100 protein-coding genes, 3 pseudogenes and 1 riboswitch are annotated in these 115343 nt (G+C 50.7%); of the genes and pseudogenes, 77 read left to right on the forward strand and 26 right to left on the reverse strand.

Annotated features, from left to right (window positions below):
• The 15 genes from M2298_RS28285 to M2298_RS18335 form a co-directional block, all read left to right on the forward strand.
• A partial coding sequence (locus M2298_RS28285; RefSeq protein WP_481752856.1) for an IS3 family transposase occupies positions 1 to 137 on the forward strand: 137 nt, incomplete at its 5' end.
• A 140-nt stretch (positions 138 to 277) separates the two neighbouring features.
• A complete protein-coding gene (locus M2298_RS18270) occupies positions 278 to 598 on the forward strand; it encodes an immunity protein TriTu family protein (protein WP_122966888.1) in 321 nt (106 codons plus the stop codon).
• A gap of 505 nt (positions 599 to 1103) precedes the next feature.
• Positions 1104 to 1490 carry a hypothetical protein gene (locus tag M2298_RS18275; RefSeq protein ID WP_141254296.1) on the forward strand — a complete coding sequence of 129 codons (387 nt, stop codon included), beginning with the start codon at positions 1104 to 1106 and terminating at the stop codon, positions 1488 to 1490.
• A 323-nt stretch (positions 1491 to 1813) separates the two neighbouring features.
• Positions 1814 to 4486 carry an RHS repeat-associated core domain-containing protein gene (locus M2298_RS18280; protein ID WP_280648831.1) on the forward strand — a complete coding sequence of 891 codons (2673 nt, stop codon included), beginning with the start codon at positions 1814 to 1816 and terminating at the stop codon, positions 4484 to 4486.
• Positions 4487 to 4500: 14 nt separating this feature from the next.
• Positions 4501 to 4806 (forward strand): barstar family protein, encoded by a 306-nt coding sequence (locus M2298_RS18285; protein ID WP_063228452.1) that lies wholly within the window; start codon positions 4501 to 4503, stop codon positions 4804 to 4806.
• A 164-nt stretch (positions 4807 to 4970) separates the two neighbouring features.
• Positions 4971 to 5927, forward strand: coding sequence for a tyrosine-type recombinase/integrase (locus tag M2298_RS18290; RefSeq protein WP_280648832.1), 957 nt, complete (start codon positions 4971 to 4973; stop codon positions 5925 to 5927).
• 249 nt (positions 5928 to 6176) lie between these two features.
• Positions 6177 to 6470: an Imm8 family immunity protein gene (locus tag M2298_RS18295; RefSeq protein ID WP_280648902.1), complete on the forward strand. Its 294-nt coding sequence runs from the start codon at positions 6177 to 6179 to the stop codon at positions 6468 to 6470.
• 17 nt (positions 6471 to 6487) lie between these two features.
• Positions 6488 to 6958 carry a hypothetical protein gene (locus M2298_RS18300; protein ID WP_280648833.1) on the forward strand — a complete coding sequence of 157 codons (471 nt, stop codon included), beginning with the start codon at positions 6488 to 6490 and terminating at the stop codon, positions 6956 to 6958.
• A gap of 568 nt (positions 6959 to 7526) precedes the next feature.
• Positions 7527 to 7817 (forward strand): hypothetical protein, encoded by a 291-nt coding sequence (locus tag M2298_RS18305; protein ID WP_280648834.1) that lies wholly within the window; start codon positions 7527 to 7529, stop codon positions 7815 to 7817.
• Positions 7818 to 8177: a hypothetical protein gene (locus tag M2298_RS18310; protein ID WP_173597389.1), complete on the forward strand. Its 360-nt coding sequence runs from the start codon at positions 7818 to 7820 to the stop codon at positions 8175 to 8177.
• A 62-nt stretch (positions 8178 to 8239) separates the two neighbouring features.
• Positions 8240 to 8593, forward strand: coding sequence for a hypothetical protein (locus M2298_RS18315; RefSeq protein WP_173597388.1), 354 nt, complete (start codon positions 8240 to 8242; stop codon positions 8591 to 8593).
• A 135-nt stretch (positions 8594 to 8728) separates the two neighbouring features.
• Complete coding sequence (locus M2298_RS18320) at positions 8729 to 9001, forward strand: hypothetical protein (RefSeq protein WP_254456882.1); 273 nt, start codon at positions 8729 to 8731, stop codon at positions 8999 to 9001.
• Between the two features lie 1171 nt (positions 9002 to 10172).
• Positions 10173 to 10484, forward strand: a complete 312-nt coding sequence (locus M2298_RS28290; protein WP_423751970.1) for an immunity protein TriTu family protein — start codon at positions 10173 to 10175, stop codon at positions 10482 to 10484.
• Positions 10485 to 11096: 612 nt separating this feature from the next.
• Positions 11097 to 12161 carry a S1C family serine protease gene (locus M2298_RS18330; protein WP_280648836.1) on the forward strand — a complete coding sequence of 355 codons (1065 nt, stop codon included), beginning with the start codon at positions 11097 to 11099 and terminating at the stop codon, positions 12159 to 12161.
• 21 nt (positions 12162 to 12182) lie between these two features.
• Positions 12183 to 14105 carry a copper amine oxidase N-terminal domain-containing protein gene (locus tag M2298_RS18335; protein WP_280648837.1) on the forward strand — a complete coding sequence of 641 codons (1923 nt, stop codon included), beginning with the start codon at positions 12183 to 12185 and terminating at the stop codon, positions 14103 to 14105.
• A 317-nt stretch (positions 14106 to 14422) separates the two neighbouring features.
• Here the strand turns inward: M2298_RS18335 and M2298_RS18340 are convergent, their stop codons facing one another.
• The 3 genes from M2298_RS18340 to M2298_RS18350 form a co-directional block, all read right to left on the reverse strand.
• Positions 14423 to 14659 carry a hypothetical protein gene (locus M2298_RS18340; protein WP_063231262.1) on the reverse strand — a complete coding sequence of 79 codons (237 nt, stop codon included), beginning with the start codon at positions 14657 to 14659 and terminating at the stop codon, positions 14423 to 14425.
• A 303-nt stretch (positions 14660 to 14962) separates the two neighbouring features.
• Entirely contained in the window at positions 14963 to 15505 is a 543-nt protein-coding gene (locus M2298_RS18345) for a hypothetical protein (RefSeq protein ID WP_122966865.1), read from the reverse strand.
• Between the two features lie 365 nt (positions 15506 to 15870).
• Positions 15871 to 16416 carry a hypothetical protein gene (locus M2298_RS18350; protein ID WP_122966864.1) on the reverse strand — a complete coding sequence of 182 codons (546 nt, stop codon included), beginning with the start codon at positions 16414 to 16416 and terminating at the stop codon, positions 15871 to 15873.
• Between the two features lie 175 nt (positions 16417 to 16591).
• Between M2298_RS18350 and dacB the strand changes: the two genes are divergently transcribed.
• The 4 genes from dacB to M2298_RS18370 all read left to right on the forward strand — a co-directional run bounded on the left by dacB (position 16592) and on the right by M2298_RS18370 (position 21948).
• A complete protein-coding gene (gene dacB, locus M2298_RS18355; protein WP_280648838.1) occupies positions 16592 to 19489 on the forward strand; it encodes a D-alanyl-D-alanine carboxypeptidase/D-alanyl-D-alanine endopeptidase in 2898 nt (965 codons plus the stop codon).
• A gap of 185 nt (positions 19490 to 19674) precedes the next feature.
• A complete protein-coding gene (locus M2298_RS18360) occupies positions 19675 to 20739 on the forward strand; it encodes an Ldh family oxidoreductase (protein ID WP_280648839.1) in 1065 nt (354 codons plus the stop codon).
• 85 nt (positions 20740 to 20824) lie between these two features.
• Positions 20825 to 21217, forward strand: coding sequence for an aspartate 1-decarboxylase (gene panD, locus M2298_RS18365; RefSeq protein ID WP_122966861.1), 393 nt, complete (start codon positions 20825 to 20827; stop codon positions 21215 to 21217).
• A complete protein-coding gene (locus M2298_RS18370; RefSeq protein WP_274875362.1) occupies positions 21214 to 21948 on the forward strand; it encodes a YheC/YheD family protein in 735 nt (244 codons plus the stop codon). Before panD ends, M2298_RS18370 begins: the two co-directional genes overlap by 4 nt.
• Before the next feature lie 155 nt (positions 21949 to 22103).
• On the opposite strand, the gene M2298_RS18375 is transcribed toward M2298_RS18370, so the two are convergent.
• Complete coding sequence (locus M2298_RS18375) at positions 22104 to 22949, reverse strand: SDR family NAD(P)-dependent oxidoreductase (RefSeq protein ID WP_233454170.1); 846 nt, start codon at positions 22947 to 22949, stop codon at positions 22104 to 22106.
• Between the two features lie 282 nt (positions 22950 to 23231).
• On the opposite strand from M2298_RS18375, the gene brnQ reads away from it, so the two are divergent.
• From brnQ to M2298_RS18430, 11 genes and pseudogenes are all read left to right on the forward strand, one after another.
• The gene (gene brnQ, locus M2298_RS18380; RefSeq protein ID WP_173597381.1) at positions 23232 to 24572 is read left to right on the forward strand and encodes a branched-chain amino acid transport system II carrier protein; all 1341 of its coding nucleotides are present in this window, start codon (positions 23232 to 23234) and stop codon (positions 24570 to 24572) included.
• 480 nt (positions 24573 to 25052) lie between these two features.
• Positions 25053 to 26514, forward strand: a pseudogene (locus tag M2298_RS18385) (spore germination protein).
• On the forward strand, positions 26511 to 26729 hold the full coding sequence (locus tag M2298_RS18390; RefSeq protein ID WP_280648840.1) for a hypothetical protein: 219 nt from the start codon (positions 26511 to 26513) through the stop codon (positions 26727 to 26729). Before M2298_RS18385 ends, M2298_RS18390 begins: the two are co-directional and overlap by 4 nt.
• A gap of 6 nt (positions 26730 to 26735) precedes the next feature.
• Positions 26736 to 27896, forward strand: a complete 1161-nt coding sequence (locus M2298_RS18395) for a GerAB/ArcD/ProY family transporter (protein ID WP_122966856.1) — start codon at positions 26736 to 26738, stop codon at positions 27894 to 27896.
• 6 nt (positions 27897 to 27902) lie between these two features.
• Positions 27903 to 29009 carry a GerAB/ArcD/ProY family transporter gene (locus M2298_RS18400; RefSeq protein ID WP_280648841.1) on the forward strand — a complete coding sequence of 369 codons (1107 nt, stop codon included), beginning with the start codon at positions 27903 to 27905 and terminating at the stop codon, positions 29007 to 29009.
• Entirely contained in the window at positions 29006 to 30190 is a 1185-nt protein-coding gene (locus tag M2298_RS18405) for a Ger(x)C family spore germination protein (protein ID WP_280648842.1), read from the forward strand. The genes M2298_RS18400 and M2298_RS18405 overlap by 4 nt, the downstream gene beginning before the upstream one ends.
• 69 nt (positions 30191 to 30259) lie before the next feature.
• Positions 30260 to 31687: an FMN-binding glutamate synthase family protein gene (locus tag M2298_RS18410; RefSeq protein ID WP_173597378.1), complete on the forward strand. Its 1428-nt coding sequence runs from the start codon at positions 30260 to 30262 to the stop codon at positions 31685 to 31687.
• Between the two features lie 32 nt (positions 31688 to 31719).
• The gene (locus M2298_RS18415; RefSeq protein WP_173599329.1) at positions 31720 to 32487 is read left to right on the forward strand and encodes a YqjF family protein; all 768 of its coding nucleotides are present in this window, start codon (positions 31720 to 31722) and stop codon (positions 32485 to 32487) included.
• Positions 32484 to 33653 carry a Ger(x)C family spore germination protein gene (locus M2298_RS18420; RefSeq protein WP_280648844.1) on the forward strand — a complete coding sequence of 390 codons (1170 nt, stop codon included), beginning with the start codon at positions 32484 to 32486 and terminating at the stop codon, positions 33651 to 33653. Before M2298_RS18415 ends, M2298_RS18420 begins: the two co-directional genes overlap by 4 nt.
• 195 nt (positions 33654 to 33848) lie before the next feature.
• A complete protein-coding gene (locus M2298_RS18425) occupies positions 33849 to 35021 on the forward strand; it encodes an acyltransferase (RefSeq protein WP_173599331.1) in 1173 nt (390 codons plus the stop codon).
• A gap of 67 nt (positions 35022 to 35088) precedes the next feature.
• Positions 35089 to 35988 (forward strand): DMT family transporter, encoded by a 900-nt coding sequence (locus M2298_RS18430; protein WP_122966850.1) that lies wholly within the window; start codon positions 35089 to 35091, stop codon positions 35986 to 35988.
• A gap of 221 nt (positions 35989 to 36209) precedes the next feature.
• Here the strand turns inward: M2298_RS18430 and M2298_RS18435 are convergent, their stop codons facing one another.
• Entirely contained in the window at positions 36210 to 37517 is a 1308-nt protein-coding gene (locus tag M2298_RS18435; protein ID WP_122966849.1) for an aminotransferase class I/II-fold pyridoxal phosphate-dependent enzyme, read from the reverse strand.
• Between the two features lie 179 nt (positions 37518 to 37696).
• Here M2298_RS18435 and def point away from each other — a divergent pair, with 179 nt between their 5' ends.
• The 3 genes from def to M2298_RS18450 all read left to right on the forward strand — a co-directional run bounded on the left by def (position 37697) and on the right by M2298_RS18450 (position 39575).
• Positions 37697 to 38227 carry a peptide deformylase gene (gene def, locus M2298_RS18440; RefSeq protein ID WP_173599332.1) on the forward strand — a complete coding sequence of 177 codons (531 nt, stop codon included), beginning with the start codon at positions 37697 to 37699 and terminating at the stop codon, positions 38225 to 38227.
• Between the two features lie 39 nt (positions 38228 to 38266).
• Positions 38267 to 39277, forward strand: coding sequence for a homoserine dehydrogenase (locus M2298_RS18445; RefSeq protein WP_280648845.1), 1011 nt, complete (start codon positions 38267 to 38269; stop codon positions 39275 to 39277).
• A gap of 139 nt (positions 39278 to 39416) precedes the next feature.
• On the forward strand, positions 39417 to 39575 hold the full coding sequence (locus M2298_RS18450) for a hypothetical protein (RefSeq protein ID WP_167470398.1): 159 nt from the start codon (positions 39417 to 39419) through the stop codon (positions 39573 to 39575).
• 67 nt (positions 39576 to 39642) lie between these two features.
• Here the strand turns inward: M2298_RS18450 and M2298_RS18455 are convergent, their stop codons facing one another.
• The gene (locus tag M2298_RS18455; protein ID WP_280648846.1) at positions 39643 to 40362 is read right to left on the reverse strand and encodes a CAP domain-containing protein; all 720 of its coding nucleotides are present in this window, start codon (positions 40360 to 40362) and stop codon (positions 39643 to 39645) included.
• A gap of 7 nt (positions 40363 to 40369) precedes the next feature.
• Positions 40370 to 40528, reverse strand: a riboswitch (cyclic di-AMP (ydaO/yuaA leader).
• Between the two features lie 84 nt (positions 40529 to 40612).
• Positions 40613 to 40960 carry a rhodanese-like domain-containing protein gene (locus tag M2298_RS18460; protein ID WP_280648847.1) on the reverse strand — a complete coding sequence of 116 codons (348 nt, stop codon included), beginning with the start codon at positions 40958 to 40960 and terminating at the stop codon, positions 40613 to 40615.
• Positions 40961 to 41388: 428 nt separating this feature from the next.
• Here M2298_RS18460 and M2298_RS18465 point away from each other — a divergent pair, with 428 nt between their 5' ends.
• The 3 genes from M2298_RS18465 to M2298_RS18475 all read left to right on the forward strand — a co-directional run bounded on the left by M2298_RS18465 (position 41389) and on the right by M2298_RS18475 (position 43344).
• Positions 41389 to 41592, forward strand: a complete 204-nt coding sequence (locus tag M2298_RS18465) for a cold-shock protein (protein WP_063231283.1) — start codon at positions 41389 to 41391, stop codon at positions 41590 to 41592.
• Positions 41593 to 41742: 150 nt separating this feature from the next.
• Positions 41743 to 42291: an SDR family oxidoreductase gene (locus M2298_RS18470; protein WP_280648848.1), complete on the forward strand. Its 549-nt coding sequence runs from the start codon at positions 41743 to 41745 to the stop codon at positions 42289 to 42291.
• 123 nt (positions 42292 to 42414) lie between these two features.
• Positions 42415 to 43344: a phosphotransferase family protein gene (locus M2298_RS18475; RefSeq protein ID WP_280648849.1), complete on the forward strand. Its 930-nt coding sequence runs from the start codon at positions 42415 to 42417 to the stop codon at positions 43342 to 43344.
• Between the two features lie 49 nt (positions 43345 to 43393).
• On the opposite strand, the gene M2298_RS18480 is transcribed toward M2298_RS18475, so the two are convergent.
• Entirely contained in the window at positions 43394 to 43837 is a 444-nt protein-coding gene (locus M2298_RS18480) for a hypothetical protein (protein WP_122966843.1), read from the reverse strand.
• Between the two features lie 121 nt (positions 43838 to 43958).
• Here M2298_RS18480 and M2298_RS18485 point away from each other — a divergent pair, with 121 nt between their 5' ends.
• The 3 genes from M2298_RS18485 to M2298_RS18495 all read left to right on the forward strand — a co-directional run bounded on the left by M2298_RS18485 (position 43959) and on the right by M2298_RS18495 (position 48389).
• Positions 43959 to 44444, forward strand: a complete 486-nt coding sequence (locus M2298_RS18485) for a hypothetical protein (protein WP_280648850.1) — start codon at positions 43959 to 43961, stop codon at positions 44442 to 44444.
• 62 nt (positions 44445 to 44506) lie between these two features.
• A complete protein-coding gene (locus tag M2298_RS18490) occupies positions 44507 to 46102 on the forward strand; it encodes a catalase (RefSeq protein ID WP_280648851.1) in 1596 nt (531 codons plus the stop codon).
• Positions 46103 to 46262: 160 nt separating this feature from the next.
• Entirely contained in the window at positions 46263 to 48389 is a 2127-nt protein-coding gene (locus M2298_RS18495) for an RCC1 domain-containing protein (RefSeq protein ID WP_280648852.1), read from the forward strand.
• Between the two features lie 49 nt (positions 48390 to 48438).
• Here the strand turns inward: M2298_RS18495 and M2298_RS18500 are convergent, their stop codons facing one another.
• The gene (locus tag M2298_RS18500) at positions 48439 to 48849 is read right to left on the reverse strand and encodes a YjdF family protein (RefSeq protein WP_173597367.1); all 411 of its coding nucleotides are present in this window, start codon (positions 48847 to 48849) and stop codon (positions 48439 to 48441) included.
• A 268-nt stretch (positions 48850 to 49117) separates the two neighbouring features.
• On the opposite strand from M2298_RS18500, the gene M2298_RS18505 reads away from it, so the two are divergent.
• Positions 49118 to 49516: a BlaI/MecI/CopY family transcriptional regulator gene (locus M2298_RS18505; RefSeq protein WP_173597366.1), complete on the forward strand. Its 399-nt coding sequence runs from the start codon at positions 49118 to 49120 to the stop codon at positions 49514 to 49516.
• 114 nt (positions 49517 to 49630) lie between these two features.
• Here M2298_RS18505 and M2298_RS18510 read toward each other — a convergent pair whose 3' ends face one another.
• Both M2298_RS18510 and M2298_RS18515 read right to left on the reverse strand, forming a co-directional pair.
• Positions 49631 to 50188, reverse strand: coding sequence for a GNAT family N-acetyltransferase (locus tag M2298_RS18510; protein WP_173597365.1), 558 nt, complete (start codon positions 50186 to 50188; stop codon positions 49631 to 49633).
• 196 nt (positions 50189 to 50384) lie between these two features.
• Positions 50385 to 51299, reverse strand: coding sequence for a tetratricopeptide repeat protein (locus tag M2298_RS18515; RefSeq protein WP_173597364.1), 915 nt, complete (start codon positions 51297 to 51299; stop codon positions 50385 to 50387).
• Between the two features lie 493 nt (positions 51300 to 51792).
• Between M2298_RS18515 and M2298_RS18520 the strand changes: the two genes are divergently transcribed.
• From M2298_RS18520 to M2298_RS18535, 4 genes are all read left to right on the forward strand, one after another.
• Positions 51793 to 53568, forward strand: coding sequence for a putative bifunctional diguanylate cyclase/phosphodiesterase (locus M2298_RS18520; RefSeq protein WP_233454177.1), 1776 nt, complete (start codon positions 51793 to 51795; stop codon positions 53566 to 53568).
• Positions 53569 to 53734: 166 nt separating this feature from the next.
• Positions 53735 to 54193, forward strand: a complete 459-nt coding sequence (locus M2298_RS18525; RefSeq protein ID WP_122966838.1) for a GreA/GreB family elongation factor — start codon at positions 53735 to 53737, stop codon at positions 54191 to 54193.
• 115 nt (positions 54194 to 54308) lie between these two features.
• Positions 54309 to 54842, forward strand: a complete 534-nt coding sequence (locus M2298_RS18530) for a hypothetical protein (RefSeq protein WP_122966837.1) — start codon at positions 54309 to 54311, stop codon at positions 54840 to 54842.
• Positions 54843 to 54855: 13 nt separating this feature from the next.
• Positions 54856 to 55143 carry a hypothetical protein gene (locus tag M2298_RS18535; RefSeq protein ID WP_122966836.1) on the forward strand — a complete coding sequence of 96 codons (288 nt, stop codon included), beginning with the start codon at positions 54856 to 54858 and terminating at the stop codon, positions 55141 to 55143.
• Between the two features lie 8 nt (positions 55144 to 55151).
• On the opposite strand, the gene M2298_RS18540 is transcribed toward M2298_RS18535, so the two are convergent.
• Complete coding sequence (locus tag M2298_RS18540) at positions 55152 to 55577, reverse strand: VOC family protein (protein WP_173597363.1); 426 nt, start codon at positions 55575 to 55577, stop codon at positions 55152 to 55154.
• Positions 55578 to 55737: 160 nt separating this feature from the next.
• Between M2298_RS18540 and M2298_RS18545 the strand changes: the two are divergent.
• The 6 genes and pseudogenes from M2298_RS18545 to M2298_RS18570 all read left to right on the forward strand — a co-directional run.
• Positions 55738 to 55857: pseudogene (locus M2298_RS18545) on the forward strand (alpha/beta-type small acid-soluble spore protein); the annotation flags it as partial.
• Between the two features lie 210 nt (positions 55858 to 56067).
• Positions 56068 to 58020 carry a helix-turn-helix domain-containing protein gene (locus M2298_RS18550; protein WP_280648853.1) on the forward strand — a complete coding sequence of 651 codons (1953 nt, stop codon included), beginning with the start codon at positions 56068 to 56070 and terminating at the stop codon, positions 58018 to 58020.
• Between the two features lie 126 nt (positions 58021 to 58146).
• Positions 58147 to 59328 (forward strand): helix-turn-helix domain-containing protein, encoded by a 1182-nt coding sequence (locus M2298_RS18555; protein WP_280648854.1) that lies wholly within the window; start codon positions 58147 to 58149, stop codon positions 59326 to 59328.
• Positions 59329 to 59344: 16 nt separating this feature from the next.
• Complete coding sequence (locus M2298_RS18560; protein ID WP_280648855.1) at positions 59345 to 60184, forward strand: ABC transporter substrate-binding protein; 840 nt, start codon at positions 59345 to 59347, stop codon at positions 60182 to 60184.
• 117 nt (positions 60185 to 60301) lie between these two features.
• Positions 60302 to 60709 (forward strand): hypothetical protein, encoded by a 408-nt coding sequence (locus tag M2298_RS18565; RefSeq protein ID WP_274875338.1) that lies wholly within the window; start codon positions 60302 to 60304, stop codon positions 60707 to 60709.
• Between the two features lie 129 nt (positions 60710 to 60838).
• Positions 60839 to 61411, forward strand: a complete 573-nt coding sequence (locus M2298_RS18570; protein WP_122966829.1) for a hypothetical protein — start codon at positions 60839 to 60841, stop codon at positions 61409 to 61411.
• 68 nt (positions 61412 to 61479) lie between these two features.
• Here M2298_RS18570 and M2298_RS18575 read toward each other — a convergent pair whose 3' ends face one another.
• Positions 61480 to 62223: an EAL domain-containing protein gene (locus M2298_RS18575; protein ID WP_217020897.1), complete on the reverse strand. Its 744-nt coding sequence runs from the start codon at positions 62221 to 62223 to the stop codon at positions 61480 to 61482.
• Between the two features lie 339 nt (positions 62224 to 62562).
• On the opposite strand from M2298_RS18575, the gene M2298_RS18580 reads away from it, so the two are divergent.
• The 11 genes from M2298_RS18580 (at position 62563) to M2298_RS18630 (ending at position 78977) form a co-directional block, all read left to right on the forward strand.
• The gene (locus M2298_RS18580) at positions 62563 to 63216 is read left to right on the forward strand and encodes a helix-turn-helix transcriptional regulator (protein WP_280648856.1); all 654 of its coding nucleotides are present in this window, start codon (positions 62563 to 62565) and stop codon (positions 63214 to 63216) included.
• Positions 63217 to 63380: 164 nt separating this feature from the next.
• Positions 63381 to 64367, forward strand: a complete 987-nt coding sequence (locus tag M2298_RS18585; protein ID WP_280648857.1) for a hypothetical protein — start codon at positions 63381 to 63383, stop codon at positions 64365 to 64367.
• Positions 64368 to 64661: 294 nt separating this feature from the next.
• Positions 64662 to 65594 carry a CsxC family protein gene (locus tag M2298_RS18590; RefSeq protein WP_229049676.1) on the forward strand — a complete coding sequence of 311 codons (933 nt, stop codon included), beginning with the start codon at positions 64662 to 64664 and terminating at the stop codon, positions 65592 to 65594.
• Positions 65595 to 65799: 205 nt separating this feature from the next.
• Positions 65800 to 66753: an ABC transporter substrate-binding protein gene (locus M2298_RS18595; protein ID WP_280648858.1), complete on the forward strand. Its 954-nt coding sequence runs from the start codon at positions 65800 to 65802 to the stop codon at positions 66751 to 66753.
• A gap of 198 nt (positions 66754 to 66951) precedes the next feature.
• Positions 66952 to 68160 (forward strand): MFS transporter, encoded by a 1209-nt coding sequence (locus tag M2298_RS18600; RefSeq protein WP_122966825.1) that lies wholly within the window; start codon positions 66952 to 66954, stop codon positions 68158 to 68160.
• Between the two features lie 124 nt (positions 68161 to 68284).
• Positions 68285 to 70135: an ABC transporter ATP-binding protein gene (locus tag M2298_RS18605; RefSeq protein ID WP_425592741.1), complete on the forward strand. Its 1851-nt coding sequence runs from the start codon at positions 68285 to 68287 to the stop codon at positions 70133 to 70135.
• Positions 70116 to 71855 carry an ABC transporter ATP-binding protein gene (locus M2298_RS18610; RefSeq protein WP_280648859.1) on the forward strand — a complete coding sequence of 580 codons (1740 nt, stop codon included), beginning with the start codon at positions 70116 to 70118 and terminating at the stop codon, positions 71853 to 71855. Before M2298_RS18605 ends, M2298_RS18610 begins: the two co-directional genes overlap by 20 nt.
• 80 nt (positions 71856 to 71935) lie before the next feature.
• Positions 71936 to 72943: a helix-turn-helix transcriptional regulator gene (locus M2298_RS18615; RefSeq protein WP_280648860.1), complete on the forward strand. Its 1008-nt coding sequence runs from the start codon at positions 71936 to 71938 to the stop codon at positions 72941 to 72943.
• Positions 72944 to 73242: 299 nt separating this feature from the next.
• The gene (locus tag M2298_RS18620) at positions 73243 to 74946 is read left to right on the forward strand and encodes a DUF6138 family protein (protein WP_348521716.1); all 1704 of its coding nucleotides are present in this window, start codon (positions 73243 to 73245) and stop codon (positions 74944 to 74946) included.
• 404 nt (positions 74947 to 75350) lie between these two features.
• Positions 75351 to 76721 carry a catalase gene (locus M2298_RS18625; RefSeq protein WP_280648861.1) on the forward strand — a complete coding sequence of 457 codons (1371 nt, stop codon included), beginning with the start codon at positions 75351 to 75353 and terminating at the stop codon, positions 76719 to 76721.
• Positions 76722 to 77006: 285 nt separating this feature from the next.
• Positions 77007 to 78977, forward strand: coding sequence for an AraC family transcriptional regulator (locus M2298_RS18630; RefSeq protein WP_280648862.1), 1971 nt, complete (start codon positions 77007 to 77009; stop codon positions 78975 to 78977).
• A gap of 74 nt (positions 78978 to 79051) precedes the next feature.
• On the opposite strand, the gene M2298_RS18635 is transcribed toward M2298_RS18630, so the two are convergent.
• Positions 79052 to 82897, reverse strand: coding sequence for a reverse transcriptase domain-containing protein (locus M2298_RS18635; RefSeq protein ID WP_280648863.1), 3846 nt, complete (start codon positions 82895 to 82897; stop codon positions 79052 to 79054).
• Between the two features lie 206 nt (positions 82898 to 83103).
• On the opposite strand from M2298_RS18635, the gene M2298_RS18640 reads away from it, so the two are divergent.
• The 3 genes from M2298_RS18640 to M2298_RS18650 all read left to right on the forward strand — a co-directional run bounded on the left by M2298_RS18640 (position 83104) and on the right by M2298_RS18650 (position 86875).
• Positions 83104 to 84573, forward strand: a complete 1470-nt coding sequence (locus M2298_RS18640) for a protein adenylyltransferase SelO (RefSeq protein WP_280648864.1) — start codon at positions 83104 to 83106, stop codon at positions 84571 to 84573.
• A 243-nt stretch (positions 84574 to 84816) separates the two neighbouring features.
• Complete coding sequence (locus M2298_RS18645; RefSeq protein WP_280648865.1) at positions 84817 to 86364, forward strand: SMI1/KNR4 family protein; 1548 nt, start codon at positions 84817 to 84819, stop codon at positions 86362 to 86364.
• Positions 86365 to 86377: 13 nt separating this feature from the next.
• Complete coding sequence (locus M2298_RS18650; protein ID WP_122966517.1) at positions 86378 to 86875, forward strand: hypothetical protein; 498 nt, start codon at positions 86378 to 86380, stop codon at positions 86873 to 86875.
• 70 nt (positions 86876 to 86945) lie between these two features.
• On the opposite strand, the gene M2298_RS18655 is transcribed toward M2298_RS18650, so the two are convergent.
• Complete coding sequence (locus M2298_RS18655; RefSeq protein ID WP_173599353.1) at positions 86946 to 87980, reverse strand: YkvI family membrane protein; 1035 nt, start codon at positions 87978 to 87980, stop codon at positions 86946 to 86948.
• A 132-nt stretch (positions 87981 to 88112) separates the two neighbouring features.
• Positions 88113 to 89510 carry a hypothetical protein gene (locus tag M2298_RS18660; RefSeq protein ID WP_173599354.1) on the reverse strand — a complete coding sequence of 466 codons (1398 nt, stop codon included), beginning with the start codon at positions 89508 to 89510 and terminating at the stop codon, positions 88113 to 88115.
• 263 nt (positions 89511 to 89773) lie between these two features.
• Here M2298_RS18660 and M2298_RS18665 point away from each other — a divergent pair, with 263 nt between their 5' ends.
• Together M2298_RS18665 and M2298_RS18670 are read left to right on the forward strand one after the other, a co-directional pair.
• Positions 89774 to 91075, forward strand: coding sequence for an AAA family ATPase (locus M2298_RS18665; protein ID WP_280648905.1), 1302 nt, complete (start codon positions 89774 to 89776; stop codon positions 91073 to 91075).
• Between the two features lie 12 nt (positions 91076 to 91087).
• Complete coding sequence (locus M2298_RS18670) at positions 91088 to 92851, forward strand: VWA domain-containing protein (RefSeq protein WP_280648866.1); 1764 nt, start codon at positions 91088 to 91090, stop codon at positions 92849 to 92851.
• 106 nt (positions 92852 to 92957) lie between these two features.
• On the opposite strand, the gene M2298_RS18675 is transcribed toward M2298_RS18670, so the two are convergent.
• Positions 92958 to 93836 carry a 5'-3' exonuclease gene (locus tag M2298_RS18675; protein ID WP_122966513.1) on the reverse strand — a complete coding sequence of 293 codons (879 nt, stop codon included), beginning with the start codon at positions 93834 to 93836 and terminating at the stop codon, positions 92958 to 92960.
• Positions 93837 to 94084: 248 nt separating this feature from the next.
• Between M2298_RS18675 and M2298_RS18680 the strand changes: the two genes are divergently transcribed.
• The 10 genes from M2298_RS18680 (at position 94085) to M2298_RS18725 (ending at position 101976) form a co-directional block, all read left to right on the forward strand.
• Positions 94085 to 94285, forward strand: coding sequence for an alpha/beta-type small acid-soluble spore protein (locus M2298_RS18680; RefSeq protein ID WP_005836264.1), 201 nt, complete (start codon positions 94085 to 94087; stop codon positions 94283 to 94285).
• A 190-nt stretch (positions 94286 to 94475) separates the two neighbouring features.
• Entirely contained in the window at positions 94476 to 94733 is a 258-nt protein-coding gene (locus tag M2298_RS18685) for a hypothetical protein (RefSeq protein WP_063231451.1), read from the forward strand.
• A 101-nt stretch (positions 94734 to 94834) separates the two neighbouring features.
• The gene (locus M2298_RS18690; RefSeq protein ID WP_122966512.1) at positions 94835 to 95710 is read left to right on the forward strand and encodes a M23 family metallopeptidase; all 876 of its coding nucleotides are present in this window, start codon (positions 94835 to 94837) and stop codon (positions 95708 to 95710) included.
• Positions 95711 to 95725: 15 nt separating this feature from the next.
• Positions 95726 to 96541 carry a GTP pyrophosphokinase gene (locus M2298_RS18695; RefSeq protein WP_122966511.1) on the forward strand — a complete coding sequence of 272 codons (816 nt, stop codon included), beginning with the start codon at positions 95726 to 95728 and terminating at the stop codon, positions 96539 to 96541.
• An 83-nt stretch (positions 96542 to 96624) separates the two neighbouring features.
• Positions 96625 to 97848 carry a D-alanyl-D-alanine carboxypeptidase family protein gene (locus M2298_RS18700; RefSeq protein WP_280648867.1) on the forward strand — a complete coding sequence of 408 codons (1224 nt, stop codon included), beginning with the start codon at positions 96625 to 96627 and terminating at the stop codon, positions 97846 to 97848.
• Between the two features lie 179 nt (positions 97849 to 98027).
• Positions 98028 to 98915, forward strand: a complete 888-nt coding sequence (locus tag M2298_RS18705) for a glycosyltransferase family 2 protein (protein WP_217020917.1) — start codon at positions 98028 to 98030, stop codon at positions 98913 to 98915.
• Positions 98845 to 99633, forward strand: coding sequence for a glycosyltransferase family A protein (locus M2298_RS18710; protein WP_229049679.1), 789 nt, complete (start codon positions 98845 to 98847; stop codon positions 99631 to 99633). Before M2298_RS18705 ends, M2298_RS18710 begins: the two co-directional genes overlap by 71 nt.
• Positions 99634 to 99757: 124 nt before the next feature.
• Complete coding sequence (deoD, locus tag M2298_RS18715) at positions 99758 to 100465, forward strand: purine-nucleoside phosphorylase (RefSeq protein WP_122966507.1); 708 nt, start codon at positions 99758 to 99760, stop codon at positions 100463 to 100465.
• A gap of 107 nt (positions 100466 to 100572) precedes the next feature.
• On the forward strand, positions 100573 to 101265 hold the full coding sequence (locus tag M2298_RS18720) for a DUF4241 domain-containing protein (protein WP_280648869.1): 693 nt from the start codon (positions 100573 to 100575) through the stop codon (positions 101263 to 101265).
• 582 nt (positions 101266 to 101847) lie between these two features.
• Positions 101848 to 101976: a hypothetical protein gene (locus M2298_RS18725; RefSeq protein ID WP_256436837.1), complete on the forward strand. Its 129-nt coding sequence runs from the start codon at positions 101848 to 101850 to the stop codon at positions 101974 to 101976.
• A gap of 918 nt (positions 101977 to 102894) precedes the next feature.
• On the opposite strand, the gene M2298_RS18730 is transcribed toward M2298_RS18725, so the two are convergent.
• From M2298_RS18730 to M2298_RS18750, 5 genes are all read right to left on the reverse strand, one after another.
• Positions 102895 to 103674 carry a sigma factor gene (locus tag M2298_RS18730; RefSeq protein WP_280648870.1) on the reverse strand — a complete coding sequence of 260 codons (780 nt, stop codon included), beginning with the start codon at positions 103672 to 103674 and terminating at the stop codon, positions 102895 to 102897.
• Between the two features lie 44 nt (positions 103675 to 103718).
• Positions 103719 to 104915 (reverse strand): NAD(P)/FAD-dependent oxidoreductase, encoded by a 1197-nt coding sequence (locus M2298_RS18735; protein ID WP_122966504.1) that lies wholly within the window; start codon positions 104913 to 104915, stop codon positions 103719 to 103721.
• Between the two features lie 244 nt (positions 104916 to 105159).
• Entirely contained in the window at positions 105160 to 106917 is a 1758-nt protein-coding gene (locus M2298_RS18740; RefSeq protein ID WP_122966503.1) for a Rieske (2Fe-2S) protein, read from the reverse strand.
• Positions 106918 to 107144: 227 nt separating this feature from the next.
• Entirely contained in the window at positions 107145 to 108314 is a 1170-nt protein-coding gene (locus M2298_RS18745; protein ID WP_280648871.1) for an MFS transporter, read from the reverse strand.
• A 110-nt stretch (positions 108315 to 108424) separates the two neighbouring features.
• The gene (locus M2298_RS18750) at positions 108425 to 109465 is read right to left on the reverse strand and encodes an NAD(P)-dependent alcohol dehydrogenase (RefSeq protein WP_280648872.1); all 1041 of its coding nucleotides are present in this window, start codon (positions 109463 to 109465) and stop codon (positions 108425 to 108427) included.
• A 189-nt stretch (positions 109466 to 109654) separates the two neighbouring features.
• On the opposite strand from M2298_RS18750, the gene M2298_RS18755 reads away from it, so the two are divergent.
• On the forward strand, positions 109655 to 110200 hold the full coding sequence (locus M2298_RS18755; protein WP_122966501.1) for a TetR/AcrR family transcriptional regulator: 546 nt from the start codon (positions 109655 to 109657) through the stop codon (positions 110198 to 110200).
• Between the two features lie 149 nt (positions 110201 to 110349).
• Here the strand turns inward: M2298_RS18755 and M2298_RS18760 are convergent.
• The 4 genes and pseudogenes from M2298_RS18760 to M2298_RS18775 all read right to left on the reverse strand — a co-directional run.
• Positions 110350 to 110622 (reverse strand): annotated as a pseudogene (locus tag M2298_RS18760) (phosphoenolpyruvate synthase); the annotation flags it as partial.
• Between the two features lie 39 nt (positions 110623 to 110661).
• Positions 110662 to 111162, reverse strand: coding sequence for a DinB family protein (locus tag M2298_RS18765; protein WP_122966500.1), 501 nt, complete (start codon positions 111160 to 111162; stop codon positions 110662 to 110664).
• Positions 111163 to 111265: 103 nt separating this feature from the next.
• Entirely contained in the window at positions 111266 to 113521 is a 2256-nt protein-coding gene (locus tag M2298_RS18770) for an ATP-binding cassette domain-containing protein (RefSeq protein ID WP_280648873.1), read from the reverse strand.
• A gap of 200 nt (positions 113522 to 113721) precedes the next feature.
• Positions 113722 to 115314 carry an alpha/beta hydrolase gene (locus M2298_RS18775; protein WP_122966498.1) on the reverse strand — a complete coding sequence of 531 codons (1593 nt, stop codon included), beginning with the start codon at positions 115312 to 115314 and terminating at the stop codon, positions 113722 to 113724.
• Between the last annotated feature and the right edge of the window lie 29 nt (positions 115315 to 115343).

A 115343-nucleotide genomic window follows, 5' to 3' on the forward strand; every position in this document is an offset into this window, starting at 1 on the left:
GATTTGGGTCACTCGCACAGTTGAAGCAGGAACTAGGGGCATACGTGAAATGGTTTAACGAAACAAGAATTCACTCGACATTGGGGTATTTGAGTTCACTCGTTTACAAACAGAAAGCACTTAAGAAATCTGTCTAGTTTGGTGTTGACAGTCCACAAATGGCTTTATATGGTTGGTCCAACATCTACAATGGCAAGGCTTCGTGAAAAAAGAGAAATGCCACGCACTGAATTACCTCCTGCAAAAAATATAAAATTAGAAAAAAGGAAGGATAAGCGTGAATAAATTATTTTTAAGTTGGGTTCAAGAAAATGAGAGCCTGTTGAACAAAATGGGGATTAAGACGGAGTATAATTATCAATGGGATACACCAGCACACGCTCTTAATCCAAGTACTGTAATTGATCAAGAGACATCATTATGTGTTGGACGAGTAATTGTATGGAGTACTAAACAAATGCATTTTGAGGTTTTCTTACTAGAATCAGAATCAATCGAACCAATATTGATGAAAAATGTGGAATTGGACGAAGGAGTAAATTTTTATAATATTCTAGAGGAGTACTTTAAAATTATGGTTACAGGGACAAGCGAATAAAATTATCAGGTCTGTCAAGAATTTTGTATAATCAGAGACAATTTAATTTTTTAAGTGATTAAATTGAAATTTAAAGAAGGAGTAGCTAATCTAGGTGGACCAGGGGCTGTCAAAAATTCTGTATAGATTGTGCTTAAGTAATAATGTTAAAAAGATGACTTCTATAATCTGTACCAGAAGTCATCTTTTACTGTTCCCAATCGAGCGTGCTTTGGCAGAGGGCCAAGTAAATGGAGGAAGCTTTAGTTTCTTAGTATTTACACAGATGGATCAAACGTAGCTAATGTTGTTGGAGCAAGGGAAATAATCCAGTGGAAAAATCACATTGTTCAAATGGCTAAGGAACAAGGTTTTACATAGCTTGAGTTGCATAGAATTCGAGTAGCATATTTATAAATGGGGGCGTTAATTTGCTCCCTTTTAATATATTTATCTAAGAAAGGCTGTAGATTATGAATAAAAAAAGGCGATTCACGTTGTATGGTTAGAAGCGGTGAAGTTGTTTTTGGAGATTGAGCATATAGAATTGGCGAGTTTTTTAAGTCGGTTAGTTGAAATAATAAAAAGTAATCAAGAAGCAATTGTCCAATTATTGGATTCGAAAGGAAGGTATAGTAGTTGCAAATTTCCAGAGAATGAAAAAACATTTTTTCAATTTGTCACTACAATTTCTCCTGAAATGTATGTTATTGGTTCTACAGGTGATGACTTTAAAACGATTGTTGAAGACTACGTGGTTCGAAAACCAAAGTCGGAATTTGAAATTTTATGGAGACTATCAAGTTTAGTAAAAGATATCATGACTTTTACTTCATCAGAAGTATGTCCACAATGTAATAGTGATCATCTAAGAATCCTTGCTGATATCAATAACGAGAGGGAGATTGTATAGACATTGTGAAACATGTTTTTTTACTGACACGGTTGATGGAGAATCCCAGAGACATGAACTACTTATTCCTGCAAATATTACGTTACTTAAAATAGCGGGTTATATAAAGTAATAAGCTGCTATGTCACATAAATCCGTGTAAACCATTCCGAATAATAAAGGGCTGTTACGATATGGAAGTCAGCCCTCAATGATAGATATCATCACAACAGTATCTCTATGCGAAAAGTAGTTTCAAAAAAACAGTTCAATGCGACGTACTGATCAACTACTAGTATACGACCTTTCACTCGTAATGTTGGGTGAAGTTCCAAGGCGATAGATTGGCACATAAAAGAACTCATTATAATGGCGATGCCACTGGCACGAAGACGGCGGGGCCAGGGATCGTCGAACGCACCTTGCCAGACTCGTCGTACACCCCGTATGGCGATATCGCCTACCAGGAGCAAAAGGGGAAAAACGGCGGCACACGTCCGCTCGTGGAAAACGAGTTTACGCCAGACGGTTTGCAGGTCAGCCGCACGATCCCCTACGGAAACCAGGCCAAGAGCACCTCTTATGCTTACGATTGGGACGGCTTTGTTTACCAAACGACGAACGCTCTCGGAACGACCCGCTCCCATCGCAACAACGCCTACCGCGACGGCAGCAGCTACTTGCCGCGCCTGACCGAACAAACCGTGGCACCAAACGGCTACATCGTCACCACCTACCGCGACCTGTACGGCCGGGTAGAGAGCACCGAGGAAACCGAGCAGCAAGGCGGAAAGCGCCGTGTCACGAATATCCAGACAGACCGTTTCGGAAAAGTCACGGACAAAGAAGTAACCGACGGCAGCACCTCGCAACGCTGGACCTTGCGCTACGATGCCAACGGCCAGCTCGTTTACCTGCGCGACCCGGAGAACAACGTCAACGAATACGGCTACGACGGACTCGGCAACCTCGTCACCGTCGTCGAAAATGGCACGACCTCCGCCTTGTACACGTATAACGCGCTGTCCTGGAAACTATCCGAAAAGAACCCGGAAACCAAAGCCGAGCAGTACACCTACGACAAAAACGGCTCGGTCAAAACCTTCCAGGACAAAAACGGCGTCCTGTTCAGCTACCAATATTCGCCGTTTTACGAAATGACGAAAGTATCTGCTGGCAATGGCTTCTACGAAGAACGCACCTACGATCCGCTCGCTGGCTCGCTTTTGACGGAAACCAACAACTACGGCCAAACCGTCCGCTACAGCTACGACGAGTTCCGCCGCCTGAACAACCAAACGATGATGGGAAAAGACTACCAGCTCGTACACACCGATCAGGACGATGCCATCGACGCGCTGATTTACCCGTCTCGCAGCGCGGTATCCGGCTCGGCCCCTTCCATGCGGGTCGATTACAGCTACGACAGCGCCGACCGCCTGAGCAGCGTGACCATCCCAAGCGTCGGCACCACGACCTACACGTACGACATCAAGAGCAGCGGCGAAACCAACACCGTTTCGTACCCCGGCCAACCGAACGCGATGCAGAAAACGATGAGCTCCTTTGCCGAAATTACCGGGATCAATCACGCGGACGGCTGGAGCGAGACGAACGGCTACGACCTGTTTGGCAACATCACGAGTCAAAAGCGCGGAGGAGCCACCTACGGCACATTCGCCTACGACAAGCTGTCCCGGATCAAGGAAGAGACCATCCAGGGCAACACCCGCCAGTACGCCTACGACCGCCGCGGCAACCGCCAAGCGTACGCCAACGCACCAGCAGACTCGACGCGCTCGTACGAACTGAAACACGACTTGTTCAACCGCCTGACCGAATACAAAGACGACAAAGGAACCACGACCTACACGTACTACCCGGGCGGCCTGCGTGCCACCAAACAGCAAACCGGAGCCGTAACCGACACCACCCACTACGTGTACCTGAACGGACAAGTGATTGAGGAACTAACCCAAGACGGCCGCGTCAAAGCCCGCAACGTCTTCGGTAACCAACTGATCTGGCGCAAGGACTTCACGACCAATCAAGAAGGCACTTACTACTACAATAGCCACGGCGATGTGGTGAAGATCAAGGGGCCAAGCGGAAATGCCCTAAATACGTATGAATATGACATCTGGGGTAACCTGATTGCGGACAAAGTCAAGGAAACGATGCCCAACCCGTTTGCGTATGCGGGGGAGATGTACGACAAGGAGAGCGGGTTTTACTACCTGCGGGCGCGGTACTATGATCCGAAGATGGGGAGGTTTATTTCGGAGGATACGTATAAAGGGCAAGTGGATAATCCGCTGAGTTTGAATCGGTATACGTATGTGAGTAATAATCCAATAAAGTACATTGATCCGAGTGGACATGCTCAATGTCAAGGGGCACATAACTGCGGGAGAGATGGCGAATCTCGTTTACATTATTTATACCAAAGCACCAAAAATATGACTCTTGATCAGGCACTTACGATTGTTACATCTAATAAACAGTTCTCCGAAGGAACTGTTATGGTTGCATTAGGAACAGTATTTATGTCAGCAATTGGTCCTGATGGAGGTGCAGCATGGTTAAAAAATGCAAAAAATATTAACCAGATTGCAAAATATAGGGAAATACTAAAAACTTGGCAGGACGCAACTCCCTTGATTGAAAGTCTCAGAGATACGGGAAAACTACCATCGAACTATATTACGAAAGCCCAAGCGGAGGCCTATGGATGGAAGGCAGGGAAGGCGGTAGGAAGTTGGGTAAAAGATATTCCAAATGCTCAAATAGGTGGAGATATATTTGATAACGTCGACGGTGGTAAATTTATATTACCTATGGTAAATGGCAGGGTTTGGTACGAAGCTGATGTAGGGCTTGTAAACACAATGGGGAGGAATAATCAGCCTGGTACAAGATTGTTATACTCCAATGATGGTGAGATGTGGATTACTACTGACCATTATGATAATTTTTATTATATCGGCAGCTATTGGGATAAGGCTAACATGACTTAATTGGAGGATGAACCATGAAAAACTATGAGGAAGAAGAACGGAAGGAAATAGTTGTTATTGATGTCTCGTTAGTAATGACATCAAAAGAGTTGCATCAATTGCTTAAGAAGGAGCTAGAATTTCCATCTTTTTATGGTCATAATTGGCCTGCTTTTTGGGATGCGATTACTGGGTTAGTGCAATTGCCAAAAAAGATAATATTTGTAGGATGGGATAATTTCTCGAAGAACCTGCCCATGGATGCTGAATTTCTAAAAAAAAGACTAGAAGATAAAAATAAAATGTATCCTTCTACATTAGTTGAAGTAGAGTATAGGTAATGATAATGTCACCCCCAAACGAGCCATCTACTCGTCTGGGGTTTCTTTTTTCATAAAAAAGTAAAAAACTCTTGTTTTAAGATTAAAATTTATAGTAATATCAATTCTAAGAAGGCGAACTGTAAATTTATAGTATTCCTGCTTCATAAGAAAGGTGTGTAACCATGTTTAACCCCGAAACAAAAACAGCCTTTCTTCAAGGATATAAAGAAAATACCCAAAAAGCTTATTCAAGAGTCTTCAACCTAACAATGAAGTTCGAAGTGGAAAAGGATAAGGATTTGCTTCACTTTACATTGGATGAGATTGAAACTGCCCTACACAGCTTCCATGCTTCTACAGGAGACTCTCTTAATACGGCTGGGAGAACGATATCTGCTTACTTGAATTGGGCAAGGGCAGAGGGGCTTAGAGAGGACACGAATCCACTGGAGTCCGTTTCAAAAGAATGGTTTAAGAACATGGTAGTGAACACCCATCAGCATTTCATTACGAAGCAAGAAATCGATGCAATCATTGAACAATGTAATAATGATCAGGATTCAGTGATTCTCTCTTTGCTATTTGAAGGTGCGGGTGGAAGAGAGGTAAGTGAACTACGCAATCTAAAACGTGAACAAGTCAATGATGAGAAACGAACAGTGATATTGATTAACGATAAAGATGAAACAAGAGAAATTCCTATATCCGAACAGTGTCTGAAATTAATACATGGGGCAATCAAGCAAAAGGATTATCTGAAAGGGAATGGGGAGATGAGACGAGATCATCTCAAAGAAACAAGTGAATTGATTGAAACAGGCTATGTAATCAGGCCAGCCAAGACAAGAAATGTTCATATGGAACAAGTCAGTCCTCATCTGATTTATGGGAGATTACATGCATTAGAAGAATACTTTGGTTTGGACAATTTACGAGTGAAAACGATTCAACGTAGCGGGATGATTTGGATGGGAAAGCAACTCCTTGAACGGGATGGAGTGCTTGAAAAAGAACAGTATTTTGAAATATGTGAGCGATTCGGGTTAAACAAAGTAAAGAATGGAAACAAGATGGAGTATTTGTGGTGGGGAATGCAAGACTTTATTAATCCAGAAATGATCGCAAGATTATATAAATGAAACTTCTAGAGAGGATTAAATTCCTCTTGAGAAGTTTCACAATAAAAATAAAAATTTATTGTAAATCGATGGAGGAGGTGATCAAACGTATAAGTCGCTATCTTTTGTTATAACAGTCCAAATCATATTCAATATATTAAAATTTATAGTAAAAGGAGAGAATATTATTGTTTGATTCCATCAAAATGAAAGTAAGTTCCGTATTTATTCAACCTGAAATATTACGACAATATAAAAGAGAATTGTCCAATTCAGTGTAGCCGATCCAAGGATAGTGAAGGCTCGGATTTGTTTTACTTCCGAGTTATGACCCCGAAGAGGTTGTTGGTTATTCTGAAAGAAGAAAAAACACTAGATGGAAGGGCTATACTCATTATTAACGAATTTAATGAGTCTCTAGTGGAGAAGGAAATCAACAAGATATTAGAAGATTGCGTTCGTCCTTCATGGGTTGAAGTGGCAAAGGCCATTAATCGTCATTTAAATTGGGAGTATGATAATATTCAATACAAAACACTTGATGAAGCTTCATCATTATTTTGAATAATATGGGGGGAAGTATGAAACTGCTGATAGAATCTCCGTATGGAGTAATTGAAAATTTCCAAGAAGTAGGTAGTGTAAATGAGCTTGTTTACTTTTTGAATTGTTTTGTTAATGACAATCAGAAACTTCTATTTGCATTTTCTGGTGATTTAAACTCAATTGATTCAGCTATTCACAAAAAATTAGTTTTTGACAGAACAGCATATATTAACAATGAGTGGGTACTCCCTTGGGATCCTCCAAAAAAAAGACTGCCTAATACGCATTGGATTTGTCCGATTGGAAAAGAAGAAGTAATAGAAGCAATCAAAATGAATCAGCTATTTTTGTGTGTAGTAGTAGATAAACAAGGCACATTTCAAGAGCATTCATATGTATTACGACATATTGAAGAAGATACTAGCTTTTCCTTGTGTTTCACAGAGAAACGAGAAGGTGATTTTCAGAAAAATGTGTTACCTAAGATCAAACAATTTTTAAAATAATATTTTTGACACTACTTACCCCAACCGAGCCACAATCTAATAAATAAAAAGGTGAGTAATAAATGTATACAGATTTTGAATTTAATTTAGATGAAAAAGGATAGGGATTTTGCAACGAGATTGTAAACGTTATGGTAGATCAGTTTCAAATTACGGAAGAAGAAGCTGTCGGCAGAATTAATATGCATTGGAGTAATACTGAGATAATGGGTGGATGTTGTATGGTTTATCATGAATCACCAGAGTTTTGGGCGTACGAAATATACTTCGGCTCTAATTCGCGTTGGTGGGCAAGGAAAGGTGATCCAGAGTTAAAGCCTAAACCATTCTCATTATAATTACGATACGGAAAACGCTATTATTAAAGAAATTGAAAATCAAAAATTTGAAAGTGGAAATTGGTAATCATCCTTGTCCGTATCCGCTTTGCTGTTTGCGGTAGTTTGACGATCTCATTTTACGCCCAACCAACGAAATTCTTGCCAGGGATTGTATGGTAATGGCCATACAGCGAACGGTTAGCTTGGTTAGTGAGAATTACAGCTTTGAATCTGGCAGGATGAACGGAATGAGACAAATGGCTGTGAATGCTAACCTAACTGTTGACCACCTGAGCACCAGTTTCCTCTATCTTGGAGTTTCTGAGACAACAACAAGTTTATGGGAGGTACCCCATCCAGTGCAGAATGAGCAAGGTCAAATGCCCAAAGATAAAACAAAACCTGTAGCAATTAATATGAACCCTGGCGATCTTCCAAGGTACGAGGTTACTTTAAATCAAAATGACGGGTTAGTTTTTGAATATGGGCATAATCCAAGGGAAGCTGAGGAATCAATATGTCCTTTAGGAGGAAGTTAAATGGAGGCAATATTACTTGCTCCAATCATGTTAGGATTGATAATTCTCTATATCACAACTCCTTTTTTCAAGAGTAGAGTAACAGGTAAACTATGGCTGATCATTGGTGGATTAAGCACATTACTTCTCCTATCACTTGAAGGAGTAAAGCTGGTAGTGTTTCCTTTTCCTGCTTTAATGATAGGGATTGGGATTTTGCTATTGTTAAAAAAGAACAGAGTTGCATATTTGTGTTGGCTCATTATTTTTTTATGGTTTAGTAGTTTGTATACCATTTTGTTGGGAATTCCAGGAGCATTGATGCTAATAGTAGGACTGACTTGGAGCATCTACATAAGAAAGTATTTTGAGACAATTTAAGTAGTAGTCAGACTTGTACGGTGAGATAATCCCAGGTCAACGGGTTGGGAACTTTTTCCTAGGTGAAAACAAAAGAGAAGGTAAGAAGTAAAATTAATCATCAATACAAACTGAGAGAATCTCCAGAGTCTTTTATGCTAGAAATGGATCACATTGCTTTGTTTTTTAGTAAAGATCTGGAATCGTTAGATACTATAACTGTTACTGGTGATTATAAGGGGAAAATTATGGATGCAATTTGCTTAGGATCGACATTACATGAATTAAAAGAGTTTATGGATAATCAGATAGAATATGATCCTTTGCTCGATGAGTATCAGGCGGAAGGAGTAGCATTTACTTTTTCCCCTCCAAATAATAAAGGTGAACAATTTTTAGAGCATATTGTTATCTACAAATCCCACTCGCTTGAGTAACTAGATTAAAGTAAATGCTCCAAACGAGTAATCAACTACTCATTTGGAGGTTCTTTTGGTGCTGAAGGTTAATCTTGCATTCGTGTTTATACTAGTAAAAGGCATGATTGCTCCCGTTTATCAAGGGGGATAATCATGCTTTCTACTAATAATGACCTGTTGAACCACCTGACCGAGCACAAGGACGACAAAGGAACCAAGACCTACACCTATTATCTGGGCGGATTACGTGCTACCAAAGAGCAGACCAAAGCTGTAACCGACACGACCCACTACGTGTACCTGAACGGGCAAGTGATTGAGGAACTGACCCAAGACGGCCGCGTGAAAGCCCACAACGTCTTCGGCAACCAACTGATCTGGCGCAAACACTACGACAAATTTGAAAAATTCCTCCTACTACAATAGCTACGGTGATGTGGTGAAATCCAGGGCCAAGCGGAACCTTGTTTATAGGCCCTAAACAAGCAGGATTTAAAACAATTTTAGGATGAAATACTTATGGCAAAAGGAAGTTTTCATAGAAATTCAATTCCGCAAGGTGCGCTAGTGGGGTATATTCCATGATAAATAATAAGAGTGAGCAATTTGAAAGGGGTTATCGGTGAGGGGGAAATGTAATTACTGCATTCCTCGAAGATGAGAGCGTTTGCCCCAAGATGGTCAATTTTTTAGAGTTCACCCCCAATCTGCATTAGCGGGGGAGCTGTATGATAAGGAAAGCGGGCTTTTACTGTCGGAAGCAGTTCAAAATGCATGTACATAAAGCGACAATGCAATCCATTTTAATATAGAGGAAAAGGCTGAAGGAGTGATAACATAACGGTGCAGTACTCCTGGAGAATAACAAAATACAATCCATCTAACCGCGACAGAAACGGGAGATATTTAATTGAAGAATGGACTTCCGTTAGCGATATTGGCAACGTTTATCATGGAAGAGAATTAACGATCCACGACTACTAAAAAACAGAAGAACAATATGTCTTTACGATAGAAATGATTATGAAAGATTTACAGATACAACAGTTACAAGTAATCAATTTAGAGAGACACGATCTAAACTTTCATTTTGATAAGCATCGTTCCATTTATACGGCCGAGATGGTTGCATTATTTCATAATCTTTTGGAAGGTGAGATAGTAAGCGGGGAAAATCTAAGAAACCTATGCAAGCTTATATTAAGGGAGAAGCTTTGGTGCAAGCTTACATCTGATAAGAAAATGTTTGTTCATTTTGGCTTTGAGTATTACATGTACATTGGATGCTCCGTTAACTGCAGCGACACCATAAAAGAGATTATTGGAAAAGGGCTGTTTGCTGAGCTTCTTAAATCACCTTATCTTGACGATGAAGAGTAAAGTATGTGGAGAATAAGAAATCGGGCGTATAAATAGATGCTGAGAATATATCATGAATTTCCATAATGTGGGACGAAGACGATCTTCTCAAGAAACGACTTATGGTAAGAAAAACAAGGTGAACAATAAAGCCACTTCTATACTCAAGAGCCGCCTGCCGAGCAAAGATTTGACTAATTGCAGAAAAAAAGAAAATGAAAGCAAGCGGTGAGAAGAAATTCTTGATAACAAATTTTTACTATGGATTGCAGAAAAGAAGGGTGACTTTCAACGACTAGGTTTTGAAGTTGAAATTGATAAATCACGTGGTGAGCAAGAACAGTTCATAGATCATGCTCAAAGAATATATTTGGAGAATGATTATTATGCAAGTACGATATGTGTTTGGAGATCAGGGATGATGGAGGCACTAATCGTTGATGCGAATACGGTAGAAACAGTCATCCATGATTATAAAGATGGTTTGGACGAAGAGGTTGACTTTAATAAAATTGTCCAACCATATATTCACTATATGTTGAAAAATTAGGACACCATTGGTTGGTGGGGATTGTCTCAGGCTAAAAAACGGGAACCACAGCTAATTGATTCAGTCCTAAAAGGAACTTCTCCATACGAAGAAACGCGAGGAAATGCTTGCAGAATAGAAGTCGGGCCAGCGAAAACGAGAGTCGTCAATTATTTATTCGAGCATCTGGAAGACGAAGCGGACGTAGAGTACACCATTGAAACAACAGAATTGAAGCAATTAATAGAGGCATGGGTTGTTGAACTGGAAAAGTTTAGAGCGCAAGCCAAGTAGAGAACAAAATGTCGATTCCTGTAGAAAAACATCTTTTGAAAATCCTAAGCAGATAACTTACAATATTACCAACATTAGGTATCGAGGCATAAGGAACACTAGGCATCTGGACCCGGAGATTGTGCGTTTCAAGCGACATGCCGTGGGGATGCATTCCTCGAACATCAATGGCTGGGCTGCCCTATCGAACGTACCAAACGGAATGTTTATCAGGTAAAAGGCTCATTCGGTTCGTGAATGGCCTTTTTCTTTTGCCAACTTTTTTCCCACTATGCCGGATGAGGAGGCGGTGCTCCCGAGAACGGGAAAAGCGAGATTTTGCAGAAAGGGTGAGACAAAATGCGTTCGAGGTACAAAACGCTCATCATGAGCGGAGCTTTAGCGGCTATTTTCTTTCATTTTCATTCTCCAGTAGTAACGTTTGGGTCTGTTGCCTACGCAGCCGGAAATACCCAAGCGAAAGCGGCTCCGGCCAAAACGTCAGACAAAACAGCAGCAACGTACGACATCCCGGATGTGATTCAGCGAACATCACCGAGTGTGGTGGCGATCATCGGGAAGCCGACGGAGCAAGCAAATTCGACTAACCGCTTCAACCTTGCGCACGGAACAGGCGTGATCGTGAAGGCGGACGGCTGGATCGTGACCAATGCGCATGTGGTCAAAAATATGTCCAATTTGACGGTCGTAACGCTCGACGGCAAGCAATACAGTGGCAAAGTGACCAATATGGACGAGGAGAGCGACCTGGCGCTGGTCAAGATTGCAGCGACGGGGCTTGCCCCGGCGAAATTCGCAACGAACTACGCGATGAAGATGGGCGAGACGGTGGTGGCGATCGGGACGCCGATTTCCTTTTCGCTGCGCAACTCGGCGACGTCCGGGATTATCAGCGGGGTGAATCGCTCCGTCAACTCTACCTACCGACTGATTCAGACAGATGCTGCGGTCAATCCCGGCAACAGCGGCGGGCCACTTGTGAACATGAAGGGCGAGGTCGTGGGCATCAATTCGCTCAAATTCGCTTCTGTTGGTGTGGACAACTTGAGCTTCGCGATTCCGGCGGATACGGTGCAATATGTGCTGCATCACTTTTTTACATACGGAAAAGTAAAGCGGCCGTATTTCGGAGCGGAGCTGGAGGAGAGCTGGGCTGCTGTCGTCGGTTTGCCGACCAAGGAGCCGCTGCGCGTCATGCGGGTGGAGCCAGGCTCGCCTGCTGCGGCAGCAGGCATCGGACCGGGGGATGTCATTTACTCGATCAACAATCAGTCGATTACAACCATCGTTGATTTCAATGAGTTGCTGAAAAAATATTTGCCCGGACAAAAGGTCGAGATCATGACCCAATCGAACGGGGATTTGATCAAAAAGAACGTCACGTTTGCAGAAACGAAAAAATAACAAATAACGTGGGGGCCAATTATGTTGCGTGGATGGAAAAAAATGACGGCGGTATCGTTCGTTCTCGTGCCTCTTTTGCTGAATAACGGTCCGGTGCATGCTGCTGACACGGCAGGGGGCAGCGTGAATGTCCGGCTGAAAGTAGGGCAGGAGAGCGTAACGATCAATGGAGCTGCATCGACAATCGAGAAGCCGTACGTAGCAGGCGGCACGACGATGATCCCGCTCAGCATCATTACAAATGCGTTTGGCGCGACCTTGCAATGGGACAACCAGACGCAGACGATTGAACTGACGGCGGGAGAGAAGACGATTTCACTGAAGGCAGGCGACAAAAACGCCAAGCTGAACGGCCAACCGATCGTACTTTCGGTGGCACCCGAACTGAAAAACGGGAAGACGATGGTGCCGGTGACGCTCGTTACGCAGTTTTTAGGCGCGAATGTGAGCGAGAACAAGCAGACGGGAGAGGTCACGATTACGGGCGCTTCCACACAAGGTACTGCTGCGTCCAACAGTTCGCTTGATTCCGACCACGGAAAGACCAAGGTCGGCGACAGCTACTATGGCTGGTCGATGAAGTATCCGACAGAGCTGATCTTGGGCTACCAGAGCTACAAGGGCAATTACGCGAGCTTCCATGACAGCAAGGAGACGTTTTGGCTGAACGTGCAGGTGTACGAAGATCAGCCGGAAAACTTGTCCAACGATGGGCTGATCAAGTTTTTGGCCGAGAATCAGTACGGTATGATTTTGTCCAAAGAGTATGTCGAGAAAGATGGCCTTTCCTATGCCCGAGTAGTTTCGCGGGATGAAGAAGATTATATGGCAGAAAGCCGCGCTTACCGAAAAGGCGACAAAGTGTACGAGATCACACTGAGTGTTTCCAACGAAGCGGACTTCAACAATCCAGCGAAATACAAAGGTTACAAAGACATGCTGGACAGCTTCACGGCCCATTTTGACAAACAGGATAAGTCCATCAAAGATTTGTCCAACGTCGAGAATGGCTACCGCTGGTTCGACTACAAAGATTTTGGCTTGAAAATCAAAGTGCCCGCTGTTTGGGAAAAAGTAGGCGGCGATAGCGGGGCAGCTTTCAGCAATGACGACGGCGATCAGTGGATGCAGCTCAGCGTGACCTCGGCGACTGAAAACGACAAGCTCGACGACTGGGTAGCCAAGCATGAACGAATGTATCGCGAGATGTATGCCGAGAGTGCACTTGACGTCGATAAAAACGCAACGACTACCACAATCGCTGGCGTAACGGCGCGGGAGCGGAACTACGGCACCTTTGATGGCGAAAACAAATACCAGGAGCGCCACATCTTTTTCATCAAAGGAAAATACAAGTTCCACTTGCAGCTCGCGTTCAACAAAACGGCCGATTCGGCTAAAACGCTGGAGATGATCAATACCATCAGCCGTTCGCTGTCGATCGATGAACAAAAAATGAACCAGTCGCTTGGCTTCATTCAGGATGACGTTTTGCTCGACAAAAACAAGATGGCGACGATCAAGGACAGCAAGTACAAGTACGCGATCGACATCCCCGAGTATTGGCAAGAGGACGTGGTCGATAGCCGCAGCTTGATCGGCAAGTCGTACTTGTTTGAAGGCGGCGCGTTTACTCTGTTTGTATTCAAGGACAGCTACTCCGAGGTAGAAAAAAGCTTCACGTCAATCTTCAAAATGCAAACGAGCGGCAGTGAGAAAACCTCGCTGGTGGAAAACAAGCCAGTGACCGTACATGGCGAGTCTGGCAGGAAATTTGTGATCAAGGGAGAAGAAGAGGGCATCAGGTATGAGCGGACAGCGTACCTTTTCCCGAAAGGCAAGTATTCCTACTATATTTCCTGGTCGATTCGCGATGCTTACAGTACGGCTGCTACCAAGGAGCGGATGGAGAAGGTATTAAATTCGTTTAAAGTAATCGAATAAAGACAGCTTTGATCCGTCATCCAGCAGAGGCACTTGCGTTTGATGACGGATGGAGGAATCCCAAAAGTCCCTGGTTTTTGTGCCAGGGACTTTTCTTGTAGAGCAATGAATGCAAAATGAAAGCTTCAATTTAATTGATAATCAACACTCGCTCAACCTTGAAGTATTGTATGGTTAAAAGACCTATCCCAAGAAAGAGCAGCAGTCCAAAACTCAGTAAGAAAATAATCATTAGCTTCTTCACAATAAATCCTCCGATAATAAGACGAGGAGTGTTCAAAAATTCACAAAAGCGCAATCGATTAGCGGACCTATCTTTAATCGGTCTCAAGTACATATTGCATGATCAATCTGGTTCCATCAAAAACGTAGATTCTTTTGCAGTCCGGACAACGCCATACATCATATTCAGGATCAGGAAAGTCATCACCCGTGATAAAACTCTTTTCATATAATTGCTCCCACTGTTTATCAGTGAATACTTTCAATTGTATGTCATTGGGGCATAGAGAGTTGGAAAGGGTTTTTCCACATTTGCATCCATACTTGGCCATATAAGTCCTCCTTGGGAGTTTTACTCCCTAAATTATACCATTTGGAAAAGAGATTTTAATAGGCTAGTTACGTGCTGTTAAACCAATCTAGCAACTTCTGAAAAATTCATCCTCAGGTGCACCCATTTCAATTACCCCGGTAACCGGACATGCATCAAATCTTGAATGCATGGTTTCTTCTTTTTTATTCATGAACATCCGCTGTAAAAGATGACGATATTACCAGATGGACTGGGGGTTGGAGAAAAAAACACCCTCGGTTGTCCCGAGGGTGGAGCGAAGCTATACCTATCACAACATTAACTAAATCACCCCACCATCCTCCCCCAAAGCCGTCACCGTAAACGCCTCCCCTTGCTTCACGGGAATCTGCGCATACCACAATCGAAACGGGATCAGCTCACTGTCGATAATCTCCGCTTGAATCTCTTTTCCAGTCTTGTCGCTCACGACGACGAGGCTGTCGATGGCGGGATCGAGAATGACGCCGAACAGCATTGGGAACGGGGAGTCGAACGGGTTTTCTTTTCCGTTGGCGACGTATTGGGTGGAAAAGGCAGGATCGTACAGCGACATTTCGGAATCGGCGGGAATGGCGTGACTGCCGCCATTGCCCCATTTCCAGCCAAGAATCGTTTTCTTGGCAAATTCGGCGTGAATCTGGCCATCCTCATGAACGAGGAAGAACAAAGTACCTTTATCCGTGCTTGCTTCGTGCAACACGGTGCCGACTTCTTCTCTCATCTGTTCAATGGCTTGCAACGGAGTGGGGGAAGAATCGTCGGTCAAAAAATAACTCGTGGCAAAAAGGGCGAGCAAACAGAAAAAGAGGGCAATTCGTGTCATAGTTCACTCTCCTGTAAGGATTTTTCCATGACAGACAGCATTGTTCCCGTCTTATTTTACCAATAAATCAACATATAATCCATAGCTTATATGTGTGACAACTGCCTGAATTGGATTTCCCGTTTCCTTTTCAGCCGAAACAATCCTATAATAGAGAAGAATGCTTGTACGAGGAGAAGTTTTTATGAGCGACAAACACGAACCGAAAACGAACAACAAATGGGTCATCTTGGGCTTTGTCGGCTGTGTTCTTGCCTGTGCCGTGTCGATGGTGATCTTCATTTACGTCATGAGAAGCTGACTTGGGGTGCATGCCAAAAACCGCTCATTGTAATGAGAGCGGTTTTTTGGCGTTTGAGGAGCACTTACGGCTGGATGGCTTTCAGCTTTTGCTCGATTTCTTCCCACGAAAGCTGGTTGAACTCGGAAAAGCCGACGCCTTGCAAGGCGATTGTTTTGCCCTGGTACAAGGGATATACGCCTTGCCACAGTCCTGAGAGAGAGTAAAGGGAGGAGGAACCTTTTACTTTGCGCAAAAAGACCAGGTAGTTGCCTTCGCCAAGCGGTCCCGTGTAGGTGAGGTTCAGCTGGCTGGAAGCGTCGGGCAACGGCTCCACTCCTGTGCTGAGTACCGTCACCAAGCGCGACGAGGAGCCTTTGAACACTTTTTTCACTTGCAAAGTTTGCGTGTAGTTGACGATTTTGCCCTGGCTGATGGTCCGGCCTGTCGGGTATGCTTTGTGGGCGCTGTCGATCCAGCCGATGAGGATGAGGTCGCTTTGGCTGACGAGCTCTTTGGCACTGGACAGAGCAGTCGTCGGGACGTGAAGCTGACCGATGCTCGTCTCGGCGGAAACAGGCAGAATGACGGCGCACAGCAAAATGATGAGGATTAGCAGGCGATATCGCATGGACAAGTTCTCCTCGCTCGTTGTAGTCATGTCGATAGTATGGTCGAGGGAATCATGCTTCATCCGCGAGCGTAATAGTAGGATAGTAATATTTAGAAAAATCTAAATAAATGCTATGATTGGCTCATCCTTTGGATTTCTCGTAAAAGGTCAAGACTAAGACGAGGAGGGTCACATGAATCAGTTGGTTGTCTTTCGACGCGTCTGTACCTGTTTTCTTTTGCTTCTGCTTGTGTTGCAGTTTGCCGTGTCACCTGCTTTTGCCAGAGAGGACATCGGCACGAGGGACGCACTCACGGACCGCATCGAGAAATACTTGACCGATTTGAAAAACGATGAGAACAGCATGGGGATGTATGCGGGGATTGCCGTCTACGATTTGACGGACAAAACGTATTTGTATCGGCACAACGCCGAGCGAAACTATATTCCCGCCTCGAACATGAAGCTGTTTACCACAGTCGCTGCGCTGGATAAGCTGGGGCCGGACTATCAGTGGCGGACAGACGTCTTTTTGCAAGGAAAAGTAAATGCCGACGGGGTTTTAGCGGGCGATCTGGTGCTAAAAGGCAACGGCGATCCGACCTTGATACCAGCGGATTTGCAACAGCTGGCTGCTGCGGTCAAAGAAGCAGGTGTCAAACGGATCGACGGCGACCTGCTGCTGGACGAAAGCTATTTTGACGATACCCGGCTTGGCGTTAGCTGGATGTGGGATGACGAGCCGTATGGCTACAGTGCCCAGCTCAGCGCGCTTTCGGTGCATAAAAATTTTGTGACGATCGCGATTTCGCCGGGGAAGGCTGCCAATACACCGCCGACAATGGCGATGGAACCGGCTACTACATATGTGAAGATCAACAACCAGGTGCAGACCGTTGCAGGAGCGGAGACAGACATCACCGTCGAGCGCCCGCGCGGAAAAAACGAGATTTTGCTGACAGGAACAATCGGGGTGAGCGCCAAGCCGTATGAAGAGGATGTGTCGCTGGAAGACCCGGCATTGTTTGTGGGAGACATCTGGAAGCAGCAATTGCTCGCCCAAGGCATCAGTTTCAGTCCTTCCACGCAAATCAAAAAGACGAGCGTGACATCCGGCGTGCCGTTCCGCACGCATCTTTCCATGCCGCTCGGCGAGGTCGTCGTGGAATTGAACAAGCAAAGCGACAACTTTTACGCCGAGATGCTGCTAAAAACATTGGGGGCGACGGAAAAAGGAACAGGCAGCGCAGAAGCGGGCAGCGAAGCCGTTGCGGACGTCATGAAGCGGGCTGGCATTGACACGGGCTTTCGGCAGGTAGATGGCTCGGGATTGTCGCGCTTTGACTTGGTCACCGCAGAGCAAATCGTCAAGCTGCTTGATTTTGCCCAGCAGCAGACGTATGGCGTCGAGCTGGAAAAATCGTTGCCAGTTGCAGGCGTAGACGGCACGTTGAAAAACCGCATGCTTACGACAGACGCGGAAAAAAACTTGATGGCGAAAACAGGCTCCATGGGTGGAGTCAACAGCTTGTCTGGCTACGTCACGGCGAAAAACGGGCACAAGCTGGCCTTTTCCATCCTGATCAACGGGATTTACAAGTCGAAATACGCGCGCGATCTGCAAGACTTCGTAGGCACACTGTTGGCCTCCTACCCGCAGATTACTGCTCCGGAAGGCTATGTACCTGCCCGCGAAAAGGTCTATCCGCTTTCCGTGCTGCTTGATCCGTTGTTTGCACAGCCGCAAGCAGTCGGGGTAACGGCAGGTGTCATCGTCAAGTCGCTGGACAAAACGGGAGACGCAGCCATTTTGTACGAAAAGGATGCGGACGCGCTGCTCACACCCGCCTCCAATCTCAAGCTGCTGACGACGGCCGCAGCGCTGTCCCAGCTCGGGGAGAATTACGTCTACAAAACCGAGCTGTACGGGGATGCGCCTGTAACAAAAAACGGAGTCCAGCAAGGCAATCTGTACCTCAAAGGCTACGGCGATCCGACCATTTCTACCGAAAACGCTTTGCAAGTGCAGGAAGGCGTCACGATAGAGAAAATCGCAGCGTGGATCAAGCAGCAAGGGATCAGGCAAGTCACCGGAAATCTCGTGCTGGACGAAAGCTTTTTTGACAAGGAACGGCTCGGCCTTGGCTGGGCATGGGATGACGAAAGCTACTACTACAACCCTACCCTCGGGGCATTGGCGCTGAATCGCGGGACGGTCATGGTCGAATATAAGCCTGCGAAACAAGCGGGCGAGGCTGTCGCGTTCAACCTGCTGCCGAAAACGAACTACGTCACGATTGTCAACGAATCGAAAACAGTAGAGGCCGGGCAGGAAAATACGTTTGCCATCCTGCGCGACCGCGGAACGAATACGATCCGGCTGACCGGAAATCTTCCGCTCGATCATCCTGGCGACTACGAGCGCGTACCTGTAGAGGAACCGGCCAAGTACGCGGGAACCGTTTTGCAGGAAGCGATGGCAAGCCAAGGCATTCAGTTCGCTCCGGGCAGCCAGCTGATCGTGCAAACTGTCCCGCCATCCGCTGTCAAATGGCATGAATTTACTTCGCTGCCGCTGAAAGATATCGTCGCCTATTTGAATAAAAAGAGCGACAACTTTTACGCGGAAATGCTGCTGAAGACGATCGGAGCCGTGAAAAAAGGAACCGGAAGTGCCGCTGCAGGAGCGGAAGTCGTGCAAGAAACAGTCGCGTCGCTTGGGGGCAAAACGAATTTTGACATGGTCGACGGTTCAGGCTTGACCCGCTACAACCTGATTTCGGCGCGTCACCTTGCTTCCGTGCTGGAAGGGATGGCGAAGCAAACGTCTTTTGCCGCTTTTGACGCGTCGCTGCCGATCGCGGGCGTGGACGGTACGCTGAAAAACAGGCTGACCGATCTGGCTGCTGCCAAAACGATTCATGCCAAAACCGGATCAATGACGGGTGCGAACAGCTTGTCGGGCTATTTGACCACGCAAAGCGGGGAGAGGCTCGTCGTTTCCATCATCATGAACGGCTATGTGGAGGATGAAGATTTCTTTACGGAACTGCAAGACCGGATCATGTCGATTGTCGCAGCGTACGAATAAGCTGGCAGGCAGATGGAGAAGCCCTTTGGACAAAAGCGGGCTTCTCTTTTTTATGGGTGGCCGCGTGCAGGTGGCTTTTCGTCCAGGTTTGGGTCAATGCCAGTGACGGTCGCTCGGCTGGTTTCATATCTATATCCAGATGCAGAACGCGACAAAAACGAAGAGATCGGGGAGGGGAAGCGAAGTTGAACCCTACACGCTTTCATTGGCAGGGGTTGGAGCAAGTCGCTGCACACATCCTTTCTCGCGCGGGGGTCAGGGAAAAGGATGCACGAATGGTAGCCGAATCGCTTGTCCATGCGGATTTGCGCGGGATCGAGTCCCATGGGCTGTCGCGGCTGCCGATTTACGTGCAGAGGATCGAGGCGGGGCTGATCGAGCTTTCGCTGCCACCTGAGCTGGTCACCAGGCAGGGAGCGACCTCTCTTATCGATGGCAAAAATCAGCTTGGAGCAGTCGTCGGGATGGCTGCTTTGGAAGAAGCGATGGAACTGGCACGGCAAAACGGGATCGGATTTGTCGGCGTACGGCACTCTAATCACTTCGGTTCCTGTTCGTACTACGCCGAGAAGGCTATTGCCGCAGGCATGATTTTGCTCGTCCTCTCGAATGCCCCTTCCGCGATGGCGCCAACGGGAGGGATTCAGCCGTTTTTCGGAACGAATCCGATCGCGATCGGCATTCCTGCGGGCGAGGAACCTGCCTACTTGCTGGACATGGCGACAAGTGTTGCGGCGCGCGGCAAGATTGCCCTGGCAGCCAAAACAGGGACGACGATCCCGCAAGACTGGGCCATAGACGCGGACGGCTTGCCAACGCATGACCCGCATAAAGCGTTGCTCGGCTCTCTTTTGCCGATCGGCGGGGCAAAAGGCTACGGGCTTTCGATGTTCATCGATATTTTATGCGGTCTGCTGACCGGAGCTGCGGCTGGAGCCAGTGTCAAAAGCTTGTACGACAACTGGCATGATCCGCAAAACATCGGACACGTCTTTTTGTGCATCGATGTGCAGCGTTTTTTACCTGTGGACACATTTTTGCAAAAGATGGACGAATATATCCGGGAGATCAAAAAAGTTCCGCGTGCAGCCCATGTGGCGGAAATCTTGATTCCGGGAGAAATCGAGCAGAGAAAGATGGCAGCGCATAAGCAGGATGGCATTCCTTTGACGCAGACGGTGGTGGAGGATCTCGACAAGTTGTGTTCCGGCTACGGAATTGATCTGGCGCAAGCAGTCTATCGGGTGTGAGCAAAGCTTTCGCTGTCCAGTGGTTTCCGGGACATTCTCTCGCACATAGACTGATGTCAGCGGTTTGAAAAGGAGTGAACATCCGATGCAACGCCACATGTGCAAAGGCAAAATCCACAGGGCGACAGTGACGCAAGCCGAGCTTGACTACGTCGGCAGCATTACGATTGATTTAACCCTGATGAAAGCGGCTGACATCAAGCCTTACGAAATTGTGCAAATCACCAGCTTGCGGAACGCGACGCGCTGGAAAACATACGCCCTGCCAGCAGCGGAAGGAAGCGGCAAAATCTGTTTGAACGGCCCGCCTGCCCATCTGTTTTCCCCCGGCGACATCGTCATCATTTTAAGCATGGGCATGTTCGAGGAGAGCGAATGCGACCAGCTGGTGCCGAAGGTCGTGTTTGTGGATGAACAAAATCGCATTACGAAAGTCGAAGAGCACCATCTCATTACGAATGGAGAGACATTGCCATAAAAGCGCCAAACGTAGGAAAATGGGGCAAGCACCAGCACATGGTTCAGGATGAGTTCCTGCGTGAGCATTTGCCCAGAACCCGGCTGTTTTCTCCTGAAGCGTTATGGGAGTACGCAGCGGACTACAAGCGTGTCATGCTGAAGCCGTCCGGGGGAGGCGGCGGGGCCGGGATTATCCAGCTGACCGATTTGGGAGACGACCGTTATTTGATTCATAGCGGCAAGCACCGCCGGACAGTCGAAGGCAAGGAAAAGGCTGTCCAATATGCGAAATCATTGTTTCGCCCGAAAACGTATCTGCTACAGCCGCGCATTCCGCTTGGGCGCATCAACGGAAAGCCGTTTGATGTCCGCGTGATGATCCAGCGCAAAGGGAAACACTCTCCCTGGGTGATTACCGGATGGGTAGCCAAACTCGCCGGGCCGGGCTTCGTCGTGACGAACGTCGCCCGCAGCCGCGGAAAAGTGCTGCCGCTTCGCACGGCGATCAAGCAGTCGAACATTGCAGCGAATCCGAATCTGCTCGGAGAAATTCGGCAAGTGTCCATGGCGGTAGCCAACCGGTTGGGAACGGCGTACCCGACGTTGCGGGAGATCGGCCTGGACATGGGGATCGACATTCACGGAAAGCCGTGGATCATCGAAGCGAATTTTCGCCCGTCGCTATCTTTGTTCCAGCAACTTCAGGATCAGACTTTTTACAGGCGTATTTTGGCGATGCGGAAGCGTTGAGTGCGTGGAGTGCGTTGAAAAGCAAAGAGAACCGCTTGCTGCGACGGCCGAAAAAGCCTGAGGGCAAGTGGTTCTTTTTTTCAAAAGGCTTTCATGTGGATTCTGGGTAACAAGTATTTGTCGTTCGATGAGAAAGGTTTCTGCTGTATAACGGATCAGATGAGAAAAGGGGGGATAAATCGTCCATCAACATCGGTGAATCCGTATTCCCGGGCAAGATCACCAACTTGCAGGACCAGTCCGTTTTTAAGCTTCACTTCGCCATCCCCTGCCAGGGCAGACACAGCGCGCCCAATATAATGCGGCGACTCCGTATGTTTAAGAGCTTCCACTTCCTTCCAATGATTTTCGTCTGTATTGAAATTTCTTAATACCAGTTCTGTTCTCATCCAACCAGGGGAGACCGCTACCGCCGTTATTTTCGTGTTTTTGAGATCATGAGCGAGTCCGAACACGGAGCGGTTAATCGTATTCTTGGCAAGGTCGTAATAGAAAGTTCCTAAATACTTATCCTGATCCCGGAAAGTGGTATGTACGATCAACCCAGAATCAGCTTCCAGCATAAGCGGGATCGCATAATGGTTGGTCGCTATTTGTGCACGTACTCCGCTTTGAAACATAGCATCCCACATGTTCAGCGGATATTCCCAGAAAGGTTTCGGTTGTAAATTCACGTCCAAGTCATGCAGTCCCCAGACGTTATTCACAAGTATATCGAGACGTCCTTGTTCCTGACGGATTCTCTCGATCAAAGCTTGCGTATCCTCATCACGGGTATGATCGCAACGACATGCGTATGCCTCGCCACCATTTTTCAGAATCTCCTCGACCGTTTCATCAATACTGCCTGGAAAACCGTTTGTAGTAGTCCCTCGCAAACTTCTTCCCGACACATAAACGACTGCTCCGGCTTTCCCGAGTTCAATGGCGATCCCTCGTCCTGCCCCTCGACTTCCTCCGGTTACGAGAGCGATTTTCCCAGCGAGTCTCTTCAAGTTCATCTACTCCTTCGCAAGTTATTTATTTCATCATACACGTAGTAATATGACATCTAGTGTCATGTTGAGAATGAGCGATTATCATTTTTGAAATCGATGGAACAGACACGTTTAAAAGTTCGATATCTTGAGCAGCCAGAAAATGCCGATAGTCGAATGCTAAAGCCTTCCATAAAAGAAAACTCGCAATCCATTTGCTATTGCGAAAAATGGGGAAAGGCTGGCGCAGAGCACAAAAAGTTGATAGAATGCCTCTCATTATGAAGGGAGGTAGTATGTTCGACAATGACATCACTGTCTAAAAAAGAATGGATGCTCATCAGCTTCATGTTATTTTCCATGTTTTTTGGAGCAGGCAATTTGATTTTCCCGCCATACCTTGGGCAGGAGGCTGGCTCGCTCGTCTGGTCTTCCTTGCTGGGCTTTGTCCTGTCGGCTGTCGGTCTGCCGATTCTCGGGGTAGTTGCCGTTGCCAAAGCAGGCAGCTTCTACCAATTGGCGAGCCGGGTCCATCCGATTTTTGCTCTTATTTTTCCGTTTCTGATTTACGTCTCGATCGGGCCGGCTCTCGCCATTCCGCGCGCGGGAAGTCTCGCTTTCGAGATGGGGATGGCGCCTTTTTTGCCAGAATCGCTGGTTGCCTCTAAAATCAGCTTGCTCGTGTACACGGTCGTGTTTTTTCTGATCGTGTTCTGGTTTAGTCTGTCGCCTTCCAAGCTGGTCGATCGGTTCGGGAAGCTGCTGACGCCTGCCTTGCTGGCGCTCATCGCGCTGATTTACATCAAAAGCTTGGTTACTCCGCTCGGACAGACAGGTGCGCCGACTGGCAAATACGGAGCAAATCCGATTGCCCAAGGCTTTCTCGACGGCTACTTGACGATGGATGCGCTTGCCGCCCTCATTTTCGGGATTGTCATTGCCAATACGCTGCGGGCGAAAGGGATGACAGACGAGAAAAAATTGTCTGCAAGCATGATTCAGGCAGGGCTTGGAGCTGGATTTTTGCTGACAGTGATTTACGTCGTTCTGGGCATCATGGGCGCGTCTGCCGCTTCTTTAGGAAAAGCGGAAAATGGCGCCCAACTGCTCGCGAACATGATGGACCACCTGTTTGGGGCAAGCGGAACGCTGATCCTCGGGGTGATTTTTACGGTCGCCTGTCTGTGCGTATCGATTGGACTCGTCACTTCTTGCAGTCAGTATTTCCACGGCCTGTTCGGCGGTTTGCCGTACAAGGGATGGGTGACGGTTTTATGCGTCTTGAGCATGCTGGTTGCGAACTTGGGCCTGACACAAATTTTGCAAGTATCCGTGCCTGTCTTAGGTGCGATTTACCCGATTGCGATCATGCTCATTTTGCTTGCTCTGGTCGAGCGGTTCATCCCGGCTACCTCTTTCGTTTATATGACAACGGTTGGCGTCGTTGCCGTGTTTGGGCTGGCAGATTTGGCGAATGCCCTGCTTGTCGCCCACCAATGGGACCAGGTGCTCGCGGCCTTGCCTTTTTACAACGTCGGCGCTGGCTGGGTCATGCCTGCCTTGATCGCGGTTGCAGTCGGCATGCTGCTCGACATGTGGAAAAGAGCTTTGCTATTGCGGCAAAAACACTCTTCCCAAACGGAATAACTACAACGAAAAAAGGGCTTCGCGCTTGCGAGGCTCTTTCCTTTTTGAAGACACATGCGTGAAAGATGATGCGATTTCGTGACTTTATCGTCTGTTTTTTCGTAGTAAAAGAGTAGGAGAAAGAAGGAGGCTATTATGCGCTTTGACACTATCATGACGATCACTGTCGTGCTTGTGCTGACGTCCTGTTATTGCTATTTGTGGAAATGGCTACGGTCCAAAACGTCCGGTTGATCCGGGCGTTTTTTCTTTTGGCACGGGCAACTGGCTCACCGGGCAAGGAAACAGGATAAAAGTGGTACGAATGGGGCAAAATTTCCCTAACTCATTTTACAGTAGGCGAGACTCAGGAAAAAGTGAGGCGGCTTCGTTGAAAAGGGGGTGGGGAGCCTGAGCGAAAACGCGCGAAAGTGGTGGAGATCGCACAAACAGAAGACGCAGCAGCAGACAGCGCCTTCCCATACGCCTTTGTAAAAGCAGCTGGCTGACAACGAGCAGCGGCTGAGAGACTTGTATGCCAACTGCTCCGATGTGGTGTTTCGCTCGTTTCGCATCGGCGGCACGATCCGGGCGCTTGCGATCTACATCGACGGCTTGACGAATCAGGAGGAGCTGGAGCGCAGCGTGTTGTCTGTCCTGATGCAGACGAAGCTGCCGAAGGATTCCCCGCTGACAAAGCTGTTGGACAATCTGGTGCCCGTAACCAAATCGCGGGAAATGAGCACCGTAGAACAATGCCTGGAAGCGATTGCAAACGGCAACCCGGTTCTGTTGATCGACCAGCAGGAGAGAGCGATTGCCTTTGGCTTGGCCAGATGGGAAAAAAGGCAGATCGAAGAGCCGGTCGCCGAAGGGGTCGTCCGGGGGCCGCGCGAAGGGTTTACGGAATCGCTCCACGTCAATACGGCGCTGCTCAGACGGCAGATCAAGACGCCCGCTTTGAAAATGGAGCAAATGCAAATCGGCGGCTACACACAAACCCAGGTTGTCCTCGCTTATATGGAAGGCATCGTGGACGAGGACTTGGTGGCAGAGGTCAGGGCGAGACTAGGCCGGATCGAAATCGACGGTGTGCTGGAGAGCGGCTACATCGAGGAACTGATTGAAGATCATCCTGCATCGCCGTTCCCGCAAATTTTGACCACCGAGCGTCCGGATGTCACTTGCGGGAATTTGCTGGAAGGGCGCATCGCCATTCTGGTAGACGGCACGCCGTTTGTGCTGATCGCACCGACTACGCTGTTTTCCTTGCTGCAATCCAGCGAGGATTATTACCAGCGCTCGCTCGCGAGTACGACGATCCGCTGGCTGCGCTATTTGTTCACCGCGATTTCCTTCTTGCTGCCGTCCCTTTATGTCGCCCTGATTACGTTTCATCACGAGATGGTGCCGACCTCGCTGTTGATCAGCATGGCAGCTTCCCGGGAAGCAGTGCCTTTTCCGGCTTTGGTCGAGGCGCTGTTGATGGAAATTACGTTCGAAGCGCTGCGCGAAGCAGGGGTCAGACTGCCCAAGCAGGTCGGGGCCGCTGTCAGCATCGTCGGGGCGCTCGTCATCGGTCAGGCAGCCGTACAAGCGGGGCTGGTTTGTCATCGTGGTCGCCATCACAGGGATTGCTTCCTTTATGATTCCGCACTATATCGCGGGCATCGCCATTCGCCTGCTGCGCTTTCCGATGATGTTTCTCGCCGGATCGCTCGGCTTGTTGGGAATCATGCTCGGCATTATTGTGACCGTCATCCACCTGAGCACGATTCGCTCGCTGGGCGTGCCGTACTTGACACCAGTCGGACCGATCAAGGTCGCGGAATGGAAGGACACGCTCGTCCGCGCGCCGTGGTGGATGATGAACACGCGCCCTCACTTGACGGGAGATTATCAAAAAATCAGGCAAGGAGCGAATCAGAAGCCAGGGCCGAAAAAAGGGGGAGATCCAGCTTGAAATGGGGGCTGGTCGCCGGAATGAGCGCTCTCGTCTGCATCCTGTTTGCCATCGAGTGGCCGCGTCTGTCGCGCTTGCCGAGGCGAGACAAAATGACCTTCATCGCCTTGGTTTTCATCGGCTGGGTGCTGTCCATGTTCGATTTGCCGAATTTGCCGGGACCCACCACGATAATCAATGAAATTTTCGAGCCGCTGGGTCACTACTTGGAATAAAAAAGGGTGGGGTGCTTGCTAGAACAGGGAAAAATCTCTTCCGCGCAGATGGGAAAAATGATTTTCCTGGCTGTCATTGCTTCGGCTGTTACAGCTGTGCCGAGTTATAGCGGAAAATACGCGCAAAATGATTTGTGGCTGTCGCCTGCCTGGGCGTCCTTGACCGGTTTTTTAACGGTGTATGCCGCCATAGCCTTGAACAAACTGTACCCGCAAAAATCCGTCGTCGAATACAGTACCGACATTATCGGTACGATTCCGGGAAAGCTGTTCGGGCTGCTCATCCTGTTTTTTTACATCCACATGACAGGATTGATCGCCAGAGGGTACGCCGAGTTTATCATCGGCAATTTTTTGCCGCAGACACCGATCAGCATCGTCATTATCACGATGATCGCCGTCTGCGCCTACGCTGTGAAAGCAGGAGTAGAATCGATCGGCAGGACGGCACAGCTCTTTTTCTTTTTCTTTATGTTTCCGCTCATTCTCATGCCTTTTTTGCTCCGGGACATGAAGCCCGATTTTCTGTTTCCCATGCTGGAACACGGCTTGCTCCCTTCGCTGAAAGGGGCACTGATCCCGCAAGGCTACTTCAGCGAGGCGTTTCTGATGAGCTTTTTTTTGCCCTTCGTGACCGATCGGGGCAAAGGCATGCGCTCGGGGATGCTGACGATTTTGGGAATTGCGCTGATGCTGACCTGTATCAATCTGTTTATTTTGCTGGTGTTCGGGACGCAGGCCGCGGATTACTTGTATCCGGTCATGGTTGCCTTTCGCTACATCAGCATTGCGGACTTCTTTGAAAATCTCGACTCTGTGGTCATGACCGTCTGGATTCTCGGGATGTTCGTCAAAATATCAATATTTTACTACGCTACTGTGCTGGGAACGAGTCAATGGCTCGGGCTTGCCGATTATCGCCCGATTGTGCTCCCGATCGGTATCCTCATCGCTGCCCTCAGCTTCTGGTCCATCCCCAACCTCAATCAGGCAAGTCGCTTCGATGTAATCTCGTTTCCGTTTTACGGGCCGCTCATGCAGACGATCTGTCCGCTGCTTTTGCTCGGTTTGGCCCTGCTGCGCAAAAAAGGCAAACAGCAAAGCCAAGCGCAAATGACCATGGCACCTGAACAAGCCCATACCCATACCGAAAAGCAAGAAGGATGAGAAACTATGCTTGAAACGGGAAAAATTTCAGCCTTGCAAATGGGGATGATTATCTATCCCGTGCTCGTGTCTACCGCGATGCTTGGAGGACCTAACGTCATGGCTCAAGCGGCCCGGAACGATTTGTGGCTCACGCCGTTTTGGTCATCGCTCATCGGCTTTCTCAGCGTGTTTATCGCGATCCAGCTGCATAAGCGGTTTCCCGGCATGACGATTATCGAGCAAGGAAAAGCAATCGCTGGAACGGTGCCATCTGCGATCATGGGCCTTTTGTACCTGCTCGTCTTGTTGCAGGTAAGCGGCGTCATCGTGCGCGAGTATGCGGATTTCATCGCGATTTTTTTGAAGGAAACGCCGCTCAGTGTCATTTCGTCCGCGCTGATTGTCGTCTGTGCTTTTGCCGTCAAAGGCGGGGTCGAAGTTCTCGGACGAACCGCGCAAGTTTTCTTTCCGATGTTCATTGTTCCGCTGCTGTTGATGATCGGCCTTGTGTTTCCTGCTCTGGACCCCGGCAATTTGTTTCCTGTCCTCGATCGCGGACTGTTGCCGTCGATCAAAGGGGCCATCACGCCGCTCGGCTGGTACAGCGAAGTGTTTTTGATTTCGTACTTGTTGCCGGTGCTCGCCAATCGCCCGCAGGGGACAAAAGCTGCGGTGTGGACTGTGGCAGGAGCGATGATTACCATGACTATCGTCAATTTGGTCACGCTGTTTTTGATGGGGGATGCTTTGCCGAATATTTTGTTTCCGATCATGGATACCGCCAGATATGTGAGTATTGCCGATTTTTTTGAGAACATGGAATCGGCTGTCATGGCGATCTGGGTGATCGGCGCCTTTATCAAAGTGTCGATGTTTTACTACGCGACGGTACTGGGAACAGCCCAATGCCTGAATCTCACCTGTTACCAGCCGCTTATTTGGCCGATCGGTTTTTTGATCGTGCTGTTCAGCTTTTGGGGAATCCCCAGCTTCGCGGAGCTGGGGGCGATCACCCTGATTGCGATTCCCGCCATCCTCGCGTGGTCTTTCTGCTTCTGGCCGGGATGCCTGCTGTTTTATGCAATCGTGCGTGGAAAGCGCAGCAAAGCGAAGGAGGTTCCGTCAGGATGAGAGGAGTCGTTCTGGTTTTGCTGGTTTCCTGTACGCTGCTTGGCGGGTGCTGGGATCGGACGGAAGTCAACGACCTCGCAATCATTACCGCTGCTGCTGTGGACAAGGCGGGAAAAGACGAAATCGACCTGAGCATCCAAGTGTTTATTCCAAAAGAAGTGGGAGGAGGCGGGCTGGGAGTGCCGACGGGCAGCTCGACCAGGGAGCTGACCACGGTTCTGAGCGGAAAAGGAATCAATATTGCCGACGCGATGTCCAAAGTGCAGGCGAAGCTCTCCCGCAAAGTGTTCTGGGGGCACTGCAAAATTTATTTGTTCGGCGAAGAGATCGCCCGGGAAGGGATAGCCGATCATATTGATTTTCTCGTGCGTCATCCTGAACCACGCAATCGTGCCTATTTGTACATATCAAAAGGAAAAGCAGTCGAGACACTCGGAATCGAAAGCGTCCTGGAGCGCTCTACAGCAGAAGCGTTGCGCGAATACGCGAGCCTGCATATCGGCATGCCTGTAACCTTGATCGACTTTCGCAACATGCTCAAAAGCGAGGCGCAAGCAGTAGCCATTCCCTATATACAGGAAGGGAACAAATTGAAAGACAAGGAGCAAATCCAGAAAAACACGCCGCTGCTCGGAACCGCCATTTTTAAACAGGACAAGCTGGCAGGAGTCTTGACATCGAAAGCTACGAGGGGGCTGCTCTGGCTGCGCAATGAAATCACCCGCGCATCCATCAGCGTCAACTTGCCAGAGGGACAAGGGCTTGTCTCTGTCGTACCGATTCGGGCGACGACCAAGCTGATTCCGCATATTGCGAATGGAAAGTGGTCGATTTTGGTCAAAATTGATACGGAAGGCGACATCGTGGAAAACGCGACGAAGCTGAACATGATGGAGCCGAGCAGCATCGTGCTCGTGCAGAAATCGGTCAACGACGAAATCAAGTCGCGCATCAGGCTCGCTCTCTTTCATTTGCAAAAGGAGTTTGACGCGGACGCGGGCAATTTTGCCGCTGCTTTTCATCGGAAGTATCCGCAGGAGTGGGAGCAAGCGAAACCGATGTGGGACGCGCTCTACCCGCAAATTGATGTGAACATACAGGTTCAGGCCGCTGTCCGCCGACCAGGACTGATTTCCCGACCTGCTGGCTCAACCGATGAGCATGGAAAAGCGGAAAAATAGCAAACGAGCATGTACCACGCAACGTACCAGACGAAGGCTGGACAGCAAATCTCGCAGGAGGTGGATGAAGTGGGTGGGAGGTGGCTGGATTTTCTCATAGGCTCCTTTGTTGGCACGCTGGTCGCAGGCATCTTGTTTACGCTTCTTGGAATTGTCACGTTTCGCCCGCTGGTACAGTGGTTGCTCGGCCGCTTTATGAAAAGGTTGATGTCGGATCGCTACCCGGAAAATATTTTTGAAATGGTATCGGCCTTGACCAAAGTCAGCCCGCGCTACGTCCTGGAAAACAGCCTGCGGGCAACGACAGGACAAGCGATTGAGCGGCCGTTTGGCAGTCCGCGCAAGTTTCTCAACTTTGATGGCTTGATTTTTTCCCCGGCCCAGCTGGCGGTGCTGCCTGCTGATGAAGATGCCGAGGTCGACATGAAGCTGACGATTGGCCCAAAGGCAAAAAGACCGCTAACATTGGATATCCCCTTGATGCCCGGAGCAATGGGATTTGGCATCGGGATCAGCGAAAGTGTAAAGATTGCCATGGCAAAAGGAGCGGCGGCAGCGGGATCGTTGAGCAATACGGGAGAAGGGCCGCTTTTGCCGGAGGAGCGCAAATACGCCAAGCACCTCATCATTCAGTACAACTCGGGAAAATGGTCCAAGGAACCGGAAATATTGCGGCAGGCGGATGCGATTGAGATTCATTTCGGACAAGGAGCGACCGCAGCCGCAGCCAGCTTCATTCCTTGCGAGTACATCACGGGCAAAGCCAGCCAATTGATGGGCGTCGAGGGAGAAGAAATGGTCGTCATCCCGTCCCGGCAGCCTGAAGTCAACAGCCCGGAAGACTTGCGCAAGCTGGTCGAAAAGCTGCGCACGATGACAGACGGGATTCCGATTGGCGTGAAAATATGCGCAAGCGCTGTCCTCGAGCAGGACTTGGAAATTTCCATCCAGGCTGGGGTTGATTTTATCAGTATTGATGGTGGGCAGGCAGGGACAAAGGGCGGCCCGCCGATTTTGGAGGACGACTTCGGTTTGCCGACGATTTACGCGCTTAGCCGGGCGATTCACTATTTGAAAGAGCGCGGGGTCAAAGACCAGATTACACTGCTCTCGGGCGGCGGCTATACGACTCCGGGCGAGTGTCTGAAGGCAATCGCGCTGGGGGCAGACGGCATTTTCATGGGAACGGCGATGCTCTGGGCGATGACGCATGATCAGGTGACAAAGGCGATTCCCTGGGAGCCGCCGACTGAGCTGACGAACTATCCGGGGAAGCTCAAGGACAAATTCGACCCGGAGCAGGCTGCCAAGTATTTGACGAATTTTTTGCTTGCTTTTGTGGATGAAATGGAAATCGCGCTGCTTGCCATGGGGAAAACCTCTTTAAAAGAAGTGACGCCAGACGATCTCGTAGCCCTGGATGAGCTGACGAGCAAAGTGACGAAAGTACCGCTTGCCTTCCAGACGTCTGCGGAAACGGCGGAAAGCGGCATATAGGCAAGAGCAAACGGAATTGGGGAGGGGTTCGCATGAGTCAGGGAATCATTCCGATCAAGGAACAACGACAGCATAAAGGCTGGATGATGACGCAGACGTGGGAGCATTTGCTGTTCGCTCACTGGGCTGTCTCGCCCGACCAGGTGCGCAGCCTGATTCCGGCGGGCCTCGAACTGGATACATACGGTGGGCATGCCTGGATTAGCGTCATTCCTTTTCTGCTGACCGGAGTGCGGCTCCGTCGCCTGTTCCCTGTTCCGTACGTCACTTCCTTCCCCGAAATCAATGTGCGAACGTATGTGAAAGCAGGCGAGAAAGCGGGCGTCTACTTTTTGTCTCTGGACACATCCCATCTGCTTGTGACGAAAATCGCCAAATACTGGTATCGGCTGCCTTATTATCCTGCGCGCATGGACTTTCGCGCCGAGCAAAATCAGATCGATTTTCAGTCCCGGCGCCTATCCGCTCGCGGCGCTTCGCCGGTGTTCCACGGCAGCTACTGGCCTGTCTCGGAGCCAATACTAGCACGGTCGGGAACGCTGGAGCACTGGCTGACGGAACGCTACACGCTCTATTGTCAGTGCAAGCGCACGAACCAACTGCATTACGCCGACGTGTATCATGAGCCGTGGCTGTTACAGACAGCCGCAGCGCGCTTTCGCGAAAATTCGATGCCGATGCCGTTCTCGCTGGACGTGAAGGAGCAGCCCGATTTGATGCTGTATGCCCGCGGGGTTCAGAGCTTTGTTTGGCCGCTGCAGAAGCTGATCTCTTCTACGCAAGGAGAAAACAGCCGATGAAGAAGCGGCTTGCCCTCGTTCTTTGGCTATGCTGTGCCTGTCTTGGCGGCTGCTGGGACCGCGTCGAAATCAATGATGTGGCGCTCGTGACAGCAGTCGCAATGGACTTCGTATCGGATCGCGCTGTGGAGCTGTCTGTGCAAGTATTCGTTCCGCGCTCACTCAGCGGCGGGGATGGAGGAGCAAACGAAGCGATGACGCTGATCCGTTCTGCGGAAGGCGTCAATATTGCCGACGCGATGTCCAAAGTGCAGCTAAAAATTCCGCGAAAGGTGTTCTGGGGCCACTGCAAGGTGTACATTTACGGACAAGAGCTGGCCAGGCACGGCTTGGAAGAGTATATCGACTATTACGCCCGCCACCCGGAACCGCGCAACCGGGCTTTTATGTATGTAAGCAAAGGAAAAGCAAGCGAGCTGCTGAAGATTATGCCGCCGCTCGAACGCTATTCGGCGGAAGTCGTGCGCAAGCTGTCCGAACTGGAGGTCGGGCTTGAAGTCACGCTGCTCGATTTGCAGAAAATGTTTGCAAGTCCGACGAATGCGGCCGCCTTGCCGATGATTGACATGATGAAGCCGCCGAAAAAAGAGCGTCCGCAAGCGACCAATCCGTATTTGTTTGGCACAGCCGTGTTCAAAAACGGCAAAATGATCGGCGCTTTGTCCGACCGGACGACGCGAGGGGTGCTATGGCTCAGAGACGAGGTATCGAGCACGACAGTCACGATCAAGATCAAAGACGAGCGAGGCTTCGTGTCACTAAACCCGATTCGGGAAAAGACCAAATTGACACCGCTGCTTGAAAACGGGAAATGGAAGATGCTCGTCGATATTGAAACAGAGGGAGACATTGTGCAAAATGGCACAAAGCTGACCTTGAACACTCCGGAGCAAATTGCCCGGGCAGAGGAAGGGATGCGCGAAGACATCCAGACGAGAATCAGGCTGGCCCTCTCCCAGGTACAAAAAGAGTTCAAGGCAGACATTGTCAATTTCGGCCGGGAGTTTCACCGGAAATACCCGAAGGAGTTTGCAGCCGTGCGCGAAAACTGGGACCAAGTATTTTCCGAGCTGGAAGTGGAAACAAAGATCAAGGCTTTCATCCGGCGGCCCGGTCTGATTTCCGTCCCTGGCGGCTTGCCTGAGGCAGAAGTACAAACAAACTAAGATAGGACATGTGCTAAAAGACCGATGTCACGCCACGACGCCGGTTTTTTTGTGTGCGCGAAGGCCAAAAGCGGGATAAACATAGGCTTTTTTAACCAGACGAGTACCCCGTATGCGGACTTGCTTGGCGCAGGCGGGATGGTTATGATGATAGGATGACACTTGTTAATCATACAGGAAGGATCTGGTAGTTTCATGAGTCGCAAAGAACGCATAGCCGAACTGGATCTCATTCGCGGCTTTGCCTTTCTCGCTGTCGTCTATCAACACGTCATCGGCATTTTTATCAGGGAGCAGGGCTTGAGCGAACAGACGGCTATCGTATACGGAATGTTGTTTCACTTGCTAAAATTCGCCGTTCCGGCCTTTATTTTCATCACAGGGTTGGTATTATTTTACAACTATTGTGAAAAGGTGAACTACATCGGCTTTATGCGCAAGCGGGTAACGGAAATTTTGGTGCCATACGGGATCTGGTCGGCGGTTTATATGTCTCTGCAAACATGGCCGCAAGGATGGGAGAGCAGCTTTTTCCGGACGGTGATCAAAAACCTCGTGACGGGAACCTCCTCCTACCATTTATGGTTTGTCGTCATGATCTTCCAGTTTTATTTGCTTTATCCGCTGTGGCAAAAGCTGTTTCGCTTTTTGCATCGTCTCGTCGTGAATCGCACCCGGTTTGTCGTGGTCGGTGCCTTGCTTGCTTTCGTATACGGCGGTCTGATGTGGTTTTCGGCTCGCTACATTCCGGCGCATATGGCCGACTTTGGCGGCGGGCCGCTTGAGCTGTATATGATCAAGTATCGCGACCGCAACGCTTTCTACTACTTCTTTTACTTTTTGTTGGGCGGCGTGGCAGCTGTGGCTTTGCCTGCTTTCCGCGCATGGATCGGCAAGCGCTGGATGTGGATTGCGGCAGCGTTTTGCCTGTTGTACGGCTGGATTGGCTACGAGCTGCTTCAGGTGTTTGCCAGCGGAAGCATTAGCCTGAATGTGGCGACATCGCTCAAGCCGTCCATGTTTTTGTACACGGTGGCGTCGCTTCTTGGCGTTTACGGCTTGGCGCTCTTGATCGGGAAAAAGCAATTGGCTGTGACGCATTGGCTCAGTCTTGTCGGCAAGTATTCGTACGGCGCTTATTTGATGCACGCGCTGGTCTTGACTTACCTTATGAAAGCCGTGCGCGGCATCGGTTTGTTTCACACGGGAGTGATCGGCAGTCTGGTCGTTTTTGTCCTGTGCGCCGCTGTTTCGTTTTTCCTGTCGTACGGGCTGGGAAGACTGCCGTTTGGCGCTCTGCTCGTAGGAGCTGCCGAGAAAAAACGGGTGAGTGAACCTGCGAAAAAACAACTGCCACACGCAGGATAATGGAGAGGATTTCGGCACGTGTGGATGGAACAGTAGTAGGAGCACGAGAGGAGGAAAGAATTACCCCATGCTGTTCGCCTACATTCAGTTGGCCCTATCAATGGCATTGGTAGGAATGAACATTTCCATCGGTAAAGAAATGGTTTCGCACGTGCCCGTTTTCCTGTTTTCCGAGCTGCGGTTCCTGATCGCGATCGCGATTTTGCTGCCGTTGCTCTTTTGGCGTGGCGAGTGGAAGTCGTCCTGGAGCAAGGAAGAGGGGAGCGTCCTGTTCTGGCAGTCGTTTTTCGGCGTCTTTCTGTTCAGTGTTTGCATGCTGTACGGCGTGCAGTGGACGACCGCTACAGCCGCAGGGATTATTACGAGCACGGTTCCAGCCTGCATCGCTCTGTTTTCCTTCTGGATTCTCAAGGAAAAGCTTCAACTGAACAACATGCTGGCGATTGCCCTTTCCGTGGGCGGAATCAGCCTGATTACGTTTACGGGAGGAGCACAGGAGCAGTCGCTGGCGAGTATGCTGGGCAACCTGCTTGTGTTTTTGGCTGTCGTCAGCGAAGCGCTGTTCACGATTTTTGCCAAGCGCTTGTCAGGCAAAATTACCCCGTTTCAGATGACCGCTGCGATCAACGCCATCAGCTTTGTCATGTTTTTGCCGTTTGCGATCTGGGAGGCGGTTCGCTTCGATTGGGGAGCCGTACCGGCCCATATATGGTGGCTGTTGCTTTATTACGCGGTTACGGCGAGTGTGCTCTCGTTCTTCCTCTGGTACAACGGAGTGGCGAAGGTGGAGGCATCCAAGGCGGGCTTGTTTACCGGAATGATGCCGATTAGCGCAGCGCTCGTTGCCGTGCTGTTTTTGAACGAAGCGTTTACGTGGATGCATGGGGTCGGGATGGTTCTGGTGCTTGCCTCGATTTTTGTAGGAACGCAGCGGATTCGGCGTACCGAGACGAGAATAGAGGGATAATTCAGTTTGTTGAAAAATATGAATAAGCCGCGGCAGGGGTTGACCTAGCTGGGCGGAGTCGTGGAGCCGTGATTGGCGGCGCGAGCTTTTCGATCCTAGACTGGATTTACGCGTCAGGCTTTCCGTTCATCGGGCTGGTGACGCTCGTGGAAAAACAGCAGAAACATCGCGGCGGACAAGAAAAAAGCGCTTTGGCTAGGGGGCCAAAACGCTTTTTGTGCTTATTTTGCCACTGCTTTTTCCAAGTCTTTGACGCCGCTGTAGATCAATTGGAACAGATCGTCGATGTTGTCCTCTTCGATGCAAGAGAAAGCGATGCGCAGATCGGTTTGGCCGAGAGCGATCGTACCTACGCCGTACTGTTCCAGCAAGTGCTGGCGCAATGCTTCCGCTTCGACGGTTTTCAGCTTGAGGCACATGAAGTAACCGGAGTTGAACGGATAGTAGCCCCAGGCGTCGTCGAATTTGCCGCTGTCGAGCAGTTGCTTCACGCGGTTGGCGCGGCCTCTCATGATTTCCAGCTTCTCCTGTTTTTGTGCCTTGAACTCAGGAGAGGTGAGAGCTTGCAGGACGAATGTTTGCGATGGGTGAGATCCGCTGGAAATGGTTGCGCGGATAATGCCCAATGTTTTTTGCTCCAGCGCGGCGAGCAGGTCGCTGGAAGGAGCTGCATATGTGATAAAGCCGACGCGGAAGCCCCAAACGTATTCTTCTTTGGTCGCGCCATCTACTTTAATAGGGAGGATGCGCGGATGTACGTTTGCCAGGCTTGGGAACAGCGACTCGTGCATGGAGTCTTCGAAGAACAGGCCAAAGTACGCATCGTCTGTTACGGCTACGATGTTGATGCCCGCTTCTGCTCCTTCCTTGAGCGCTGCCACGATTTGACGGCCTTCTTCTGCCCCTGGCGTGTACCCTGTCGGGTTGTTCGGGAAGTTCAGGACGACAATCGCTTTTCCTTTATCTTTTTGCGCCAAAATCGCTTCACGCAATCCGGAGGCATTAAACTTCATCTCATCGTTATACAATGGATAGTAGACCATTTCAGCACCGCGACGGATGGAGAAAGTCAGCTCGTAGTTTTCCCAGTTTTTGTCCGGGATGATGACGCTGTCGCCGTTGTCCGCAAACAGGTCTGCAACCACGCTCAGGCCGTGGGTCAAAGCGTTGGTGACAATCGGATTGCTGAACGTCAGGTTCGCCAGCGAAGGCTGTTCCTCCATCATTTTTTGCCGCCATGCTGCACGCAGCTCAGGCTTTCCGGCAGGAGGAGCGTACTCGTACAAATCTTTTGGCGCATAGGCCGACAGATTGTCTTGAATCACTTTCAGGTGCATCGGTTGGCCATTTTCCAGGGCGATCCCGATTGTTGCATTGTATTTTTTCGCTTTTGCTTTCGCTTCAGCCGATTGGCTCAGAATTCCTTCTTTTGGAAAGTAAATCAGCTTGCCGATGTTGGACATCATCTCAAAAACGTGTGGATTTTCCCGCTGAATCGTCTCATTCAGCTGTGATGCCAGTGAATGCATGGTAGCCTCCCTCTTCCTTTGGAACATCTGTTTATCATCAACAATAAAGATAGCGCATCTACATGCATTTGTCATCTAGCAGGCAGGGATTTTTCAGATTTTTGAACGGATTCTTTTGACAATGGGTGAAAACGTTTGCTACGTTGTAAACACATAGAGGGGCAGGAGGGATTGTACCGATGGCAGAACGGAGTATCGTTCTATTAGGGAATCCGATTTTGCGCGACAGGTCGAGAAAAGTGACATCCATGACTCCCCAGACAGAAACGATTTTGCAAGACATGAAGCATACGCTGTACGCCAAAAAAGGACGGGCCGGATTGTCGGCTGTGCAAATCGGCGTTTTGCAGCGGCTGGTGGTGCTGGATTGCGGCAGCGGCCTTGTCGAGCTGATCAACCCGGAGATTGTGGACGTGAGCGGCGTTCAGATAGGTCCAGAAGCTTGCCTGTCGATTCCGGGGGTGATCGGGATCGTGAGTCGGGCACGCTCTGTAAAAGTGCGGACAGAGACGCGCAGCGGCGAGAAGCACGTCTTTGAGGCAGAAGATTTTTTCGCGCGTTGTCTTCAGCATGAGCTGGATCATCTGGAAGGAATTTTGTTCATCGATCATGTAGAAGCACTGTACTCTGCGAAAACGGGCAAACAGCTCAGGCCAAAAGACGCCAACGCGATCCTGGCATACAGAAGAGACGTCTACCGACAAGCATGACAAGCGCTTGATGTTTTGCGACAACAAGGAGAATGACAAATGAAGCGTTGGAACATCGTATTAACAGGGTTCGGAACCGTAGGCAAGCAAATCGCGCGACTGCTGCAAGAACGTAAGGACCGTTACCGCCAGTTGTACCAGGCTGACGTCAGGCTTGTCGGCGTCGCCCGCTCAATTGGCGGCTTATACGATCCGCATGGACTTGCGGAAGAGGGCTTGAACGCATTTGCGCAAGAAAAGAAAGCGGCTGCTTCGGCATGGAACGCCGAAGCATGGTTGGCGAAAACAGAAGCGGACATCTTGATCGAAGCCGGGCCGTCCGATGTCCAAACGGGAGGAGCGAGCCTTGGCTTTATCCGCCAGGCGCTCGCAAAAGGAATGCACGCCATTGCCGTGTCAAAAGGTGCGCTCGTCGTCGATTACAGCGGCTTGTCCGCTTTGGCAAAAGAGCAAGGCGTCCAGTTGAAAATCAGCGGGGCGACTGCGGCGGCTTTGCCGACCATCGACCTGTTCACCTACAATTTGGCTGGCTGTGAAATCAGGCACGTAGAAGGCATTTTTACCGGAACGACCAATTTTGTGCTGACGAGCATGATGGAAGAAGGGATCAGCAGCGAAGAGGCGATCCGGCGGGCGCAAGCGATGGGAATCGCAGAGCCTGACCCGACATATGACATCGAAGGCTTTGACACCGCATCCAAGCTGACGATTTTGGCCAATGCTGCGTTCGCTGCTCCAATCAAGCTGTCCGACATCCCGCGGGCCAGCGTACGCGAGGTGACAGTGGAACAAATAGCGGAGTGGAAACAAAGCGGGCGTGTGCCCAAGCTGATCGGGACGATCAAACCGACTGCGGACGGGATTCAAGCGGCTGTAGAATTGAAAGCGGTTGAAGCGAGTCACCCTTTTGCCCGTGTAAAAGGCACTACGAAGGCGATTCGGGTCGAAACCGATGTGATGGGAGAGCTGATGGTGGTCGGCGGGAAGTCAGACCCTGTAGCAGCGGCAGCCGCAGCGCTGAAAGACCTGGAGCATATTCTCAGCAAGTAAAAGCGCAGCTCCTAAACGGCAACAGCCCTGAGCAAGCTTCGTCTGTTTTCCAGCGATCGGCAGGCATGTATTTGCTGCTTTCACGCGCATACTACCGATGTACCACAAACTATCCAAATAGCGGCGAGGGGGCCATACGATGAAGCAATCATCTGATGTCAATGCCGAACTGCAACAAGTTTCTGCCTATCCGACCAAACAGAAGATGAACCAAAAGGATGTCGCTCTGTTTGACGAGCAGAAAGGTTGCGGCTGCACCCCCGAAGCGAAAAACGCGGCAAATACGGAGCAAGGCTAGCTCCACACGAGAAAAGCCGGGTCTCTTTGTGCGAAGAGAAACCCGGCTTTCGTGTGAAACGATTGTTTTATCCGATAAATTCTTGAACCCAGTAGCCGTTCGTGTATCCGACACCGATTTTGGTAAAGGCCGGGTTCATAATGTTTTTGCGGTGGCCATCACTGTTCATCCATTGCGTCATGACTTCTTCAGGGCTGCGTTGACCCATGGCGATGTTCTCGCCCGCAGCCATATAAGAGATGCCAAACTGCTTCATCATGTCAAATGGCGAACCGTACGTAGGGCTTGTATGGTCGAAGTAGTTGTTGTTCGACATGTCCGCTGCTTTTGCAAGTGCCACTTTGGACAAAGAAGCGTCCATCGTCACGGGAGCCAGTCCTGCTTTGGCGCGTTCCTGATTGACGAGATCAGCGACTTGCTTGGCAAAATCTCCTATTTTAGCCTGGTCAGCTTGTCCGGTTGGAGCCGCAGGTGTAGTTGCAACTGGTTGCGCAGGTGCTTGCGGTGCTGTTTGCACTGGTTTTTGTACGGGCTTTTGCACTGGCTGCTGCTGAACAGGTACTTGCTTTACTGGTGGAACAACAACCTGATTTTGCTGGGCATTGGATGCAAAAGGCAATTGTCCCGCATATGGAATCCATTGATAGGAAAATTGATATGGTGTACTGTTACCGTTTTTCAACGGGCAGTTTGCGGAAGTTGCAGCAGAAGCAGAAGTAGTAAATCCGGTCAAGGCCAAGCCCAATCCCAGAGTCATGGCGATGGCAGTAGCTCCAAAACGTTTCATATTCACATCGTCTCCTTTTTTTGGCCTACGAGGTTAGTTGTCGGATTCGGGTTGAGGAAACAACCCTACGCTCCTTCGAGCGATTCACCCCATAGCGGGTTTTGTTGACCCGCGTAAAAGATCCCCCGCACTTCCATTCGTGAGGAAGTTTCGGCGTATTGGTTTGGCATGACCCAGAATATCAGACCATCCCGCCCGAAATAAAGGAGTAATATCTGCCAATCTGCTGGAAACGTTGGTGCTAGTGCGTTTATTTCGCTTCGTCTTCGTCGTCCTTCCACGCTGTCAATCCGCCGAGCAGCGCTTTTGCCTCATATCCGTGCTCGCGCAGCAAAGCTGCCGCTTTTTGGGCTTTATTTCCCGTTGTGCATACAGTGATGATCTGTCTTTCTTTGACGGCCCGTTCTGTTTCTTCATCTAATAGTTTGGCGCCCTGCGCAAGCATGTGCACGTATGGAACATTTCGCGTGTCAGCGAATTTGCTTTCCACACTGCCTGTCTGAAATTTGGCTTCGTCGCGAACATCAAGGAACAAAATCGGAGTACCCTTTTCCAAAAGTTGCTTGATTTCTTGCTTTGTATACACTTCTTTTGACATGAATCATCCCTCCAGAACCTTAGTGTATCAGGTGAGAAACGGGCCGTGTAGCATCTAAATAGTTGATTATAGCGTATTTGTATGATAGAATGATAGTATTACTTGAATAATTAAGCCTAATTCATCGAGGTGCATAATGATGCTGATGGATAACGTTTTTGGATTCCCGATTCACACTGGCGCGGTCATCGGAGCCGCAAGGATGGGAGAGAGGAAGGGCTTTCGTCGTTTTAGGTTTTCAAAAAGTTTTGGTTTTAACATGGCAGTTCCGTCCTATGACACTTTCATATTGTCGAAGTAGAATAAATTCACATATCATGAAGGCGTATTGCAATCAGATGTTGGAGTATTTCTTCATGATATGTGAGCTTTATTTGCCTCGGTAAATATGACTGCATATTCAAATTGACTTTTGGAGGTTTTTTTACATGCAATCGAACGGAACAGTTAAATGGTTTAACGCAGAAAAAGGTTATGGCTTTATTCAAGTAGAAGGCGGAGACGACGTTTTCGTACACTACAGCGCAATCCAAGGTGACGGCTTCAAAACTTTGGAAGAAGGTCAACGCGTTCAGTTCAACATCGTAACTGGCAACCGTGGCCCACAAGCTGAGAACGTAACAAAACTGTAAACCTCCTTTATAAAAGAAACTGTCCTGAGTGGGCAGTTTCTTTTTTGTGTCTGCGGGAACGAATTACAGAAACGGATTGTTTACATAAGCTCCTTTGGTAGCCATGACGAGCAAATTCGTCGCCATGAATTTCGGTGTGTACGGCATGTCGTGTTCGAACCACAGGTCGTGGAAAAAGCAGTCGCCACTTTTGGCAAAGTAGACGTACTGGTCAACAACGCTGGCGTCAGTACGGATCAAAAGCTGGAACAGTTCGACGTGGAGCAGTGGAACAAAGTGATGAGCATCAACTTGACAGGCTGCATGCTCGGGATGAAATACGCGGTGCCAGAAATGAAGAAAGCGGGCGGCGGCTCCGTCATTCACATCTCGTCCATCGCTGGCTTGGTTGCCCTGAACTACACGAATGCGTATACGGCGGCAAAAGGGGCGCTTCGCTCGCTTGCCAAAGCGTCTGCTGTCGAGCTGGCTCCAGACAACATCCGCGTCAATTCCGTTCACCCGGGAATTATCGTGACGCCGATGATCCAGGAAACGCTCGATCACGGGGCTGGACAAATGTTTGAAAGGGGAACGCCGTTGCCGCGATTGGGCAAACCGGAAGATATCGCTTATGGTGTCCTGTATCTCGCTTCTGATGAATCCAGCTTCGTAACAGGTACAGAATTGGTCATTGACGGCGGTTGGACAGCCCGATAACGATAACGAAAAGACAAGGCGTTGGGAGATGCATCCCGGCGTCTTTTTTCTCTACCCATACACGCTTGTTCTCCCGTATAATCGAGAATGCTGTCTTTCAAGCAAGAACGGGGAGGGAACAAGATGGAAGAATGGTTGGAATCGCTGCAAAAGGCCGTTCCGCTGCTGCAACAGGCTGTGAGCGTGAACGAAATCAAAAAAGGACATTCCGCAGACAAAAAGTACCGTGTCGATTTGCCAGAAGGGCGTACTGTGGTGCTCCGAGTCGCAAGCGAGCAGCAGGCTGAGCAAAAAGCGCAGGAATTTGCTGTCTTGCAGTCGCTTGCGTCGTATCCGATCCGGGCCTCCAAGCCGCTTGCTTTTGGCGTGCAAAAAGAGCTGGGGATTTGCTACATGCTCGTGAGTTACATCGAGGGCGATGATGCCAGAGATCGCTTGCCTTTTTACACGGAAAGCGAACAGCAGCAGACAGGATTTTTGGCGGGGCAGGATTTGGCAGCCATGCATCAGCTTGCGGCTCCAGCGGCGATCCCGCCTTGGATAGACCGATGCGTGCAAAAGCATCGCAGGTACGTCGAGGCGTATCAAACGTTCTCGCCACCGCTTCCGTACGGAGACAAAATCTTGGCTTACATTGAGCGGCACTTGGCCTGTCTGGAAGGACGGCCGAACCAGTTTTTGCATGACGACTTCCATGTCGGCAACCTGATTGTCCGCGATGGCACTTATGCCGGGGTGATCGACTTTAATCGCTACGATTGGGGCGATCCGGTTCACGAGTTTGTGAAGCTGGCTTTTTTCAGCAAAGAAGTGAGCGTTCCGTTTTGCAACGGTCAGTTGGCCGGGTATTGGAATCATCAGGAGATTCCGGACGAATTTTGGACCTTGTTCAACGTCTATACGGCAATGACCGTTTTCTCCTCCATCATCTGGACCAAGCGAGTTGTGCCCGAGCAGCTGCCGGACATGATCGCGCGGGTCAATCTTATCGTCGAAGAGTACGATGCTTTCGAACGGCGTACTCCGCACTGGTATAAACGGATCGAAAAATAAAAAAGAACTATGGCAACTACCATAGTTCTTTGGGAAAAGGGTGCGACAATTACAGACAGTGGCTGTCGATTTCTACAGTAAGCAGCTGGCTAGGAAGCACAGACAAGCCAACTACTTGACCGCCGCCGACAGACGTACGTCCGTAAGTTGTCAGAAGGACATTCTCGGCGTTGCCGTTACGGCCGACAATCAGGCGCACTTCGTAGTGGTTGGTCGCAACAACAGTTGCGTTCAAGGCAATACGAGTGTTGGCTGCAAGGGTTTGTGTTACGTCGAGAAGTGTACCTACTGGATTGGTTTGTGTGACAGCATCGCCCCAGTTCAATACTTGCACACGCACCTCTACAGGTTCGTCGTTGAGGTTGACCAAGTCGATGTGAGCGGTAAGAGCAACGTTCAGGTTGTTTTGCAAAATACCTGTTGTTCTCACCGTCGTTCTGCGATGATGGCCTCCATCTCTGTCGTGTGTGCTTGCAAACTCCATTTCAGACATCCCAGATCACTCCATTCTTCAATCTTAACTGATGGGACAATATACAATATTACGTCTTGTCTCCTTTTGTAACGGCGAACGTAATGGGACGAGTAACCATTTCTGATAGAAAGCGGTGGAAATGTTGAAAGAAGCTTCCATATTCAAGCAATTAGACTATTCGGCGCGTTTCGAATGGGGATATGACGGGGTGGAGGAGCTGGCGGGCCACTCTGATATTCTAGTAATCATCGATGTGCTTTCCTTTACGACCTGCGTCGACATCGTGTGCGGGCGAGGCGGAGTCGTCTATCCGTATCGCACGAGAGACGAGACAGCGGCCTTTTTTGCGCAAAAGCAAGGCGCCTTGCTCGCGGGCAAACGCGGCGAGCCGCTTTCTTTATCTCCGTCCTGTCTGATGACGCTTCCAGAAGGGAGCAAGATCGTTTTGCCGTCGCCATGCTGTACGACTGCGGCTCGGGCTGAGAGCTTGCCGCGAGGGGATTTACAGAGGATGTCACCCTTGCTGCTCAATGGAACCACAGCCAGACCGTGCCCGTGTTACGCAGCGATCTCGCCTACGAAGCCTCCCGTTGATTCCCGCTTTTCTCTGCTTGTTCCCGCATAAAGACTCCCTGGTTCGGAAACCATTCTCATGAACGAGCGAGAATTTGGACAGGGAGGATGAACATGGAAAAAGACAACCAGGCCACGTCAGGCAAAGCAATGGAAGAGGAGCTGCTTACGAACCGCCAAGGTCATCCGATTAGCGACAATCAAAACATGCGAACCGTCGGGAACCGCGGCCCTACTGTTCTGGAAAACTACGATTTTCTGGAAAAAATCACGCATTTTGATCGGGAGAGAATCCCGGAGCGTGTCGTGCACGGGCGCGGTGCCGGAGCGCACGGATACTTCGAAGCGTACGGAACAGTCGGGGGTGAACCGATCGCCAAGTACACGAGAGCGAAGCTGTTTGCGGAACGCGGGAAGCAGACTCCGGTATTCGTGCGCTTTTCCACGGTTATCCACGGTGCGCACTCGCCAGAGACATTGCGCGATCCGCGCGGGTTTGCCGTGAAGTTTTACACGGAAGATGGCAACTGGGACTTGGTCGGAAACAATTTGAAAGTATTTTTTATCCGCGATGCGATGAAATTCCCTGACCTCGTCCACGCCTTCAAGCCAGACCCGGTGACGAATATTCAGGATGTGGAGCGGATTTTCGACTTTATTTCCAACACGCCGGAAGCGATGCACATGATTACGTTTCTCTTTTCACCGTGGGGCATCCCGGCGAACTACAGGCAAATGCAAGGCTCTGGCGTCAATACATACAAATGGGTCAACCAGGCGGGCGAGGGTGTTTTGGTCAAGTACCATTGGCAGCCGCTTTCGCAAGGAATCAAAAACTTGACGCAGAAGGAAGCAGAAGAAATACAGGGGAAAAACTTCAATCACGCGACACAGGACTTGTATGAAGCGATTGAGCAAGGGAACTACCCGGAGTGGGAAATGTGCGTGCAAATCATGAGCGACGACGAGCATCCCGAGCTGGATTTTGACCCGCTCGATCCGACGAAGCTGTGGCCGGAGGATCAGTTCCCATTTTTGCCTGTGGGAAAAATGGTGCTGAACAAAAATCCGCAAAACTATTTCGCGGAAGTAGAACAGGCGTCTTTTGGGACGGGCGTGCTCGTCGACGGTCTGGACTTCTCGGATGACAAGCTGCTTCAGGGCAGGACGTTTTCCTACTCGGACACGCAGCGCTATCGGGTAGGGGCAAACTACTTGCAGCTGCCGATCAACGCTCCGAAAAAGCACGTTGCGACCAATCAGGAAGGCGGCCAAATGCTCTACCACGTGGACCGCCAACAGCCGCATATCAATTACGAGCCGTCCACGCTCGGCGGGCTGCATGAAGCAAAGCAGGGCGCTCCCGACCATGAGCCGACGGTGTCAGGAAAGATTGTCCGGCAAAAAATTGACCGCACGAACGATTTCAAACAGGCTGGCGAGCGCTATCGGCTGCTGGAAGACTGGGAAAAGGACGATCTGATCGCCAATTTGACCGATGCCTTGTTGTCCTGTGATCGGCGCATTCAGGAAAAGATGCTCGGCTACTTTTTCCAGTGTGACGAGGAGTACGGCGCACGCTTGAAGCGAGGCATCGAGCAGGGTGGTCAAAATGCCGACAACGGACACGGCGGGCCGATGGGAGCGACGAATCCGGATGCTGGCGTGCGCCAGGCGGAGGAAGACGGTCATGCTGCGGAGCCGTATTAATTAGCAAGCAAGACGATTCAACCCCCTTTGCTTCGCCACGGAGCCAAAGGGGGTTTTTTTATGGGAAAATGTTCGGGAAGATACCGTTACTTTTTTTGCCAGTAAACGTCTAACCAAGTATTGTCTCCATAAATCCAAATAATGGTGGTGTCATGAGCACGTGTGGAATCGGAATCAACTCAAGGTGCTGGCGTGCAGCGGTTTGACTCTTGTCCTCGTTGCTTCTGGGAGCGTGCAGGCAGAACAAACGGCCACGCCAACGACTCCGGCGCAAAAACAGGCCAGCGGCAGTGGTGCAGCAGCCGACAAAGCCAGCGAAGTAACGATGAAGGCATGCGGCAACATCGCGCAAAAGACTGCGCAAGCAAAGCCGGCTGCAAGCTCTCCGGCGGTTTTACAAGAAGCGACCGCCTTGTCCGGCATGGAGAGAATTGCGACGGACAACATTTTTGATGGAGCGGGGTATGGCTGGCGTCCTGGCATTTCCTACGCTTTTGACAACCAGGGCAACGTCTGGGGTTGGGGCGTGCAGGGAGAAAAGGACGCAGATTTTCCGCAAAAGCTCGCGGGATTGCAAAATGTCAAACAAATCTCCGGAGACCATGCGCTGACGAAAGACGGTCAGGTCTGGCGGCTGAACGACATGGCACAGCCGGAAAAAGTGGCGGGGTTGGATCACATTCAGTCGATCAGTGAGTTAAATGGAAACGAAGGCGTGCTCGTACTGCTCAAAGACGATGGGACCGTGTGGACGTGGATGCAAGGAGAGAGCAAGCCTGCCCAGTTGGGTGCTTTCGCCAAGGTGACGCATATATACGGTTCGTCTTTTTCCTTGTTTGTGTTGGAGCAAAACGGCAAGCTGTACTACGTCAGCGGCCAGGGGCAGGAGCTGAAAGCCGAGCTTGCACAGTTGGTGAATGTCCCGGGGGCGGTCAAGCAAATCGCGCTTGATTACTCTGATCGTGCGCTGATACAAACCACAACGGGCGAGGTACACGTGTTTGACCCGGATGAAAACAAGCTGACGCGTGCTCCGCGCGAAGCCGACGGTGCTGTCAACATGGCAGTGGGTGGCGAAGGGATGTACTTGTTCAGCAAAAAAGACGGCACGGTCTGGGGCTGGGGAAACAACACACTCGGCATGCTTGGCGAAAAGCAGCCGAATCTCGTAAACGTACCTGTGCAAATCGCAGGCTTGCGCGCTATTGTTGACATTCAGGCAGGCACAGATCACGTAATCGCCCTGCAAAAATCCGGACACGTATATTCATGGGGCAGCAATATGACGGGACAGCTGGGCAGATTGCCGCATCTGCTCACGGAATGGACGGAGATCGGGGAACTGAAAGACGTCCGGCAAGTGAGCACGGACATGGGCAAGCCGTTTTTTGTCCGCAAAGATGGCACGCTTTGGGGCATGAACGACAAGCTTGTGCCTTATCAGGTGCAAGGTCCCAAAAATATTCAGGCAATCACCAGCATTTTGAATACAGCGGTAACTGTGGATACAGCGGGGAAAGTCCAGATGTGGACAGATGATTTTGCCACCTGCCAGGAATTGTCCTTGTCTGCCCCTGCCAAAGACGTGGTGGGAGGAGAAAGACGATTGCTGGTGCGTCTAGCGGACGATCGGCTGTACACAGTCGAGTTGCAGCACGAGTTTGTCGAAAAGCACGGCATTTACGAGCCTGCGAACATCAAAATCGGCAAGGCAGAAGCCGTTCAGATCGATCCGGCTGTCATTTCGCAAATCACCAAGCTGTACGCCAACGCGTATACGTTCCTCGCGACAACAAAAACCGGGGAAGTGCTTTATGCAGAGCAAACAGCCAAGCAGCCAGCATTTGTCAAAGTGCCCGGTGTAAAAGGAGTGCGTGAATTGGCTCCGCAATATTTTGTCCGCTACACGACGGAAGATGTTTCTGTCTATGCGATGACGGATTCGGGAGCGGTTGCGGAGCTGCAATTCCAAGTCGATCGCGATGGCGACGAGTGGAAAGTGGGGAAGGTTGCAGTGTTGCCAAAGCTTGAAGAAAACATCGCCTTGGCAAGTGGGAGACTGAGAATAACGAAGGATGGCGAGCTGTACGAGCACGACTGGAATGAGCTTGCCAAAAAACGCGTTCCCCGCCCTGTCCGACTGGTAGCTTCTTCGTACGATTACGCGATCGAGGGGCCGGGGTCCCACTATCACGTGCTCGTGACCGAAGATGACAAAATCGTTGTGATCGGCTACAATCCGTACGGCCGAAGCTCGCTTGAACCGCAGCTCGTCCAAACGAAATAAAAAACTCACGCTCCGTGCAAAGGAGCGTGAGTCTGCGCACAGGGGAAAATTATTTGCCTCTGTGCTTTTCTTTTGCTTTCTGGACTTTTTGCTGCCACTTTTGTTCTTGCAGCTCGAGCTTTTGCTTGCGACCTAATACTTTCTTCTCAACCTTGCGCGCTTCCCAGTCCAGCTTGATCGCTTCCTGGGCAAAGGTGGAAGCTCCTTTTTGCCGCAGCTCTTTTGCCACTTGACGAGCCAGCCGCTTCGGGTTGATCTTGGTCGCAACGGCTGCTTTTACTTGTACGGACTGTCTTGTGTCATCCAGTCCGGGCAACAGACGATGCAAGACGAAGTCAAGCACCTCGCCGTCTTTTGGCTCGGAACCAAACAGAAATCTGCATGCTGTCAGCCGCGCATTTTCCACATGCTCGACCACGCCAACCCAAAACTGTCCATCGAAATAAACGGTTAGTTTCACCCAAACCGCCCCCTCTGAAAAATTCAAGAGTGTCGGACATCCCGAGGGGGGAAGGTTACTGACAGAGACACGCGCGCATGTTCTGCGCCCGGACTACCAACCGGGAACTGTGTTTTTACACTCTTGCTGTTTATTATCGTAGATGACGGCGCTGTTGACAATCATCTTCATAAAAAAAGGAAGAGATTGGTTGACAGCAAATTTTTACAAACGTAATATTTACTTGTGAACGACTTTTATGATCGTACAAGAAAAGACAGGTGAGAGCATGAATCCAATTCCTAAAATTTCGGAAGCTGAGTGGGAAGTCATGAAGGTGATATGGCAGGAGCATCCCGCAACGGCTGAGCAAATCATTGAACGCTTGCCTGCCGATATCGAATGGACCGAACCGACTGTGCGCACTTTTTTGAATCGGCTGCTGAAAAAGCAGGCCATCGGCTACGAAAAATCGGGACGCAGCTATTTGTACTATCCGCTCGTTCAAGAAAGCGACTGTAGGCGCGTGGAGAGCGAGTCGTTTCTGAAAAGGGTGTTCAATGGAGCTGTCGGAACGATGATGACCAATTTTTTAAACGACGTTCGCCTGTCGGATGAAGAAATTGAGCAGTTGCAGAACATTCTCAAGGAAAAACGGGCGCAAAAGGACAAGGAAGATCGGCGGTGACAGGAGTGGATCTGGGAATCGTGCCCGTTACTTCCAGACAATAACTAGGAGCTGTCCTTGTGGCAGCTACACGCGAGTCATTCGATCAAGGAAAGACGGGCGCGCGGCATAAGCTCAAGCGGACGGCGTGCCCGGGTACCACACGCCGAGCCACTGTTCGGCGCCGTAGTCCTCGAACCGCTCCACCTCGGTGAACCCCAGCTTCGCCGCGACGCGCATCGCAGCCTCGTTGGCTGTCTGGGTGGAGAGCACCACCGGCTCGCCGGGATGCGTGTGGGCGAACCAGTCGAGCGCCGCTGCGCACGCCTCGGTGGCGTACCCGCGGCCCCACGCTTGCGGCAAGAACATGTAGCCAAGCTCGGGCTCTCCGCCCTCTGGACGGATGTGACCCTTACGCTCCGGGGCGCGCCGATCGAGCGTGATCATGCCAATCGTTGTTCCGTTGAGCTCGACCACGAAGAAGCCGAAGCGCTGCCCAGGCACCTCAGGCAGCGCGCGCTCAAGCTCGTCACGCGGTCGGGAGCCGCCGACGTAGGTTCCCACCTCTGGTGAGGCGAACAGGTCGATCAGCGCCGCGCGGTCCCGGGCCTCGGACTGGCGGAGCACGAGCCGCTCGGTCTTGATCGGGGCAGGTGGCCAAGCGACGGGGTGCACGGTGATCTCATCTGGCATGGTGTAATCTCCCTTCTCTATTATCATTCATGTATTCTTCCTTTTTCACGAAGCTCCTCTTAAACAGAAACCCAGTAAAACGTACCGAAGCTACTCCCACCCAAACGCTAGAGATTACAGATAAACGATTCACAGTCGAGGATATAGACTATTTTTAAATGAGTAACAGTTATTGGGCTGCCACATTGTAGCTCATTTATTCTTGATACTCTGGGTGATTATGTCGTTTACATCCGAACAAGTAACAACCCGTGCTCATTGAAGTATTAAATTTCAATGAGGGGATATAGCCAGATGAAATTTGTTCAAACATTTGCTCATATTCTTTTTTATCATCAATCAATTGCCTGATGTTTTTTTCTTTATCACTTTCGGTCCAATCTTCGTTACATATATCTTCATAAGCTTCTTTTATTTCCTCAACTTTTTGTTGAATTACTTCATTCAGGATGTCACGAGCGCGGGTTGCATTTTTAGTATTAAGCAATGCATAGACATACCGACTAACCCAGTCTGGTGTTTTCCAATAGTTTTTCCAACCTTTTTCAAACCAATGAACAGAATCCTCAAAGCAACTTAATTCAAGATATAACTCGGCCACTTCGACAGTTCCGACAAATTCATCATCATCTTCAGAAAATGAGTCTAATTTATTCTTCGCTTCTTCATTTCTCCCAAGTTCACTCAAGCATTTAACATGGCTGTACAATGCGTAATCGGATTTTCTTGAACATTGAAGAAAAAAGTCTGAAGCTTCTTCTAACTGACCAAGATGATATTTCGCAACTGCCAAATTATTATAAGCTTCATTCGAGGGGTGAATTAATATGGATTGGCACAATACATCTGAGGCTTGTTTCCACATTTCCTTTTCGATATAAATTTCCGCTAGTATGTTATAGGGGAAATGGGATGAGGGAGATAGTGCAATAGCCTCTTTGATTAATTTCATGGCTGTTTCCTTGTCGCACTCCTCATGTAAATATATCCATGCAAGGTTATTTAATGACTGAGCATCACGTGATTCTCTTACTGCTTCATGGAAAAGTCTGAAGGCTTCTTCATATTCATGTCTTTCTAGACATTCGATCGCTTTTTGATTAGTACTCAACGAACATTTTCCCCTTTAATATAGTAGTAATTGAATGTAAAGCAGGTAATTACTATATGCCGACCAGTTACCCAAATTGCTTATTTTATGATTGCGTTCGTTACAGCTCCAATTATACCCTGAATTTTTTTGAATTTAGAAACGAAAACAGCATGCGAATCATACTCCGAAATCGCATGTTGTTTTATTTGTTCATTTCAATTTTCTACTCCCATACGGAACCCGTTAAAAAGAAGTCTGCACGCCATTTTGCTGATTTCTTTTTATTTTTGTCATTTTGTAACAATCTAGTTCCACGAATGGATAAACATGGGAAGAAATCGGGAGGAATTTGTTGAATGGTGTCGAAAAGATAGGCAAGACAATACGGCATGAGTCCAGAAATGATATGGTTCAGGCAGCAAAGGAGTTTTGTGGAATGGAGCATTTCTCACACGACGATTTTTCCCGCATCTCTTTAGAGGGGAATCCAGAAGTTTTGGCGCAAATGAACATGATCAATTTGACGCAAAGGGACCTGGAGCTGATCGCAGGGCTGCGTCCTTTGGTCGTGGCACAAATTGAGCACATCACGGCTTCTTTTTATGAAGCGATCCTTCATGTCGATTCGCTCAAAGAAATCATCACCAGCCATACGACAGTGAACCGCCTTCGTCAAACGCTGTCCAACCATCTGATCGAGATGTTCGACGGCTACATTGATGAAGCGTTTATCGAAAAACGGATGCGGATTGCCATGGTTCACCAAAAAATCGGGCTGCCGCCGAAGTGGTATATGGGATCTTTTCAAAATCTGCTTAGTGCCTTGCTGCGAATCGTCGATGACTTGAAAGACACGCATCCCGACTGCCCCGCCCTCGCACAAGCGGTGACGAAGCTGCTCAGCTTTGAACAACAACTCGTGCTGGAAGCGTACGAAAAACAGACGCGCGAGGAAGAACAGCGGGCAAAAGTCATTATTGAATACCAGGCGCTCCATGACGATTTGACCGGATTGCCGAACCGGAGAATGCTGCACCAATCCCTCCAGGAAACAATCGACCAAAGTGCGGAGGCCGACTCCCGTTTTGCTGTTCTCGTGCTGGATATCGACCGCTTCAAAATGATCAATGACTCTCTCGGACACACCTACGGAGACCGCTTTTTGCAAGAGGTGAGCAACCGGATTCGCAAAAGCACGGCAGGATTCGACGTTGTCATCGCACGGATGGGCGGAGACGAGTTCACCCTGATTTGCAAAAATGTGCAGTCTGATCAGGCGTTTGCCGAGTTGGCCACGCAAGTCGTCAAAGAGATCGAGATTCCGTATCGTCTGCAAAGCAATGATTACTACGTCTCAGCCAGCATCGGGATCGCCGTCTATCCCGATCACGGAACAGGCGTGGAGCAGCTATTGAAAAATGCCGACACCGCCATGTACGAGGTGAAGAAAAACGGCAAAAACGGCTTTCAGTTTTTCTCGAATGAACTGGACAACCAGTTGCTCTTGCGGATCGAGCTGGAAAGCGATTTGCGCAAAGCCGTCAAGCAAAATGAATTTATTTTGTACTACCAGCCGCAAGTACGTGCGTCGAGCAATGAAATTATCGGGGTAGAGGCGTTGGTTCGCTGGAATCACCCGACGAAGGGCATGCTGTCGCCAGGCATCTTCATTCCAGTGGCAGAAGAAACCGGACTGATTTACGATATCGGGACATGGACGCTCAGAGAGGCATGCAAGCAAATGAAAAAGTGGCATTCCGCAGGAGGCCCGCTGATTCCCGTATCGGTCAATTTGTCCTCGCGCCAGTTCCATCAAGCGAATCTGGTGGAATACATCCGCGATATTTTGCAGGAAACCGGGCTGGAAGCGAAGTATTTGGAGCTGGAAATTACCGAGAGCATGATGATGGACGCGGATTTGTCCACGGAAATTCTCAACAAGCTGAACGACTTTGGCGTCAAGATCAGTCTGGACGACTTTGGAACGGGATACAGCTCCCTCAGCTATTTGAAATTGCTGCCGATTCACAAACTCAAGATCGATCGCTCGTTCATTACCGACATCACGCAAAATACGAGCGACCAGGCGATTGTCGCCACCATTATCTCGATGGCGAAGCATTTGAATATGGACGTCATCGCGGAAGGAATCGAAACCAAGGGCCAACTGGATTTTCTCACGGAAAATGCTTGCAAGGAAATCCAAGGCTATTACTTCAGCCGACCATTGCCGGCAACCGAAGTCGAGGAGACTTTCTTCGTCCCTTACAGACAAACGCTTTTGTAAAGACGACTTTCCACAGGATGCATGGAATGGAATCATCTTGCAATTCCTGATACAATAAACTTGAGTCCCTTCGGGGGCTATTTTTCTAAGGAGGTATTTTCCATGAGGGAGAACCAAGCGTTCATCAAACTCGTCTATGAAAAACAACTGGGGGGTGACATTTATTATGAACCCTAGTATTTTGCAAGGTACGAGAAAACATTTGATCAACCAGCTTGTTTTTTTCGATGAGCAATATTCGCTCTTTTTTGACCATTATGTGCGCGATTATGGAAAAGAAAAACAAACGGTAGACGAAATGATCCAGCGCTACAAGCAGACGCTGGAACAGCTGCTCGCCAAAGACGACAGCGAGCTGTTCACGTCGCTGAAAGCTGTTACTTTGCTCGGCAGCAGTGTGAAAGTTTTATTTGAAGAGGATGACTTTGAGGAATCATTCACTGTGGTCTATCCCACAGATATTGATCCGGATAACAACAGAATCTCATTCTTGTCGCCCATTGGCAGGCAGCTGCTCATGGCTGCTCCGCGGGATTCCGTTGTTCTGGAGAGCCCGGTCGGCAAGCAGCAGGTGCATGTGCGGGAGATAAGCTTTACATATATGAGTGATTTTTCAGCACAGTAGACGGCGTGAAAACAGCTTGAAAAGTGAAGAGGAAAGGCGCTAACGTCTCGGTTAGTGTCTTTTCTTTTCCAATGAGGGAAGATCATTTTCGATGATGAGGGAGGAAAGGGATCAGATGACAACAGAAGCAAACAAAGAGGGCGTGCAAATTCCATGGCAACGCTTGACCACGCCTTACGGGAGAGGAACAGAGCTGCCTGCCTTGATCGAGCAGGGCGCTTACGGCGAAATCGGCCAGCTCATTGAGCATCAGGGTACGCTATGGCAAGTTACGCCATGGGTTTTGTCTGTTTTGTTGCAGCAGTTGAAAACAAAGCAGCCAAGCGAGGTAAGCTTGAACGAAATCGTGCTGTACAAAGCGGTGGTGGAGGCGCTGGAAGGGCATCCACTCGCGGATGCTGTCCATGTTCCGGATATGACGATGCTTTTGGACGAGGCGTATTTATGGCCGGAGGATGAAGAGGAGGACGAGGAAGCCTGGGAAGAAGAGCCGGCGGGATATGCCGAGTTGCCGTTTTCCAGCTACTATTACTACAGCTATCTGCTTTTGCAAGAAGCAGTGCCGACCTTCGAGAGAGTCGCGCAAGAAAACGAGGAAATCGTTGATCCTGTTTCCCGGCTGATCGAGATGATCTCTCAACTGAAATAAGGAGGGTAAAGCGATGGCGTTTCGAGCGGCGTGCCCTGCTTGCAACTGCGCTGGAGAGTATGATTTGCTGCATAGCTTGAAGCAGACAGAGCTTGGCTGGCAGCTTTTTTGCGAGCTGTGCGGGGAAAGCGTGATACACTTTTCCACAGAAGAAAAAGAGCAGATTTTCAAGGCGATGCAGTTGACAAAGGAGTATGTGCCGGATGTAATCAATGCCTATGGTGAGTTGAATGTGAAGGAGCTATCTTCCCGCGTGGCGTTTGGCGCGATTGCCAAAAAAGAGACAGAGGATAAAGCTTGATCCTCTGTCTACTCCGTCGGGCAATCTTCGTAATTGAACTGCCACTCGATCCCGAATTTGTCGACGACACTTCCGTAGCATTTGCTCCAAAACGTTTCTTGCAGCTCCATGCGGACGGTGCCGCCTTCTTTTAGCTTGGCGAAGTAGCCTTTCAGCTCGTCGAGATTTTTGCTGATGATCGCCAGGCTGATGTTTGTCCCAGCGACATACGGCATTCCTGGAAAGACGTCGGAAAACATCACCCGGCTGCCAGCGAGGACGAGGTGCGTATGCATGACGCGGTTTTTCGCCTCTTCCGGCATCTGGAAGTTCGGATCGGGCGGCGTATCGCCAAAGGTCATGATTTGCGGGGGTTCCGTGCCGAAAACTTGCGCGTAAAACAGGACAGCTTCCCGGCAGTTTCCATTGAAGTTAAGGTAAGCGTGTATCGGCATAATTCATATCCTCTCTACATAATTTTTCCAACCATCTTTTAGGATGGGGTCGTTTGCTGGCAAATATACGTGGAGGACGCACAGGAGGAACAGATATCATGATTGTTATACCTATCGTTGTCCTGCTGTTTTTTCTGTTTTGGTGGTTGTACCCGCTTGTGCAGCCGAGTTTGGTGTCGTTTTGGGTGCCGAGACAACATCGCGTCAAAACGGTTCGGTCGGTGGCGAAATGACCAAGCGGCTCGTGCAATTCGCCGAGCAGCAACTGTTCCGCCCGTAGCTTCCTTCCAACATCACATACGGAAAAAGGCGATCTCGCAAGCTGGCACACTGGCTGAGGGGATCGCTTTTTCTGTTTGGGCAACAGGTGAAGGGGAAGGCGAAGGCAGCGGGCAACCGTTGATAATGAGAACCATTTTCATATATAATGAAGCCAAATACAGCCAGCTAGCGGCGTATCGCAAACAGGTTGAAGGAGTGAGCAGCTGCGATGCGGGTCAGTGAATCATTTGTGCTTTGGAACCATGCTTCTCTGAAAATATTGGACGTTCGTTACTTGGCTTTGTTTCGGGAAGAGGCAAGCCGTGCCTGGCAGCTTCCGGCCAGCAGCTTTTTATTTGCGACCAAAGGGAGAGCCGAGATTTGGCTCGATGGACAGAAGCATCCGGCCCAGCGCTTTTACATGCTCCACGGCGGAAAAGGCGCCAGGCTGCAGATTTGTCCGCTGGAGGACGTTTTCGAATATTATGTGATCTACTACAAAGCGCTGCTCCCTTTGCCGATGAACCAGGAGCTGATCGCCATGCTGGAGCGGCAGAGGCCGTTTGATGCTGCGTACGGCTTTCTCCCGGAAAAAGCGGTGTGTCTGTTGCAAAACATTCAGCTGATGCACGAAGAATGGGAGAAACGGAACGGACTGGAGCATTTTCATGTGCGGGCGCTTTTTTATCAAGTGGTCTACGAGCTTTTGCGGCAGATGCACAACCCATCGTTGTCGCGTAAGCCGAATGATTTGGCTGCTCAGGCGCTCGGATATATTCAGGAAAACTATGCCCAACCGCTCTCGCTCGGAGTGCTCGCCGAGCTGTTGGACAGCAGTCCGCGCCATTTGTCGAGACTGTTCAAGCAGCGGACGGGCAGCAGTCCGATCGAGTACATGATTTCGCTGCGGATGGAAAAAGCGAAGGAGCTGCTCAGGCGCACAGAAGCCAGTTTGCAGGACATTACCGAAGAGATCGGCTATCCGGATCGGTACTATTTTGCGAAAATGTTCAAACGGTACACGGGAGCATCGCCGATCCGGTATCGCACGGAACAGGCAAGGCACGATGAGACATCGAAAATGGCGCGATATGACATTGAGGCAGGTAGAAGCCGCGTTTATAGTGATAATGGTTATCATCATCGTCACGATAAAGGGGGAACATTCATACCTATGCGCTACAGCAACAAATCTTCTTTGGCAACCATCCTGTTTTTGTGCCTGACTCTGATCCTCGGCGCTTGCTCTGCACCGACTACTACAAGCACGGCCAATCCGGGTGCGGAACAGCCGCAGGTGAACTCCGCAGCGTCAGCTTCGACCTCGAACCAGCCAAGCGCAAAGCCGGCAACAAAAATCGTCTCTACAGCCAAAGGTGACGTGGAGATCCCAGTCAATCCCCAGCGCGTGGTCGTCTTTTACTTGCTTGGAGACGTGCTCGCGTTGAACGTAAAGCCAGTCGGCATCTCTGACGTCCAGAAAGGAGCCGCTTTTGAAAAAGAACTGGAGGGTGTCCAGACGCTCGGAACTTGGTTCGAGCCCAACCCGGAGGCGGTTTTGGCGCTTGATCCCGATCTGATCATTGCTCCTTCCGAGAAAATTTACCAAATGATGGAAAAGCTCGCGCCGACTGTGTATATCCCGTTTGACCGCATGACAGTGGAAGAACGTCTGCAAAAGCTCGGCGAAGTGCTGGGCAAGGAGGGCGAATCGAAGAAACTGCTGTCCGACTTCCACGCAAAAGTAGCGGAGAGCAAGAAAAAGTTGGGGGAAGCAGGCATTTTGGACAAGACGGTGAGCATCATGGAGGGCGGAAAAGGCAATATGTCCGTAGTCAGCAGCAAAGACTACGGGCGCGGCTCGCAAATCGTCTACGAATACTTGGGAATGAAAGCCCCGGCTATTGTGCAGGCAAAACTGGACAAGCCATCTGGGGAAGCGACAGCAGAAAGCGTTTCGTTTGAGGTGCTGCCCCAATATGCGGGTGACTTTGTGTTCCGTTCGGCGTATGAAGGAATGGTCGACTTGTCCGATAACAAAGTGTGGAACAGCATCCCGGCCATCAAGGAAGGCAGGCTGATCGAGATCGACTTCGGTTTGTCGTACTACAACGATATTTACTCGCTGGACAAGCAGCTTGATTTCATCGTCGACAGTTTGTTGAAAGCGGCGAAAAAATAATCGTTTTGCAAATTCATAGGCTAGTGAAAAGCTGTCGCCAGGCTCTGCCAGACCTTGGGGGCAGCTTTTCGCGCATTCGTCAGAGAGAGGCTAGTATGCTGCCGCACCGCAAGAGGAGGAGAGAAGATGAAGCGGCTGTATGTCGTGAAAAAAGTAGAGAGCTGTTCCTTGAACGAAAACGGACAAGCATTCGTACCAACTTATCCACTGTTTATTTGGGCGGACACTCCGGTACAGCTGCGAATGGGGGAACAGTGGCAGGAGGTGGCAAAAGGCCAGCTTGCTTTCGTTCACCCGAACGAGCGCATCGAAATGAAACGGGCGAAACAGGCTGTCGACTCGCTGTTTCTCCTCTTTTTTCAAGGATACCGTCTGGAGGAAGAAACGATCGACAAGCTGACGTATCTCGTCGATCACAGCACCTTCCCGGCACATGGCTCTGTTGCGGGCGTTGGCTCGTTGCCGCTCCGGGCTTTCACAATCGTCGAGCAGTTAGTGAAAAGCAACGCGAACGCTTCCGGTAATCCAAGCGATCAGGCAAGTCAGCACGGGCTGCTTGCCGAGCTGCTTGACCTGTTTGCCAGGGCTGTGTCGACACAAACAGCCAATCCGGCAAATCCGATGCACGATGTCCTCGACTTCACGAACCGCTATTACGACCAAAACTTGACCCGTACCCAGCTGGCGGAACTGTCAGGCTATGACGCCAGCTATTTCTCGCGTCAGTTTCAAAAGCTGGTCGGGCACAGCTTTTCCGAGCATTTGACGCGGGTCAGGCTCGATCGGGCAAAGCTGCATCTGCTGACAAGCGAGGCGACGCTTCAGGAAATCGCGGAGAAAGTCGGCTACGCAGACGGTTTTTACTTGAGCCGCAAATTCAAGCAAGTGATCGGCACTTCCCCCAGCGCGTATCGGCGGATGCCAAAGCCGCAGCGCATCGTTGCCCTGCAGTTTGCAGGTGACTTGCTCGCGCTCGGAATCAAGCCGATCGCTGCCCGGTTTGCGCCGTGGGAAAGCTCGCCGTTGATTGCAGCGGAGCTAGACGGGGTGCGGAATGTCGAAGAAATACAGAGCGTGGCGGAATGGGAGCAACTATCGCCGGATATGGTGCTTGCACCGGATTATTTGTATTACGTGCCCGATCAATTGGAGCAATTGCGCAGGCTGGAACAGATCGCGCCTGTGCTCGTCCTCCCGTGGGATCGGCTGGGGGATCGTCCTGCTCTGGCTGACCGTGATGTTGCATGGTTGCGGTACGGCAGATTCGGTCCCGAATGCAGGAAAACAAGAGGAGACACCAGCGGCTAAGCCAGAGACCAGGATTGTGAAAACCGTCCATGGGGATGTCGAAATACCAGCGAATCCGCAGCGAATCGTCACACAAGGGTACTTGGCGCAATTTCTCGCATTTGGCGTCAAACCAGTAGGAGCGCCGTACTGGGAAATCGAAAGTCCGCATGTCAAGGATTTGGCCGCAGGGATTGCGGATATCGGACAGATCGATGGCGGTTCGGTCGAGAAAATTTTGGCGCTGAATCCTGACCTGATCGTGACGGTTGGCGGGGATGAAAAGCTGAACGAGCAATATCGCAAAATCGCGCCGACAATCGTCATCCCTTATGGCACCTACCATGAGGTGCATGAAGAAATGAAAGCGTTCGGCCAGATGCTCGGCAAGGAGCAGGAAGCAGACAACTGGCTGGCCGCATTTGACGAGGACGTGAAGCAGGCAAAAGCGTCGATCGCGGGATTGGTTCCGGCAGGGACAACCTTTTCGATCATGGGACCGTTTGGCAAAGAGTTTTACATATACGGCGATGGTGTGAACCGGGGCGGCCAGGCGATTTACCAGCAGCTCGGCTTGACACCTCCGGAGAGCGTGCGCACCGATTTGATTCAGAAAAAGGTGGACGCGCAAAGTGTCTCGACCGAGAAAATCGCTGCGTATGCCGGGGATTATATTTTTCTCGACATATCTGGCGGAGCCGAGTTCGATGAAAGCTCGCCTGTTTGGGCCTCGCTCGATGCGGTGAAGAACAATCGCGTTTTCAAGCTGAACCCGGATCGCTTCTGGCCGTATGATCCAATCGCGGTGCAGGCGCAGGTGAAAGAAGTGGCAAGCATGTTGCAGGAGAGACTTGGCGAGAAGAAAGCGCAGAAATGATAGATTCGATACGGCGAAGCTTGTTGTGTTCAAAATGAAATATTTTCCAAGTACAGTGCGTGGGTGATATGATAGATTCGCCCACTTTTTTTATTGCTTGGGGAAGGAGCGGATGAAATGAGCAAAGCTGCGATCGGAGTAGGGCTGATCCTTTCCGCTTTCCTGCTTTCAGCCTGTGCGAACCACTCCCCAACGACGGATTCCGCAAACACAACAAGCGCAATCGCAAGCTGGCCCTATCCTTTTGTGAAAGTCGAAGATCGCTTGTATGTCATCGCCGATGATGAAAACGAAGAGCAATGGATCGACAAAGAAAAGCTTGGAGAACAAATCGGTAGCGTAGAAGCGAAGTACGCTTTTGAAGGAGACGAGCAAACAGCGCAAGCAGCGATTGCCTCCAACTACTTGGAAAAAGGGACAAAGCTGTTTGCCATCAAGGACGTTGACCCAAAAGAACAGATTGCATGGGAAAAGAGCGAGGGTGTGTTTGTTCGGGCAACATTCGAGATTTCTGGCTCCGAATGAGGGGCAGTTGTAGGTGAGAAGGTTTTTTCGCAACCAAAGAGCGTTGGAAAGAAATGAAGCACCGATCTCTTTGGGCAAAAGGGGAGCGCAGGTATAGGCGAGGCGATACAAGAAGGAAGGAGGGAGGACATGACTCAACTGCTGGATATGCAAATCATGTTCAACGATGTGTTAAGACGAAAGGTCGCTATCGAACAGTTTGAGCAATGGGTTTATGGGCATCCAGACATTGAAGAGCATTTTGGCTCTCCGTTTTATTTGCAACTCATCAGCCTGGACTATCGGGGAACGTACATCGAACTGGACCTGAAGCAGCTGCTGGAGCCTGTCATCCCGTATCCGGAACTGGAAAATCGCAGGTTGAAAGAAAATTTGCAAATAGTTGCAAGCACGAATGATGATATCGCAACTGCTTTGGACACGATCTATGACGACTATTGTGACGGATACAGCTTTCTCCGCTTTCTGGCTTTGGCGTACGCTCTACTCAGTGGAGCTGAGGGGCAGTTGACGATCAGTTACCGTCAGCGCGCACTGCTCCAGGAAGAAGCAAGACGGATTCAATCGTTCTTTGCGGCAGGGAAAATCAAAATGACAGGACTGCACGAATACGCTGATCTTCGCCACGAAAGCGAGCAGATGGAATTGCGAAATATCGAGTCCATGCTGCGAAAACTGGAGGAAAATAATCGCGACACATGACATCTTCCGCCGTCAAGCCCGCCGCCGATCATCAGGCAGCGGGCTTTCCCTTTCCCTTTTCCATTCATTCACACCGCAGCATTGCTCCCTATCATCTCCGCCTGGTCAAGCGAGCGGGGCCGCCCGAGCAAAAAGCCTTGCCCGACAGGAACCCCCAGAGCTTTTGCCGCCGCCAGATCATCAAGCTCCTCCAGCCCTTCCAGCACCAGCTGCGATTGCCCCAAACAAAAATCAACAAACAGCGAGACAAGCTTTTGCTTGTTCGGATGGTGGGCAAGCTGGCTGCCGAAATAGCGGTCGAGCTTGACCACGTCCGGCTCGTATTCGACGATTTTGCGCAAAGATGCTGCACCCGAGCCTACGTCATCCAGTGCGATCAAAAAGCCGTACGCGCGCAACTCGCGGATTTTCTGGCCGAGCAGTCGGACATCCCACATCTTGTCCTCCTCGGCCGCTTCATTGATCTCCAGTACAATTCGGCGAGCGATGCCCGGAAACGCAGCGAGAAGCTCGTCCAAAAAAGGTGGAAAGAGCGGATTCAGCAAGGTAGACGGAAAGAGATTGACAAACAAGTACGGCGCATTTCGCCCCGCAGGCATTTCCGCAAAATAAGATGAAACGGCACCGCGCATGGCGGCGGTATCCAATTCGTACAACTGACCAGCTTGACGCGCCGTCTGAAAAAGCTGCTCAGGCGATTGCTTCGATGCGCACCGCAGCAGCGCTTCGTATCCGAAGCATTGTCCGTTCGCAAGCTCCACGAGCGGCTGATAAGCAGCGTAATAGGTGGACGGCTTCATTGACTCAGCCATGAATCGTTTTCCCCTCCTGATCGCGAATCGACATGGCTCCGTGCAAACGTGCGGAGCCATGGAGGAGCCGAGTTTTTCCTCCGAGAAAGATTTTTTCACTTGGAAAAAATGGAATTTAGCTCATTCTACAATACAAATGGCAGTTCGGCAATTATTTTTACCAAAGGAAACATATTTGTATATGTACAAAACGCGTTGCTTCTTGTAAACTGTCCTTGTCATCAATCCGAACAGGAGGGATTTTCCAATGAGAGCTTTCCTTTTGCCAAAACGGTCGTATGTTTGCGAACTACGGGAACGGCGGTGCCTGGGCGTAAAAACAACGGAAAGCGTTACAGCGTGAGCAACAAGATGGCGATGGCACGCGAACAGACAACCCGGCAAAAGCTGTTGGTGTACATGAAAAAGCAAGGGACCGTCGATGTCCAGCAATTGGCGGAGCACTTGCAAATGACCAAGGTCGCGGTACGCAAGCATTTGGATCTTTTACATAGAGAGCATTACGTAGAGGCAAGCATCATGCGCAGACGGATTGGGCGTCCAGTCTTTGTGTACAAATTGACGCCAGCGTCCGAGCGATTGTTTCCCACGCACTACGATGAGTGGGTGACAGAGCTGATGGAAAATGTGGAGGAGCTGTTTGGCGAATCGCATGTGGCGATGCTGTTCGAACGCAGGATGAAGCGCATCCAGCAAAAATATCGCGAGCAGATGGCAGGCCAATCGTTCGAGGAGCGGCTTGACACGTTAGCGAAGCTACAGGATGCAGACGGCTATATGGTCAAGCTGGAGCAAAAGGCGGACGGGGTCTACTCGTTTATCGAAGCGAATTGCCCGATCGCGAGAGTAGCCAGCGAGTTTCCCCAAGCGTGCCAGTGCGAATGGAGCTTGTTCGCTTCGCTGTTCAACGACGCACAAGTAGACCGGACAGAATGCATCGCAGAAGGAGGGACGTGCTGCCGCTACCTTTTGACGAAAAAGCAACAGACTTGAAAGCTCATGCCAAATTAGGCATGAGTTTTTGCGTTGGCAGCGGCAGAAAAGGACAGACGACTATTCCCCAAGCGAAAGCTCGGGCGTATGGATATAGCAAGTCGAAAAAGCGAAAAACGCGAAGCATACTTGCGAGCCAACCAAGAAGGAGAGGAGGTGAAAACATGGCTATGCCCCAACCCAGGCGGACACCTGCGCGAAAAACGCCCTTTTTAAACCATCTAGAGCTGCGGCGCGCTCCAAAAAGCCACCAGCAAAACTTTTTGCGTGTCAAACAATCCATGCCAAAGCAGGACATGGCTGTCGACAAATACGAAGCACCGCGGCCCAAGCGCCAGCTTCCAGCGAAAAGCAAAAGTCAAAGCCCCGTTGCAAGTGACGTTTCCCGCCAAGCGCGAAAGGTTGGAAAAGCTTTCGGGAAAAAAACAGCGCCCATCAAGCCGCCGAAAATACGGACGCCGCTGGCAGCTCCCGATCCTCTCGAAGAGTTGCCGCACCTCGATTCATCGAGCTTGCTTGCGAGCGAGCCTTTGCGCATGGCGGACAGCAGCGCAGTCACAGCGCCAGTACGGGGTCAACAGGAAACCGGGACTGCGGCAAACGCAGGCAGCAGCAGCCAGGTTGTTTTCGCGGATGTAGCGTACACCGAGCAGGGAGAAAATGCGTATGTGCAAGTTTCGATTCTGGAAGAAGCGTGGGAAGTGAACTGGGTGCACCCGATCCATGCCCACTGGCAGCAGGAATGGCTGGAAATCCATCCGAAAATCTCGCTGGATGTGCAGGAGACGCGCCATGAGAGCAATGGGCGGGTGGTCTGGGTGCGCGGAGATTTTGAGCTGACCGTCGTTGGCACGACAAGCGAAGCGGGAAAAGTCGCCCATGAGACGCTGCGCCTGCCTTTTACATCAACGGTTTTGCGCCCGCCGGTTGCTTCGGAAAAGCAGGGAGCGGGAGCATTTCCCGACAACAGCCCGCTTGCCAGCACGGAAAGCTGGATCGAAACAGGCGATTGGAAGGCGAGCCTCATGTCCGAGCCATTCATGAAAAAAGGAGCCGGCACAAGCGAGTACAACGGGGTGGCGATCGTCAGCGGGCGAATCTGGTGGTTCCGCAAACAGCTGATTCCGCTCAGGTACGTAGGCCAAGACTGACGTGACGGCTTTTCTTCGCCATGGTCAGCAGGCCAGATCGGCAAGCGCAGGGAGCCAGTCCGCTTTTCCCTTTGCTGGCAGCAGCAAGTGCACGGCTTGTCTTTCGTACATAGGGAGTATCGCTGAGCAAATAGTTGCCTAGTTAACCAAAACTCCCAAGCAATCCGATCACAAGCCGGCTCCAAAAGGCAAAAAATGGGTATATCACGCTCGGCAACAGCCAAGTCGTTTGCCAAGGCCAGGCCATATGATGAAGAGAAAGACAATGCTCTGATAAAGGAGGCGATCAATCAAATGGGAAAACACGACGATTCAAAAGACTGCAAGTTCCGGGTTGAATACCATTGCGACGACAAACACGACAAGCATGACAAACACGATCACAAAGACAAACATGAATGCAAAGACAAGCACAAGCATGAGCATAAACACGAACATAAGCACAAACACGAGCACAAGCACGAGTACAAATGCGACCACGACCACAAGGACAAAGACAAGCATGACAAGGATCATTGCCACAGCAAGCCTGGCCATTCCTGCGGCGTGGACAATGTACGCGTATTTGGCTCCAGCACAGAAGCGACTACTTTTCCGAAAACGATCAAAGTGCCTGTCACCCTGGCAGAACTCTCGGTCGTAGTTTGTGTCGAAGCAGATATTCAATTGGAAAAACCTGCGCTGGAAATCATCCGGGCGTGGAAAAGCGTCATTCTTGAGCAATGCGAGCTGGTTCCGACATTCAATCCGTACGCGGCCAAACTGTTCGGAAGCGGCTTCATCCGCAAAAACCTTGAGTATGCCACAGCAGACCACGTTTCGGGCAGTGCCGTATGCGGGGATATTCGCCACATCAGCGCGCTGATTCCGTTCGACTTTTGCGTAGGAATTACGTTCCCTACATCTGGCCCATCCTTGCAGCTCATCCCCGATTTCACCTCTTCCGGCGAGCTGGGCAACAAGACAGGCACAGCAGCACAGTTGAACATGGGGCTATTTGGCAACCGCCAATTTTACAACGAAAAACCGTACTGTGAGCTGGTCTTTTCCGAGTTCACCGAGCTGGACATCGGGCAAGATTTGCGTAAAGTCAAATGCAACGAGCATGCTTTTTCACACGTACGCGAAAAAATTGTTCTCAATCTTGGGCTGAAAGTTTTGCAAGATCAGCAAGTTCCCTTGCCTGTGATCAATCCGCCAAAACCGCCGCACTACCCTTGCAAATAACCGCCAGCCAAGAAACGTAAAGACACTGACGCATCCGTTGGTGTCTTTGGTTTGTACAGAACAAAAATCCGCTTTTGTCTTCTCCGGCTCCCGATTTGACTGTCGCGCCACGCTCCGGGTATGAGAAAGTATGTTTGGCTCACGGAGGCGGCACTTCGCTGCTTGTCGCGAGTAAAAACAGTTCGTCCAGGGAGTGGAGAGACAGATGAAGCTCGTACATGTTATGGCAACGCTCACGTGCCTGTTCTTGCTGGCTGGTTGCGCCAGTCCGGAGGCAGGCGGCCAAGGGGCTGCGGGGAATGCCGCCCGAAAAGAAATCGTGAATCCGGGGGGCGAGAAGGTTAGCATCCCGTTGCAGCCGAAACGCATTGCCGATTTGTCCGGGTCGACGGAGGAGCTGCTTTTGCTGGGGATGGAGCCTGTCGCGACGGGCAATATCGACTATGGCAACCGCGCCGAATTTTCTCCGACGATCAAAGAGCGGCTGGCCAAAGAGACAGTCAACCTCGGTTGGTACGCCGAACCGATCAGCCTGGAAGCCGTCATGGCCGTTGAGCCAGACTTGATTTTATTGGGGCCGCTGTTCAACGAAAATTTGTACGAGCAGCTATCCAAAATGGCTCCGACGATCAAAATTCCCCACCCGTACTACGAGTGGCGCAAGCGGTTGGACTTTTTGGCAGACACGTTTGAACAGCAGCCGAAAAAGGAACAGTGGCTGAGCGAATATGCGAAAAAAACAGCGGAATGGAAGCAAAAGCTCGGCCCGATTCTCAAAGACGAAACATTTGTCGTGGTCGAAACGTATCCGCAAAATCTGGTCATTTATTCGTCAACGGGGGCAGCCGAGCTGATCTACAGCGACTTGGGACTCAAGCGAGCGGAGGGCATCCCTGCGCCGGAGCATTGGGGCGGAATCGAAATCAGTCTGGAAGCGCTGTCTGCCCTCCATCCACAGCATTTGTTACTGATGGAAAACAGCGAAAACAAACTGAGCGACAGCAAGGTGTGGAAAAGTTTGGGAGCGGTGCAAAAAGGCAATGTGTACAAAATCAGCAACGTAGACAATTACAACTATTCCTACACAGCCATCGGCCGGATGCAATTGTTGGACAAGCTGGGCAACCAGATCGTGCAGGTGCACGGACAGAAGCAGTAGCAGTAGCCGCAAAGCAGGCGGGACTAACAGCCATGGCGTGTACCATGTTCCAATCCGTACCGTTTTTTGCTCCGGCATGAAATCATTTCGCGAAAAAATCCGTTTTACAGCATTATCTCTCCGTCATTAGGTAGTGGCTACCTTGCCTTTTTCCATAAGATTAGGGGCAGGGAGTGACGAAAGGAGTAGAGTAAAAACATGGGACGAGTACGAATTAGTGTCTTTTTCAGCGTCTTCGTCGCAATGGTTGGCTTGATGATCATCGCCCCTGTCATGCCTCCATTGATTCGTGAATTGGGATTGAGCGAAACCCATTCCGGTTTGATTATTTCACTTGGTTCCGTAGCCATGGCGATCATGGCGCCCGTCTGGGGGAAATGGAGCGACACAAAAGGCAGAAAGCCCGTCATTTTAATAGGCTTTCTGGGAATGTTCGTCGCCTATGTGTTGTTTACGCTCACGATGTACGCAGGGCTTGCGAAGCTGATCAGCGGAGGTCTGCTCGTGTTCCTGCTGATCTTGGCCCGGGCGATGGTCGGCATGTTCATTCCTGCCGTTCCGTCTTCGGCGCAAGCGTACATGGCTGATGTGACGGAGGAAAAGGACAGGTCGTCCGGGATGGCGCTGATCGGTGCTGCCAATGGAATGGGGCTTGTCCTCGGGCCAGCGATCGCGGGAGTTTTTGCCCTGATCGGTCTGATTTGGCCGCTGTACATCGGGGCGCTGCTGCCGATGATCGCGTTTATCGTGGTGCTTCTCTTGATTCCGCCGCACAAGCCGGTTGTTGCGACAACCAAGCCGCCCAAGCTGAATCCTTTGCAAAAAGGACTGCGTCTGTACTTGTTCGCAGGGATGGCTACCATGCTGAGCATTGTCACCTTGCAAGTCGTCGGCGGGTTTTATTTCCAGGATCAGCTGCTTTTGACCACAACAGATACGGCGCGGATGCTTTCCATGGGCATGATGCTGAGCGGAGTCGCGATGATCATTACCCAAGGGGTGCAGATGAAAAATCCGAAATGGCAGCCGCGCTCGCTGATTCTCGTCGGTTCCTTGCTGGTGCTTGGCGGTGTAGCGCTGTTCCTGCTGTTCATTCATGCTGTCGGCTTTTACATCGCGTTCTTCTTATTTGGTGTAGGTACGGGCTTGATGATGCCAGGCTTTATGGCAGGCGCTTCGCTTAGCGTTTTGCGCGAGCAGCAGGGCGGAGTAGCCGGATTGGTGGGAGCCGTGCAAGGCATATCGGCTGTAATTGCGCCGATCTTGAGCACAAGTCTGTACCAGGTAGAGCGGCATTTGCCTTTTGGTGTCGTTGCCATTGTCGTGCTTTTGATGGCGATCACGCTGTTCGCTTCCAAAGGCGCACCTGTGTCAGCCAATGTGCTGGCGACGAAGCATTCGGAATAAGCAGTGGACCACCGAAGGACCTGTCTTCTGACCATCTGTGGGGGGCGGGTCCTTCTTTTTTACCATGCAATGATAATGATTCTCGTCAACCATCTGCGACAGGAAAGGAGAGTCGGGTATAAAAATGAAAGCAGAAATGTCCGGGCTCTTGCAAATCGCCAAAGAGAAAAAAGGGCTGCTGACCGCGGCCAGCTTGCTTTCGACGGTTTCCAGTCTCCTGCAAATCGCTCCCTTTGTAGCCGTGTACAAAATCGTGGAAGAACTGCTCTTGCACGCACAAAGTCCTGCGGGAATCGACAGGGAGCTGATCACGTATTGGGGCGTCGCCGCTTTGGTAGCGCTGGTTGCCGCCTTACTCACCTTGTACGTCGGGCTGATGTGCTCCCATGTGGCTGCCTTCCAAATTTTGTACCAGTTGCGGGTACGGCTGGCCGAGCACGTGGCGAAAGTCCCGATGGGCTACCATACGAAAACGGCCACGGGCGAGTTAAAAAAAGTGATCGAGGTCAGTGTCGAAAAAATCGAGAAATTCATTGCCCACCAGTTGCCTGACATGGTGACAGCCATTTTGATCCCGCTTTTGATGATCGGGTATTTGTTTTGGCTCAATGGGTTGCTTGCTCTCGTGCTGCTCGTCCCGGTTGTCTTCGGTCTATGGGTGCAGGCGCGCATTTTTACAAGTAAACTCGGCCGAAACGCTTTTCGCGATTATCAGTTTGCCGTGGAAGAAATGAACGCGACAGGCGTGGAATACGTGCGCGGCATGCCCGCTGTCAAAATTTTCGGGATCAAGGCGGATGAATTTTTGACTTTCCAGCGTGCGGTGAGCAGCTATCGCGACATTGCGCTGCGGATCACGGCGCTGTGCAAGAAGCCGTACAGCCTGTTTTACGTGCTGGTCAGCTCCTTGTTTACGTTTATTGTCCCGATCGGCATTTTGCTTGCGAGCGGTCAGCCGGGGAATCAGGCGTTTGCCATTACGTTTACGCTGTTTTTGATTATCACGCCGAGCTTGTCCGTGCCTTTGCTGCGGCTGATTTACGTCGGGGGCGGGCTGCGGGAAATTATCGAAGGCAACAAGCGGATTGCAGCGGTGTTTGCCGAGCCGATCGTAGCGGAGCCAACTGCTCCTCGCGTCCCTGTTGCTTACGACATCGCCTTCGACCGCGTCTCCTTCGCCTATGAAAACAAGGAGAGCAAAGACTACAAGCCCATTTTGCAAAACGTCGACTTCTTCGCCAAAGCGGGCGAAATGACGGCGCTGGTCGGGCCTTCCGGCGGGGGGAAATCGACGATCGCCAACTTGCTCTTGCGCTTTTGGGACGTCCAGGAGGGCACGATTAGCATTGGCGGTGTCCCGATCCAGGAGATGGGCACGGAAAAACTGATGGACACCGTGTCGTTTGTGTTTCAGGATGTGCACCTGTTTTACGACACGATCGAAGCGAACATCCGGATGGGGAACACGTCCGCATCCAGGGAGGCGGTCATTGCTGCGGCGAAAACAGCTTGCTGCCATGAGTTTATCGAAAAGCTGCCGCTCGGCTACGAAACAAAGATCGGCGAAGGGGGAACGTATTTGTCCGGCGGCGAAGCCCAGCGTCTCGCGATTGCCCGCGCGCTGTTGAAAAACGCCCCGATTTTGGTTCTCGATGAGGCAACCGCCTACGCCGATGCGGAAAACGAGAAAAAGATCCAGCAAGGCTTGATTGAGTTGGTGAAAGGCAAAACCGTGATCATGATTGCCCATCGGCTGTCGACGATTCACGCAGCGGAGCAAATTTTGGTCGTGAACAAAGGCGAGATTGTCGAGCGCGGGACACACGACGAGCTGCGCCAGCAAAACGGCCTGTACGAAAAAATGTGGCAAGCGCATGTCAGCGCCGCTACGTGGAAGCTCGGCGCGAACCATACGGACGCACACAAACCCGAGATGAGAGGGGAGGCCCCAGCGAATGCTTCCGTACTTTACTAACATTTCCGGCGGCAACGTGCGGAGCTTGTGGCCCGCTGCTTTTGCTGCCTTGCTGGACGGGATTGCCAAAGTCATTCCTGCCGCTTTGCTCGTCGACATTTTCCAGACGATTTACCTTTCCTTTGCCCAACCGGAGTCAGGGCTTGATACTGCCCGCTTGTGGACCGTCTGCGTCATTTTGTTTGTCTGGCTGATCGTGTCGTACGTCACCTATGCCCATCTGTACGAAAAATCGTACACGGCAGCCTATCGTTTGGCGGCCACCGGGCGGATGAAGCTCGCCGAACATTTGCGTCATTTGTCGTTAGGCTTTTTTGGCAAACGCGATCCCGGCGACGTGACGAACCTGCTGCTCAGTGATTACGCGCAGGTCGAACATACGATTTCCCACAACGTTCCGCAGCTAATCAGCGCAGTCATGCTGCCTGTGCTCGCTTTGCTCGGACTTGCCTTTTTGGACTGGAAAATGGCGCTTGCCATGTTTGTCGCGCTTCCGTTCGGTGCGCTGCTGTTGTGGCTGACCGATTCGTTGCAGGCCCGGCTCAGCGAGAGTCACGTCCGCGCGAAAAATGAAGCGGCCAGCAGGCTCCAGGAATATTTGACGGGTATCCGCGAAATTAAAGCGCACAATGCTGGCGGAAAGCGCTTTGAGCGCCTGCGGCTTGCTTTTGATCGGCTCATGCGGGCTTCTATCCGGCTGGAAGGGCTGGTCGGGCCGCTGATCATGGGCGCGCTTTTGCTGACGCGCTCCGGGATGACGATCATGATTTTGGTCGGCAGTTATTTGCTTGTGGGCGGCACCTTGTCGCTATCGGTCTTTCTGCTGTTTCTGTTGATCGGGACACGCGTGTTCGAGCCGCTGACCGTCGTGTTGATGAGCTACGGAGAAATGCGTTACTCGGCTTACAGCGCACAGCGGATCATGGATGTGCAGACAGAGCAGCGACAGCCGGGAACGGCGCTCATTCAGCCGCACGGACCCATCGTCTTTGAGCGGGTGACGTTCGGCTACGACGAGAACAACCCTGTTTTGCAGGAGCTGTCCTTTACGATCCAGCCGAATACGATTACCGCGCTGGTCGGGCCGTCCGGAAGCGGAAAAAGTACGGTGACCCGGCTGATCGCCCGCTTTTGGGACGTCCAGCAAGGAACGATCACCATCGGCGGCATGCCTGTGCATAAGGCTGACCCCGAATTTTTGCTCAAGCAGATGTCAATGGTTTTCCAGGACGTATACTTGTTCCAGGACACGATTGGCAACAACATTCGCATCGGCAAAATGGATGCGACCCAGGCAGAGATTGAAGAGGCGGCCAGGCGCGCCTGCTGCCATGAATTTATTTCCCAATTGCCGCAAGGATACGCTACACCTGTTGGCGAAGGTGGTTCTACTCTGTCTGGCGGCGAAAAGCAGCGCATATCGATTGCCCGCGCGTTGCTGAAAGACGCTCCGATCGTCCTGCTTGACGAAGCGACAGCCTCGCTTGATCCCGAGAACGAAACGGCTGTCCAGCAAGCGATCAACGAGCTGGTCAAAAGCAAAACGGTCATTTTGATTGCCCATCGCCTGAAAACCATTCAACATGCGGACAAAATCATCGTGCTGGATCAAGGACGTCTTGCCGAGGAAGGAACCCACAGCGAATTGGTGGAAAAATCCGGTCTGTACGCCCGTTTGTGGGGGTTGCAGCAAGAGGTCGACGGTTGGCGCGTGAAGTAAGAAGGATCATCCCGTCCGAGCGGCGGGGTTATTGTCGTTGGATCACAGATGAGAGAAACAACACAGAGGTGAACGACCCCATGAGTCAAGCGGCACACTGGTACGCAATCGAGAATCGCAAGGACAAGCATTGTGCGCTCGCAACCGATTTGAATGCGCTCTATCAAAATGGTTCGTTTCAGCAAACGTTATCGTTGCCCGATCAGATCGGCAAAGGGTACTGGCAGAAAACCAGCCTGAACACGATGCTGGAAATAATGGTTTGCGACATCGTTTTACACGAGGAATTGAGCATGAGCAGCACGGAACAGGACGACTGGATGAAAATATGCTTTTGCCTGGGAGAAGGGATGCAATGGTTGTCAACGGACACACATCGGGACTATGGAATCGCTTCGGGTGAAGTGACCGCCTTCGGGAGAGCGATGACGAGCAGCACGTGCCAATTCGATCCCGCGCGCAGGTTTCACAGCCTGACGCTAAAGCTGGACGTAAACAAACTGATGCAGGCGTGGCCCATCGCTTCGCTTGAACAGCAATGGGCACGCTTGACGGCACATGACAGTCTGTACGACAACAAAAAAATGACGCCTTTGGTGAGGCGCATCCTCCACGAAATGTTGAATTGTCCCTATCAAGCCGCAGTCAGACGCATGTATTTGGAAGGAAAGGTGCTGGAGCTGTTGGCCGTGTACATCGATGAGATTTTGCGGGAAAAAGACACGCTGCCTCGTGAAGTCACCTTGTCCAAGACGGACTTGACCAGTTTGTGGCAAGCCAAACAAATCGTCGATGCCAATCTGCTGTCGCCTCCCAGTCTTGCCGAGCTGTCCCGGCAAATTTGCCTCAATGAATACAAGTTGAAAAAAGGCTTTAAACAGCTGTTCGGCTTGCCTGTGCATGCTTATGTGATCGATCAGCGGCTGGAGCAGTCGAGACGCTTGCTGGAGGAGGGCAGCGTCAATGTCACGTATGCCGCCAGCATGGCAGGGTTCAACAACCTGGGACAATTTGCTGAGAAGTTCCGGAAAAAATACGGGGTGAATCCGTCTGCTTACTTGAAGAGCAGGGGATTTCGGACTGTTTAATTACGAACTATAATTTGTTATGGCGGTAATAATATTCGCCTATTTTCTTTATGATCGGCTCGAAGTGAAAAAAATCACGGGGGTAATACTTTTCGCCGTCCATGATCATGAGGTTAAAGGCGAACATTAAGAAAATAGCCAAGGCATTCTTTTCCCGACTAGGCATTTGGGCGGATTTTCATGTCATTCTCTGGAAAAGTGGCTGAAATCTACTATAATGAGAGAAAACCGGGGAAGAGAATGTATGTTCTGATAGGCTGTACGCTCCCCCTTGGAAGATATGGGAGGCTGAAACGATTGTGATCCATTCTACATTGGAACCAACAGTGAATAAGATGGAGCAAGCCATTGACAAATGGTTCGCCTACATCGAGGAAAAAGACGCCGATGAGATTGTCCGCCGCACGACTTTGCAAGTGGGCATTCATGACTCTGCCATGCTCGAATACAAAAATGATCGGGCCAGCGTTGTCCTGATGGAGCTGGATGATTGGGAGCTTGATTTTGACGACACGCCAGGAGACTTTCGGCGCTTAGGATCGAAGCAGGCGGATTTGTCAGAGACAGACGTGCGGGAACAGGTCGTCCCGCATCTTGCCGCCTATATAAAAGAAAAGCTGGAAACTCTCTCGTCCCAAGCGCTGATTAACTACCAGTTTTCGTTTTGGGGCAAGTTTCAGACAGACACAGGGGAAGTAAAGCTGCCGATTGTCGAGCTGTTCAACGCGGAAAAACAGCAACGCCTGCTGGCGGAGATTTCCGCTTATCGCACGCAACTGTTTTCGGCTTCAACTGGCCCGACCAAACCGCTGGAGACGTTTTTCCTTTCGCGTCATCTGCTGAACCGTTCGCTGTTTCCCGAGACGGATTGCCACGAAGCCATCCGGGTGTTTGATCGCATTTTGGAAGTAAACAAAAGCAAAAAAGAACAGCTTGGCGAACATCAGCACAAGATCGTCAATGCCTTGACAGACTGGGTGGAAGGCTCGTTTTTGCCGCTTTATTTTGATGTCGTGGCCAAAACGTGGCAGGAAAAGACTTATCAACGAAAGAGCGGCTTCGATCCTGCGCACATCGACGAAGGGGCTATGGAGTTGTTCCTGTATGCCGCCGTCGCTGTGATCAAGTATGAACCGTCCTATAGCAGACAAAAAGGAATTGCCTGGCTGGAGCGGGCTGTTGAACTCGGCAGCAAGCGCGCTTCGCAGTTCATGAAGGAAGGCAGCGGCACGCTCTCCCGCGAGCTGACCGTTCTGCGTGACGAACAGGTCGAGTGCCTGGCAAATGACGTCTTTGCCACCGTGACGATCTCGATCAAGCAGGAGCGCGAAGAGAGCTATGCGCAGGCCCTTGCATTTCTTTGCGCGTTGTTGCAGAGCGGTTTTCCGAAAAGCTATCAAATCAAGCTCAAATCCGGCGTCAAGCAGTTTTTGCCGATCAAAGGATTGGCGAAGTCGGGAACCCATCGCTTTTTTGCCAACGCGCTGGCTTATCCGAACTTGCACCCGTTGCTTGCCGATTACGCCCGCGTTGCCATGGTCACTTATGAGTGGTATACGGATGCCGATGATGAGAGAAATGCACTGCCTGGCACATATGCCGTCTTCGGGCTGGGATTGGCGGACGCTGAGTATTTTGCTTTGGTGGAGGAGTATTTGGACACGATCGATCTGGAGCATCAGTCCGTGCAAGATTATTTTACGGCTGCCTTCGTCGAGAAGCACGGCGTCCATCCAGAGTCGCTCCCGACATTGGTCGCGTGCTTGGTGCACGGCACCGACGCAACGAAAGTGAAGATCAAGTCAGAGCTGGAAGAAGAGCCTAATTTGAGCTTGTTGCTCGATTTGCTGCAAACGCAAGAGCCGCTTGAAGTCGAGCATGTCATTTACATCGTCTGGGGTGGTTTGGACAAGCTTGCAAAGATCGCTGCCAAAGCAAAAGGGGAGAAAGCAGAACGGCTGTCGGCCTTGCTGGATTTGGCGAAAGACCAGTCTGGAAAATGATGGTTGTATAAGAGGGGACACTCTGTCTGAGCGGTCGCTGTATGGTTTTTGGGAGCGGGTGGTTGATTTGATTCGCACGTAAATTCATAGGGCACGCGCTTGATTAATGTTCCAAATTTATTTCGAACTGGTGTGATTCAGGCACCAGTTTTTTTGTACAGGAAATGTCATACGTCGACGGTGGAAGTAATTCGTACACTGGGCGCAGTGGCTGTGGAGATCCTCATTCGTTCCGCACGATATGGCAACGAGGCGGAAGCGTTCGTCATGCTGCACCCTAGGAGCGGGCTTTTGCTGTGACGGCTGCTGCTCTCGGCGTGCGGATCGGCATTGGACGCGTAGTCATAACCAACCTATAGCCATGCATACATATTGGTGAGAATGTAGGCATGGGAGGTAGAGGAATGGACGACAAGAACGCTCGCGATCAGACGCACAATCAAAGGTGGCAAGACGGCCCGCAACCGTCGCGCTACTCGCAGACGGTTGGGAAGCGTGGACCGATTCTAGAACAAGACACCATGCTGCACGAAAAAAATGAAACGTTTATCCATGAGACCATATTAGAGCGCCCGTTGCATGTGAAGGGGTTCGGAGCCTTTGGCTATTTCGAGACGTTTCACTCGATGGCGGCTTACACGAAGCTTTGTTTCCTGCAGCATCCGGGCCAGCAAGTACCCGTTGCTGTCCGATTCTCGCTGGCGGCCAGCAACAGGGGGACGCCGGACACTTCGCGCAATGTGCGCGGCTTCTCGACTAAATTTTATACCGAGCAAGGTATCTTCGACTTAATATGCAACCATCTTCCCGTGTTTACGGTGCGGGACCCCATGCGGTTTGTAGAGACGGTCAGCGCCTTCAATCCGTCGCCCGTCAACAACTTGATGGACCCTAATCGGTTCTGGAGCTTCTACGCAGAAAATCCGGAGGCGACGCATTTCGTGCTGCAACTGTACTCCGACCTGGGAACAGTCAAGAGCTTCCGTCACATTCCGGGTTACAGCGTGAGTACTTATGTTTGGAAGAATGAGCAGGATGTCCGCAATTATGTGAAATACAACTGGGTTCCGCTGGCTGGCGTGCAGTATATCGATAGTCAGGAGGCGGCGCGGCTCGCCTGCGAGAACCCAGATTATGCGGGCAAGGATCTCTATGACACGATTGCTCAAGGAAAAACAGTGGAATACGGGCTGTATGTACAGCTCATGAATCCGCAGGACGAAGCTACGCTGCCGTTCGATCCACTGGACGATACGAAGGTGTGGGATGTGCGGCAGTACCCACTGCTGCCAGTCGGCAAGATGGTGCTGGACACCAACCCCGACAATTATAAAGAACAGGTGGAGAAGCTGGCCTTTTCTCCGTCCAATATGCTGGACGGCGCCGAGTTTTCATTGGATAGAGTGCTTCAAGGCCGCGCCAATATTTATACGGATTCACAGCGTTATCGGTTGGGACCGAATTTCCGCAGCATCCCGATCAACCATCAGGCGGACTGGAAGCCATCTGACGAGGTAACAAGCGGCACCGGCAACTATGTGGCAGGGCGGCTTGAGCGCACTGCACCTCCAAAAGAGGATGACTTCACGCAGCCGGGGCAATTTTACAACTCGCTGTCGCCTGTGCTTCAGGAGCACTTAGTCCACAACATTGCCTCCGATCTTGGAGCTGCCGTGCCGGAGTTGCAGCGGATTGTGCTAGGCTATCTAACCCAGGCGAGCCCGGAACTGGGGGAACGCGTTGCCAGGCAGATCGGGAGCAACGGGAAGAGATAGCAACAACAGAGAATCCGAAACGTTCCGGAATAAGACGCTGAGTTTCTCGACATTCCGAAAAAATGCCAAGAGCGAAGAAATGAACACCCGTCAGCGAGCTTTTGATGGAAATCACGCCATAACCGTAAGTAGACGGTTACTTCAAGCACCTTAATCATGCTAAGACGAACTAGCCGCAGGCGCAGTATGCCTGTGGCTGTTATTTTTTTATGTGAATGATAATCGTTTTCATTTATAATGACGAGAGTTGGAACGGAAACAAAAAGATGGAGGGATTGCATAGACATGAAGGGCGTCATCGAACATATCATGCTCTGGAATCATGCGTCCATCAAAGTGTTGGATGTGCGTCACCAGATATTGGGAAGAGAAATCGGCTCGCGCTCGTACAAGCTGCCGGCCAGTACGTTTTTGTTTGCTGCGCAAGGAAAGGCGCAGATTTGTCTGGATGGCAGCGAGTACGCGATCAAGCCATACGATATCGCCCATAGTGGAAAAGGGACGCTTCTGGACATTTTTTTGGCAGAGGACGTATTTGAATACTACTTGATTTTTTATCGGGCCGCGATCCCGTTGACCAGTCGGCAGCAAATCGTCAACTTGCTGCGAAAAAGCGACCCGTTTCAGCTGCCGTACAGCTTTCAGCCGTGCCAGCCGATTGAGCTGCTTGCACTCGTCAAGCAAATGGACGAACAGTGGCAATGCACGGGCGAGCTGGAGCGCTTCCAGACAAAGGCACTCTTTTATCAATTTGTAAGCGCCGTGCATCGTCAACTGCTCGATTCGAAAGGGGCACGGCTGGAAACCGATCCCGCCGCCCAGGCGAAGCAGTACATTCAGAACCATTATGCCGAGCCGATTACGCTGGAGGCGCTCGCGGAAATGCTGCGCTACAGCGTCCCGCATTTATCGGCCTTGTTCAAGAAAAAGACAGGCTACAGCCTGATCGACTACCTGATTCGCGTACGGATGGAAAAGGCGGCAAGCCTGCTGGTGGAAACAGATCGGCAGTTGCGCGAGATCGCCGAGAGTGTCGGTTACCGCGACCCGTATTATTTCGGGCGCTTGTTTAAAAAAGTATACGGAATATCGCCCGCGCGTTTTCGGGCGACAAAAGCACAGACGCCGCAAACAGTAGATCGTCCGGCAACCATCATCGGATCGTCCATTGCCGCTCTCGATTTTCGCCGTTATATTGATAGCGAGAATCATTATCCATACAAGAAAGAGGGACGCAAAACCATGTACAGACCTGCCAAACCATCTGCTGCGGCAACCGTCATGCTCTGCCTGACCCTGATGCTTGCCGCGTGCTCCGGCAATGCGGGAGCGCCAAGTCAGGCGGCGAACGGGAACCAGACGGAAACAAGCGCTGCATCAGACGCCAATCGCTCGACGCAAACGAGCTCCACGCCAGCGAAGGCGAGTTCGCAAACCCAAGTCATTTCCACCGTCAAAGGGGATGTCGTCGTTCCAGCCACACCAAGGCGCATCGTCGCCGATCAATATTTGGGCACGCTGATTACACTCGGTGTCACACCGATCGGAGCGCCCGGCTTGCATCGCCAAAACCCGTATATTACCGAAGCGCTGAAAAATGTCGAGGACATCGGGGATGTCAACGGCTCCTTGGAAAAAGTGATCGACTTGCAGCCTGACTTGATCGTCACGGAATCATCCGACGACCAGGGCCGCTATGATCAGTTGTCCAAAATCGCCCCGACGATCTCCATTCCGTATGGACAGTTGAAAAATATTCAAGAGGAATTGACTTTCTTCGGCAAGCTGCTCGGCAAGGAACAGGAAGCAAAAGACTGGCTGGCGGATTACGAGAAGCGCATCGCCGCCGCGAAAGAACGCGTGCGCAAAGTCATTCCCGAAGGCAAGTCGTTTTCGATTATTGAGCTGACCGACAAGCAGATGTTCGTCTATGGCGACAACTTTGGCCGGGGCGGACAGGCTGTCTATCAGGCGCTGGGCTTGAAGCCGCCAGCTGCGATCGCCAAAACGCTGCAGGAGAAGCAGTGGCTGGAGCTGTCCAGCGAGCTTTTGTCCCAATACGCCGGAGACTATATCATCTTGACTTCGAACAGTCACACGCTGGAAGACTTGAAAAAAGATCCGCTCTGGTCGTCGCTCGACGCTGTGAAAAACAACCATGTGTACGTCTGGAAGGAAGAACGTTCCTGGTACTACGACCCGATTGCGGTGTTGTCGCAGACGGAAGAGATTGCCGATTGGTTGACGAAGCAGTAATCCGTTTGACCATTTTGGAAAAAGCGAAGGCCCGCGCAAAGTTCCTTGTCAACTCTGCATGGGCCTTTTTTGCTTTATTTTCTTCCTGCAAAGCCTGCAGGAGGTGACTTTACCTGTGGCTCTGGCTTGGAGGAACGTGACTTGGTTTTAAATAAGGTAGGATCGATATCGAACATGCTGATGGCAAGCTGATCTTTCCCGTGTACTTGAGCAATGATTTTTTCGTGTCCACTAAAAGGCGCCTGGGCAGATGAGCCGCCGTATTCACCTGTATTGGCAAGAATGACAGGCTGGAACATATGATAATTCAAGGCGGAAACCATGTTGTCAAACGTCCCGATGTCTTTGTTCAGGGCCGAGATGACAAACATGTCGGAAATATCACGAAGATCGGCCGTCAGTGCTATGTCGGTTGCATCGTAACAAATAGCTCCCGCCACGCGTATAGATTGATTGCCTTTTTGAAACTCGACATAGGCTTGGTAAGGTCTGTGGCTTTGGATATTCATTTTGCGTTCCAGCTTCGTCATATGCTGCTTGCCTTGCCACACGGCAACAAGTGGATTTTCGTCTGAATTGAGAATCCAAATCGCTTGATTCACCGTGGCTTGATCGGATGCTCTTTTTTGAAAACCTAATCCCGCAAAAATGCTTGCTTTCGTTTTGTGGGAGAGTCTCAGCAAGTAGTCGATGTCGTCGGGATGGACAGACAGCTCAGGAAAGACGATCAGATCAGCAACATAAGCGGACTCCTTGCCTGATCTTTTTATAGCAGCGTGCCAAGTTGCCAGATGCTTCTCAACCATGTGGCAAAGGTCCGCGATATGAGCACGGTGTTTCTCGCGGAAGTCCGAAGACCAGTGCATCGGATCTTTGGCGTTAAAATCGTCCATGTATGGCAGCAAGGATTGGACGATGGCGACACGGAACAGGCGGTCGTCCTGACGCTTTTGCAGTTTGACAGGCAATACGTATCCTGGCGTGTTGGACCATTTGCCAAATACTTTCTGCTGCTCTTGCATACGGTTCTGAATGATTTTCAGCCATTTTTTGCGGTCGGACTGTGCAGCAGAAATCCCGTGAACAAACCTTTCGCGATAATCGATACCCGGCCATTGCAAAAGCAGGAACAACAGCTCGCTCATCCAAGGGGACAAGGGCAACGGCTCCGGGAAGAGGCTGCTCGCCAGGCTGGACATGCCAAAGCGGCGTGAAAACCAGGTGGAGCGCAATCCTCTGTACCCAGCCGAAACGGAATGGTCTTGTCGCATCAGAAACGAGTTCGTCGTGTAGTCGTATTCGCCAGTCAGGCAAGCCCGTAAAATACAACCGAGATTGTACATCCACCGACATTCTGCTTTTACCCAGTGCGGGGTTGGCAAAGAGTATGAGCTTTTTGTACTGGTTACCGTGATGGCAAACGGCTTTTTATAAGGATTTTGCCAAGCTTCTTTGTCCGTCATCGTTATTTGCAAATCTTCGATGGACAGGCCGTTTTCGCTGTTCAAGCGGGTAAATGCATCTTCTTTGCCCGAGCCAGGCTTCAGCAACTCCAACATCAAATGCAGCAAAGCATTTTCTTGCTGAAAAGGATTATCTGCGCTCGTAATGAGACTGGCGAGACTGACAGGCGTATTCGTTGCAGTTGCAGAAGACCAGTCTGCTTGTTTCTTGAGCGAATTGCGATAGATGATGGAGGATAGCTCAGGCACCTGCTGGACGATCTCTGTTTCGATGGTCAGGCTTGAGAGAATCCTCTGAAGCAGATCAGGGCGATTCGCGCAAAGGAATTTTAACGACCGAATTTTTTGCATAGGCTGCCTCTTCCATTTCTGATAGGCTTCCGCAAACCACGAACTGAACCTGTCAGGATTTGGATGAAGCTGTTGGACGATCAAGGCCATCGTTAGCATATCCTTACGATTTTTACTGGTGATCGCACTATAAAGAAGCGCACGATGTAAAAGTGTGTAAGGCTGCAACTCGCTGCTTTCATCATTTAAAACGTAAGCTTGGCCAACCGAAGCAAGATAGAGAGCAGCTTGTTGTTTCACATACCAGGACATTTTGTCCTGAGCGTCTAGTATCTTCCTTGCAAAAACGGCGAGATGTTCGCGAAAAGCAAGCAAATCCGCATATTCAGGATCATGCTTTTTCGAGTGGTGACCAATCCAGACAGAACACGCGCACAAAATATCCGCCGAAACGTATTCCATCACGAGCTTTTGGTGGCTGAGCTCTGTATCATTGTTAACGTTCATATAAAGCTTTTGCTCAAGAGCTTCCGTTACGACTTTCAACAGTTTTGCGCTAGGAAAGAGATCGAGCCCAAACTTCAGCAGGGAGCTTAACGATGGATTTTTCGACCAAACGGCAATTAATTTCCTGGCGTACAGTTCAAAATCGTGGTCGATATGACTGTTTACGGTAGGGTTCTGATCGCTGGAACCGATCATGCTTTTTTGCAGCCTTAACGCGTCTACAAGTCGTTTCGCTGCAAACCGCTTCAATGTGTCGGATTTTACGTCCGCATTCTTGACGGCGATTTTTGACAGGGCAAGATTGTTTACATGTTCGACAGCCGAATCGCCAAGTTGCTCAGACAATTGGATGAGACCGTCTAAACCCCCGACAATTTGTCGCAAAGCTTCGATATCCGGGGTGCCACTTAACGTTCCTTGCAGGATTTGCATGCGGCCAGAGAGGTCACTCTGATTGGAAATTTCTTCATAGCTTTGTATGCTGACTTTATCGGGGTGAATCTCCAAGGAATCTGGTTCAGCCCCCATTTGGCTCAAATGCGAATTGAGCTTGGCTTGAATATGCTCTGTCACCATTTGTTTCAGTTGCTCGATTTCAACGGTGTCAGCAGCTTCTACTACCAAACGGATATCGTCGACATAGCGGCAGTAATCGCGAATGATAAACGGTTCGGAAAAGTCTGATGAGGCAACTTTTTGATGAATGCTTTTTCCTACTTCTTGATCAAATCGCAGCAGGTAGATATTCGAAAAAAAACCGCCCGCAACAAGACCTTGTGGAATACCATCAGGGAGCGTGTCTTTGTTGAGCACTTGTTTTGCCATGGCTTGGTCGGAGTCGTTCCATTCCCAATCGAAAACAGTTCGGGCCATTTCCCAAAAATCAGGATCAGCTTGAAGCGAATCGTCTAGCGTGAACCTTTCCACGTATTCGTTGTAAAGCTCTTCTGCTTCGTCAATTAATGCGGCTCTGTCAATACTGTCGTAGAAGCTCTTCAGGTCGAGTGAAAAGACGTAATGCTTTGTGCCCCGACGATTCAGATGCGTGTACAGTTGGCAAAAGTGCTTCGGACGTTCCAGGAACTTTTGGTAGTCATCGTAGTACATTCGATAGCATTTCGAGTTGCCCCACGGGAATGTAGCGATGGATTCTCCGTCTTCATTTTTGTCCCAGTGGCAATACAGACGGTTTCCGTAGTTAAAAACTTGTTTTCGCTGAGCTTCATGATAATCTGGAATGTCTGTCGGGCCTTGCAGTGTTTCGATGGCATTGGCCAAGCACAGCATGATCGCCGATGCGATGGTTTGGTCCTGGATTTTGATGTGGGCGAGCGGTCTCAAATAGGTTTTGTCGCTTTCAAGCTTCTCTTTAACAGGGTGCCAGCCGTTAGAAGTAAACTCCCAGGTGCAGGTTTTGGGAGCGGGAACCAGTCTGAGTTTTGCGGGACGGTATTCTTCGCTTTCCAAAGATTGAGACCACTCATTCAAGCGATTTTCCAGGTCGAGCGTGGAAAGATCGAGTTCCAGCACATTTGCATACCAATTATGCCTGCGGATGTAATTGTGTGACTTTTTCCATGCCTGAGCCAAGATGACTGTATCCGTTACGTATTGTTTCTGAGGGGACAAAATCCCATATTTTTTGTCGATAATAGACATGTTTCCTCCTACTGCTATGCCCGATCGGGACAGTTCCCAGATGCTGGTCGCACATCGGTGCCAGTTTTGTTGTTTCCGAAAAATAGTGACTGATAGCCATAATAGTAGCACACATGGCACACTAGACTAAATCCCATGCATGCTTTTCCCCGTCACTTTGGTAAAATGAACAAAACACGACAAGACAAAAGGAGCCGAGGGAAACGATGACCCAAGCCCATACTGAGGCAGGATGGAATTTCGACAACAGCTATGCTTCCTTGCCTGACACCTTTTTCACCAAGCAAAATCCTACCCCTGTGCGCTCGCCGCAGCTCGTTATTTTCAATCGCCCGCTGGCAGCCGCACTTGGCTTGCAAACCGATGCACTGGATGGGCAAGCGGGGGCCGAGGTGTTTGCCGGAAACCGGATTCCCGCAGGGGCAAAGCCGCTCGCGCAGGCGTACGCGGGGCACCAATTCGGCCACTTTACGATGCTCGGAGACGGGCGCGCCATCTTGATCGGGGAGCAAGTGACCCCTGAGGGCGAGCGGTTTGATCTGCAATGGAAAGGTCCCGGACGCACACCGTATTCCCGGCGCGGCGACGGACGGGCCGCACTCGGGCCGATGCTTCGCGAATATATCATCAGCGAGGCCATGTACGGCCTTGGCATCCCGACGACCCGCAGTTTGGCGGTGGTGACGACGGGTGAAGTTGTCATTCGCGAAGACGATCTGCCCGGAGCGGTGCTCACGCGGGTCGCTTCCAGCCATATTCGCGTCGGGACGTTCCAGTACGCCGCCAAGTGGGGCAGCGCCGAGGAGTTGCAGGCGCTTGCCGACTATACGATACATAGACATTATCGCGAAGCCGCCCAAGCGGAAAACCGTTATCTCGCTTTTCTGGCCGAAGTGATCCGCCGTCAAGCCGAGCTGATCGCCAAATGGCAGCTCGTCGGGTTTATTCACGGAGTCATGAACACGGACAACATGTCGATTTGCGGAGAAACGATCGATTACGGGCCGTGCGCTTTCATGGATACGTTCGATCCGGCGACGGTGTTTTCCTCGATTGATCAGCAGGGGCGCTACGCTTACGGAAACCAGCCGCAAATCGGCGTGTGGAATTTGGCGCGCTTTGCGGAAACGCTGCTCCCGCTCTTGCATGACAATCAGGCCCAGGCGATTCAAATGGCGGAGAAAGCCCTTTCCCAGTTTGCCGAGCAATATTACGGCACATGGCTGGCCGGGATGAGGGGCAAGCTGGGGATGTTTGGCGAAGAAGCCGACGATGTTTCGCTGATGGAAGAACTGCTTGGCTTGATGCAAAAGCATCGGGCGGACTATACCAACACGTTTCTCGCCCTGACTTTTGATCGCTTGAACGGCTCCGAGCTGTTTGCCACCCCCGAGTTTGCCGCGTGGCAGGAGAAATGGCAAGCGAGACTGGCGCGTCAGTCTCAATCTGCGGATGACGTTTTGCAGTTGATGAAACAGAGCAATCCTGCCGTGATTCCTCGCAACCACCGTGTGGAGGCGGCGCTGGAAGCGGCTGTGCAAGACGGCGACTACAGCGTGCTTCGGCAACTGCTTGCCGCGCTTGCCAATCCTTATGCGCACTCCGCGGAGCAGGCGGAGTACGCGTCGCTGCCGCCGGAATCGTGCGGGCCTTATCGGACGTACTGCGGCACGTAATACGTGATCGACTTGACAATTGCGCGATCCATTCCAAGCTAAGCTTGGTAAAGAAACCTTTGCTGTTTATAAGCAGAGGTTTTTTTTTTGTGCCTTTGCTTTTCGTGCGTGATCTATGCCAATAGCAACATTCTTTTTAATAGGCGGTATGCTAAAATGGGTTGGTTGAAAAGAGAAAATATTCCAGCGGCGCAGCCAAGTTTGGTGCAGGCGCCGATTGGATTTGCTTGGGGAGGAGATTCCATGATTCGAGGATTGATTCAGGATATATTTGGGCTGCTGCGCACAGAGGTGCCGGGCATAGCGGAAGCGTTCCATCCACCAGCTTCGCTAGAGGAGATTCAGCGAGCAGAAGCCGAGCTTGGCATGAAACTGCCTGGCGAATTGAAAGAACTATACCAGGTCTGCAACGGAGAAAAGGAGAACGGGCCAGGCCTGTTTTTCGGGCTGCCCTTGCTCTCGTTAACGGATTTGGTGGCGGAATGGAAAATATGGGCGGACCTGGAGAGCGACTACGCAATCGAGGGCGATCATTACTCGGTTCCGCCTGGCTGGATCAAAGAACGCTATATTAACCGCTGCTGGCTGCCGATCAGCAAAGATTGGGGCGGAAACCACCTTGGACTCGACCTCGATCCGGACGAGCAGGGTAAAAGCGGGCAAGTGATCAATTTTGGCCGCGACGAACATGTCAAATACGTAATTGCCCATAATCTGACCGAAATGCTGCAATTTATCCATGATACGGCAAAAGCGAAAAACTACTCCATCCACGAGGAAGAAGACCAGCTTTTCTGGGCGTTCGGTCAACAAGGTCCCGTTCATTTTCTCGATGCCATCCGCAAACTGGAGCTTCCGGTCTACCATCCAGTGCGCATCGATCCAGGTATCGCAGACCCGCAAGCATGGCTAGACAGTCTTTCGGAAAGCTGGCGAGAGCGCATCCAGGCAAACGGGGATTCGCCAGAGCCATTTTTGCGCGCCAAACAGCTTTACTTCATTAACGAAGGCTTGACTGATCTCACTCCGCTCAAGCATTGCCGCGAAGTCCGGGAGCTGGTGCTGAGTGCAAACAAGCTTACTTCTATTGAAGCGATCAGCGGCTGCCAGCAACTGAAACGATTGTACGTGGGGAAAAACCCGATCGCGGATCTTACTCCGCTGGAAGGGTTGCCGTACTTGCAAATGCTCAATCTGGCTCAGACAGACGTAACGGATTTGTCGCCGCTTGCGTCTTTGCCCAGGCTGGCGGAGCTGGACCTGACCGAGACGCGAATTTCCGATCTCTCCGCGCTTGCTCGTGTCAAAAGCTTGCAAAGCCTCGCCATCAGTCGTCCGGACGCGGCCATGTTGAACAGTGTGGCTGAGCTTGCGACGCTCACCGAGCTGAAAATTTCCGGACTTGGCGAAAATGCCGCAGACGCGATTAAGGTGCTGGGCAAACTCGTCCATCTGCAAACGATCAGCCTGGAAGACATGTCGCTCGCCGATTTGGCGTTCTTGCGCGGTTGCCGCCAATTGAAAACCGTCAAGCTGAGAAAAACGGCCATCGCTGATATTTCACATCTGGCCGAGCTGGAAAACCTCCAATCGCTGGAATTTAGCGGCTGCGACGAGCTTGGGCAGCTGGAGCAGCTGGGCAAATCGGCTTCTTTGCGCAAAATAACAGGCTCGTACCAGCAATTCGCCCGGTTAAAAGACTGCTTTGAACGAAAAATCGATTTCTCGACGATCACAGGCAATATGACAGACGAGGAAGACGAAATTTGGCACGCGTATGTCCGGTCATAAAAGGGGGAGGCAGATGCTGTACCTCCAAGCGCATGGCGTCGAAGAGAATGAGCTGTACTATTTTGAACTGGATGAAAATGGGATCGCCTATCGGCAAGTGACGGTTACTGACGGGCAGTCGCTTGTGTCTGCGGCACCCGATTTCATGCTGAGCGAAAAAGTCGTGGAGCGCTATGAAGGCGATGAGGATATTTCCCGTGAAGCGTTTCAGGCGATTTGGCAAAAGGCAACAGCGCCTTGCAAGGCGGCTTTTGAGCAAGCGAAGCAGCGCTTTTTGCCCGGTGATCCGGTGACGGGAACGATTGCCATGTTCTATCCGCAAGGCGTCATCATCAAGGTGAGCGATGAGGTGTATGCAGTAGCAGACGATGCGCCGCTTCGAGCAAAGTCCAAACGGGAAGAAATGTACCCGGGCTATATCGTGCAGGGAACAATCCAAGGCTATGCAGAAGACAACTTTTGGCTCGTGCTCGCGGATTGCACGATCATCGGCAAAAAGTCGGGGGCTTAGACAGACAGACGACACTGACCGTTCCGAGGCATTGTGCTCCATCCGTGCCATCCATCCATGAACGCGCCACTCACCACTTCCCGCGCGGCAACCGTATCGCAGGAACCGATATGCGGCACAGCGTAGACAGCCCCAAATAGCCAAACAACGGGTACAAAAACATGAGCAGCTGGCTGTAGCCGATGAGGCACAAGACAAAAGCCGCCACGAACAGAAACAGATAAAGTCTCGACTCCGGCAAATTCACCAGCTCGCGCAATTGCTGACCGATCCCGAACACGTTGGAGATGAGCGTGGTAAAAATCTCGGAGTAGAGGACAAACACGAAAAACAGCTGAAGCCATTCGTTCCAGCGATCCGTGATGAACAAGATCGGAATGTCCATGAAGCGCACGTCATCCCAGTTTGCCAACATGGCCGTGTGCACGACGAGCAGCATGAAACCGAGCACGACTCCACCGATGACGGCGGCCCGGAACAGGACAACCTTTTCGCGGATCGCATAACCGATCGGGATCAGGACAGATTGGGCCATCGCCAGATTGAAGGACACGTAAAGAATCGTTTTCCAGAGGAAGGCGTAGTTGGAGGGCTTGGCGAGCGGCAAGGGAGATTCGACGCTGTTGTCGAGCAAAATCAGCAGGGCGAAGACGAGCATGGACGGGACGACGATCGCATTGACCAAGAGAAGCTGATCCAGCCCTTTTCTCAAGATCAACAGCGCGAGCAAAACCGTCCCGGCTGTTCCAGCCAAATACGGAATCGCGAACTGCTCCTCCAATACAGAGCCAGCCCCGGCAAGCATGACGGTCGTGACGCCGAACAAGGTCAAAAAGACCAGCACATTCATCGTGCGGCCGATCATCGGGCCAAACAGCTTTTGGTTGAACGATTCATACGAAGGGGTCCGCAGCTGATGGGCGAGAAGCATCATTTTGTAGCCAAGCCAGACGAACAGCGACGTGGCGAGCAAAATGCCGACGGTGCCAGCATGGCCGTATGAAGTGAAAAACGCGAGAATTTCCTGGCCGCTCGCAAATCCGGCTCCCACGACGGTGCCGATGTAAGTCGCCGCGACCTGGATACTTTTTCCCCACAGCTTCATAGCGTTTTTTCCTTTCCATTCCAAATGGGATGCTAGTACAAGTGTATGAAGCTTGGGCCAAAACAGAAGAAAAAAAGGCGAACGGCGACTAGGCCATTCGTCTTTTTTTATGGATCAAAATCTGTTTGATAGCTACAAAAGGAACATCGCCACGATTGTCGTCACCAAAAGGCCGATTGCGACCGGATACAAGTTGCGCCGCGCCAGCTCGAACGGGTCGACGCCGCAGATCGCGGCAGCGGGGATCAAGGCCCAGGGGATAATCGTTCCGCCGCCTACCCAGATGGCGGCAATCTGTCCGAGAGCGGTCAAGGTAGCAGCGCCTGCCCCGAGCGCGGTCGCGAACAGCTGGGCGAGAGAGCCTGCCAGCGTAATGCCGGAGAAGCCCGAACCGTCCAACCCTGTGATGACGCCGACAGCCGCTACCGTCAGCGCCGCTACTTCTTTGCTGATCGGAATCGTGTGCGCGAGTGCCACGCCCAAATCGTTGACGATACCTTGCGAGCCTGCCGGAAGCACCTCACCGAACACTTTGACAAACCCGCTGTCGCCCATGTAAAAGAAGGCGGCAATCGGAATGACTGGCCCAAACACTTTAAATCCGAACTGAAAACCGGAAATCAGGTGGCTGGTCACTTGTTCCAGCCCTTTTTGTTTGTGGGTAAGCATCGTCGCGATCAGCAAGATCAGGAGAGCGGTTCCCCCGACCAGCGCTGTCGCATCGCCGCCGCGCAAATCGAAGGCGAACATCGCGGCCACATCGAGCGCAAACAAAAGCGGAACGAGCGCTGCAAGCAAACGCCGGGTGCCTGTTGGCAGCGGAACACGCGCCGCGCTAAAGACGTGATCGGTTGCTGGCGTGTCGTTTGTGGACGCCGGAATATTCCCCAGCCGCATGTCTTTTTTCAAATACCAGAAGGCAATGATCGTCGTGACCAAGCCCATCACGATCACGAGCGGAACACTGGCGGAAATGACGTCCTGAACAGGCAAGCCCGCCGCCTTCGCTGTCAACGTCGGCGCTCCCTGGATCACAAAGTCGCCGGAGAGCGCAATTCCGTGCCCGAACAGGTTCATCGCAATCGCCACGCCCATCGCAGGCAGCCCTGCGCGCAAGGCAACGGGCAGCATGACCGCACCGATCAGGGCGACGGCAGGCGATGGCCAGAAAAACCAAGAAATGACCATCATCACAATCCCGATCACCCAGTACGCCAATGTAGCATTGCGAATCAAATGGGTCATCGGGCGGATCATCGTTTCGTTGACCCCTGTATCTGTCAGCACATGGCTCATCGCCACGATAATACAGATGACCAAAATCGTCGGCAAAAGCTCGGTTATGGCGTAAATGAAGCTGCCGAAAATCCCGCCGATGGCTGACGTCACTGATCCGGTGGCAACCAGACCCAGCAGCGCGATTCCGACGATACTGATCAAGCTGGTGTCCCTGCGCATAACCATCATGAAAATGATGCCGAGTACGAACAACACATACACACCGTGCAACCACGCAAGTTCAATCCCCATGCTGTACCTCCTCTCGTTTTTTCGAGTCGCTTACACCCTTTTGCCACACCATATGCACAAGCAAATTCATGGGTGAAAGCCCGTGCGCCTAAGAAGGCTGACGCTTCGAAAACTGGCATTTTCGTCCACAATATGCCACTATTAAATGAGCAAGAGGCAAGCCAAGCACGATCTACTTATCGATGATGAGGGCACGAGGCAAGAGAGGGGGAACGGCGCCGTTCGTGATGATGCGAAATGATGCGAAAGTGCGCCAAACGACGATGAATACGACAACACCAATCCAGCGAAAAATGGATCAGGCGATCGAGCTGTTGGAGCGCCGTTTTTTGGAGCGAAGTGAATTGATACGCCTTTTGATGCTCGGCATGATGAGCGGGGAAAACGCGCTGCTGATCGGCCCGCCGGGAACGGCGAAGTCGCAGCTGGCTCGCTCCGTGGCACAGTTGTTCGGCTCTGAGCATTGGTTTGAATACTTGTTGACCCGCTTTACCACGCCATACGAGATTTTTGGCCCCGTGTCGCTTCAACAGTTGAAGCTCGACCATTACGTGCGAAAAACGGAAGGCTATTTGCCGAATGCGCAGTTTGCCTTTCTCGACGAAATTTTCAAGGCGAACAGTGCGATTTTGAACGCCTTGCTGTCCATTTTGAATGAGCGGCTGTACTTCAACGGCCGGGAGCGGGAAGAAGTCCCGCTGCAATTTTTAATGGCGGCTTCCAACGAGCTGCCGGAAGATGACGAGCAGTTGAGTGCCCTGTACGACCGTTTTCTGTTCCGTTACGAAGTTCATTACTTGCAGCAGGCGTCGAGCTACGAGCGGATGTTTTCCTTGCCGAGCGGCCCGCTTCCCGTCGTTTTCTCGCTGTACGATATGAAAGACATTCAGGCAGCGGCGAAGCAAGTGACCATACCGGAGGCGCTGATTTACTTCCTGTACCGGATCAAACAGGACATGGAAGCAAAAGATTACGTGCTGTCCGACCGCCGCTGGAGCAAAATCGCCGGGGTGTGGCGCACGTCTGCCGCCCTGCACGGCCGGGAGCAGGTGACGATCTGGGATACGGTGTTTACGCCGCACATGCTGTGGGACTTGCCGGAAGACTTGCCGGTCATGCGCGAGCTGTTCGAGCAGCAATTCACGCAAATGCTCAAGACTGAGCTGGAAAACGAACTGCCTTTGCAGCGCTTGCAGCAAACCGCAGATAAATGGAAGGAAAAGGAATCGGAACTGCACGCTTTCCAGTTCAAAAAGGAAGTCGGCGCCAAGCTGGGCAAAGAAGCCGTGGAGCGCAACGGACAGCTGCTGGAAGCATGTCGGGCCGAGTTGGAAGAGACGGCCAAAGATTTGCGCAACCGCCTGATCCAGTGGGAAAAGCGCGAGCACGATCTCGGGGCGTATGTGCTGGAAAAAAACCGCTTGATTCACAACGTAGAAAAATATACGGTCAAATACTCGTACTTGCGTATCGAAGGCGAGCGCATTTTGCAGCAGTTGCAGAAGACGTACCGGACGATTTTCGATAAAGACATTGCCGGAGCGGAGTACGATTTTACGTTATAGGGGGTAGCGACGATGATGATTCGTGCCAGCGGGGTCGATCGCTATCTGTTTGAGACGTATCTCGCTGCTTCGCGCACAGCCCAGGAATGGGTACTAGAAGCGCAAACCCGTGCCGAGTGGTTTGATCGCGAGCTGCTCGCAGACTTTTTTCTCGTGTTTTACTTGGAAAAGCCCGAGATTGATGCAAGCCAGGAATCGATCCCTTTTCACCATTGGCTGATTCGCATGCTGATGAAGCAGTATTTTACGCGAATGATCCATCCCCGGACGATGGGCAACGAAAGTGCCGCTTTCAAGACGGCGATCAAGTCGCTTTTGTGGCTCACGGAGACTTTCGCGGACGAAGTGAAGCAGCGCCAAAAAGACCGCAAACTCACTCCGCTGCTCGCTGGCCTGAAAGAGCAGGAGGGACAGGAAGGGACAAAAGAGGCGCAGCTGGCTGATTTGCTGACGGAAAAGCAAAAGGCAAAGCTGGAGCTTGTCGGCTATACGCTGCAACAAGGCAAGCGTGTGGTGGAAGACAAGCAGGAGGCGCTGGACAACAAGCCACTCGTGCGTGCGGAAATTCTCGCTCTGCAAACGAAAATCGCACAGCTTCGCGAGGAAATGAGCGTGCAGTTCACGAAGCGAGCCAAACTGCTGCAAAAAGTGAAAAAGCTGGAGGAAGAGTTGGCGCAGCGGGAAAAGCAGCTTGATCGTCTGCAAAAGCAGGAAAAAGACGCCATGGACGCGCTGGAAAAAGAACTCGGCCAGTGGCTGGAGCAGTCTTTGAAAGGAACGCTTTCCACAGAAGAGCTGGATACGCTGTTTGTCGATGAAGTGTTCGCCGCAAGCCAGCGTTTTGCCAACCGCAGTTGGGGTCACGACTTGGGCAAGCTGCGCAGGCAAAGCTTTGAGCAGTATTTGAAGTGGATCGAAAAATTGAAGCGCCATCCCGATCTGGTTGCCTTTTTAAACGAGGTCGGTCGTCAGGTGCATCGCTTTCGGGTACGGCGAAAAGAAATTCGTTCCCGTCATTTGCCGGAGGAATACTACGATTTGCGGCAATCGGGCGATATTGCCCACATGCTGCCAGGCGAAGCCGTACTGCTCGCCGATCCGGACTTCGAGAACTACTTCCTGCTCAAATGGGTGGAGCAAAAACTGATGACGTACGATACGTCCGGTTGGGTAGAGGAACCGCCGAAAGGGCCTGTCATCTGCATGCTGGACACCTCTCATTCGATGCGCGGCGCGAAGCTGCGTCTGGCGCAAATTTTTCTCATGACGTTTGCCGCCCTGTCCATGCTGGAAAAGCGGGATTTCGTCCTGCTTTTGTTCGGCGCAAAAGGAGAGTTGAAGGAGCAGCCGCTGTATCATCGCAAGCCGGATTGGGCGGCTTTTTACAGTCTGGCGCAGATGGTGTTTGGCGGAGGGACGCATTTTGATGCGCCGATGAAGCGGGCGATGGAGCTTGTCGAGACGGAAAAAGCGTGGCAAGGAGCCGATTTTGTGATGATCACGGACGGCATTGGCGGAATCTCGCCCTACGTACAAGAAAAGCTGGTTGCCCTCGGGCAAAAGAAACAAGTGCGCCTGCACAGCCTGATTGTCGGTTCCGCCAGACAGCATCTTGTCCAGACGTACGATTTGTTTGGCGTCTCTCATCGGGTTCGCTTCGCTACGAGCTGGGAGGCAGAAGGGGAAGAAAATACCGGGCTATTGCTCGACGTGTTTGAGTCTTCCCGCCAGGAGCAAGTGAAAAAAGCAAATCCATACAAGCGAACACCTCGTTGATAGCCAGCGAGGTGTTTTTTCACTGTGTCGCCGAGACAGGTAAACACGAAAAAACGCTCCGACTTCTACGGGAAAAGTCGGAGCGCAGCGGTTATCGGCTTTATGATTAACCTACTCTTGTCGCCAGACTGCGGCCAAATTCGAGTTCTTCAAATTTGCCAAGCACAGTCGAGGAATCGTACGTCCAGGCCGCTTCCTCCATGGAAAACTCCACAGGCACGTCGCGAATAATCGTCGCCAGCTTCTGGCTCAAGTACACCTGATCGCGATGTTCTTCCAGCTTGCTGCGCATTTTTGGCGTGCAGTTTTTCAAGTTTTCGTACAGGTTGTCCAGGTTGCCGTGCTCCGTAATCAGCTTCGTCGCCGTTTTTTCCCCGATTCCCGGGCAGCCCGGAATGCAGTCGGACGTATCGCCCATCAACGCTTTGACGTCCACCACCTGCTCCGGAGAAATCCCGCGCAAAGCAAGCAGGCTCGCCGGGTTGTAATGCTCATGCTTGCCGCCGTTTTTCAGGATTTTCACGCTGACTTTTTCATCGACGAGCTGCAAGCTGTCATAGTCGCCCGTCGCAATGACGATTTCATGTCCTTCGTCAGACAGACGCGTGGACAGCGTGCCGAGCACATCGTCACCCTCGTATCCCGGACAGCCAATGTTCGGGACGGAAAAGGCAGCGGTCAGTTCCTTGACCAGGTCGAATTGCGGGATCAGCTCGTCCGGCGGCGCCGTGCGATTGGACTTGTAGCCGTCAAACCATTGGCTGCGCACGAGCGATTCGCGCGACGCCACATCCCAGCCGACGATCAGGTGGGTCGGGCGCACCAGCTCGGCGTAATCCAGCATCATTTTCGTAAAACCGTACACCGCATTCGTGTAAATACCTGTGGAGGTTTGCCGATAGGCACCGCCCCAGGCAGACCCGTAAAACGCGCGAAATAAAAAGCTCATGCCGTCGATGAGCAATACTTTTCCTGATTCACTCACAAAAGCTAACCCCTCTCAGCTCCAAACTATACGCCTCATTATAGCATAAAGGGCCGGGACAACTTTGTCAGATTTTACATTTCGCTGGAGCGTATGGAGATGCGATCTCGTGGGATGATAGTATCACAAGAGGTTGACAACCACCTCTTGGCCCTCAAAATCATCTTCCGGTCTCAGTCGGTGAGAGGCGAGCAGCAGGCGGTTCAAATCCGTCCCGGGAGAAAAAAACGCGTCGGGAGGAATCAATCATGGCTAACAACAACGGAAGCAGCAACAACCTGGTAGTTCCTCAAGCGAACCAAGCTCTGGATCAACTGAAGTATGAGATTGCATCTGAATTTGGTGTAAATCTCGGCCCAGACACTACTTCTCGCCAAAACGGTTCGGTTGGTGGCGAAATTACGAAGCGTCTGGTAAGTTTCGCTGAGCAACAAATGGCTGGCCGCTAAGCTCATCGCTCGGACAAGTAAATAGCTGGATGAAGAGAGGTCCCTTCTACGGGGCCTCTCTTGTTTTGCGTTGCAGCCCTTTCTTTTAGACAGGGTGCAAACACACAAGCACATTCGCGGACTAGTCATATGGTGTAACGAACAGCTCTCTATTCTTGTTTGTACATGCGAAAGGAGTGACGTTTCGACGATGAAGAAAAAAGAAGTGAAAAAGCTTCTGAAGGAAAATCCTGAATTCGAAGCGTGGGTCGTGGAAGACTCCATGCGCGTCCGGGCAGTCAGGAGCAATCCCGGCATGGCGGAAGAATTGTTCAAACGCTGGAATGATCGCAAAAGAGGGCGGCTTGATTTTGACAACATCTCGCAAAAAACGAAACGGGCCAGCGAAATGCTGACCGGGGTGCAATCGATCATGGACATGATGGCAGACTACACGAAGAAACTGTAAAAAAGCTGCTGTGACTGGAGAAGGCTAGTCGGATAGCCTTCTTTTTCTTTTTCCTTTCAAGTTCGGTTTTGTTATACTAGAAAATGGGAGGGAGCGTGCTTATGTTCCAATCGATGGTCAGTTTAATGATGGTCGTTGCGTTGACGCTCACGTCTGGAACGACCGTTTACAGCCAGGTACTGGAAGGCGCTTACGCGAGTGCAGAGAAACAACAACCATCGCTTAGCGTGACGCCAGCCAAGACGTATCCCGGCGATGTGATTTTGGTGCGCAGCAAACAGCCTCAAACGGTCACGCTCTTTTCGCGAACATACCGTTTGCAGTCCTCTTCTAACGAGTATGCCCGATTTATCCCGATTCCATTTGACGTGAAGCCGGGAGACTACAAGCTGCAATCAGCAGACAAAAAGCTGTCTGTTGCCGTGACGGTTCAACCGAAAAAGTTCGAAGTGGACAAGCTGACGGTAAGCAAGCAAATGAATGCCATGCGTCAGGATACGGCCCGCATCGATGCCGATCAGAAAAAAATCAACGCCGCTCGCGCAAGCTCACGGGCGACTCCGTACTTTACCGAACCATTTATCGTACCGACGAAAGGAACGTTGACAACCCCGTTTGGCTACCAGCGCGTGGTCAACGGAGTGCCTGCCAATCGCCATGCAGCGATTGACTTGGCGAACAAAACAGGAACGCCGATCTGGGCGAGCAACAACGGCAAGGTCGTTTTGGCAGACTCGCTTTATTTGACAGGCAACACGATCATTATTGATCACGGTCTAAACGTGTTTTCCATCTACGCACATATGTCGAAGCTGTCCGTCAAGGCCGGGCAGGAAGTGAAACAGGGTCAGGTGATTGGGCAAATGGGCACGACGGGTTTTTCTACAGGCCCTCACCTTCATTACGGCATGTTGATTGGCAATACGTACGTAAATCCGCAGCCGTTTTTTGATGCATCACCTTTCCTCTGGAAGTAATTGGAGGTGTTTTTTATGAGAGGTACCCATGTGCCAAGCAAAGTCTTGAACAATATGGTCCATTTCTTGGCACCGTATGAACAGGCAGTAGAGGAATTGAAGCTCAAACTGAAAGGAATCAAGTACGGCTTTTTGAAAAGCGGCCGCTATTCTCCGATTGAATTTGTGGTGGGGCGAGTCAAAAAAGTGGACAGTCTCATCAAAAAGGCGAACGAGAAGGGAATCGATTTTCAGCAAGCCAACTGGCAAGAGGAAGTCGGCAAGGAAGTTCAGGATATCGCGGGCTTGCGCGTAGTTTGCCGCTATGTCGATGACGTCAGAGAAGTACAGCAGTTGTTGTATGAGCGGGAAGATATCGTCATTCACGACATCAAGGACTACATCGCTAACCCGAAAGATTCCGGTTACCGCAGTATCCATATGATTGTTTCTTATACCGTATATCACGGGAGCGAAAAGCGTACCCTTTTTTGTGAAATCCAAATTCGTACACTCGGCATGAACTTCTGGGCGACAAACGAGCACGAGCTGCGCTACAAATACGACGGAAATATTCCGAAGGATGTGCTGCAACAGCTGCATGAAGCGTCTGTCATCACCCATCAGCTCGATGTGTTGATGAACAACCTGCGCCAGGAGATTTTGACTCCGGCGGAAGTGGATTCGACGCTTGAAGAAAAGCTGGAAGAAATTTTTTCGCTCTACGTCAAACAAGATTTGGAGTCTGCCGCAGCTTTGTACCGCGAGCACGTCAGCGGCTTCGAGGAAGCTTTTGCGGACAATCCGAAGTTCAAAATGATTCACGATTTGCTCGGCAAGCGGTTGAAATAACGGCCAAAGCCGAGCGTCATCCAGTCAAATAGTCAAAAGCCATACGTTAACACCCGACAAGCAAGGAAAGGATTTAGACTAACATGCGCTTTCTACTCACGTACCTTCTCGTTGTGGTCACGGTGATGGTCAATCTCGACGTGCCTGTGGCTTTTGCTGAGGGAGCGCCTGCGATTGCACCAGACCAACTGTTTGGCGAATCGGCCATCCTCATCGATGCGACAACGGGACAAGTCCTGTTTGAAAAGAACCCTCATGTCAGGCTATACCCTGCCAGCATAACGAAAATCGCTACCGGCATTTACGCCATCGAAAAAGGAAATCCGGATGATACCGTCACGGTTTCCAAAAAAGCCAGATTTGAAGAAGGGACGCGGGTTTACCTGGGAGAAGGCGAGCAAGTCTCGCTGCGCAAGCTGGAATACGGCTTGCTGATGCACTCGGGAAATGACGCTGCGACTGCGATCGCGGAGCATATGAGCGGCACTACCGAGCAGTTCGCCCAGGAACTGAACGCTTACTTGGCTGAAAAAGTGGGCGTGACAGAAACTCATTTTGCCAACGCACACGGCTTGCACGATCCGAACCATTACACGACAGCCGCCGACATGGCCAAAATCGCCCAGTACGCGATGAAAAATCCGATTTTCCGGCAAATCGTCGGCACCAACCGCCTGCCATGGGACGGGAAGGAATGGAAATCGGAGCTGATCAATCACAACAAGCTGCTGCGCGATTATCCCGGGGCAACCGGGATCAAGAATGGTTTTACCGATCAGGCGATGCATACATTGGTTGGCTCTGCCAAACGCGGCGATACGGAGATGATCGCTGTCACGATGAAAGCGGCTTCAAGCAACTATGCGTACAAAGACGTAGTCAAGCTGCTTGATTTCGGGTTGAACGGCTATGAGACGAAGCAAATTGCCGCCAAAGGAGAGCGTTACACAGAGGTGTCGTCACCGGGCAGTGACAGCCAAGTGACTTACTCGGCAAAGGATGATTTGTATGCGACTGTTCCAAAAGGCACGGAGCCGCTCGTCCAGCTCGCTTCAGACGGACAGATCTCCGTCACGGCCGGGGCACTTGCGGTTTCCTACCCGCTAGAGCGCCACGATCCACCTGTGCAACCGAAACCGACAGTAATCGCTTCGGCGTTAGCATTGGACGACAGTCCTCCCGTGGCGCGATACAGCGTGCTGATCGCCTGGCTGGGGATGAATTTGTTCTTGATCGGCTGTGCCATCGCCCGCTCGCGCAAAGCGCGTCGAGTCCGGCAGCGCGATTGGCAGCGCCGCGTAAATTGACAAAAGGGAATGCAAGGCAGGCAATCAAAAGCAGGGCGACGGACAACGCTTCCATCGTCCTGCTTTTTTGCATGCGGATTTGGATAGAACGCGCGGGGATAGCAGCCGTGTCCTATTGTTGCCGGGAAACGTACAATATGGGTAAAGCCTTACATTTCTGTCGATGGGGGGAACTGCCGATGGACGCTACACACGATGTACAAGGTCTTTTGTCCGTCATTATCCCGACCCATGACCAGGCCAGGAATGTAGAGCGCTTGGTTCACGCTGTAAAGCAAGTGACTCCTGGCGCGGAAATGATCATCGTCTGCGCAGGGTTGCAGTCCCATGCGGACGATATCTCTGTATCTTACGTGTGGGGAGCGAAAGTGATTGCGGCCGAGAGCAATGCCAGCAGCAGCGAATGCCGGGCGATTGGCGCCAAGCACGCCACAGGAAGCGTTCTGCTTTTTCTGGACGAGCGAAACGGCTTGTCACAGGCTTGTTATAAAAAGTGGATCACAAAAGTCCAGCAAGGCTATGACGTCGTCATGTGCGCAGACGACTTTGGACAGGCAAAAACGAAGCCGGGCTCTGTCCGCTACGCCTTTTCCTTCCTGAATCAGTTGCTCGGTCATCGGCAGTTCGGTTCGGCTTCGTTGGAAAAGGCTCCGTTCATACTGAACCGCAAGGCGTTGGAGACGATCGACTTTCGAGCCTTGTGCATTCCGGCCGTGGCGCTTGTGAAAGCCGTCAAAAAAGGTCTTGCCATCACCTGTGAGCCAATCGAGCGCTCCGCACGAAAGCAATTGCCGCCAAGTCAGGCTTTAGCCAAACCAAAATCAGTCTTATTCGAGGAACATGCGCGAGCGATTCACATGCTCCTCCAAGATAAAAATGAGCGCGGAGCCATGCCGGATGGGGAACGACACCGGATTTTGGCGCAAGAAACAGGACTTTTGCATCTGCGTTCTGTGTTCTACCAGGAATCAGACGACAAGGAGGCCGATGGATGGGGTGCCAAACGGAAAGAAAGGACCAAGAGAATCCGCAAGAGAGCGCAAAGACGCAAAAGGCGTCCGCATTAGCCATGTGGAAAAATGGGAGAATCAGGGCAGACTAAGCATTATCGTCGGAGTCGAACAGGATGAAAAAACGGTGCTCAAGGTGCTCAAACAGGCTGAGAAGCTCTGTCCCTTGGAAATCGTCGTCGTCGTGCACGGCAGTCAAGATCGCTCGCTGGAACAGGTACTTTCCTACTCTGGCAGCGCCTTGCGCATCTTCGTCTATCCTTTTGCGCTCGGGGAAGATGTGTGGCGTACAGTGGGAGCGCGCGAAGCGACGGGCGACGTGTGGCTGTTTCTTGCGGCGGAGCAAATCGTCGCCGCCCACGAGCTTCAGCCGTTTGTCCGTTCCTGCTATCGCGGCGGTGATATTGCTGTACGGCACGCCGCCTGTTCACCTGTAAGGGTGAAGGAAGAACAGTACCCGGTGCAGTTAGCCAAACAATTCCTCAATAGCTTGCTCAATCGCAGTGAGCTTGGCGGTGCGTCGATGAACGATCTTCCTTTTGCCATCACGCGGGAAGCTGCTTCCTCGATCGGTGCCCACTATTTTCTCGTCCCAGCCGTAGCACAAGCGATCGCTTTGCAAAAAGAACTGCGCGTGACTTCTATCCGCACGAGGATTGAGCGGCTTTCAGGCAAGGAGCAGCGAATCACGCCGGAACGCGATGCGCAAAGCAAGTTGACAGACTTGGGAGATCACCTGGAGGCCATCTCCTTTTTACAGCAACCAGACGAATGACATACACGGTTCAAATAAGCGATGCTGCCATAGTATCGCTCTCTATTTTTCATTTTGCATCGTTCGGTTTTTGTAGTACGATAGTCAGGTAGGAAATTTTTTGTAAGAGAAGGAGCAAGCGATTATGAGTATACATATTGGAGCGAAGCAAGGACAAATCGCAGAAACGATTTTGCTGCCTGGCGATCCGTTGCGCGCCAAATACATTGCGGAAACTTTCCTGGAAGGCGCCGAGTGCTACAATGAAGTGCGCGGCATGCTCGGATTCACAGGTACATACAAAGGCAAACGCGTCTCCGTCCAAGGAACAGGCATGGGCGTTCCGTCTATCTCGATTTACGTGAATGAACTGATGGAGTCCTACGGCGTGCAAAACTTGATTCGCGTCGGAACGTGCGGAGCGATCCAGGAAGACATCAAAGTGCGCGACGTCATCATCGCGATGAGCGCTTCTTCTGATTCGCAAGTAAACCGCTTGCTGTTCAACCAGATTGACTTTGCTCCGACAGCGAGCTTTGAACTTTTGCACAAAGCTTACCAAGTAGCATCTGAACGCAACCTGTCAGTCAAAGTCGGCAATATTTTCACCAGCGACAGCTTTTACCGCGAAAATTTTGACCTGTACAAAAAACTGGCGACTTACCAGGTGCTTGCCGTCGAAATGGAGTCTTCTGCGCTGTACACATTGGCCGCCAAGCACAAGCGCAACGCCTTGTCCATCTTGACCGTAAGCGACCACATTTTGACCGGAGAAGAGACTTCGGCAGATGAGCGCCAAACGACGTTCAACGAAATGATCGAAGTGGCGCTGGACGCAGCTTTAACGAAATAAACAAGCAAGAAACGAATGCGAAGACTGACAACCCGCTGGCAACTACCTGACAGTGGGTTGCTTCATTCTGTAGCGATACCAAATGGATTTGCTAGGAGGAATGACGTGTGAGAGAGCATTATCCTGATTTTTTTGAAAGCGCATTTGCAGCAGGATTTCGTACGGAACAGGACGGCTATGAATACCGCCTTTTCCGCCAAGACATCGGCCAGCTCCAGATTCAAACAGGAAAAATCGTCGCCAATGACCCGCTAGTCATGTTTGAAACAGAACCATTTACGGAAACATTCCCGACAGGCAGCTTCCCGGTTCAACTCGCGATTGCACAAGTACAGCATTTGGATGAAGCGAAGTCGCCAGAGGAAGAATTGGAACCGGATGAGCGCGTCGCTTTGGCCCGGATTGTGTTTGCAGATAAGCCGGTAGTGAGTTGGAAAATGGCGGTCTGGGAAAACTCGGACGTCTCTCAGCTCGCACCTCATGAGTTTTTTGGCTACGGCGTTGACGCAGGCACAGGCTGCTTTATGGACGAAGTGGCATGCAAACAATTGGAGAGCAAAATGGAGCAGGATGATACATACTTCGAAACATTGATGGAGGAAATGGATCAGACGTACAAACACACACGGAACTGGCTGGTGAAAGACATGGGGGATGGCGCAAACATTGCCATGTTTTCGTCCGGCTGGGGCGATGGCAGCTACGCAAGCTATATCGGTTACGATGCAGATGGGAAAATCGTTCGCTTGTTGACGGATTTTTACGTGATAGGCTGGATGGAGTCTCCAGAAGAAGAGTAGCGATTGGCTGAGGGGATCGACAAGAGGTAGTGGAGCAAGGAAGAGAAGAGAGAGGATGGCGTAGCCTCGATTCACGCCAAACAGAGTGCCGCTTTTGCCAGGCACTCTTTGTTTTTATTTTCGTTTGCCTGGTTTTTTCTCCAAGTAGTGGGCCAGGTTATTTAGCGTATCTTCGTAGGATCTTTTTTTGGAAGAGGTGGTGGCTGCCGTCGATTTTGTTTTTACTTTTGTCATGTCGAGACCTCCAGGTGAGTGTGGTGTTTTTTAGTCATAGTGATCTTGATTATACTATAATTTAATTTACAATAAATGTAAATATATAATTTTAAAAATATTTCATTATTTTTCGTGTGGGTGAATTTTTGTGGTGTTGTCTGAGGGACATGTCTTAGAGCGTGGTGGTTTGTGGTTTACGGTTCATAGATCCAGAGCTTTCACAGATTCGGGGCTACTGAAGCTATTGTGAAAGCTTGCTTGGATTTGTTGTCATGGATGAATCTTATTGAGCTAGCGGAAAATCGGCAATGCCGGGCATTTACGTCTATTAGCTATTTGATGTGAGACTTTGACGGATGATGCATTTTGTCGAAGGAAAACAGTTTGGATCATGCCGGTTATTTGTGGCAGCTGTATGGCAAATGGCTGGTTATGTACGGTTGGCCTGAGTTGAGCTTGTTGTTGGTGCTGGTTGGTCATTTTCGGCTGGGATAGGTGGTTCTTCACTGCTGTTTTGCTTGATATTATTTTGAGTCCGATAATATATATTATGTAAACTGATAAAAAGAGCAGAAATCGTTGAGACTGTTGTCTGTTGATGTCTGTTGACAAAAACATAGCTACATAATTGACATAAACATGGCAACATTTTATTCTAGGCCACTTTTTGACAAAAACATAGCAACAATACCTAGTGTAAGACACAAATTTTCACTTGTTTATGTGACTGTTTGACGACACAAACATGCTGCTATAACTGTCGAGTGACACAGTTTTATTAATATTAACGACACGACCTCAATTTACTTGAATATACCTATATGTACTCGAGTAGCATCAATAAAAATGAGAATATTACAATCAAATGGTAAGTTGTTATGCATTCTTTTGTTTTTTCTATTTCAGTTCATAAAATAGCATTTTCATGAACTGAATTTCACCATATTATAACTTTTGTTTTTTGATCGTGCTTAGCATAATTAAATTTTTGGATGATTCTTTTCATTAATTATGCCTCTTATACGTATTCTTTCCTTTGCTCACCAATTTCCCCTAATGGTTTTGTTACCGATTGACCAAAACCCCCGCTACGCTCTGGGAATCCCGGATGACAGACAATAGTGTTTGTATAACCTACCCCTCCCTGTAAACATACTATTCGATGCAGACTTGAATAATAATGATATTGTTAGGTAAACAGGTAGACCCAGCGCTCTCATGAACAGCCATATAAGAGAGCGAACACCGTAGAAGTGTTCGCCCAAAGAGTCGTTGTGTATATGTGTCCAATTTATAGTAGTATTTCAAACGGCGGCAGGCCTGAACGAGAAAATAAAGTTATAGACTGCCGCTGTATTGTCGATCTAACGTTTCCTGTTTGTTGTATGGTTTATGAAAATTTCATTTCACTACCTAAACCTGGGCAAGCTTATCCGGGTTACGTACAGCATAGATTCGCGTAAGCTTTCCGTGTCGGAGTTGGATGAATACTGCAGCCACGGTTTCGCTCCCCAAACGGATTATGATGCTGGTCTCCCCGTTCAGAGGGACAACCTCGAAACGGAAATCTCCCTGGGAATAGGACCTTAACTTCTGGATTCCGGCGAATAGAACTCGAGCCACAAGCTCGGGTGTTTTCACCGGATGCCTGAACGCTTTTGCTTTCCCGCCTCCGTCGGCGACGAACATGACGTCTTCGGCCAACAGCGACATTAGATGATCAACGTTCCCTTGCTCCAGAGAGATGAGGAATCGGCTAACCCATTCCAATTCGATTACTTCGGCCGCAACCTGCTCATCCTCGGCGATGCCCATTTTGTTTCTTGCCCGGCTTAACAGCTTGCGGCAGTTCGCCTCTTGCTTGCCGAGCAGTTCCGCAATTTCAGGGTAGTCGAAGCCTAGCGCCTCACGTAGGACAAAGACCGTCCTCTCTGTCGGCGTCCGAACCGGTTCGGGGAGCCATGGACCGACGTACAACTCCCTCTTCTTCCGTGCCGATTTCTGCAGATTGAGGCAACGATTGGTTACCATTTTGCACAAATAAGCCTTAGGCTCATCTAGACGTTCGGGATGTACTTGGCACGCCTTGACAAACACGTCCTGCACCGCATCTTCAGCGTCTGCTGCGGAACCTGTCAATTGGTATGCCAGAGTGAACATAAGCGCTCTATACTGAACGAACAATTCCTCCATCCATCATCTCACTCATTTCGGCTGTTGATTGTGGTATCTATTTGCTAGCGTAGCATGCTGCCTTTGTCCCACGCCAGTTTTCTGATTTTCCACCCCAGTTTTCCCGTTATGAACATATTAAGCCCCCACTTTCTTCCCCATACAAACCCGCGATCTTCTCCTAAGCCGATACAGAAGAAATCGATTATCGAGCTAGGGGATTTGTGAACCGGGGCAGGGCGGCCCTCCAGATCGGCCATTACGATTTTCCCCAGTTTATCTGCCTGCAGCGCACCTTCTCCGGCTCTCATCAGATCCGCCTTGCCATTACTCGGATCAACGATTCTTGCACAGTCTCCGATGCTGTACACGCCCTGCGCTCCTTGGACGCGGTAACATTCATCCACCAGCACTTGACCATCCGAAGTAAGCGGCAATCCCATGCTTTGAAGGGCGGGATTCGGAATCAAACCAATTGTCCAGATACATAGACCAACGGGCAGACGGTCGCCATTGCTGAGCTGCACCGCATCTTCTTCCGCCTTTGTCACTTTACGATTGTAAAGAACTTTTACGCCGCAATTGCTGAGAGCCTGATCCAATTTTATCCCGACTTTTTCGGGCCCTTCCATGAACAATCGTTTTTGTCCACTCAACAAATAAACAGAGATATTTGAGGGGTTCAGCCCTAGTGACGATGCTTCTCTCCGCATCTCAAGCGCCAGCTCGGCAGATGTCTCAACGCCGCTGATGCCCGCGCCCGCAACCGCGATCGACATCAATCTCTTTCGTTCCTCAGGATTCATCTCACTAACTGCCTTCCGCAAGTTAGCATGCCAGCGTTCCCGGATGGCCGCCGCAGCTAGCGGATCGGTCAAGGCGATGCCGCCCCGATCAGGTTCCGGTCTCCGAACGATGCTCCCGACCGCCACGACCAGAATATCATATGGCATGAGAGCATGATTACCATGCGTATCTTCATATTGAATCTGTTTTGCCCCGCTGTCCACGGACGTAACCTTGCCTTGAACGAATTCGACACCTTCTGAGAACGAATAATGTGTCCACGGAACCATAATGTCTTCCTGGCCGACAGCCGGCCGGAACAACAGCATTTTGCGCATATGACCGGATTGCTTGTCGATCAGAACAAACCGAAGACGACGTCCGTTCACCATTCCATGTGTTTCTTCCTTTATCGCTTTAAGCGAATGAAGACCTACATGGCCTCCTCCAATGATTACGCAAGTTAAGTCGTTCATCTTTCCTCAGCTCCTTAACGTTTTGCACATATAACAACGTAAGGCTCTGACTTGTGACATCGAATACGTAAGAATGGGCCATGCTTGGCCGGAATTGGGGAACAGGAACAATAATGACCGTTGTGGAAGTCAAAAATCCGGCATTAGTCGCTTCGTCATTAATGTAATTGGAAGATAAAAGAGGTATTCAGGAACAAAAAGATGACAAGTAAGTCATCTCTTCAATCAAAGCTTCATGTTAGGATTACGCTTCTTCGAATAGCCGCTCTCCCCGATGCAGCCGTACGGCTATTTGGGCCATATGCGGCTGTTCGCGCGGGGTTGGTGCATGGGCAGCCAAATAGCGGGTTGCTGCCAGAAGCATCGTTTCACCAGCGCGAGTGGCAAAAGCGTCGCTACGCATCGCCCAGCGGTCATATTCGGCTACCGCCGCTTCGTACATTTGAAACGAATGAAATTCGGCGTCTTCGCGTAAAAGCGCATGACCCAAAGTGTTAAGCAAGGCGTCGGGATTGCCGCCAGCGTGCAGGTAGCCGGCTGTCCAGCGCGCCGCTTCTTTCACCTGCTGGCGTTGATCCAAAATTTCCAGCAGCCGCTCTGGACAAGTAGTGTCGACGGCTGGTACGGCCGAGCCATCTGGGCGGCGTGCCGCAGGGATATTCAAAAAACGATCCAAATAAATTCTGATTAGCCCGTGGTAGATGGCGCGGATGAGCAATGGATGGCTTGAGCGGCGCAAACGTTCGTGCACGGCGTGGGCATAGGTAAACGTATGCAAAACGGAGAGCCAATCCCCGAAGTCATTCTGGGTATGGAAGCCAACAATCCGCTCCGCCGCGGCCAAAGCAACCAGTTGGGCCAACTGGGCCGGATGTGCGCCGGATTTCAAAAGCTCTGTCACAAGATTCACCGTTTCAAGAGGTTCGTCGCTTAACAACTGCTTCACCATTTTTTGCTCGTCTTCTGCGGAAATATTTGTATAAGGCGCGGCCAGAGGAAGACTATCCAACTGGGCGAACACTTCCTTCAGTGGAGCGACTAGATTCACTGGCGATTGCCATTGATGAAGTTCTTCGCTCCGCGTCGGATTGGCGAGAAGCCGAACCAGTGAGGTCAGTGTCTGCTCGGTATGCTCTTCGCCAATAAGGTCAATCGCTTCAAAGGCTTTATTATGGAAATCGAATGTATGCCCGCCATCCAAATAAAAGTGATCAGTCACCGCGATCAACATCATTTCCGATATCTGCTCCAGGGAAGCCCCTTGGCGGATCGCTGTGAGCAACACTCTTTCAGCTCCTTGTGTGTCGCGAACCTCGATACAGTTGCGGTACCATTCCGTCAGCCGCTCGAACGGAACGTCAGACTCCGGCAGCGGCTTGAGCAGATGCCGCGCCGCGGCACCGGAGCTGTTGCGAGCCACATGAAGCAGTCCTTGATAGAGTGCGAGGATCGTCCCTGCCTTATCTAGCTTGGGCAGCACATTGGCCATCGCGGTCAGGATGGTAAGCCCCGAATCCCATCCTCTTCCATAGACGGTACCGAAATGGATGCCGACCTGCATGATTTTCGCTGCTGGAACGCCGGCTTCCACCAATCCGACGACAGCTTTGGCAATCACCAGCCCCAGATTTTGCTCCAGACCTTCTTGCAACCGAAGTATATGTTTCTCAATGCTGTTCGCCTGTTTAGGGTGCGGATTTACCCACACTACTCCATTCTCAATTTTGACTGCATAGGATGGAACATCGTCCGCCCACGGGTCCAATGTTCCGCCGCTACAGACGTCAAAGCGCGCATGATGCCAATGGCAGGTAAGGATCCCGTCGCACAGGCTGCCCATATGCAGGGGAAATCCCAAGTGCGGACAGCGATTGTCTACCGCGTAAACCTGCTGCTCATGATAAAACACGGCGATCCCGCCGTGGATTAACTTGTGGCCCTTTTCTTGAATCGACGCCAGTGTACCTGCGTTGATCCAGGGCTGGCTTTGGGGTTGTTGCATGTTGAGCCCTCCTTAATATTCTGTATTTTCGAATAAATTTATCACTGACCTTTAAATTTGTCAACATTTTAATCTGTAATGTATAGTAAACTCATTGCAAATCCATCTCATGTAAAAAGAAGCAGACGCCTTTAGGCAAGCTGCTTCTTTCGTAGCGGAAGTCAATCTCACGTTGTCCCAAATGGATAGTGTTGGGAGCATATCTCATACGATTTGACTCCTTTTTCTCACCTAGACTGCTGTTTTGCAGGACTGTTCATATGATTTCTCATGAATATAAATACCAGACTCAATAGTAACGATAAAAATCCCACTAATACGACGTATTGGGTACCTAATTCGGAAATAAATAATCCACCTGCCGCTGTACCAATTGTTGTTCCTAAATTCACGGATGATAAAAATAAACCATTAGCGAAGTCAGGTGCTTCTGGAGCTGCAGACATAATCCAATATTGATTTATATTCGCCCCTATTCCAGCCAATATTCCCCAAATCAGCGTAATGAAAGCCATAGGTACGGTAAACTGTCCAAGTAGAAGTAAAACAATGTAAACGGCTCCCAACGCAAAAGGAAACGATACGACAGATTTGATCGCAGCTTGAGAAAGTAACTTCCCTGCTATAATGTTTCCAATGATGTTCGCTCCTCCGAATATGACTAACATGACGCTGATTACATTCCCGGAGGTATTCGTAACGGCTTTCAGATACTCGGCAAGATAGCTGTACACCCCAAATACTGCGGAATTTAGTAAAATGACAGCTACAATGGAAAGCCAGGTAATTGATTTTTTCAATACCGATAATTGAGCGCCGTAAGAAAGTCTTTCTTGAACAGGCATGGAAGGGAAAAATACGAATATCGCGATAAAGACGATAGCGTTTACGATTGCGAAAAAGGACATGGATACTTGAAACGAAACGGCACTGGCCAGAAAACTTGCGATGGGTACACCAAGTACCATGCCTGCAGATACTCCAATAAAAACTTTTGAAACAACTTTTGGCGCTTCTTCCTTGCGCACGGAGCTGGCGGCCATTGTAAAAGCTGCTGAAAAATAGATGGGGTGAAAAATAGCGGGAATCACTCGCGCAATGATTGCAATAGCAAAGTTCGTTGTAAATAGAGCGACAATGTTACTCAGCACGAAAATACCAAGGACGAGCAACATGGCCGTCTTGCGATTTACCCCCGAAAATAACAATGGCATAGTTGGACCAGAGATGGATACAGCAAGTGCGAAGAGACTCACCAGCCACCCGGCCTTAGATATACTGATATGAAAGTGATCAGCCATGTAAGGTAATATTCCTATAACTCCCATTTCGGTATTGATGATGCCGAAAGCCCCTATGGCTAAGATGAAAATGAATAAATGATTTCGTTTAGCCAAAAAAACACCGCCTATCTTCATTGCTTGGAAGCCCTTAACAAAAGGTGGGTTAACCTGCAAAGTGGCTAACCCATTTTTCCTAGGGAACATGTATTTCGGATCATGAAAGACTACAAAGTAGATATATCCATTACGAATCGGTAGCGCACATCACTGCGCAAAACACGCTCATAAGCTTCTTCTATTTGTTCAGCGCGAATGATCTCGATTTTTGGTTCAATGCCATGTTCTGCGGCGAAGTCGAGCATCTCTTGTGTCTCGCGAATGCCACCGACAAGCGAACCGGCAATGCTGCGACGGCCCATGATTAAGGAAAACACATGATACTTATCAAGCTCGGCAGGCGCACCAACATTGACAAGGGTTCCATCTACGCGAAGCAACGACAAGTATGCATCGACAGGAAGGTTTGCAGAAACGGTATTTAATATGAGGTCAAAATGACCAGCCAATTCAGCGAACGTGGCGGGATCGTTGGTGGCAAAATACTGGTCTGCACCCAATTCCAGGGCCTCGTCCTTTTTATTCATCGACCGACTCAAAACCGTTACATCTGCACCAAAGGCATGCGCAAATTGAATGGCCAGGTGGCCAAGTCCCCCCATTCCGACAATCGCAACCTTCTTGCCCGGGCCAGCGTTCCAGTACTTCAAGGGAGAATACGTGGTGATACCTGCACATAAAAGCGGCGCCGCCACATCCAAATTCAAAGCAGTAGGAATATGGACAACGAACCCTTCCTTTACAACGATTTTTTGGCTGTATCCTCCGTATGTTGGATTACCATCGTAGTCTAGTTGGTTATACGTGTTGATAACGCCTTTCGTACAATATTGCTCCTCTCCGCTGAGACAATATTCGCATTCTCCGCAAGAGTCAACAAAGCAGCCAACGCCAACGCGATCACCGACAGAAAATTTCGTAACTTTCGATCCGATTGCTGTTACAACTCCGGCGATTTCGTGACCCGGAACCATGGGGAAGATTCCATTCGCCCATTCGCCGTAAGCGCTGTGAATATCAGAGTGACATACGCCGCTAAACTTAATATCGATTAGCACATCATTCGGGCGAAGATGTCTTCTTTCGATAACAATCTTCTCAAACGGTGCTTTTGCACTTGGGACACTTAGAACATGAGTTTTGCACATATATTTTTCGCTCCTCTGCATCTCTGGTCAGTGTTGGATTACATAAACAAAACAAGTTGTTTAATCAACTCATGTCTATTATTATAGGTGTCAGGGAAGCACATTCAATGGTTAAAATCACGGAATTTGTTGATATTCCAACACAGCGATCGAAAATGTTGATTATCTAAGAAAGTTGGTTAAAATACGGTGGCAAAAGTAGATCGGAGAGTTCTTAAAACACAGGAAGCGATGAAAAAGGCAGTCATTGAACTGATGGCTGAAAAAAACTTCGATGAAATTACGATTCAGGATATTGCCGACCGGGCAAACATAAACCGAGGGACCATTTACCTCCACTATCGGGATAAATTTGATTTATTAGACAAACTCATAGAGGCGCACATGAATGAGCTGGGCGATATGGGCGAATGGGCTTGCAAGCTGGATTGGAGCAATGGACTTTTACCTTTCTTCGAGTATTTTGAGAAAAACTATGTGTTTTTTGCGACGATGTTAGCAAGTAAAGGGGCGCCCTCTTTCCGCATACGGCTTTTTGATTTGATTATCGAAGGATTTAAAGGTGAGATTGACACAGAAAGCAGGAGAAATCCGGATTTTAGTGAAGATGTTGTCTTGCAATACGCCGGGAACGCTTATGTAGGTGTAATAGAATGGTGGATAAAAAATGGAATGCCTTACCCTCCCAAAGCCATGGCTAAAAAAGTGGGAGCACTGTTAGAGAGAACGCTATAATTGTGAACGCCCTAACGTGCTCCTGCATTCAACGCATCGGAAAATAAAAAGGTACTCAGAGGCGTACTTATGCGCACCTGAATACCTTTTTTTAAGTCAACTACACTATTTCAATATACCCTTCCGTCCCATTCACGCGAATGCGGCGTGCTGATGATCCGGTAATCAAGCTTGTTTGTGCGTACGGCTTCGTGCAGTTCTGTAAACGTAAGGTAGTACATATCTTCTGTTTCACGAATCACGCCAGCTTGTACGAGCTGTTCGGCTTCTTTCAGCAAAGCCTGTTTATACACAAAATAGCGCCTGACTATGCCGTATTTTGGATATTCCCGATAGCCGATAAACTGGCGAAGCAGGTCGATCATGCGTTTTGTTTCGCCCGCTTTTTGTTCACCATCCGGCAATTGCTTCAATCGCTCCAGTGATTGTCCAGGCTCAGCTCTCACTTACAGTTGGTTGGTTCAAGCTCCGTTTTGCTCATCAGCCGAAGGGCCGTAAAAACCAGGCACCGGAACGTCGAGCAGTCGCAAGTAAACCCCGAGCTGGGCACGATGATGAACCATATGACTCAAGCCGAAAGTGCGAAGCGCGATCGCACGCGGTTGACAGAAGATGATATGATCGCCGTGGCTCAACGTCCACTCTTCGCTGAGCCATTTCTCGTCGCATTCGTCCAGCAGCTTTTCCAGCTTGCCGATGTTCCCGTCGAACTCCTCCAGAAATTCCTCTCGTCGTTGCAAAGCCTCCCGCTGCAGCGGTACCGTCGCAAGGTCAAACTGCGGGTATTGCAAAATCGCGAGTTGCCAGTTCAGCAAGTTGACCAGGTGTGTAGCAAGTCCGCCCAAAGTCATCGATTTCTCGTGCGGCTTCCAGTCCAGATGTTCCTCGGGCAAGCGCTCCAAAATACGGCGCGTAGCAGTCAGCTCGCGCATAGCGTCGCCAAAGATCAGTTGTTTTGTCATATATTCATCTCCTCCCTGTTTGGCAAGCATACTACAAAGTTGGACAAGTGGGAATCATTTAGGAACAGGGCTTGCTTCTCCCTGCTCCTTTTTGTTTTATACACTACCTCAAATATTTACCTGTGATCGACTGCTCCGCTTCGACGATTTGCTCCGGTGTGCCCTCAAACACTACCTGGCCGCCCTTGCTGCCGCCGTCCGGCCCCATATCGATAATCCAGTCCGCCTGGCTGATCACGTCGAGGTTATGTTCAATGACAATCACGGTATTTCCGGTGTCCACGAGCCGATTCATGATCGCAAGAAGATGGCCGATGTCCGACATATGCAAACCTGTCGTCGGCTCGTCCATGACGTAAATGCTCCCCTTCTTGTGCAGCTCGCTTGCCAGCTTGATGCGCTGGCATTCCCCGCCTGATAGCGTGCTGAGCGGCTGTCCCAGTGTGATGTAGTTCAGACCTACATCGCTCATCGCCTGCAGCTTGCGCACGACTTCTTTTAGCTCGAAAAACTCCAGCGCCTGCTCTACCGTCATCTCCAGCACTTCTGCGATGGACTTGCCGTTCAGCTTGTAGGCGAGCACTTCTTCCTTGAACCGTTTCCCGCCGCACACTTCGCATGGCAGCTTCACACTGTCGAGGAAGGCGAGGTCGGTGTACACAACGCCCAGCCCTTGGCAGTTCTCGCAAGCTCCTTTGGAGTTGAAGCTGAACAAGCTTTGATTGACTTTGTTCGCGGAAGCAAACGCCTTGCGCACATCGTCCATAATCCCTGTGTAGGTCGCAGGATTCGAGCGCGTGGATACGCCTATCGCCGATTGGTCGATGACGATGGCATCTGGGTGCTGGCTGAGGAAAATTTCGTTAATCAAGGTGCTTTTGCCTGATCCGGCCACGCCTGTCACGACGGTCAGCACTCCGGTCGGAATATCGACACTCACATTTTGCAAATTGTGCAGCGTAGCGTCCTTGATGGACAGTTTGCCAGACGGCTGTCTGCAATCGCTTTTCAACTGGAGGGGGCGTTTCATATGGGTCCCTGTCAGTGTACCGGACGCAAGCAGTCCCTGATAGCTTCCTTCATATATAATCGTACCGCCGCGGCTTCCGGCGTGAGGCCCGACGTCGACGATATGATCCGCCACTTTGATCACATCGGGATCGTGCTCGACGACAATGACGGTGTTGCCCTTGTCGCGCAGCTTTTGCAGCAATCCGTTCAGGCGGTGTACATCCCGCGGGTGCAAGCCGACGCTCGGCTCGTCGAAAATGTACGTGACATCCACCAGACTGCCGCTCAGATGCTTCACCATTTTGACGCGTTGCGACTCGCCGCCGGACAACGTGTCCGTCTCGCGATCCAGCGTCAAATAGTCCAGTCCGATATCCACCAGATGCTGCAACCGCTCCGTCAGCGACTTGACGAGCGGCGCAACGGCGGGATCGTCGATTTCGCGAATGGCGAGGATGAGCTGTCCAACTTCCATGGCGGACATTTCCGCGATGTTGCGTCCGTTGATCCGGCAATTGAGCGTGGCTTGGCTGAGTCTCGCGCCTTTGCAACTCGGGCATGGACCTTCGGAGATGTACGGTGCCACCGCTTTTTGCGTGCGTTCGGACTTCGTCTTCACGTCCTGCTTGATGTACTTGTTGGTGAACTTCTCGATGACGCCTTCGACCGTAATGTTCGTCAGCTTCCCGGCGAAGTCCATTTTCACTTTCCTCGCTTTGCCGTACAGCAGCAGTTCCAGTTCTTCTTCCGTGTAATCGCAGAGCTTTTTGTCCGGATCAAACGAGCCTGACTGCAAGACCAACGTCCAATCCCAGCTGTCTACTTTATAGTCCGGCAACATGATAGCCCCTTCGTTCAACGACTTGGACATGTCGATGGCCTTGCTCATGTCTACGCCCAGTTTGCGGCCGATCCCGTTGCACTCCGGACACATGCCTTGCGGGTCGTTAAACGAAAACAGGTGCGCTTGTCCCACGTACGGCTGCCCCGCTCGCGAGAAAAGCAGACGGAGAATCGGCGAAATATCGGTAATCGTGCCCATCGTGGAATGGGAACCCCCGCCTAGCCGCTTCTGGTCGACAATCACGGCCATGCTCAAGTTCTCGATCGCGTCCGCATCTGGCTGGGGATAGCGCGGCAAGAAACTGCGCACGAACATGCTGAAGTTCTCATTCAGCAGTCGTGTCGATTCTGCGGCGATCGTATCGAAGACGATGGATGACTTGCCGGAGCCGGATACTCCGGTGAAGATTGTAATTTTCCGCTTGGGAATGCGCAAGGATACGTTTTTCAGATTGTTTTCTCGCGCACCCGAGATGACGATATACTCCTGATTTGCTTCGCTCATGCGCAACACCCTCCCGATCGTTTCCTTTTTGCTCATCTTCTCATTGTACCATTTCTTGGGTGTGTATAGTCGAGCAAGACGCGTTTGTCTTGTTGTTTTTCTCGCCGGGAAGATCGGTCATGTGCCTGGCTCGGACAAAGCTGCTTTTCCTGTGCACAGAAAAAACGACCCTGGAAAAAGGGTCGTCCATGTTTTGCCGCTTACTTTTCCAACTCGCCATCGTCATCCGTTACCGCAAAATTGTAGTTGATCGAGCGGGTAAATGGCTCGCCGTCTTCATTGATGCCCGTTACGTCAAAAGACAGATTGTACACGCCCGGCTTCGTTGGGACGGTAAAATTGCCTGTCAGCTCATCGCCTTTGATCGCGAACTTCACCTGATCGAGCACGCTTGCCTTTTCGCCGTTGAGCGAACGCGTCACATTTGCTTTTTGCAGCAAGGAAGGATCAATTTCGCTATCCCCCAGCTCCACGGAAATTTTCGCTTTGTCGCCCTGCTCGAATACTTTTTTGCTCGCTTTTACCTTCGCCTGCTCGCCGCCTTCAATCGAAGCGACCATGAAGAAGGCATCGTCCTCTCCTTCGACCTCAAGTGTCCACTCGCCCGCTTCAGGCTCAGCGATTTCAATGAAATGATGAACAGCTTCGGCGAAAATGAGAGGCTCGTCCTCCGATTCGCTCTGATCGCGCAAGTCCGCCTCGTACTCTTCGCCGGACGGGCTGATCAATGTCACCTTTGTCGCTTGCGAAGAAGTGATGGTGTCGAGATTCAGCTTTTCAATCCCGCTCTCCAGGAAAAACGTTTCTGTAGCGGTGTCCTCTACTTCGCCCCCGCGCAAAATGAAGGAGCTTTCTTCTTCTGCGGAAGCTTTTGCTTTCGTTTTGCTGATTTTGTTCGGCTGTTCCCGCAGCGTTGCCGATGCTTTTTTCAATTTGGGCTCGACCAGATTCCATGTTTGCGAAGCCTTCGCGATTTGACCGTGGGAAATGTCCTTCGTGAAGCTTTTGATTCCGTAAGGCAAACCGAGAGCAGAGTCTACAGAAACGGCGCCGTCGTCTTCACCGGGCAAAACGGCATGGGCAAACCACGTAGCGCTAAACCAGCCGTCGTCGCCTGTTCCGGCAGCCATATAAGTGGTCGTGGAGCGATTTTCGCTGCGGTTGTCGGTTTGGGAGCGGAAATTCGCCATGTATGACGTTTGCAAGGAGTACACGGCGTCGTCTTTTTTGCCGAGAATATCCGCGAGCCACCCTGCCCAGTTGCTGTAGGCCAGGTCTGCCAATTCTGAACCTTTGTTCGGCGTAGACAGCTGATGGACCACGTTTACATACGGATGTGCCCCGTAGTGGACGAGCGCGGTCTGCGTATCGATGCCGCCTTTGGAATGCGCAATGATGTTGATTTTCGAGACGCCGTAATGATCCGCCACCTTTTTGATCACTTCGGCGAGCTTGGCCCCGTTTGTCCACATGTTTCCGCCAGTGCCGTCTGCGTCTTTCAATTGGACAAAAGCGGTACGATACCCGGCGTTATACGCGGCATCGTAAAACCCGTCTGTCGTGTACCAGGTGTTGTAAGTCGAGTGCAAGCCTTGCACAAAAAGAATCACGGGTTTGTTATTCGACGCGTTGGGAGGGACAGCACCCGTGTACCAGTCGCCAAAATGGCCGTTCGGATTGTCGTCATGCAGCACAGGAGCCGGAGCTGCTGCGCTTGCGACAGTTGGGCAGACCAGTGCCGTCGTTAACGTAGCGGCTGCCAGCATTCGGGACAAAGCTTTGCGGTTCTTCATCATAACACCAACCTTAACATAGGATTTAT

This window comes from Brevibacillus sp. 1238 (assembly GCF_029892995.1).
In the GTDB taxonomy this organism is placed as follows: domain Bacteria; phylum Bacillota; class Bacilli; order Brevibacillales; family Brevibacillaceae; genus Brevibacillus; species Brevibacillus parabrevis.

Bases quoted from the DNA above. Each gene is read 5' to 3' on its own strand.
- M2298_RS18285 (WP_063228452.1), top strand. From the start codon at position 4,501: ATGAAAAACTATGAGGAAGAAGAACGGAAGGAAATAGTTGTTATTGAT.
- M2298_RS18290 (WP_280648832.1), top strand. From the start codon at position 4,971: ATGTTTAACCCCGAAACAAAAACAGCCTTTCTTCAAGGATATAAAGAA.
- M2298_RS18300 (WP_280648833.1), top strand. From the start codon at position 6,488: ATGAAACTGCTGATAGAATCTCCGTATGGAGTAATTGAAAATTTCCAA.
- M2298_RS18305 (WP_280648834.1), top strand. From the start codon at position 7,527: ATGAGACAAATGGCTGTGAATGCTAACCTAACTGTTGACCACCTGAGC.
- M2298_RS18310 (WP_173597389.1), top strand. From the start codon at position 7,818: ATGGAGGCAATATTACTTGCTCCAATCATGTTAGGATTGATAATTCTC.
- M2298_RS18320 (WP_254456882.1), top strand. From the start codon at position 8,729: ATGCTTTCTACTAATAATGACCTGTTGAACCACCTGACCGAGCACAAG.
- M2298_RS18330 (WP_280648836.1), top strand. From the start codon at position 11,097: ATGCGTTCGAGGTACAAAACGCTCATCATGAGCGGAGCTTTAGCGGCT.
- M2298_RS18335 (WP_280648837.1), top strand. From the start codon at position 12,183: ATGTTGCGTGGATGGAAAAAAATGACGGCGGTATCGTTCGTTCTCGTG.
- M2298_RS18340 (WP_063231262.1), bottom strand. From the start codon at position 14,659: ATGGCCAAGTATGGATGCAAATGTGGAAAAACCCTTTCCAACTCTCTA.
- M2298_RS18345 (WP_122966865.1), bottom strand. From the start codon at position 15,505: ATGACACGAATTGCCCTCTTTTTCTGTTTGCTCGCCCTTTTTGCCACG.
- M2298_RS18350 (WP_122966864.1), bottom strand. From the start codon at position 16,416: ATGCGATATCGCCTGCTAATCCTCATCATTTTGCTGTGCGCCGTCATT.
- dacB (WP_280648838.1), top strand. From the start codon at position 16,592: ATGAATCAGTTGGTTGTCTTTCGACGCGTCTGTACCTGTTTTCTTTTG.
- panD (WP_122966861.1), top strand. From the start codon at position 20,825: ATGCAACGCCACATGTGCAAAGGCAAAATCCACAGGGCGACAGTGACG.
- M2298_RS18375 (WP_233454170.1), bottom strand. From the start codon at position 22,949: ATGAACTTGAAGAGACTCGCTGGGAAAATCGCTCTCGTAACCGGAGGA.
- brnQ (WP_173597381.1), top strand. From the start codon at position 23,232: ATGACATCACTGTCTAAAAAAGAATGGATGCTCATCAGCTTCATGTTA.
- M2298_RS18400 (WP_280648841.1), top strand. From the start codon at position 27,903: ATGCTTGAAACGGGAAAAATTTCAGCCTTGCAAATGGGGATGATTATC.
- M2298_RS18405 (WP_280648842.1), top strand. From the start codon at position 29,006: ATGAGAGGAGTCGTTCTGGTTTTGCTGGTTTCCTGTACGCTGCTTGGC.
- M2298_RS18415 (WP_173599329.1), top strand. From the start codon at position 31,720: ATGAGTCAGGGAATCATTCCGATCAAGGAACAACGACAGCATAAAGGC.
- M2298_RS18420 (WP_280648844.1), top strand. From the start codon at position 32,484: ATGAAGAAGCGGCTTGCCCTCGTTCTTTGGCTATGCTGTGCCTGTCTT.
- M2298_RS18425 (WP_173599331.1), top strand. From the start codon at position 33,849: ATGAGTCGCAAAGAACGCATAGCCGAACTGGATCTCATTCGCGGCTTT.
- M2298_RS18430 (WP_122966850.1), top strand. From the start codon at position 35,089: ATGCTGTTCGCCTACATTCAGTTGGCCCTATCAATGGCATTGGTAGGA.
- M2298_RS18435 (WP_122966849.1), bottom strand. From the start codon at position 37,517: ATGCATTCACTGGCATCACAGCTGAATGAGACGATTCAGCGGGAAAAT.
- def (WP_173599332.1), top strand. From the start codon at position 37,697: ATGGCAGAACGGAGTATCGTTCTATTAGGGAATCCGATTTTGCGCGAC.
- M2298_RS18445 (WP_280648845.1), top strand. From the start codon at position 38,267: ATGAAGCGTTGGAACATCGTATTAACAGGGTTCGGAACCGTAGGCAAG.
- M2298_RS18450 (WP_167470398.1), top strand. From the start codon at position 39,417: ATGAAGCAATCATCTGATGTCAATGCCGAACTGCAACAAGTTTCTGCC.
- M2298_RS18455 (WP_280648846.1), bottom strand. From the start codon at position 40,362: ATGAAACGTTTTGGAGCTACTGCCATCGCCATGACTCTGGGATTGGGC.
- M2298_RS18460 (WP_280648847.1), bottom strand. From the start codon at position 40,960: ATGTCAAAAGAAGTGTATACAAAGCAAGAAATCAAGCAACTTTTGGAA.
- M2298_RS18465 (WP_063231283.1), top strand. From the start codon at position 41,389: ATGCAATCGAACGGAACAGTTAAATGGTTTAACGCAGAAAAAGGTTAT.
- M2298_RS18475 (WP_280648849.1), top strand. From the start codon at position 42,415: ATGGAAGAATGGTTGGAATCGCTGCAAAAGGCCGTTCCGCTGCTGCAA.
- M2298_RS18480 (WP_122966843.1), bottom strand. From the start codon at position 43,837: ATGTCTGAAATGGAGTTTGCAAGCACACACGACAGAGATGGAGGCCAT.
- M2298_RS18485 (WP_280648850.1), top strand. From the start codon at position 43,959: ATGTTGAAAGAAGCTTCCATATTCAAGCAATTAGACTATTCGGCGCGT.
- M2298_RS18490 (WP_280648851.1), top strand. From the start codon at position 44,507: ATGGAAAAAGACAACCAGGCCACGTCAGGCAAAGCAATGGAAGAGGAG.
- M2298_RS18505 (WP_173597366.1), top strand. From the start codon at position 49,118: ATGAATCCAATTCCTAAAATTTCGGAAGCTGAGTGGGAAGTCATGAAG.
- M2298_RS18510 (WP_173597365.1), bottom strand. From the start codon at position 50,188: ATGCCAGATGAGATCACCGTGCACCCCGTCGCTTGGCCACCTGCCCCG.
- M2298_RS18520 (WP_233454177.1), top strand. From the start codon at position 51,793: ATGATCAATTTGACGCAAAGGGACCTGGAGCTGATCGCAGGGCTGCGT.
- M2298_RS18525 (WP_122966838.1), top strand. From the start codon at position 53,735: ATGAACCCTAGTATTTTGCAAGGTACGAGAAAACATTTGATCAACCAG.
- M2298_RS18530 (WP_122966837.1), top strand. From the start codon at position 54,309: ATGACAACAGAAGCAAACAAAGAGGGCGTGCAAATTCCATGGCAACGC.
- M2298_RS18535 (WP_122966836.1), top strand. From the start codon at position 54,856: ATGGCGTTTCGAGCGGCGTGCCCTGCTTGCAACTGCGCTGGAGAGTAT.
- M2298_RS18540 (WP_173597363.1), bottom strand. From the start codon at position 55,577: ATGCCGATACACGCTTACCTTAACTTCAATGGAAACTGCCGGGAAGCT.
- M2298_RS18550 (WP_280648853.1), top strand. From the start codon at position 56,068: ATGCGGGTCAGTGAATCATTTGTGCTTTGGAACCATGCTTCTCTGAAA.
- M2298_RS18555 (WP_280648854.1), top strand. From the start codon at position 58,147: ATGAAGCGGCTGTATGTCGTGAAAAAAGTAGAGAGCTGTTCCTTGAAC.
- M2298_RS18565 (WP_274875338.1), top strand. From the start codon at position 60,302: ATGAGCAAAGCTGCGATCGGAGTAGGGCTGATCCTTTCCGCTTTCCTG.
- M2298_RS18570 (WP_122966829.1), top strand. From the start codon at position 60,839: ATGACTCAACTGCTGGATATGCAAATCATGTTCAACGATGTGTTAAGA.
- M2298_RS18575 (WP_217020897.1), bottom strand. From the start codon at position 62,223: ATGGCTGAGTCAATGAAGCCGTCCACCTATTACGCTGCTTATCAGCCG.
- M2298_RS18585 (WP_280648857.1), top strand. From the start codon at position 63,381: ATGGCTATGCCCCAACCCAGGCGGACACCTGCGCGAAAAACGCCCTTT.
- M2298_RS18590 (WP_229049676.1), top strand. From the start codon at position 64,662: ATGGGAAAACACGACGATTCAAAAGACTGCAAGTTCCGGGTTGAATAC.
- M2298_RS18595 (WP_280648858.1), top strand. From the start codon at position 65,800: ATGAAGCTCGTACATGTTATGGCAACGCTCACGTGCCTGTTCTTGCTG.
- M2298_RS18600 (WP_122966825.1), top strand. From the start codon at position 66,952: ATGGGACGAGTACGAATTAGTGTCTTTTTCAGCGTCTTCGTCGCAATG.
- M2298_RS18605 (WP_425592741.1), top strand. From the start codon at position 68,285: ATGAAAGCAGAAATGTCCGGGCTCTTGCAAATCGCCAAAGAGAAAAAA.
- M2298_RS18610 (WP_280648859.1), top strand. From the start codon at position 70,116: ATGCTTCCGTACTTTACTAACATTTCCGGCGGCAACGTGCGGAGCTTG.
- M2298_RS18615 (WP_280648860.1), top strand. From the start codon at position 71,936: ATGAGTCAAGCGGCACACTGGTACGCAATCGAGAATCGCAAGGACAAG.
- M2298_RS18625 (WP_280648861.1), top strand. From the start codon at position 75,351: ATGGACGACAAGAACGCTCGCGATCAGACGCACAATCAAAGGTGGCAA.
- M2298_RS18630 (WP_280648862.1), top strand. From the start codon at position 77,007: ATGAAGGGCGTCATCGAACATATCATGCTCTGGAATCATGCGTCCATC.
- M2298_RS18635 (WP_280648863.1), bottom strand. From the start codon at position 82,897: ATGTCTATTATCGACAAAAAATATGGGATTTTGTCCCCTCAGAAACAA.
- M2298_RS18640 (WP_280648864.1), top strand. From the start codon at position 83,104: ATGACCCAAGCCCATACTGAGGCAGGATGGAATTTCGACAACAGCTAT.
- M2298_RS18645 (WP_280648865.1), top strand. From the start codon at position 84,817: ATGATTCGAGGATTGATTCAGGATATATTTGGGCTGCTGCGCACAGAG.
- M2298_RS18650 (WP_122966517.1), top strand. From the start codon at position 86,378: ATGCTGTACCTCCAAGCGCATGGCGTCGAAGAGAATGAGCTGTACTAT.
- M2298_RS18655 (WP_173599353.1), bottom strand. From the start codon at position 87,980: ATGAAGCTGTGGGGAAAAAGTATCCAGGTCGCGGCGACTTACATCGGC.
- M2298_RS18660 (WP_173599354.1), bottom strand. From the start codon at position 89,510: ATGGGGATTGAACTTGCGTGGTTGCACGGTGTGTATGTGTTGTTCGTA.
- M2298_RS18665 (WP_280648905.1), top strand. From the start codon at position 89,774: ATGAATACGACAACACCAATCCAGCGAAAAATGGATCAGGCGATCGAG.
- M2298_RS18670 (WP_280648866.1), top strand. From the start codon at position 91,088: ATGATGATTCGTGCCAGCGGGGTCGATCGCTATCTGTTTGAGACGTAT.
- M2298_RS18680 (WP_005836264.1), top strand. From the start codon at position 94,085: ATGGCTAACAACAACGGAAGCAGCAACAACCTGGTAGTTCCTCAAGCG.
- M2298_RS18685 (WP_063231451.1), top strand. From the start codon at position 94,476: ATGAAGAAAAAAGAAGTGAAAAAGCTTCTGAAGGAAAATCCTGAATTC.
- M2298_RS18690 (WP_122966512.1), top strand. From the start codon at position 94,835: ATGTTCCAATCGATGGTCAGTTTAATGATGGTCGTTGCGTTGACGCTC.
- M2298_RS18695 (WP_122966511.1), top strand. From the start codon at position 95,726: ATGAGAGGTACCCATGTGCCAAGCAAAGTCTTGAACAATATGGTCCAT.
- M2298_RS18700 (WP_280648867.1), top strand. From the start codon at position 96,625: ATGCGCTTTCTACTCACGTACCTTCTCGTTGTGGTCACGGTGATGGTC.
- M2298_RS18705 (WP_217020917.1), top strand. From the start codon at position 98,028: ATGGACGCTACACACGATGTACAAGGTCTTTTGTCCGTCATTATCCCG.
- deoD (WP_122966507.1), top strand. From the start codon at position 99,758: ATGAGTATACATATTGGAGCGAAGCAAGGACAAATCGCAGAAACGATT.
- M2298_RS18730 (WP_280648870.1), bottom strand. From the start codon at position 103,674: ATGGAGGAATTGTTCGTTCAGTATAGAGCGCTTATGTTCACTCTGGCA.
- M2298_RS18735 (WP_122966504.1), bottom strand. From the start codon at position 104,915: ATGAACGACTTAACTTGCGTAATCATTGGAGGAGGCCATGTAGGTCTT.
- M2298_RS18740 (WP_122966503.1), bottom strand. From the start codon at position 106,917: ATGCAACAACCCCAAAGCCAGCCCTGGATCAACGCAGGTACACTGGCG.
- M2298_RS18750 (WP_280648872.1), bottom strand. From the start codon at position 109,465: ATGTGCAAAACTCATGTTCTAAGTGTCCCAAGTGCAAAAGCACCGTTT.
- M2298_RS18765 (WP_122966500.1), bottom strand. From the start codon at position 111,162: ATGACAAAACAACTGATCTTTGGCGACGCTATGCGCGAGCTGACTGCT.
- M2298_RS18770 (WP_280648873.1), bottom strand. From the start codon at position 113,521: ATGAGCGAAGCAAATCAGGAGTATATCGTCATCTCGGGTGCGCGAGAA.
- M2298_RS18775 (WP_122966498.1), bottom strand. From the start codon at position 115,314: ATGAAGAACCGCAAAGCTTTGTCCCGAATGCTGGCAGCCGCTACGTTA.